Annotated in this window: 98 protein-coding genes and 16 pseudogenes (2 of these 114 cut by a window edge); 31 read left to right on the top strand and 83 right to left on the bottom strand. The window is 54.0% G+C overall.

The window, feature by feature from the left end; genetic code table 11:
- The 9 genes and pseudogenes from EDC26_RS05965 to EDC26_RS05925 form a co-directional block, all read right to left on the bottom strand.
- Positions 1 to 15, bottom strand: the 5' portion of a protein-coding gene (locus EDC26_RS05965; protein WP_132580431.1) for an ABC transporter substrate-binding protein. 978 nt of this gene lie to the left of the window's left edge; only the first 15 of its 993 coding nucleotides appear in the window; its start codon is at positions 13 to 15; the stop codon falls past the left edge of the window.
- 67 nt (positions 16 to 82) lie between these two features.
- Positions 83 to 1,516, bottom strand: coding sequence for an amidase (locus EDC26_RS05960; protein ID WP_165930929.1), 1,434 nt, complete (start codon positions 1,514 to 1,516; stop codon positions 83 to 85).
- Complete coding sequence (locus tag EDC26_RS20095) at positions 1,506 to 1,724, bottom strand: hypothetical protein (RefSeq protein ID WP_165930928.1); 219 nt, start codon at positions 1,722 to 1,724, stop codon at positions 1,506 to 1,508. Before EDC26_RS20095 ends, EDC26_RS05960 begins: the two co-directional genes overlap by 11 nt.
- 99 nt (positions 1,725 to 1,823) lie before the next feature.
- Complete coding sequence (locus EDC26_RS05955) at positions 1,824 to 2,735, bottom strand: alpha/beta fold hydrolase (protein ID WP_243700802.1); 912 nt, start codon at positions 2,733 to 2,735, stop codon at positions 1,824 to 1,826.
- A 50-nt stretch (positions 2,736 to 2,785) separates the two neighbouring features.
- Complete coding sequence (locus EDC26_RS05950) at positions 2,786 to 3,598, bottom strand: ABC transporter permease (protein WP_132580427.1); 813 nt, start codon at positions 3,596 to 3,598, stop codon at positions 2,786 to 2,788.
- On the bottom strand, positions 3,595 to 4,443 hold the full coding sequence (locus tag EDC26_RS05945) for an ABC transporter ATP-binding protein (RefSeq protein WP_243700801.1): 849 nt from the start codon (positions 4,441 to 4,443) through the stop codon (positions 3,595 to 3,597). Before EDC26_RS05945 ends, EDC26_RS05950 begins: the two co-directional genes overlap by 4 nt.
- 758 nt (positions 4,444 to 5,201) lie before the next feature.
- Positions 5,202 to 5,468 (bottom strand): annotated as a pseudogene (locus EDC26_RS05940) (group II intron maturase-specific domain-containing protein); the annotation flags it as partial.
- Between the two features lie 554 nt (positions 5,469 to 6,022).
- On the bottom strand, positions 6,023 to 6,994 hold the full coding sequence (locus EDC26_RS05930) for a Bug family tripartite tricarboxylate transporter substrate binding protein (RefSeq protein ID WP_132580425.1): 972 nt from the start codon (positions 6,992 to 6,994) through the stop codon (positions 6,023 to 6,025).
- 298 nt (positions 6,995 to 7,292) lie between these two features.
- Positions 7,293 to 8,018, bottom strand: a complete 726-nt coding sequence (locus tag EDC26_RS05925; RefSeq protein ID WP_132580423.1) for a GntR family transcriptional regulator — start codon at positions 8,016 to 8,018, stop codon at positions 7,293 to 7,295.
- A gap of 554 nt (positions 8,019 to 8,572) precedes the next feature.
- Between EDC26_RS05925 and EDC26_RS05920 the strand changes: the two are divergent.
- Both EDC26_RS05920 and EDC26_RS20335 read left to right on the top strand, forming a co-directional pair.
- Positions 8,573 to 9,052 (top strand): annotated as a pseudogene (locus EDC26_RS05920) (IS21 family transposase); the annotation flags it as partial.
- Between the two features lie 11 nt (positions 9,053 to 9,063).
- Positions 9,064 to 9,141 (top strand): annotated as a pseudogene (locus EDC26_RS20335) (ATP-binding protein); the annotation flags it as partial.
- A gap of 152 nt (positions 9,142 to 9,293) precedes the next feature.
- Here the strand turns inward: EDC26_RS20335 and EDC26_RS05910 are convergent.
- From EDC26_RS05910 to EDC26_RS05885, 6 genes are all read right to left on the bottom strand, one after another.
- Positions 9,294 to 10,658: an acetyl-CoA carboxylase biotin carboxylase subunit gene (locus EDC26_RS05910; protein ID WP_243700800.1), complete on the bottom strand. Its 1,365-nt coding sequence runs from the start codon at positions 10,656 to 10,658 to the stop codon at positions 9,294 to 9,296.
- A 12-nt stretch (positions 10,659 to 10,670) separates the two neighbouring features.
- Positions 10,671 to 10,892: an acyl-CoA carboxylase biotin carboxyl carrier protein subunit gene (locus EDC26_RS05905; protein ID WP_132580421.1), complete on the bottom strand. Its 222-nt coding sequence runs from the start codon at positions 10,890 to 10,892 to the stop codon at positions 10,671 to 10,673.
- Positions 10,893 to 11,023: 131 nt separating this feature from the next.
- Entirely contained in the window at positions 11,024 to 12,022 is a 999-nt protein-coding gene (locus tag EDC26_RS05900; protein ID WP_132580419.1) for a TrmB family transcriptional regulator, read from the bottom strand.
- A 90-nt stretch (positions 12,023 to 12,112) separates the two neighbouring features.
- A complete protein-coding gene (locus tag EDC26_RS05895; protein WP_132580417.1) occupies positions 12,113 to 14,287 on the bottom strand; it encodes an acetate--CoA ligase family protein in 2,175 nt (724 codons plus the stop codon).
- Between the two features lie 46 nt (positions 14,288 to 14,333).
- On the bottom strand, positions 14,334 to 15,866 hold the full coding sequence (locus EDC26_RS05890) for an acyl-CoA carboxylase subunit beta (protein ID WP_132580415.1): 1,533 nt from the start codon (positions 15,864 to 15,866) through the stop codon (positions 14,334 to 14,336).
- Between the two features lie 9 nt (positions 15,867 to 15,875).
- Positions 15,876 to 16,889, bottom strand: coding sequence for an enolase C-terminal domain-like protein (locus EDC26_RS05885; RefSeq protein WP_132580413.1), 1,014 nt, complete (start codon positions 16,887 to 16,889; stop codon positions 15,876 to 15,878).
- Positions 16,890 to 17,038: 149 nt separating this feature from the next.
- On the opposite strand from EDC26_RS05885, the gene EDC26_RS05880 reads away from it, so the two are divergent.
- A complete protein-coding gene (locus EDC26_RS05880; protein ID WP_132580411.1) occupies positions 17,039 to 17,893 on the top strand; it encodes an HpcH/HpaI aldolase/citrate lyase family protein in 855 nt (284 codons plus the stop codon).
- Here EDC26_RS05880 and EDC26_RS05875 read toward each other — a convergent pair.
- Positions 17,880 to 19,067: a Bug family tripartite tricarboxylate transporter substrate binding protein gene (locus tag EDC26_RS05875; RefSeq protein ID WP_132580409.1), complete on the bottom strand. Its 1,188-nt coding sequence runs from the start codon at positions 19,065 to 19,067 to the stop codon at positions 17,880 to 17,882. The two genes, EDC26_RS05880 and EDC26_RS05875, sit on opposite strands and share 14 nt — an antisense overlap.
- 59 nt (positions 19,068 to 19,126) lie before the next feature.
- Between EDC26_RS05875 and EDC26_RS20330 the strand changes: the two are divergent.
- The 3 genes and pseudogenes from EDC26_RS20330 to EDC26_RS05865 all read left to right on the top strand — a co-directional run.
- A pseudogene (locus EDC26_RS20330) lies at positions 19,127 to 19,347 on the top strand (IS4 family transposase); the annotation flags it as partial.
- Positions 19,348 to 19,914: 567 nt separating this feature from the next.
- Positions 19,915 to 20,274 carry a helix-turn-helix domain-containing protein gene (locus EDC26_RS05870; RefSeq protein ID WP_341802606.1) on the top strand — a complete coding sequence of 120 codons (360 nt, stop codon included), beginning with the start codon at positions 19,915 to 19,917 and terminating at the stop codon, positions 20,272 to 20,274.
- 114 nt (positions 20,275 to 20,388) lie between these two features.
- Complete coding sequence (locus EDC26_RS05865) at positions 20,389 to 20,778, top strand: transposase (protein ID WP_132580407.1); 390 nt, start codon at positions 20,389 to 20,391, stop codon at positions 20,776 to 20,778.
- Here EDC26_RS05865 and EDC26_RS05860 read toward each other — a convergent pair.
- Positions 20,774 to 21,769 (bottom strand): annotated as a pseudogene (locus EDC26_RS05860) (IS4 family transposase); the annotation flags it as partial. The gene EDC26_RS05865 and the pseudogene EDC26_RS05860 sit on opposite strands and share 5 nt — an antisense overlap.
- 313 nt (positions 21,770 to 22,082) lie before the next feature.
- Here EDC26_RS05860 and EDC26_RS05855 point away from each other — a divergent pair.
- The 7 genes and pseudogenes from EDC26_RS05855 (at position 22,083) to EDC26_RS05830 (ending at position 28,878) form a co-directional block, all read left to right on the top strand.
- A complete protein-coding gene (locus EDC26_RS05855; protein WP_165930927.1) occupies positions 22,083 to 22,691 on the top strand; it encodes a cysteine hydrolase family protein in 609 nt (202 codons plus the stop codon).
- 83 nt (positions 22,692 to 22,774) lie between these two features.
- Positions 22,775 to 22,922, top strand: a pseudogene (locus EDC26_RS20555) (GMC oxidoreductase); the annotation flags it as partial.
- Between the two features lie 394 nt (positions 22,923 to 23,316).
- Complete coding sequence (locus EDC26_RS05850) at positions 23,317 to 23,826, top strand: hypothetical protein (RefSeq protein ID WP_132580403.1); 510 nt, start codon at positions 23,317 to 23,319, stop codon at positions 23,824 to 23,826.
- A gap of 41 nt (positions 23,827 to 23,867) precedes the next feature.
- Positions 23,868 to 24,269, top strand: a complete 402-nt coding sequence (locus EDC26_RS05845) for a MaoC family dehydratase (protein ID WP_132580401.1) — start codon at positions 23,868 to 23,870, stop codon at positions 24,267 to 24,269.
- A complete protein-coding gene (locus EDC26_RS05840) occupies positions 24,269 to 26,626 on the top strand; it encodes a CaiB/BaiF CoA-transferase family protein (protein WP_132580399.1) in 2,358 nt (785 codons plus the stop codon). The genes EDC26_RS05845 and EDC26_RS05840 overlap by 1 nt, the downstream gene beginning before the upstream one ends.
- Positions 26,627 to 26,654: 28 nt before the next feature.
- Positions 26,655 to 27,485 (top strand): HTD2 family dehydratase, encoded by an 831-nt coding sequence (locus EDC26_RS05835; protein ID WP_132580397.1) that lies wholly within the window; start codon positions 26,655 to 26,657, stop codon positions 27,483 to 27,485.
- 224 nt (positions 27,486 to 27,709) lie between these two features.
- Positions 27,710 to 28,878, top strand: a pseudogene (locus EDC26_RS05830) (IS4 family transposase).
- 525 nt (positions 28,879 to 29,403) lie between these two features.
- Here EDC26_RS05830 and EDC26_RS05825 read toward each other — a convergent pair.
- The 4 genes from EDC26_RS05825 to EDC26_RS05810 all read right to left on the bottom strand — a co-directional run bounded on the left by EDC26_RS05825 (position 29,404) and on the right by EDC26_RS05810 (position 33,685).
- Positions 29,404 to 30,819: an MFS transporter gene (locus tag EDC26_RS05825; protein WP_132580395.1), complete on the bottom strand. Its 1,416-nt coding sequence runs from the start codon at positions 30,817 to 30,819 to the stop codon at positions 29,404 to 29,406.
- 273 nt (positions 30,820 to 31,092) lie between these two features.
- On the bottom strand, positions 31,093 to 31,977 hold the full coding sequence (locus EDC26_RS05820; RefSeq protein WP_132580393.1) for a polysaccharide deacetylase family protein: 885 nt from the start codon (positions 31,975 to 31,977) through the stop codon (positions 31,093 to 31,095).
- A 56-nt stretch (positions 31,978 to 32,033) separates the two neighbouring features.
- A complete protein-coding gene (locus EDC26_RS05815; RefSeq protein WP_132580391.1) occupies positions 32,034 to 33,497 on the bottom strand; it encodes an amidase in 1,464 nt (487 codons plus the stop codon).
- Positions 33,473 to 33,685 carry a hypothetical protein gene (locus EDC26_RS05810; RefSeq protein WP_132580389.1) on the bottom strand — a complete coding sequence of 71 codons (213 nt, stop codon included), beginning with the start codon at positions 33,683 to 33,685 and terminating at the stop codon, positions 33,473 to 33,475. The genes EDC26_RS05815 and EDC26_RS05810 overlap by 25 nt, the downstream gene beginning before the upstream one ends.
- Positions 33,686 to 33,883: 198 nt before the next feature.
- On the opposite strand from EDC26_RS05810, the gene EDC26_RS05805 reads away from it, so the two are divergent.
- Positions 33,884 to 34,672, top strand: a complete 789-nt coding sequence (locus tag EDC26_RS05805; RefSeq protein ID WP_132580387.1) for an IclR family transcriptional regulator — start codon at positions 33,884 to 33,886, stop codon at positions 34,670 to 34,672.
- 113 nt (positions 34,673 to 34,785) lie between these two features.
- On the opposite strand, the gene EDC26_RS05800 is transcribed toward EDC26_RS05805, so the two are convergent.
- A complete protein-coding gene (locus EDC26_RS05800) occupies positions 34,786 to 35,175 on the bottom strand; it encodes a cysteine hydrolase family protein (RefSeq protein WP_243700798.1) in 390 nt (129 codons plus the stop codon).
- On the opposite strand from EDC26_RS05800, the gene EDC26_RS20320 reads away from it, so the two are divergent.
- Both EDC26_RS20320 and EDC26_RS05790 read left to right on the top strand, forming a co-directional pair.
- The gene (locus tag EDC26_RS20320; RefSeq protein WP_132580385.1) at positions 35,095 to 35,478 is read left to right on the top strand and encodes a Bug family tripartite tricarboxylate transporter substrate binding protein; all 384 of its coding nucleotides are present in this window, start codon (positions 35,095 to 35,097) and stop codon (positions 35,476 to 35,478) included. The genes EDC26_RS05800 and EDC26_RS20320 overlap by 81 nt on opposite strands.
- A 73-nt stretch (positions 35,479 to 35,551) precedes the next feature.
- Positions 35,552 to 37,147, top strand: coding sequence for an amidase (locus EDC26_RS05790; protein ID WP_132580383.1), 1,596 nt, complete (start codon positions 35,552 to 35,554; stop codon positions 37,145 to 37,147).
- A 162-nt stretch (positions 37,148 to 37,309) separates the two neighbouring features.
- Here EDC26_RS05790 and EDC26_RS05785 read toward each other — a convergent pair.
- A pseudogene (locus EDC26_RS05785) lies at positions 37,310 to 38,082 on the bottom strand (IS256 family transposase).
- 109 nt (positions 38,083 to 38,191) lie between these two features.
- Positions 38,192 to 38,713 (bottom strand): annotated as a pseudogene (locus EDC26_RS05780) (group II intron reverse transcriptase/maturase); the annotation flags it as partial.
- A 285-nt stretch (positions 38,714 to 38,998) separates the two neighbouring features.
- Here EDC26_RS05780 and EDC26_RS20315 point away from each other — a divergent pair.
- Positions 38,999 to 39,244, top strand: coding sequence for a hypothetical protein (locus EDC26_RS20315; protein ID WP_243700822.1), 246 nt, complete (start codon positions 38,999 to 39,001; stop codon positions 39,242 to 39,244).
- Here the strand turns inward: EDC26_RS20315 and EDC26_RS20310 are convergent.
- Positions 39,139 to 39,372, bottom strand: coding sequence for an IS66 family transposase (locus EDC26_RS20310; protein ID WP_243700797.1), 234 nt, complete (start codon positions 39,370 to 39,372; stop codon positions 39,139 to 39,141). The two genes, EDC26_RS20315 and EDC26_RS20310, sit on opposite strands and share 106 nt — an antisense overlap.
- Positions 39,275 to 39,475, bottom strand: coding sequence for a hypothetical protein (locus EDC26_RS20305; RefSeq protein ID WP_243700821.1), 201 nt, complete (start codon positions 39,473 to 39,475; stop codon positions 39,275 to 39,277). Before EDC26_RS20305 ends, EDC26_RS20310 begins: the two co-directional genes overlap by 98 nt.
- Here EDC26_RS20305 and EDC26_RS20300 point away from each other — a divergent pair.
- Positions 39,410 to 39,610, top strand: a pseudogene (locus EDC26_RS20300) (IS66 family transposase); the annotation flags it as partial. The gene EDC26_RS20305 and the pseudogene EDC26_RS20300 overlap by 66 nt on opposite strands.
- Positions 39,611 to 39,646: 36 nt before the next feature.
- Here the strand turns inward: EDC26_RS20300 and EDC26_RS20295 are convergent.
- The 4 genes from EDC26_RS20295 to EDC26_RS05755 all read right to left on the bottom strand — a co-directional run bounded on the left by EDC26_RS20295 (position 39,647) and on the right by EDC26_RS05755 (position 42,820).
- Positions 39,647 to 40,054 (bottom strand): helix-turn-helix domain-containing protein, encoded by a 408-nt coding sequence (locus tag EDC26_RS20295; RefSeq protein WP_243700820.1) that lies wholly within the window; start codon positions 40,052 to 40,054, stop codon positions 39,647 to 39,649.
- Positions 40,055 to 40,147: 93 nt separating this feature from the next.
- Positions 40,148 to 40,492 (bottom strand): IS66 family insertion sequence element accessory protein TnpB, encoded by a 345-nt coding sequence (tnpB, locus tag EDC26_RS05765; protein ID WP_132580379.1) that lies wholly within the window; start codon positions 40,490 to 40,492, stop codon positions 40,148 to 40,150.
- Between the two features lie 141 nt (positions 40,493 to 40,633).
- Entirely contained in the window at positions 40,634 to 41,563 is a 930-nt protein-coding gene (locus EDC26_RS05760; protein ID WP_132580378.1) for a hotdog family protein, read from the bottom strand.
- Between the two features lie 321 nt (positions 41,564 to 41,884).
- The gene (locus EDC26_RS05755) at positions 41,885 to 42,820 is read right to left on the bottom strand and encodes a LysR substrate-binding domain-containing protein (RefSeq protein ID WP_132580376.1); all 936 of its coding nucleotides are present in this window, start codon (positions 42,818 to 42,820) and stop codon (positions 41,885 to 41,887) included.
- 212 nt (positions 42,821 to 43,032) lie between these two features.
- On the opposite strand from EDC26_RS05755, the gene EDC26_RS05750 reads away from it, so the two are divergent.
- Together EDC26_RS05750 and EDC26_RS05745 are read left to right on the top strand one after the other, a co-directional pair.
- Entirely contained in the window at positions 43,033 to 43,860 is an 828-nt protein-coding gene (locus EDC26_RS05750; protein WP_132580374.1) for an HTD2 family dehydratase, read from the top strand.
- A gap of 111 nt (positions 43,861 to 43,971) precedes the next feature.
- Entirely contained in the window at positions 43,972 to 44,793 is an 822-nt protein-coding gene (locus EDC26_RS05745; RefSeq protein WP_132580372.1) for an HpcH/HpaI aldolase/citrate lyase family protein, read from the top strand.
- Positions 44,794 to 44,848: 55 nt separating this feature from the next.
- Here the strand turns inward: EDC26_RS05745 and EDC26_RS05740 are convergent, their stop codons facing one another.
- The 10 genes and pseudogenes from EDC26_RS05740 to EDC26_RS05695 form a co-directional block, all read right to left on the bottom strand.
- The gene (locus EDC26_RS05740) at positions 44,849 to 48,304 is read right to left on the bottom strand and encodes a pyruvate carboxylase (protein WP_132580370.1); all 3,456 of its coding nucleotides are present in this window, start codon (positions 48,302 to 48,304) and stop codon (positions 44,849 to 44,851) included.
- A 141-nt stretch (positions 48,305 to 48,445) separates the two neighbouring features.
- On the bottom strand, positions 48,446 to 49,408 hold the full coding sequence (locus EDC26_RS05735) for a tripartite tricarboxylate transporter substrate binding protein (protein ID WP_132580368.1): 963 nt from the start codon (positions 49,406 to 49,408) through the stop codon (positions 48,446 to 48,448).
- Between the two features lie 23 nt (positions 49,409 to 49,431).
- A complete protein-coding gene (locus tag EDC26_RS05730) occupies positions 49,432 to 50,673 on the bottom strand; it encodes a CaiB/BaiF CoA transferase family protein (protein WP_132580366.1) in 1,242 nt (413 codons plus the stop codon).
- Positions 50,670 to 51,437 carry an enoyl-CoA hydratase/isomerase family protein gene (locus EDC26_RS05725; protein WP_165930925.1) on the bottom strand — a complete coding sequence of 256 codons (768 nt, stop codon included), beginning with the start codon at positions 51,435 to 51,437 and terminating at the stop codon, positions 50,670 to 50,672. The genes EDC26_RS05730 and EDC26_RS05725 overlap by 4 nt, the downstream gene beginning before the upstream one ends.
- A 172-nt stretch (positions 51,438 to 51,609) precedes the next feature.
- Positions 51,610 to 51,827: pseudogene (locus EDC26_RS20290) on the bottom strand (aldehyde dehydrogenase family protein); the annotation flags it as partial.
- 11 nt (positions 51,828 to 51,838) lie between these two features.
- Complete coding sequence (locus tag EDC26_RS05715; RefSeq protein WP_132580362.1) at positions 51,839 to 52,120, bottom strand: hypothetical protein; 282 nt, start codon at positions 52,118 to 52,120, stop codon at positions 51,839 to 51,841.
- Between the two features lie 105 nt (positions 52,121 to 52,225).
- Positions 52,226 to 52,557, bottom strand: a pseudogene (locus EDC26_RS05710) (helix-turn-helix transcriptional regulator); the annotation flags it as partial.
- Positions 52,551 to 52,757 (bottom strand): annotated as a pseudogene (locus EDC26_RS05705) (helix-turn-helix domain-containing protein); the annotation flags it as partial. The pseudogenes EDC26_RS05710 and EDC26_RS05705, both read right to left, overlap by 7 nt.
- 117 nt (positions 52,758 to 52,874) lie before the next feature.
- Positions 52,875 to 53,783 (bottom strand): LysR family transcriptional regulator, encoded by a 909-nt coding sequence (locus tag EDC26_RS05700; protein ID WP_132580360.1) that lies wholly within the window; start codon positions 53,781 to 53,783, stop codon positions 52,875 to 52,877.
- A 172-nt stretch (positions 53,784 to 53,955) separates the two neighbouring features.
- A pseudogene (locus EDC26_RS05695) lies at positions 53,956 to 54,174 on the bottom strand (transposase domain-containing protein); the annotation flags it as partial.
- Here EDC26_RS05695 and EDC26_RS20085 point away from each other — a divergent pair.
- Positions 54,088 to 54,597 carry an XdhC family protein gene (locus EDC26_RS20085; RefSeq protein ID WP_165930912.1) on the top strand — a complete coding sequence of 170 codons (510 nt, stop codon included), beginning with the start codon at positions 54,088 to 54,090 and terminating at the stop codon, positions 54,595 to 54,597. The pseudogene EDC26_RS05695 and the gene EDC26_RS20085 sit on opposite strands and share 87 nt — an antisense overlap.
- On the opposite strand, the gene EDC26_RS20550 is transcribed toward EDC26_RS20085, so the two are convergent.
- From EDC26_RS20550 to EDC26_RS05680, 3 genes are all read right to left on the bottom strand, one after another.
- A complete protein-coding gene (locus tag EDC26_RS20550; RefSeq protein WP_207915069.1) occupies positions 54,492 to 54,713 on the bottom strand; it encodes a plasmid recombination protein in 222 nt (73 codons plus the stop codon). The genes EDC26_RS20085 and EDC26_RS20550 overlap by 106 nt on opposite strands.
- A gap of 1,008 nt (positions 54,714 to 55,721) precedes the next feature.
- On the bottom strand, positions 55,722 to 57,107 hold the full coding sequence (locus tag EDC26_RS05685) for a tyrosine-type recombinase/integrase (protein ID WP_165930923.1): 1,386 nt from the start codon (positions 57,105 to 57,107) through the stop codon (positions 55,722 to 55,724).
- A 447-nt stretch (positions 57,108 to 57,554) separates the two neighbouring features.
- On the bottom strand, positions 57,555 to 57,749 hold the full coding sequence (locus EDC26_RS05680) for a DUF1059 domain-containing protein (RefSeq protein ID WP_132580357.1): 195 nt from the start codon (positions 57,747 to 57,749) through the stop codon (positions 57,555 to 57,557).
- Positions 57,750 to 58,235: 486 nt separating this feature from the next.
- Here EDC26_RS05680 and EDC26_RS05675 point away from each other — a divergent pair.
- The 3 genes and pseudogenes from EDC26_RS05675 (at position 58,236) to nadC (ending at position 60,955) form a co-directional block, all read left to right on the top strand.
- Positions 58,236 to 58,608 (top strand): annotated as a pseudogene (locus tag EDC26_RS05675) (VOC family protein).
- A 332-nt stretch (positions 58,609 to 58,940) separates the two neighbouring features.
- Entirely contained in the window at positions 58,941 to 60,074 is a 1,134-nt protein-coding gene (nadA, locus tag EDC26_RS05670; RefSeq protein ID WP_207915068.1) for a quinolinate synthase NadA, read from the top strand.
- Positions 60,071 to 60,955: a carboxylating nicotinate-nucleotide diphosphorylase gene (gene nadC, locus EDC26_RS05665; protein WP_243700796.1), complete on the top strand. Its 885-nt coding sequence runs from the start codon at positions 60,071 to 60,073 to the stop codon at positions 60,953 to 60,955. The genes nadA and nadC overlap by 4 nt, the downstream gene beginning before the upstream one ends.
- Before the next feature lie 4 nt (positions 60,956 to 60,959).
- Here nadC and nadB read toward each other — a convergent pair whose 3' ends face one another.
- The 19 genes from nadB to EDC26_RS05570 form a co-directional block, all read right to left on the bottom strand.
- Positions 60,960 to 62,621, bottom strand: coding sequence for an L-aspartate oxidase (gene nadB / locus EDC26_RS05660; RefSeq protein WP_132580769.1), 1,662 nt, complete (start codon positions 62,619 to 62,621; stop codon positions 60,960 to 60,962).
- Positions 62,622 to 62,633: 12 nt separating this feature from the next.
- Entirely contained in the window at positions 62,634 to 63,371 is a 738-nt protein-coding gene (gene bioD / locus EDC26_RS05655; protein ID WP_132580353.1) for a dethiobiotin synthase, read from the bottom strand.
- Complete coding sequence (gene bioA / locus EDC26_RS05650; RefSeq protein ID WP_132580766.1) at positions 63,364 to 64,707, bottom strand: adenosylmethionine--8-amino-7-oxononanoate transaminase; 1,344 nt, start codon at positions 64,705 to 64,707, stop codon at positions 63,364 to 63,366. The genes bioD and bioA overlap by 8 nt, the downstream gene beginning before the upstream one ends.
- Before the next feature lie 89 nt (positions 64,708 to 64,796).
- On the bottom strand, positions 64,797 to 65,969 hold the full coding sequence (gene bioF / locus EDC26_RS05645) for an 8-amino-7-oxononanoate synthase (RefSeq protein ID WP_132580351.1): 1,173 nt from the start codon (positions 65,967 to 65,969) through the stop codon (positions 64,797 to 64,799).
- Positions 65,957 to 67,222 carry a cytochrome P450 gene (locus EDC26_RS05640; protein ID WP_132580349.1) on the bottom strand — a complete coding sequence of 422 codons (1,266 nt, stop codon included), beginning with the start codon at positions 67,220 to 67,222 and terminating at the stop codon, positions 65,957 to 65,959. Before EDC26_RS05640 ends, bioF begins: the two co-directional genes overlap by 13 nt.
- 32 nt (positions 67,223 to 67,254) lie before the next feature.
- Positions 67,255 to 68,268 (bottom strand): biotin synthase BioB, encoded by a 1,014-nt coding sequence (bioB, locus tag EDC26_RS05635; protein WP_207915079.1) that lies wholly within the window; start codon positions 68,266 to 68,268, stop codon positions 67,255 to 67,257.
- Positions 68,269 to 68,646: 378 nt separating this feature from the next.
- Positions 68,647 to 69,627 carry an NADPH:quinone oxidoreductase family protein gene (locus EDC26_RS05630; RefSeq protein WP_132580347.1) on the bottom strand — a complete coding sequence of 327 codons (981 nt, stop codon included), beginning with the start codon at positions 69,625 to 69,627 and terminating at the stop codon, positions 68,647 to 68,649.
- Between the two features lie 24 nt (positions 69,628 to 69,651).
- Entirely contained in the window at positions 69,652 to 70,632 is a 981-nt protein-coding gene (gene acuI, locus EDC26_RS05625) for an acrylyl-CoA reductase (NADPH) (RefSeq protein ID WP_132580345.1), read from the bottom strand.
- Positions 70,625 to 71,887: an MFS transporter gene (locus EDC26_RS05620; RefSeq protein WP_165930922.1), complete on the bottom strand. Its 1,263-nt coding sequence runs from the start codon at positions 71,885 to 71,887 to the stop codon at positions 70,625 to 70,627. Before EDC26_RS05620 ends, acuI begins: the two co-directional genes overlap by 8 nt.
- Positions 71,871 to 72,692: an enoyl-CoA hydratase/isomerase family protein gene (locus EDC26_RS05615; RefSeq protein WP_132580341.1), complete on the bottom strand. Its 822-nt coding sequence runs from the start codon at positions 72,690 to 72,692 to the stop codon at positions 71,871 to 71,873. Before EDC26_RS05615 ends, EDC26_RS05620 begins: the two co-directional genes overlap by 17 nt.
- 29 nt (positions 72,693 to 72,721) lie before the next feature.
- Positions 72,722 to 73,933: an MFS transporter gene (locus EDC26_RS05610; protein WP_207915067.1), complete on the bottom strand. Its 1,212-nt coding sequence runs from the start codon at positions 73,931 to 73,933 to the stop codon at positions 72,722 to 72,724.
- A gap of 37 nt (positions 73,934 to 73,970) precedes the next feature.
- Positions 73,971 to 75,203, bottom strand: a complete 1,233-nt coding sequence (locus EDC26_RS05605) for an ABC transporter substrate-binding protein (RefSeq protein ID WP_132580339.1) — start codon at positions 75,201 to 75,203, stop codon at positions 73,971 to 73,973.
- A gap of 48 nt (positions 75,204 to 75,251) precedes the next feature.
- Positions 75,252 to 76,073: a GntR family transcriptional regulator gene (locus tag EDC26_RS05600; RefSeq protein ID WP_165930921.1), complete on the bottom strand. Its 822-nt coding sequence runs from the start codon at positions 76,071 to 76,073 to the stop codon at positions 75,252 to 75,254.
- Between the two features lie 39 nt (positions 76,074 to 76,112).
- Entirely contained in the window at positions 76,113 to 78,242 is a 2,130-nt protein-coding gene (locus tag EDC26_RS05595; protein ID WP_132580335.1) for an acetate--CoA ligase family protein, read from the bottom strand.
- Positions 78,243 to 78,308: 66 nt separating this feature from the next.
- Positions 78,309 to 79,070, bottom strand: coding sequence for an enoyl-CoA hydratase/isomerase family protein (locus EDC26_RS05590; RefSeq protein WP_132580333.1), 762 nt, complete (start codon positions 79,068 to 79,070; stop codon positions 78,309 to 78,311).
- Positions 79,071 to 79,074: 4 nt separating this feature from the next.
- On the bottom strand, positions 79,075 to 79,782 hold the full coding sequence (locus EDC26_RS05585) for an ABC transporter ATP-binding protein (protein WP_132580331.1): 708 nt from the start codon (positions 79,780 to 79,782) through the stop codon (positions 79,075 to 79,077).
- Positions 79,779 to 80,531 carry an ABC transporter ATP-binding protein gene (locus EDC26_RS05580; protein ID WP_132580325.1) on the bottom strand — a complete coding sequence of 251 codons (753 nt, stop codon included), beginning with the start codon at positions 80,529 to 80,531 and terminating at the stop codon, positions 79,779 to 79,781. The genes EDC26_RS05585 and EDC26_RS05580 overlap by 4 nt, the downstream gene beginning before the upstream one ends.
- Complete coding sequence (locus EDC26_RS05575) at positions 80,528 to 81,544, bottom strand: branched-chain amino acid ABC transporter permease (RefSeq protein ID WP_207915066.1); 1,017 nt, start codon at positions 81,542 to 81,544, stop codon at positions 80,528 to 80,530. Before EDC26_RS05575 ends, EDC26_RS05580 begins: the two co-directional genes overlap by 4 nt.
- Positions 81,541 to 82,407 (bottom strand): branched-chain amino acid ABC transporter permease, encoded by an 867-nt coding sequence (locus tag EDC26_RS05570; RefSeq protein WP_132580323.1) that lies wholly within the window; start codon positions 82,405 to 82,407, stop codon positions 81,541 to 81,543. The genes EDC26_RS05575 and EDC26_RS05570 overlap by 4 nt, the downstream gene beginning before the upstream one ends.
- A gap of 288 nt (positions 82,408 to 82,695) precedes the next feature.
- Between EDC26_RS05570 and EDC26_RS05565 the strand changes: the two are divergent.
- A pseudogene (locus EDC26_RS05565) lies at positions 82,696 to 83,001 on the top strand (c-type cytochrome); the annotation flags it as partial.
- A gap of 100 nt (positions 83,002 to 83,101) precedes the next feature.
- On the opposite strand, the gene dsbG reads toward EDC26_RS05565, so the two are convergent.
- The gene (gene dsbG / locus EDC26_RS05560; RefSeq protein ID WP_207915065.1) at positions 83,102 to 83,896 is read right to left on the bottom strand and encodes a thiol:disulfide interchange protein DsbG; all 795 of its coding nucleotides are present in this window, start codon (positions 83,894 to 83,896) and stop codon (positions 83,102 to 83,104) included.
- Positions 83,897 to 84,281: 385 nt separating this feature from the next.
- Here dsbG and EDC26_RS05555 point away from each other — a divergent pair, with 385 nt between their 5' ends.
- Together EDC26_RS05555 and lon are read left to right on the top strand one after the other, a co-directional pair.
- Positions 84,282 to 84,686, top strand: coding sequence for an Hsp20/alpha crystallin family protein (locus EDC26_RS05555; RefSeq protein ID WP_132580321.1), 405 nt, complete (start codon positions 84,282 to 84,284; stop codon positions 84,684 to 84,686).
- Positions 84,687 to 84,723: 37 nt separating this feature from the next.
- Positions 84,724 to 87,126, top strand: coding sequence for an endopeptidase La (gene lon, locus EDC26_RS05550; protein WP_132580319.1), 2,403 nt, complete (start codon positions 84,724 to 84,726; stop codon positions 87,124 to 87,126).
- Between the two features lie 22 nt (positions 87,127 to 87,148).
- Here the strand turns inward: lon and hglS are convergent, their stop codons facing one another.
- From hglS to EDC26_RS05500, 10 genes are all read right to left on the bottom strand, one after another.
- Positions 87,149 to 88,555 carry a 2-oxoadipate dioxygenase/decarboxylase HglS gene (gene hglS, locus EDC26_RS05545; protein ID WP_132580317.1) on the bottom strand — a complete coding sequence of 469 codons (1,407 nt, stop codon included), beginning with the start codon at positions 88,553 to 88,555 and terminating at the stop codon, positions 87,149 to 87,151.
- Entirely contained in the window at positions 88,556 to 91,498 is a 2,943-nt protein-coding gene (locus EDC26_RS05540) for an FAD-binding and (Fe-S)-binding domain-containing protein (RefSeq protein ID WP_132580315.1), read from the bottom strand.
- Positions 91,499 to 91,522: 24 nt separating this feature from the next.
- Positions 91,523 to 91,888 (bottom strand): cupin domain-containing protein, encoded by a 366-nt coding sequence (locus EDC26_RS05535; RefSeq protein WP_132580313.1) that lies wholly within the window; start codon positions 91,886 to 91,888, stop codon positions 91,523 to 91,525.
- Between the two features lie 83 nt (positions 91,889 to 91,971).
- On the bottom strand, positions 91,972 to 92,319 hold the full coding sequence (locus tag EDC26_RS05530; protein WP_132580311.1) for a RidA family protein: 348 nt from the start codon (positions 92,317 to 92,319) through the stop codon (positions 91,972 to 91,974).
- A gap of 152 nt (positions 92,320 to 92,471) precedes the next feature.
- Positions 92,472 to 93,782 carry an NAD(P)/FAD-dependent oxidoreductase gene (locus tag EDC26_RS05525; RefSeq protein ID WP_165930920.1) on the bottom strand — a complete coding sequence of 437 codons (1,311 nt, stop codon included), beginning with the start codon at positions 93,780 to 93,782 and terminating at the stop codon, positions 92,472 to 92,474.
- Between the two features lie 58 nt (positions 93,783 to 93,840).
- On the bottom strand, positions 93,841 to 95,424 hold the full coding sequence (locus EDC26_RS05520; protein ID WP_132580307.1) for an FAD-dependent oxidoreductase: 1,584 nt from the start codon (positions 95,422 to 95,424) through the stop codon (positions 93,841 to 93,843).
- Positions 95,425 to 95,484: 60 nt separating this feature from the next.
- Positions 95,485 to 97,164, bottom strand: a complete 1,680-nt coding sequence (locus tag EDC26_RS05515; RefSeq protein WP_132580305.1) for an ABC transporter ATP-binding protein — start codon at positions 97,162 to 97,164, stop codon at positions 95,485 to 95,487.
- Complete coding sequence (locus EDC26_RS05510) at positions 97,161 to 98,036, bottom strand: ABC transporter permease (protein WP_132580303.1); 876 nt, start codon at positions 98,034 to 98,036, stop codon at positions 97,161 to 97,163. Before EDC26_RS05510 ends, EDC26_RS05515 begins: the two co-directional genes overlap by 4 nt.
- Positions 98,037 to 98,058: 22 nt before the next feature.
- Positions 98,059 to 99,009 (bottom strand): ABC transporter permease, encoded by a 951-nt coding sequence (locus EDC26_RS05505; protein WP_132580301.1) that lies wholly within the window; start codon positions 99,007 to 99,009, stop codon positions 98,059 to 98,061.
- Between the two features lie 87 nt (positions 99,010 to 99,096).
- Positions 99,097 to 100,713, bottom strand: coding sequence for an ABC transporter substrate-binding protein (locus tag EDC26_RS05500; protein ID WP_132580299.1), 1,617 nt, complete (start codon positions 100,711 to 100,713; stop codon positions 99,097 to 99,099).
- Positions 100,714 to 100,937: 224 nt separating this feature from the next.
- Here EDC26_RS05500 and EDC26_RS05495 point away from each other — a divergent pair, with 224 nt between their 5' ends.
- Genes EDC26_RS05495 through EDC26_RS05485 form a run of 3 tightly spaced genes read left to right on the top strand, consistent with a single transcriptional unit; the run spans position 100,938 to position 103,911 of the window.
- The gene (locus tag EDC26_RS05495) at positions 100,938 to 101,648 is read left to right on the top strand and encodes a GntR family transcriptional regulator (RefSeq protein ID WP_132580298.1); all 711 of its coding nucleotides are present in this window, start codon (positions 100,938 to 100,940) and stop codon (positions 101,646 to 101,648) included.
- A 24-nt stretch (positions 101,649 to 101,672) separates the two neighbouring features.
- Positions 101,673 to 102,590, top strand: a complete 918-nt coding sequence (locus EDC26_RS05490; protein ID WP_132580296.1) for a 2-hydroxyacid dehydrogenase — start codon at positions 101,673 to 101,675, stop codon at positions 102,588 to 102,590.
- Between the two features lie 25 nt (positions 102,591 to 102,615).
- On the top strand, positions 102,616 to 103,911 hold the full coding sequence (locus EDC26_RS05485; RefSeq protein ID WP_132580294.1) for an NAD(P)/FAD-dependent oxidoreductase: 1,296 nt from the start codon (positions 102,616 to 102,618) through the stop codon (positions 103,909 to 103,911).
- Between the two features lie 142 nt (positions 103,912 to 104,053).
- Here the strand turns inward: EDC26_RS05485 and aldA are convergent, their stop codons facing one another.
- The 5 genes from aldA to EDC26_RS05460 all read right to left on the bottom strand — a co-directional run bounded on the left by aldA (position 104,054) and on the right by EDC26_RS05460 (position 109,122).
- Positions 104,054 to 105,493 (bottom strand): aldehyde dehydrogenase, encoded by a 1,440-nt coding sequence (aldA, locus tag EDC26_RS05480; protein WP_132580292.1) that lies wholly within the window; start codon positions 105,491 to 105,493, stop codon positions 104,054 to 104,056.
- 113 nt (positions 105,494 to 105,606) lie between these two features.
- A complete protein-coding gene (locus EDC26_RS05475; RefSeq protein ID WP_165930919.1) occupies positions 105,607 to 106,407 on the bottom strand; it encodes an SDR family NAD(P)-dependent oxidoreductase in 801 nt (266 codons plus the stop codon).
- Between the two features lie 18 nt (positions 106,408 to 106,425).
- Positions 106,426 to 107,436: a taurine ABC transporter substrate-binding protein gene (tauA, locus tag EDC26_RS05470; protein WP_132580288.1), complete on the bottom strand. Its 1,011-nt coding sequence runs from the start codon at positions 107,434 to 107,436 to the stop codon at positions 106,426 to 106,428.
- Between the two features lie 23 nt (positions 107,437 to 107,459).
- Complete coding sequence (locus EDC26_RS05465) at positions 107,460 to 108,752, bottom strand: NAD(P)/FAD-dependent oxidoreductase (RefSeq protein ID WP_165930918.1); 1,293 nt, start codon at positions 108,750 to 108,752, stop codon at positions 107,460 to 107,462.
- Positions 108,742 to 109,122 (bottom strand): cupin domain-containing protein, encoded by a 381-nt coding sequence (locus EDC26_RS05460; protein ID WP_165930917.1) that lies wholly within the window; start codon positions 109,120 to 109,122, stop codon positions 108,742 to 108,744. Before EDC26_RS05460 ends, EDC26_RS05465 begins: the two co-directional genes overlap by 11 nt.
- A 177-nt stretch (positions 109,123 to 109,299) precedes the next feature.
- On the opposite strand from EDC26_RS05460, the gene EDC26_RS05455 reads away from it, so the two are divergent.
- The gene (locus tag EDC26_RS05455; protein WP_132580282.1) at positions 109,300 to 110,223 is read left to right on the top strand and encodes a LysR family transcriptional regulator; all 924 of its coding nucleotides are present in this window, start codon (positions 109,300 to 109,302) and stop codon (positions 110,221 to 110,223) included.
- A gap of 43 nt (positions 110,224 to 110,266) precedes the next feature.
- On the opposite strand, the gene pstB is transcribed toward EDC26_RS05455, so the two are convergent.
- From pstB to ppk1, 5 genes are all read right to left on the bottom strand, one after another.
- Positions 110,267 to 111,043 carry a phosphate ABC transporter ATP-binding protein PstB gene (gene pstB / locus EDC26_RS05450; RefSeq protein WP_132580280.1) on the bottom strand — a complete coding sequence of 259 codons (777 nt, stop codon included), beginning with the start codon at positions 111,041 to 111,043 and terminating at the stop codon, positions 110,267 to 110,269.
- Positions 111,044 to 111,083: 40 nt separating this feature from the next.
- On the bottom strand, positions 111,084 to 111,944 hold the full coding sequence (gene pstA, locus EDC26_RS05445; protein ID WP_132580278.1) for a phosphate ABC transporter permease PstA: 861 nt from the start codon (positions 111,942 to 111,944) through the stop codon (positions 111,084 to 111,086).
- Between the two features lie 12 nt (positions 111,945 to 111,956).
- Entirely contained in the window at positions 111,957 to 112,895 is a 939-nt protein-coding gene (gene pstC, locus EDC26_RS05440) for a phosphate ABC transporter permease subunit PstC (protein ID WP_132580276.1), read from the bottom strand.
- Between the two features lie 304 nt (positions 112,896 to 113,199).
- Positions 113,200 to 114,243, bottom strand: a complete 1,044-nt coding sequence (pstS, locus tag EDC26_RS05435; protein ID WP_132580274.1) for a phosphate ABC transporter substrate-binding protein PstS — start codon at positions 114,241 to 114,243, stop codon at positions 113,200 to 113,202.
- 102 nt (positions 114,244 to 114,345) lie between these two features.
- Positions 114,346 to 115,343 carry the 3' end of a polyphosphate kinase 1 gene (gene ppk1, locus EDC26_RS05430; RefSeq protein WP_132580272.1) on the bottom strand. Its footprint extends 1,075 nt past the window's final position, so 998 of the gene's 2,073 nt are visible here — the last part of the coding sequence; its start codon lies off the right edge, out of view — the gene reads right to left on this strand; its stop codon occupies positions 114,346 to 114,348.

The following is a 115,343-nucleotide window of genomic DNA, read 5'->3' as shown; positions in this document are numbered from 1 at the left end:
AATAATCTTCTTCATACTATAGCTCCTTTAATTTGAACAGAAAAATATTTTTATAATTGCTAATGCGTCTCGGCGGGTCTGCCTACTTCAAGCCAGACAGCTCGGCCAAATCAATCTGCGGTCGTGCGGTGTGCCATTGAGTCGCCTTCTGATAAGACTGCCCTATTGCCAGTATAAAATTCTCGGCAAAAGGACGGCCAACGATCTGCAAGCCTATCGGTAGGCCCGCGTCTCCAAAACCACAGGGAACAGTAAGCGCGGGCAGCCCAAGATAGCTGAACGGCCTCGTAAAACACGTGAGCTTGCGGAGCATTTTCCGACTGGCTTGACTGTCTTCCTTCAATTCCGAAGCGAGCGGTGCCTGGCAAGCTACTGTCGGCAATACCAACACGTCAAATCCGCTGAAGACGTTTTCCACGAAGTTGCGCACCATTACGAGTCGCATCGACTGAGCCTGAAGATAGCGAACTGCTGGAATCATCAATCCATCTTCAAGTCTAGCGCGTACAAACTCATCATACGATTCCGGATCCTTGCGTAGTAAAGCGTCGTGGATCGTGCTGGCCTCTGATTGGTGAACCGTTTCCGCCAGCGTCTGCACGTCGGCCATGTCGGACCAGCGCGCAACGCTAACCTTGTGCCCGATTCCGCGCAAATCAATCACTGCTTGCTCGATACATCGCTCCACATCCCGATCGGCTTGCTCCGGCATCTCGAGCACACCAACACGCAAGGTTCTTTCCAGAGATAGGGGGGGCCACTCAAAGGCCGGCGCGCCGGTCACTACGAGGGGATCTAGCCCATCCGGCCCGAGAATGGCTGAAAAAATCATCGCGCAATCTTCCGCACTGCGAGCAATCGGCCCTACGCAATCTTGGGTCCAGACTCGCGGCATCGCCCCGTGGCGACTTACACGACCGAAAGTGGGCTTAAGTCCCGTAACGCCACATAAAGCGGCCGGAATTCGAATCGATCCACCTGTATCGGATCCAAGCGATCCATAGACCATCCGCGCAGCAACCGCTGCTCCAGATCCGCTCGAAGAGCCTCCGGAAATACGGTCAATCGCCCATGGATTGGCACACCGGCCGTGATGCACATTAACACCCGTCGGCCCAGATGCGTATTCCGACATATGCAGGCCGCCTAGATCTAGTGCCAAGTGCCGATCGAGCCTGATTTTAACCGTTGCAGTGAAATCAGGACGTTGCACACGGCGCGGGTGAGCCCCAAAACTCAAAGGCTCTCCGGCACGATAAAACATGTCTTTATGTGCCAAAGGGATGCCCGTCAGAATTGAAGACGACTTCATCGACGCGAGTGCGCTATCTGCTATAGCGGCGGCACCCAGTGACGCTTCAGTGCGTGTGTATAGGAACGCTCGCAGAAGCGGGTTGATATGTTCTATCTGCTCGATGCATGCATGCACAAGGTCGACGGAACCCGCCTCCCCTGCTCGGAGGAGGCCAGCCACCTCTGAAAGCGTGGCGTTGACAAGGTTGATATTATGTTTCATCTGACTTAGCCAGCCGTAACAACTCAGCCCCGAAGCCCCAGGGCTCGGCCTCGAACGATAAGGCTTGAGCCAAAGACATGACTCTCTTCCCCATGACTGCCGTATTAGCTGCAATTTCGGCGATTCGAATTGGCGTAAGACCATACTCATCGTCAATCAAATTGTTGAGATAGGTCGGCATATTGCTAGAATCAAACGTTTCTATCATGAATTATCTTCCAGTATTTGGCTGCTCGCGGGAGGAAGAGGCCACCCACCCCGTCAGTAAATCTACACATTCACTTTGTCCGCTTGTTCCTGCTCGCAATCAATGGTCCGACTGCTCCAAATATTGAGTGGTTGCAAATGTTCTCGGATCCCGAGGCTGCCATGTCCCCAGTTCTATTGAAGAGATAAAGTCGTAGAGCATCGCGTTGAACAGCGCTGGCTCCTCCAGGTTCAGAGTATGGCCAATGCGAGGCAACACACAAAATCCGGCGGTCGGAATGTGTTTCTTCATGAATACGCCTGGCATCAAGGTCTGCTCATCCTCGTCGCCAGTAATAAGCAACACAGGAACCGTCATCTTTCTAAAAGATTCGGCAAAGTCAAGCACGGAAGGCCGCGCAGCAACTACGTAACGCAACGTCATCGCACGCCCCACACAAGAAAGCATGCGAAACTGGGCAGCAAACTCACTCCATCCGCGCGGATCCTTGAGGCGGAATTGCACCCGTGTGGAGCCGGTCGCGTACTGGTCGGACGCAGTGCTTGCAGTGGCAGGATCTTCGAGAAGATCCGCAAATTCGAAAAAATTCCTTTTATGAATTTCATCCCAGCCTTTTTCGGCTCCATAACCGCAGCACACAGGTGTCACTGAACGGGCTAGTTCCGGATGACGCATGCCAAAAAACAGCGACGAAAATGACCCCATCGAAAATCCGACGATATGAGCATCGCTAATTTCAAGATGATGTAGCAACTGAGCAATATCGTCTACGGCTAGATCCAGACTGTAGGACGCGGAATCCGTAGGAACATCTGACGGAGGATACCCACGAGCATTGAAAGTGATGACCCGGAAGCGGTGCGAGAAATACCGCACCTGCGGCTCCCAACTACGATAATCGCCCGCAAATTCGTGCACAAACACAATCGGCACGCCCGATCCCACGTCTTGGTAATAAAGCTTTACGCCACCGTTGCTCGTAAAAAACCCTGAACGAATCTCTTCCATCATTTTTATCCTCTGTTTAACTGTATCAAGCTCGTGTTCGCGCAGACACTTGCTTACAGGTATTTCCAACGCACCAGGAAACGCTCTATTTCAATAAGCCCCTTGTTGAGCACAAAGCCAAGAACCCCTATGGTGCAAATGCCAACGAATATTTCATCGGTCCGAAAAGTGATCCGCGCGTAGTTGATTAGATAACCCAGCCCCGCGCTCGACGCGATTAGTTCTGCAGCGACTAAAACAATGAAGGCCATGCTCATTCCGAGGCGGGCCCCGGTCACGATCTGCGGGAACGCTGACGGCAAGATAACATCTCTGAAAACCTCATAACGCCTCGCTCCCAGGGTACGCGCTGCCCGAATGTGCACTTGGTCAACATCCCGAAACCCTGCAACTGTATTGATGAAGATCGGAAAGAACGCGCCGTAGGTAATAATCAGCACCTTTGAAATTTCGCCAATGCCAAACCATAAGATCGCCAAAGGAATCAAAGCTATAGGCGGAACCGGCCGGAGCAATTCGACCAAGGGATCAATAAGATCCTGAAAAACCCGGGACACCCCCATCATGATGCCAAGCGGAATAGCAATCATCAGGGCGATGACAAAACCAAGTAGCACACGCACCATGCTGACTGTTGTATTCTCCAACAGGGAGCCATCGCGAATTCCAGCGATGACAGCTCTAGCCACATCCGCTGGCGACGGAACAAGCACGCTGTTTATGATGCCTAGATGGCTTAGCCCTCCCCAAATCACCAACACGGTGCTGATCGAAATAACTGAAAATATCGCTCGATGCGCGAACGAAGTACGCGCACCGCCAAACGCTTCGGCTGACCGCGGCCGCTTGTAGGGTTTCAAGTTCATGATTTCACCTCTGGTGACGTACTTAGCTGACCGATTGCGCCCTTCTGGAACATCATCTCGATCATCCGGCACATCGCGAAGTGCTCTTCCGAGGTGCGACTGCGCGGCCTTTTAATGGTGTTGGAAATGACATGATTAACTCTGCCCGGATGCGGAGACATAATAGCAATTCGATCTGCCATAAAGACTGCCTCTGTGATGCTATGCGTCACAAATATCAAGGTTTTCCGCTCGATCTCCCATATTTTCAGAAGCTCCTCCTGCAGAGTTTGGCGAGTCATAGCATCAAGCGCCCCGAAAGGTTCGTCCATCAGTAAAATGTCCGGCTGGTTCGCTAGCGCGCGCGCAATGGCTGCCCGCTGACGCATTCCACCCGAAAGTTGATTAGGATATTTATTCGCGGAGCCTTCCAGTCCCACCAATCTGCAATATCGGCTAGATATCTCTTTTAACTGAGCCCCGCATATTCCCTTCAGGCGAGGCCCATACTGAATATTCTTTTCAACCGTCAACCAAGGAAATAGAGCGTATTCTTGGAACACCATGCCGCGATCACGCGCTGGACCGGCGATTTCTTCACCTTTAACTTCCACATATCCTGAGGTTAGTTGAACAAAGCCAGCGATGGCATTTAAGAGCGAGGTCTTGCCACAACCTGATGGCCCGAGGAGACATAGAAAGTCTCCCTCGTAAACATCAAGGTCGACCTTCGCAAGAGCCAAATGTTTGCCATAACGCGCCTCGGCGCCTACAATTCGAACAGCGGTCGACGGAACTGTCTCTGCTTGCATTTGCCCTCCTCCTGTCTCTGCTTGCATTTGCCCTCCTCCTGTCTCTGCTTGCATTTGCCCTCCTCCTGTCTCTGTTCGCATTTACCCTCCTCCCAAACAGTCGTGCGCTTTGACACAGAACTCTGTGTCCGACCTTTAGCTACGTTTCTCTCAATGAATTGCCCACGTTGTCATTGCCCATGTAACAACAGCTACGCAGCGTAGCTTCAATCTACAACTTCAGACTCAAATGCAAAATCAATAACGCCACGTTCGATGCAATCAACTTTAACATTCGAATTTATATTAAAAAACATACGAATGATTTAAATCGTACTCGTGTTGACGAGCCACGTCAATAGTCAATCAACGCTTTGCAAAAAGCACTGAAAGTGCGTAATTGAACGTTTCACCGCCAGCTTGCATATCCTAACCCGAGGTCAAACAAGCAAGGACCACCGAAGGGACCGCTGGAGTTCCTGCGATCGCTGTAATTATGTGAAGTACCTCGGCTGCGAGTTGTTCCTGCAGCCGAGGGCATATAGATCGGTGGCGGGCAAAGACTTCGCATAATCACCAAGTTCGCCTTATTGCGTTTACGTGAAGCTTCGCATAAACGCAATAATTATTTGTTTCCGGGCTCGGATACCGGCGGCGAGCGCACCGCCACCCGTCTTCCCACGCATCCGAACAGCCAGATTGAAGAGCTATTGCCCCACAACTGGTCGTCACAAATTACCGTCTAATCGGCATAGGGGGCAGTCTTTGTAGACTGCGCCCCTGCCACACCACCCGGCATGCGGGTCCGCACCGGGCGGTTCGAGACATTGAGGTTATGAGAGTCGGGGCAATCCCAGGCGGTCGAACCACGCCAGATTCAGCACGCTGTTGAGCAGCTTGGCACTGTTGCGCCACCAGCAGCGACTATTGGCTGCCACCCGTTGCGCAACCGTCACGCTTGCTCCCATGGTACGCAGTTCCCGGAACATGGTCTTGCCGCGTTTCCATTACTTGAGTTGGATAGCGCGCAACCGATGACGCAGCCATTCGTCCAGCTCACGCCAGACTCTAGGTGTTTGCGCCAGCCGGAAGTAGCCCTTACGCAGTTGCGCTTCACTTCGTTCGCTGTGCTCAAGTTACGGGAGGACTTGCACCTCCAAGGGTGTTCCCCGGACGGATACCATGTGTTGACCGTCCTCGCCGACCATTCGGTGAATCGGATCGACGAACTATTGCCTTGGAGCGTAACGCTTTAAACATAAATACGAGTCGGGTCAGGTCGTCAACACGGCCCAGGCCGGATGCTTACGGGCATCCCAGAAAAAACACTATGATTATTAGACCCCTTACAATCTCCCGATGTTCCATCAAATTTGGAGCTTATTCAAAGTTTCCCTAAGCGCTAATCTCCTTATTTGCCTTCCGCGTGCCGCGAATAAAATCATCGTAGCGCGCTCAGTCACACACACCGAAATCGTGTGCACTGTCCTATGTCTTCAACTGAGCGAGCTGTTCTTGGGTCAACTCAATTCTCACCGCACCTCGCATGATTCCCGCCCCCATGAGAAAAGGTACAGGGAAATTGCAATTGAAATATGCTACTTATGATGCTCTACACTAAAGGTATCATCGGCAATTTTTAGCACTGGGCCAATCAATCCAAACTAATATGCGATTTCTTGGCGACGGCCTGCCATCTTTCCAAGTCTTTCATGAAAAATGCACGATAATGTGCGGGTGTGCTACCCATAGGGATTGCGCCTTCGTCCTTGAGGTGCTTGACAACAGCTGGAGACAACACAGCTTTAGCCGCCGCCTTGTATAGTGCATCGATAACGAGTGCTGGAGTGCCCACAGGCGCATCCAAGCCGTACCATCCGACAACATCGTAGTTTGAATAGCCCAGTTCGGCTGCTGTAGGCACGTCAGGCAGGTTTTCAGAGCGTTTCGCGCTAGTAACCGCCAGTACCCTCAGTGAATGGCTTCGTATCATAGCCCCAGCCCCAAGGTATTCGGTCAGCATGACGCTTATCCGGCCCGCAACGAGATCGATAATCGCTGGACCTGAACCCTTGTAGGGAATGTGGTTAGTCCGTATGCCGGTAACCGAGTTCAATAGTTCCATTCCCATCTGTGGCGCACTGCCGGTACCCGACGAACCGTAGTTCAGTTTTCCTTGGCATGCCTTGGCATAGGCGACAAAATCCTTGAGGTTTTTGACCGGCAAACTACTTGGCACTGTCACCAAGTATGGATAAGTGGCGAGTAGCGAAATGGGCTGAAGATCCTTGATGGGGTTGAAGGAAAGCTTTTTATATGTAGCTGCGGCAATCGACAACGACGCCGCGTTGAGCATGATCGTGTAGCCGTCCGGCTTGGCTCTAACCAGTGCATGCGCGCCGATCATGCTATTGGCGCCCGGCTTGTTTTCCACTATGACTGGCTGCCTCAGAATATCGGACATCTTCTGGGCGATGATGCGTCCGATGATGTCGGCACCGCCGCCGGGAGCAAAGCCGATCAACATAGTGATCGGCCTATCCGGATAGGCCTGTGCCAGGGTTGCAGTCAGCGCAAGGGCCAGTCCCAAGAGCAGCTTTCTGAAAGAGTCTCGTCGAATAGTCATAGCTAATCTCCTATCATCGGTATGATTCCTGCCCACTTCAAACGCTGTGACAACATTCAGATCATTCTGATTTATTCGAATTTTTTATAATAGACATTCGAATCTTTTTTAGGGTAAGCTTATTTCTAATTTACGTCAATTAAATTAGAAAAATGTGGCAGAAAGGTGGCATCTAGAAGATCGGCAAGCGCGAATCAGACAGGCCATAGCAAGCGATTCACCATAGCACCTATATCAATCATGCGAGACACTTACGGCTAGAAAATACGCGGTCCGCAAGCAGTAGTGATGCAATCTATCAGCCTTCGTCGCCGCGACTGATCAAGTAGCGGTAATTTCTAGTATGAATCCAGGAAGTTCGCGATTCAACCGGCTGATCGTTGAACGTGAAGGCAGTGCGATGCACTTCCAGTACCGGTTCCCCCGGTTTCAATCCCAGCGCCTTGGCGACCGAGGCGGAGGCTTTCACAGCGGATAGGCGCTCGACGACGCGAACCACGTTGATGTTGTATGTAATCTGGAAGATCGCGTAAAGCGATTTATCGCCATCGATTGCGAAGTTCTTGTCCAGTTGCGGAAACAGACGTTCAGAAACCGTCAGATCCGCTACCGCGATCACTGTACCTCTGGAGCTAATGTGCATGCGCAGCCTGGCGACCGTTTCTTCCGGACCGCTCAGCCGCAACAAGCGTACAGTCTCGTCGTCGGGACGCCCTCTGCTCGCGCGTACCAGTTGCCGATAGTACAAAGCCTTGACGCCGCTGGTGTGATACAAGTTGAAAAAACGATGTGCGTTTTGGTTACTGCTGTGACGCGCAACGAACGTACCCTTGCCTTGTATGCGCACGAGCACGTTCGAGGCGACCAATTCCCCTATTGCAGCGCGAATGGTCGAAATACCAACGCCGAATCGCTTGGCCAGTTGCTTCTCGACCGGAATCATTTCATCAGGCCGCCACTCTCCGGCAATCAAATTTTGGATAATTTGGCCTTTGACTTTTTTATATAACGGTATGCTGCCCATCTGACTGTTCCCGTCGTTCCCATGTTGCACTTGTTAACGTTGAAATCTCTGGATGGGAAGTGTACCTTGTTTATCGCTAGTCTACGTTCTAGTCGAAATGAACTGTTGCCTGATGCGCCAGCGTACTTTTCTGCTCGGCTCATAGCTGGGCCTGCCCTTGTGCCGACTCGCATCCAGTCACGTCAAATGGTGCCGGCGCCACGAGCGGACCCAAGCCGCGGAAGGTGAAACGCCGGACACGCCTGCCCGGATTCGTATCCGTCCGGCGAACACACATTAACACGGCCGCGTTAGCGGCCGTTATTTCTTAGGTAGCGGTTTGTGGCGACCAATTATGCGGTAATAGCTCGTCAATGCGGCGGTTAACGACACCCTTCAAAAAGCCGTTCCTGCCAACCGACGTTTAAGTTCAAAACGGAATGAAGCACGACAATGCGTCACCATTTTCGGAAATCTCTAGCTGTTTCCTGTTAGCGCCGATGTAATACTGACCCACTGCGCCGGAGGAAAACTGACCCACTTGGGCGAAGATGGTGGCCTTTTGGCCGCCGACTATGTTGACCCAGGAGCAAGCAGTGGAAACCAAGGTATTAATGCGGCGAGGCGCCGGAATTCGGGAGATGGCGCGCGAGCTCGGTTGCTCACGTAACACCGTTCGACGTTATCTGCGCGAACCAGCGGCCCAGCAGTACAGCGCCCGGGCGGCGCGCTCGACCAAGCTCGATCCGTACAAAGACTATTTATTGGAGCGCATCGAAGCGGCACGGCCGCATTGGATTCCGGGCGTGGTATTGCTTCGCGAGATCTAGGATCGCGGCTATCCGGGCGGTGTCACGCAGCTTAAGGAGTTCCTGAGCACGCACCGTCACGCGGAACCCGAGCCGGTGGTCCGGTTTGAGACCGCACCCGGTAAACGGATGCAAGCAGACTTCATGCACATTCGTAAAGGCCGCGATCCGTTGGTGGCGTTTGTGGCCACGCTGGGCTATAGCCGGGCAAGCTGGGTGCACTTTATCAACAATGAACGTGCCGAGACATTGTCCAACTGCTGGATCGATTACTGCACCACGCGCATATTATCCAAATTGCCGGCGAGAGTTACCGGCTAAAAGATAACGCAAAGCGGGCCAAATTAAGGCTAAGGCTTAGCGTTGCGGATGTCCAGGTGGGTCAGTTTTACTCCGGCCGAAAAGCCGGAAAGTGGGTCAGTTTTAAATCGGCGTTGACAGTTTCCGGCCCAGTCTTGTTTAGGCGGGCTTCAAATGGTGCTTACCATTAAGTCAGATTCTTAATATTTTCAGTCACAAAATTGGTTGTGACCTCACCCTGCTGGAATAGCGGATTCCTCAAGCAAGCACTCAGAAACGACAAATTGCTTTTTATCCCTTCCACTTTGGCATTTTCCAGGACTGCCAGCAGCCTGCTAACAGCGTTTTCGCGGTTATCGCCATATGCAATTATTTTTGCAATCATGGGATCGTAGAAAGGCGTAATCTCGTTCTGCATCTCATAGCCAGTTTCAATGCGAATGAACGCGGGATTGGCATAAGCAAAATCGAATTGCTCTAGTACGCCAGGCGACGGCATAAACTGCTTTGCCGGGTTTTCTGCATACAAACGGCATTCTATGGCATGACCCATTTGGTGGATCGACGTTTGATCCATCGACACCAAATCGCCTTGTGCAAGCTGAATCTGCATCGACACAAGATCCGAGCCTGTAGTCATTTCGGTGATAGGATGCTCGACCTGGATCCGAGTATTCATTTCCAGAAAGTAATACGTGTCTGTGTCGACATCCAAAATAAATTCAACTGTGCCTGCGCCCTGATAGCGAACGCTGTTGGCCAAACCGACTGCAGCCTTCAGCATTCCGTACCGGACTTCCTGGCTTAGGTTTGGCGCCGGCGCCTCTTCAATGATTTTCTGAAAACGGCGCTGGGTCGAGCAATCTCGTTCATAGAAATGAACAGCACTATCCGCAAAACCAAAAATCTGGATTTCAACGTGGCGTGCGTTAGGTATGTATTTTTCCAGAAAAACGTCTGAGTTGCCAAATGCACTTTTGGCTAAGGACTGGGTAGCGATGACCGCCGCCTGAAGGTCTTCCGGTTTCAATACATGCTTCATCCCAATCCCACCGCCGCCTGCGGCAGCTTTCACCAGTAGCGGGAAACCGACCCTGCTAGCTTCCGTGTGGAGCTTATCCATATTATCGGAGTTAAATCGAATGCTACCGGGGACGACCGGCACGTGAGCCGCAATGGCAATGTCGCGCGCTTTCTGCTTGTCGCCCATCTCCCTAATTGAGGCTGGGCTAGGCCCTATCCAAACAATGCCGCTTTTTATTACCGCGGCCGCAAAATCGGCATTCTCAGACAGGAATCCATAACCAGGATGGATCGCGTCTGCACCGACCTGCTTAGCCACTGTAAGAATTTTTCCTATGTCCAGATAACTGTGCGCACTTTTGGACGGGCCAATATGAACGCTTTCATCAGCCTGCTTCACATGGAGCGCCTCGGCGTCTGCATCCGAATAGACTGCCACACTGGATATGCCCAGTTTCTTGCAGGCGCGAATGACACGACACGCAATTTCACCGCGATTAGCAATCAACAACTTTTTAATAGGTTTCACGTCTGCTTCCTATTACGCTGTAATGCGGGCAACGACTGATCCTTCGCGTACGGTATCCTCTTCACTCACCAGAATTTCCTTCACGATTCCATTTTCAACGGCCACCACAGGAATTTCCATTTTCATGGATTCCAGGATCATCAGCGGTTCGTCTTCGGCAACCGCGTCCCCAACCTTGACCAAAATCTTCCATACATTACCTGTGATTTCTGTTTTGATGTCTACCGTTGCCATTGCCCACTCCAGTTCATCTGAATAGCTGCTCTACTGTTTTACTTGATATAAATAATAGACGAAACTTATAGTAGTTGCAATAACAACCACACAATTAGAGAAGACGTTTGGCCACATTACTAACATCGCCGTTAATCACGAACCTGCCCACGGCCATTTCGACTTCGACCTCGACCAGACGACTTTGTCGATGAATCCTCCTGTGGTTTGAGCCCTGTGTTCTCATAAAATGAATTCACCTGATCCACAGTGTAGGCATTTAACCGTAGCTTCATTAAATACTGGCCAAACTCTTCTGTGATTTCGTCGCCAAATTTTTGAAAGATTTCCGCCATATAGTAATCATGACGAATTAACGAAAGCGCCATCGTCACGACGGGAGGACTCTGTGTTCTAGCGCCGATAAATTCACCATCAGCATTCACGGTAATCATCTCGTTGTGGTCAACGACGATCGTAAAAAGATTGTCCGCCTTGCCCATGCGAGTGCCGTCGTTCTCGTGGATGTAAACCCTACAATTATTGTTATATTCAAATTCTGCCTTATCCGTACCGAACAAGATAATGACGACTTTTATCCCCTTTTTCTGCGCAGCCTTTTTCAAGGCCGCTGCATGCTTACGCAACACGATGTCCGACGCTTTAATCCAGATTGATTCTTTGGGGGACTTAAGCAATTTCTGAATCTCGATGTCGATATTTTCCTCGCCCCGAAGAATCCATACATACTGGTTTTCGATCTTAGGTGCCAGACTTTCAAGACGGGCTACTAGTCGTTCACATAATTTGTTGGTCTGGCTGGCTACTTTCTCAAAGACCACTTTAGCGCTAGCAGCGACATAACTAGTGGGGTTTTCGGTAACAGGCAAAACCGCGCCTTTACGTGTCAGAACCTCCAATGCGCTGTAGGTATTGGTTCGCGGCACCCCTGACATCTTGGCAATTTCGTATGCTGTTTTAGGCACGCCAGCTGCCTGTAAGGTCTCAAGATAAATTTTGGCCTCGTATACCGTGAAGCCTAAGGCCTGCAAGTCATTAATCATAAGCCCCGATCTACCATTATCTGGAATCACTTTTCCCTCGACTATAGAATCATTTTTTTCTTGATCGTTGATTTTAGACGACTCCATACAGGAAATGCGTCGCAAGCCGCGATTCGAACAAACAGGCAGCTGCAAAAAAGCCGTCTAGGATTACACGGTTATGGAAAGCAAACCGACTTATTGAGGATCGGCCCAAACCTGACTACGGTGGAAAATCATCTTGCGCTCCAGGTTACCGACAATTCGCAACGCTTTGGCCATATCGACAATTTCATCGTAAACAGGAATGCCGGCTAATCGGGCCAATTCGATATATTCGCGTCGCAACGCATCAAGCTCTTCAGAACGATCACTTCGAAGCGCCAGAACAAAGTGCGTGTCCGCGCCGCGCTTGCGTTTCGTCTGAGTGATGATGTCGATCAGGTTCTGTAGCGGATTGCTCGTACCGCGTCCGGAAAACGCCGCCAAGTTCAAATGCATCGCAACGGCATCCGGCTTCGCTTCATCATAAACGATGTCAAGGATTTCCTTGGCGATAAAACCTTCCTTTTCTTGCAACGTACGCACCGGGGTGTCGATCGGATTGATAACACTGGTTCCCGGCGGAAAACCAATTTCTTCTAACTTGGCAATTGTTTCAGGCGCGAAAGGCGACACATCCAAGCCCGAGCGCGCAAAACAATCGGCCCCCAACACGCTGGAACCGCCTCCGTTACCGAACAGCACTACCTTGTGGGTGGGTGTCATGGTACGCAGTTGCAAAAACTGTAGAGCAAGTAACACGTTAATGAATTCATCAACCGTATCGACAAGTTCAACAACAGTCTGTTCTGATAAAGCGACCCATGCCTCATCGCCCGACGCCAATGCCCCCGTGTGCGATTGAGCAGCCAGACGTCCTTGCCTGGTTGCGCCACCGCGCAAAATAACAATCGGCTTAAGATCGCGAGTATTTCTTAATAGATCGAACACGGCCCGACCGTCTTTAATATCTTCAATATATAGGCCTATAGCGTTGGTAGCCGGGTCGGACAGGAAATACTTGAGCAATTCCACCGGCGTCACGTCAATACTATTGCCGATGGTGACCAGCCCGCTAAAACGTAAGCCGCGCCATTGTCCACGCTTAATGATGTCTGTTGATAACCCGCCGGATTGGGACACCACTCCTATGGTTCCACCGTCTGTCGGCGCGTCTTTTGGAAACGTAAGCTTTCCTACAGGGGAATAGGTCCCAAGGCAATTCGGGCCCAATAATCGAATTTGCGACCGGTGTGCAACGCGTAGCAATTGCTCTTGTTGCTGCCGGCCTTGTTCGGTTTCAGCGAAACCAGAACTGATAATTTGAATAAATTTACATTTTCCCGGTGGCAGATCGATGGACTGCAATACGCGCTCCGCGCTAATTGCCACATATGCATAATCAATGTCGTTGGGCGCGTTAGACAAGTTTGAATATGCCTTTAAGCCTTCAATTTTTTCCGCTTTCGGGTGAATAGGATAGATGTTTCCCGAAAAACCAAATTCTTTCAAACGACGGATGAACGTGTTGGCAATGACTACGTCTTTAGCCGAAGCGCCTAATACCGCCACGTTTCTCGGAAAAAACAACGACTCGAACTTCTTGGCCACGTCAACATCGGTACTAGTCACGCTACCGACAGGTAATATTTCTCTTGTCTCGTTTGGGTTTTTTTGAATAATTCGTGCATCCACCGCGACAAGGCGCGAACCGGTAAGAATTAGCGGATTAATATCAAGCTCAGAAATCATATTCTGATGCGTCATGAACAGACCGCCCTTGCCGCCAATCTTAAGCAATCCCTGAACTAACAGCTGTTTGTCGTAAACAGTGCCCCCACGAAAGCCATCAAGCAGCTTTCGCGTCTGAAGGCTGTGGATCATTTCCCATGCGTCCTGCTCGGTAATGGGGCAGATTCGGAAAGTAACGTCCTTCAATAGTTCGATGTAGATGCCTCCCAGGCCCAACATTAGTATCGGCCCAAATTGACGATCATAAAAACCGCCAATCGCAACTTCCATCCCTGAAGAGATCATTTCTTCCACAAGCCACCCATCAATGCGCGCCGCCGCAATAGCGGGGATCGCTTGCATGCGCCTGATGGCCTCGACCACTTCAAACGCCGTATTCAAATTAATCGCTACCCCCCCCGCGTCCGATTTATGAAGAATGTCTTCAGAGACGACTTTGACAACAAAGGGTGCGGTTAACGAGCCAATTTTCCGCGAAACGCATTCAACACTGTCAGCAATAAATGATTTGGGAACATCCACGCCAAACTTACTTAAGAGCGCTTTCCCCTCTTTTTCATTCAGAAATGTACTTTGCATGGTTCGAGCCCTATTCTTTAATTCCACAACTAGTTACAGCGCCATTTCAGTAGCTGGTGGGCCAAGAGCGCATTAACCGCTCGCTAATGCCTCCCGACTTGCGGCGTTGATGAACCTCCAGCATACGGATTAGGAACTTGCGGGTCTCCTGAGGTTTGATCACATCGTGGGCCGAAAAAATACGCGCCATATCCCAAATCTCCAAATCTTTTCGAATTTCGGCCAGAGCATCCTCAAACCCTTCATCCTCTGCCGTTTTATTATGGACAATGGTTGTCGCGAAGACGGGGTCCATAAAACTGACCTCAGCGTTGGGCCATGCAACCATAGTGTCGTTATGCGCACCGCCGCCCATCGCTACATAGGCACGTCCATAGGCCTTACGACACAACACGGTAATTTGCGGCACGGTAATGAGGCATGTGGCGTTCATGAAATTCATAATCTGACCCGGTGCCCCTTTGCGTTCCGCCTCGGCACCCACAACGAACCCTGGGGTATCCACAAAGCGAATGATAGGGACATTGAAGCTATCGCACAAAACAGTGAAGTCAATAGCCTTGCGGCATGCTTCTGCTGACAGCGCACCTCCACCCGTCAATGGGTTATTGGCAATGATGCCAACCACATGGCCATCAAGTCGGGCTAGGCTGGTGACAACCGACTTCCCAAAACGGGATTTCAATTCCAACAGGCTGCCATCATCAAACACGATTTCCAGAATCTTCTTCATGTTGTAGACCTGGGTTCTGCTTTCGGGAATGATGTCCAGAATTTTTTCCTGATCCGCATCGGAGCCTTCCGGCACTTCGCCACGCGGAGCCAACTCGTGCGCATGTGACGGCATATAACTTAGGAAGCGCCGAATAACCATCATGGCCTCTTGATCGGAATCGACAAAATAGTCGATCAAGCCAGTTTGCTCGGCATGCAGGCGCCAGCCTCCTAATTCTTCCAGGTCTATTTTTTCACCAATTGCCATTGATACGAGCCGCGGACTGGACACCGCCATAATCGAGCCCTTCTTCATCACGGAAAAATCCGCGCAACAGCATTGCCAAGCGGACGACCCAAAAGACGTATTCAAGGCAGCCGCAACCCAAGGCACTTCGCGAATGCGTCTGAACTGGGAAGTGTCGTTGCCTAACATTTGCCCCATCCCCTTGGACCCCATGGCGTCAGGCAACCGAGCCCCGGTGGATTCTCCTACATGCACAAAGGGTATCCCACGCTCATTGCACGTTTTCCGGATATATCCCATTTTTTTCGAGTTTGTCGCACTGGTCGAGGCGCCCTTGGTCGTGAAGTCATTGACCACAACGCCGACATCACGATTATTGATCTTGCCAAAGCCGACAATTTTTCCGTCCCGCGGGGTAGCCTCCTGGTCCTGATCAAATACCGAGGTCCCCAAAAGACCTAGTTCGATAAAGCTGTCGCTGTCAACTAGAACATCGATCCGCTCTTGCGCGTTCAAGTCGCCAGCCTCTTTTCTTTTTTGCAGTTTGCGCTCGCCCCCCATTGCTGCCGCCGCCGCTCTTTTTTGATCCAAAGTGTCCAGCAATGCTTGATGCTTCATGACTCATCCTCAATATTCAATTATTTTCTTTTCTACAGTGACGCGCTCAATGGCGTCGGTATCCAAAATTGGCACATAGCCTTTTTCCAACGTGATTCGGCCATTGGCGAAAGGTAAAGGATTTTCGAACAACTTGTCGATATGTTTTAAGAATCCGTTGAACTCCCCTTTGGTCTTGATCAAACGTGCGGCTACCGACGCTTCCATCCAGTTATTGATTTCGCTGCCTAAACCGTCGCCCAACACGGCCAGCATACCGTTGCGATGAATCAACTCAATGCCTTCGGCCAAGGCGTCCAGACTGCCAAAGCGCTTCAATTTCACTTTGCAATACTTCACGTTAGCGATGTCGGAGGCACGTTCGATGTCGCGCAATGAACAAATGGGCTCGTCCAGCATGAGCGGTATCGGGCTATTGCGCGCAACACTGGCGTTATCGTCCCAGGCATCGGCATCGCAGGGCTGCTCAAACAGATCAACGCCGCTGCGGGTAATGCCGTTTGCAAAAGTAATGGCGTCGTCCACGCTGTATGCCCGATTCGCGTCCAGCCGAATCGATCCACGACCGTCAAGCACCTTTAGAATAGTATTGGTGCGCTTTATATCGGACAGCACGTCCTTGCCAACCTTAACCTTGAACGTGGAAAACCCGTTTTGAAATAGCGTTTCCAACTCTAACTCAATTTCGCTCTGATCCGTCCCGCTAATAGGAACAATCAGCTCTTGTTCCGAGTGCTCCTTAATTTTTAACCAGCCGCTTCCCTCTAACGCTTCCAGCGCGGTCACCAGTAGTGTCGCGGCCACCTTGCTTTCGCCGAGGCTAGTCATTAACCGCGCTTTAACCCCATGGAGGGTATCGCTGTTTATTCCGTTAAGCTTTGCCAAACAATAGGCCCATGCTCCCGCACGGGTCTCGGAACTGGAGCCCGGTGAAACGTGGGCATCCGAAAACGCAGCGCGTCCATGATCATCGATCAATTCAAGGAAGAACGGCTCGAACTCGGTGAAGGTTCGATAAGACAACCGATATGGCCTATATAGAGGTAACTTGAGCCGCCTTAACGTGGCCTTAACAATTCTGGTCAATTGGCACCTCTAATAGTGGTTGCAGTTAGAACTTCTATGGAATATTATAATACAATTCGAATATCAATTATTATTTGGGCGACACCATGAATCTTCGATTGCGTACCCTTCTCTATGTGCCAGGCATTAATTTAAGAGCTATGCAAAAGGCCGTCGATTTACCGGTCGATGCAATTATTTTCGACCTGGAAGACAGCATCCTGGAAAGCCAAAAGGTACAGGCGCGCATAACGTTGAAGTCGTTTTTGGCAGCGCCAGAAAAACAGGCTACTAGCCCTAGAACTGTTATCCGTATCAACTCAGTGGAATCAAGCTTTTGGAACGACGACCTTAAACTGGTAAAAGAGTTGCGCCCACAAGCTGTCCTTCTCTCCAAGGTTGCAAACGCGAAAACAATCCACTTGGCTAACGAGTATTTGAACGGACCAGGCGAGCAGGTAAAAATCTGGGCCATGGTCGAAAACCCGTTAGGCATTTTGAAACTGGACCAAATCGTTGAAGACTCTTTAACCAAAAACCTGGAATGTCTGGTTCTCGGCACGAACGATTTTGTCAAGGATACCGACATAGATCCAGGCGAAAACCGAGCGAACCTTACGCCGTGGTTCACTCGGATTATTATGGTCGCCAAGGCATATGGCTTGCCTGTCATTGACGGAGTGTTAAATGACATACACGATCAAAATACGTTGGAGCTGGAGTCCAAAGCGGCCAAGGCAATGGGCATGACTGGGAAAACCATTATTCACCCCAATCAGGTGGATATCGTCAATTCGGTATTTAGCCCAACACCCCAAGAACTGGCGTGGTGGACCAAAATTGTGGACACCTACGCTTTGCCCGAAAATGCTAACAAAGGCGTCATCAATCTGGACGGAATCATGGTTGAACGCTTGCACCTGGAAAGTGCCATCAGGAGGCTACAGCTTACTGCTTGTTAAGCCCCAACCGATCAATTATTACTCCCCATTTCTTGGTATCGCCTTCCACCTGAGTAACGAAGGCCTGGCGCGACTTTGCGTTCGTTGACAAGCCTTGCTCCAGCAATTGCCGTTTAACTTCAGGGTCGGCAACCACCTCATTCACGGCTGCGTGCAGCTTCGTAAGAATTGGATCCGGTGTGCCGCGCGGCGCAAAAATACCGTACCACGGCTCATAAACGAAATTTTTTATGCCCGCCTGGGCAAACGTGGGAAGGTCGCTTAACGCCTCCGGCCGGGCCGTGCCGCTCGTGGCAATTGCCCGTACCTGTCCATTCTTGATATTACCCATGACGGCCGGAATGGTCAGTAGCATGGCCTGGATTCGCCCACTAATCAAGTCCACCAACGCAGGCCCCGAACCTTTATACGGAACGTGCGTCATTTTTGTGCCCGTTACCGACTGCAAAAGCTCCATCGACAAATGGCCGGCACTGCCCACCCCGCCCGAGCCAAAATTGATTGCCTCCGGATGCGCTTTTGCGTACGCGATGAATTGTGGCAAAGTTTTTACAGGCAGGCTGTTGGTTACAGCCAGCACGTTCGGGGTGGAGCCGACGAACGCTACCGGAACAATATCTTTTTCCGGCACAGGTCCCTTATTTTTGTTCAACGATTGGTTGAACGAAAAACCTATGTGGTCCATCTCTATCGTGTACCCATCTCTCGCCGCATGGGCAACATAATTGGCTCCGATTTCGCCTCCGGCCCCACCTTTGTTTTCGGGCACAACGCTTACCTTCAATATTTCGGATAATTTTCTTCCCACAATCCGGCTGATAATATCGGTGCTCCCTCCCGGCGCGAATGGAATAACTAGCGTAATAGTATGATCCGGCCACGTCTCCGCCATGGCTTCCGGGGCGCCCAGTATTGCACCACACGAGGTGATTACCAGCAACGCCGCCAATAATTTCTTCGCTTTCCGGGCCGTAAAACAATCTGCTCTATACATGGATATCTCCTTAATTTTGAATGCATTTAACTTCGGTAGTGTCCGGTTAAATACAGTTTGAAACGTGTGAAACCCAATATTGACAGTAGCGTTGCGGCCGATTTTATTTGGTACCGACTTGAATCTTGATTTCTTATTTTTGTGTAACTTTCCGGGTTGATATTCTGGAAGACGAACCATGAGTTAGGCAAGACGCTGTTTGCACAGATCATGGATTGGTTCCGTGGACGAGTTTCGCGCGTATCAAGAAATTTCTCGGGGGCAAGCTAGAACGCGGTGAAGACGCAAATCTGGTGCGTGCTCTCCAGCAATGTGCTTATCGCCATCGTTAAGAAGGAGCTTCAACTCAATGCCCCCCTACACATTGCCACAGATTCTTTCCGTCTCGGTATTCCAGCTCGATCTATCAGCCTCAAAAATACCTCTCAGTGCTAACCAATTAAATTTGTTCATTTTTTAACCGGACAGTAGTGATTCGACTTCTTTATAAGAATGTGAGCCGACGATGCAAATACTGCCCACAGACTGAAAAGAACAGAACCATTGTCCGTTTCGGCAATAACTGAGAATATCGAGAAGTCGCTGTTTTTGCAACCACTATATTTAAACTGTAAGAAACATATAATTTGTCCGCAGCCGTAGCAAATAAATTGTCCGATTTTGAGGTGCAGGATGAAGCGCACCCCTCAAAGCCAAGCGAGATGGTTGCAGGATATCCGAATGTGGATTTGAAGAAGGCCTTCAGAGTTGGCAATCAGGCCGACTTGGTCAAAGCGAAGCGGCATTGCTGCTAGGGGTATGCAATCGAACGTTCGTCAGTAGATAGCCAGTTACGAGACCGGCGCACTGGATACCTTGATCGATAAGTGCCTCTCGCAAGTGTCGCAACGACGCACCCCGGTCGATACCGGATAGTCGAACACTAGAGCATTTTTTATTTAAATATATACATAATGTAGACTACCTTCCATCACGGTCGAGGGGGGGGCAAATCATGGACGCGTATTCGTAAGATCTTCGAGATCGTATTCTGGGCGCATTGGAACGCGGTGAAGGCCCTACGGCGATCGCCAGGCGCTACGAAGTGAGTCGGTTGTGGGTCTATCAGGTACGCAAGCGATGGGAGGAAGACGGCCAGCGCCATAGCTTACAAATGGGCGGTTATCGACGCTCACGCATTGCGCATAAGGAAGCACAGATTCGGCAGTGGATTGGAGCGACGCCCGATCTGACGCTCGTGGAGCTCAGTGAGCGCCTGGCGCAAGAAGGAATCCAGATCAAGGTGCCGGCGCTCTGGCATCAACTGGACAAATGGGGGTTGAGTTTTAAAAAAAACCCTGTACGCCAGCGAGCAGTCACGCACGGACGTGCGTCAGGCACGGACTGAGTGGATCGATGATCGGCGGTGCTGGGATTCTCGGCATCTGGTCTTTCTCGATGAAACGGCCACGGCCACCAACATGACGCGACAACGGGTCGTTCGCCGCGCGGCCAGCGCTGCATCGCCTCGGTTCTCCGCGGCCACTGGAAGAGCACTACCTTCACTGCTGGCCTGCGTCACGATGCGATCACCGCTCCGCTGGTGCTGGACGGCCCGATGAATGGAGCCGCCTTTCTCGCCTATATCCAAGCCTGCCTATCCCCGACACTGCAACCGGGTGACATCGTGGTGGCCAACAACCTGTCCTGCCACAACGTGGAAAGTGTCCGGGCCGCCATCGAAGCGACGGGCGCCACACTGCGCTACTTGCCACCGTATTCGCCAGACCTCAATCCGATCGAAAAAATGTTTTCCAAACTCAAGGCCATTTTACGCAAGGCCGCCAAACGAACCCTGGACTCCCTCTGGTCCGAGATCGGCAGAGTCCTGGACCTGTTTACGCCTAGGTAAACACGGCGCACCAGATTTGCGTCTTCACCGCGTTCTCGCTCGTGCCGAGGAATTCCTTGATGCGCAGGTGCTGCTTGATCCACTTGAAGAACAGTTCCACCTGCCAGCGACTCTTGTACAGCGCGGCGATGGTCAGCGGCGGCAGCGTCGTATTGTTTGGTCAGGAAGATCAAGGTCTTGCCCGACTCGGGGTCCTTGAAACGGATGCGCCGCAAACGCTCGGGATAGGCCTTCGGTACGTAAAAACCCTTCATGGCGATGGCCTGATCGCAGATCACGCCCGCTGTACGATCGGTTGCGCTGGAATACACGCGTCGGGCATCCATATTGCGTTTGGCGCGTGTCACGAAGAAGGCGCCAACCTGATGCAACGCGTAGAGTCTCGTAAAATCCAGATAGCCGCGATCCATCACGTAGAACGCGCCTGCTTCGACAGGCAGAAAATCGAGCACGTTGACATCGCCCATCTTGCCATCGCTGATGTGGATAAAGGCGGGAATCACGTCGCGCAAATCCAGCAGCGTGTGCATCTTCACGCCCACCTTCGTCTTGCGAAACGGCGCCCAGTCGAACCGGCTCAAGCAAAGATCGATCGTGGTCGAGTCCAGCGCGTACACGGTATTGGTCAAATCCAACCCCAAGCCCTCGTCGCGGTAGAGCTTGAGCTTGCGCGCGTGGCGGATAAGCACGGCGGCAAGATCGGACCAGATGCGCCATTCGCGCGAATCGTTCGCATCGGCAAACGTCGAGCGATGCACGGCATGACGCAAACCCATCGCATACAGCTTGTTGGCGTTGGCGCCCAACGTTGCTTCGATATCGCGCAGACTCTCGCGCCACGTCATTGGGCAAAGGCCAAGACGCGGAATGGGTCGGCGCACGTCATTCGACGTACGTCGGCATTGCCAGAGTTGCGATTCACGATGCGCGCGAAACTCGTCCACGGAACAAACTCCATGATCTGTGCAAACAGCGTCTTGCCTACATTCATGGCTCGCCTTCCAGGGTATCAACCCCGGAAAGTTACACAAAATGAGAAATCAAGATTCAAATCAGCACCCAATAAAATCAACTGCAAAGCCATGTCAATATTGGGCTTCACGCGTTTCAAGCGGTATTTAACCGGACACTGCTGAAAAAATGTAATAAATTAAGATCTCAAATCAAATACAAGCACAATATGTACCTAACAGGAAAAAATACAAAATCGTGCATCCTGAAGATATCAGAGACTAAAAATACTGGTAAAAAAAACCAACCAATCCGACCATATTCTGAATACCATCTTAGACATGGAGATTAAAATGGCTACTGCCCTCGTTCTTCTGGATATCCAGCGTGCAATCCTGGACCCAAATATCATAAAGTTCCAAGACACATCGATTCCTGCCACTACCGTAGAAGCAGCATCCGCTTTGGTTGCTGCCGCACGTTCCGTCGGTATGCCGGTAATTCATGTTGGCGTTACCCGGCCTTATATACGGGGCGCGTTCGACGCAATCCGTACAAGCAATGCAGAGGCTGCTGGCAAAGCTCCCCGAGACATTCTTGCGTTAGCACAAAGAAGTAAAGGTATTGAGTTCCTTATCCCTCCTCTGGGAGAAGAAGAGGTCATCTATAAAATAGGTGTCTCTGCTTTCGCAGGAACACGCCTTGACCAACTGCTGCGTAACCAAAGCATCCAGGAAATTATTGTCGCCGGTGCGTTTACACATATGGTGGTCGAAAGCACCGTACGATCCGGCTTTGACCTTGGATACCGCATGGTGGTCGCCAAGGATGCCTGTTGCGCTCCCGCTCGTCCTCCTCACGAGAACTCCTTTACGACTGGCATACCCAATTTTGCCATCGTATTGGACAACACGACGCTCATAGAAAAGGTGCATAAAGAGGGCTATGTTGTCGATGCATAAAGCGCTCAACATAAAGCACTGGGCGACTCAAGCTCCATCTATTTCATGACATGACACGTATGCAGGGTCCCGCGACAGCATCAGTGGTTGGCACTCCCCTGCGCGTGCATGGCGTTTCGCCTACGCGTACTCAACGCATCAATCATGCCTACGATTGTCTCATCAAATACCAATTCAGCAACCATTATCATAGGCGAGCGAGGAGCAGACTTTGTACTGGCGGACGCATGACGCGTCAAACAAGAGATGCCAGTCCAAACCTTCGCTAACTGACAAACCCAACCATCACCAGCAAACACCAAGCGCAAGCAAAAGTGCACAGCCACACTGCACCTGCTGGCCTTATGCGCATAGGTCGTTACCCAGAAAGACACGGGACTAACGGCCTGGCTGTGCCAGTCCACGCTCGGCAAGCACAGCTTGTGTTTAAGGCTGCAATTCTGAATAGGCACGCATTCACCGACCATCCATGTGACTCATACAAACCGGCCCTGAGACGGGTCTCTTCTAGCGCTTTAGCTATTTTAAATTATTCGAATGATTTGATTAATTAATTCGAATGTTTATAATTAAAAAATAGGCTACGCAATACAGCGCGGCCCGAAAACCGCAAAGGAGTAATCACATGGTCACGCAACACGCACGCGTAGCAGAAGATGGAAATGGTCCACGCACCATTTATGAAGACATCGAGATCGGCAAAATATTGGGCGAAATGGAATGGGTTGTCACAGAAGGCATGATCGATGAGCAGTGCAATATAGATCGCGATTTCGACACTTGGTATAGCCTGGAATCCCCTTGGCAAGGTCGCATCGCTCCGCCACAAATCAGTTATCGGCCACCCCGCTGGTTGCTCTCGCGGACGTACAACATCCGCGGTCTGTTCTGCGGTTGGGAAATGGAAAACATCAAACCCATCAAGCCTGGCGTGACGTTGCACATCCAAGCCAGCGTAGCAGACAAATACATCAAAAATGATCGGGAATTCGTGACCTATCAGGCAGAAGCCACCGACCCAGAAGGCGCACTGGTTTTTCGCACCAAACGCACTCATGTACTTGATGTCGTGGATCGCAATGCGCCACGTGCGGGCACAGGTGTCGACTCCGGCATCAAAGCCGAAAAAATCTGATCTGACGTTCTTCCTCGAATATATGCCAAAGGAGCAAACCAATGTCCGTACTCACTAATACCGTAGCCATCGGCACAGAACTGCCTGAAATTGCCTGTCAATTCCGTCTGGAAGATTTCAAGCGCGGAGACACCAAAACCATCCACACCGACATGGAAGCTGCTCAGCGCGAAGGGCTGCCGGCCCCCGTTGCAACTGGCCCACAGGTTGCCGCACTGCTTTTCCGCCAGTTACGCATGTCTTTCGGGAAAGGATGGGTTGAGGGCGGAAAATGCGCTATCCGATTCCTCCGTCCGGTTTACGTCACAGATTTCTGCGTTGCGCGTGCCAAGGTCACCGAGCTTGAACCGCTCGAACAAGGCACTCGCGTGCACTGCGATGTCTGGATCGAAAACCAGAACGGCCAAAAAGTTATCTCGGGTAAAGCGAGCGGAGTGATCTGATGGATCGTGAACAGCATAGTCAGACTGAAGTGACCTCCCTCGCAAACCTGACTGTCCTGCAATGGGGAGAAAGTGTTGCCTGCGGCTTTGCAGCCAAGCTCTTGACCGATTTTGGTGCTCGCGTCATTTTGGTCAAGGATACAATTCCAAGCCCGCATCAACATATTCCAGACCCGCTATTTCACGACTACCTCGATCACGACAAGCAGGTAATTGACCTGGACTCGTCCAGTCCTAGCGGCAGAAATGAGCTCAGCACGTTGATCAAGGATGCCGACATACTGCTGGAAGATCATGCACCCGGCAGCCTAAGCACGATGAATTTGACCTACGACGCTATCGCCAGCGTCAATCCAGCCATCATCATGGCGTCTGTCACGCCGTTTGGTCAGAATGGTCCGTACAGCAACTTCCACGCATCCGATCTCGAAATATCCTATCTTTCCGGCCTGGCGCACCTGACACCACGAGACATCACCCCAGGCAATGCAGAGCAGCCTCCACTCAAAATGCCCGCCTCTTTGGTGTCTATCTATGCAGGCATCAGCGCTGCCGGTGCAGCCCTGGCCGCATTACACAACAGGAGGGCAAGCGGCGCAGGCACACATGTCGATATCTCGACACTAGAAAGCCTGCTGCCTACGTTGCGGCGGGAACTGGCACTTTCTCAATATGAAGATATCACCGCGTCACGTTTCATGCGAGTTTGGAAACTTGCCCCGTGGGGTGTGAAACCTTGTAAAGATGGATATGTATTTCTACAGGTTGTAGAGGAACACCACTGGAAGGGGTTGGTGGACATGATGGGCAGCCCTGAGTGGGCAACAGACCCACGCTACCTCAACCCCGACTATCGCTTCCAAGAGCGGGCAGAAATCGAACACTTGCTTACCCCCTGGCTGATGCAACAGACGCGACGCACACTGGCATGGGAAGCTCAACGGCGTGCCGTACCCTTTGCCCCCGTTAACAACGTCGCCGACATATTGCAGATTCCTCAGTTGCATCATCGAGAGTTCTTCGTAACGGGTTCCCGCAGTGACCAGCGGCCATACATCAGCCTATCGCATCCCTTCAAATTTTCCGTATGCGCCGCCCCGCCGGCAGCGCAAGCAGCAAGACCCCTGGAGCCTGACGTTCGCCAAAAGAACACAGCTCCCCTGGCAGGAGTCAGGATCATCGATTTCGGCCATGTATGGGCGGGCCCGTATTGTGCCGCGACGCTCGCCGATATGGGAGCCGATGTCATCAAGATAGAAAGTCAGCACCGGATAGACATTCATCGCCGACAGGGCCCTTACCCCAACAAAGCGCCTGGCCTTAACCACAGTGCGGTCTGGAATGCCCAGAATCGGGGCAAACGCAGCGTGACACTAAATCTTTCCACCCCCGAAGGACGAAAATTAGCCAAAGACCTGATAGCACAAAGCGACGTGGTCATTGAGAACTTTTCGCCTGGCGTCATGAAACGTCTGGGGCTCGATTATCAAAGCTTGTGCAAAGTAAAACCAGACATCATCATGGCTTCGCTATCTGCTTTCGGTCAGGATGGCCCGCAGAAAGCCTATGTCGGCTACGGACCGTCCTTAGATGCCTGGGCCGGGCTAAACGTATTGACCGCATACCGTGACGGTGCCCCCAACGCATTGGGCGGAGTATTCCCTGACACTGGCTCAGCGCTCTTTGCAGTGGTGGCGATCCTGGCCGCGCTGAGCGATCGCCACCGTCATGCTCGCGGTCAATACATCGATGTGTCCGAACTAGAAGTATCGATACTGCTTGCCGCCGATCGCGCACTAGACTGCATTAATGGAGGAGAACCCTCCAAAACCGGAAATACTGACCCCGCCGCCATTCACCAAGGGGTATATCGCTGCAAGGATGATCAGACCTGGATTGCCGTGAGCGCTCTGGATCTCGGTACCTGGAAAAAACTGTGCATGGTGTTGAACCGACCTGACCTGCGCGACAATCCGGATATGATCGATCCAATTGCCCGGAGCGCACGGAAATACGAAATCGATCAGGTCTTGTCCGACTGGTGTTCCGTGCGGACTCCCCTAGAGGCAATGCAACAACTCCAGAGAGTGAGTGTACCAGCCGGCGTCGCCCATGATGTCCCCACCTTGCTGCAGGATCCACAACTCAAAGAGCGCGGCTATTTCAAAACGGTCTACCACCCTGAGATGGGCGATCAGGTCCTTTATGGTCCTATCTGGAGAATGCGCAATATGCCTGACTGCATCCAAAGGCCTGCGCCTACCTTGGGACAGCACAACCGCGAAGTCCTTCGCGGCTGGCTGGGCATGACCGACCCCGAAATCGAGGCTCTGACTGATAAAAAAGTCGTGTACTAACCAACTGAAAACATTTTAGAGAAACATCATGACTTCATCAGACTATTCCTCTTGGCTCAACCGCAGCATCACTATCGCATCCCCCCTCGACGCAGAACATGCTAAAAGAGTCGCTTTAGCGCTAAACGTCTCCGCACCGCTGGCCGGCGAACCACTTCCTTGGCTATGGCAATGGGCATTCTTCGTGGATTCCACTACCACCTCCGAAATAGGCACAGACGGCCATCCTCCGACCGGCAATTTTCTACCCCCTACCGGCACTCGGATTCGCATGTGGGCAGGCGGCCGATTGGATTTCGTCAAGCCACTGATTGTCGGCCAACCGGCGACCAAGTCCTCTACCATTACGCACATCCTGGAAAAACAAGGACGCCAAGGTAAGCTCATATTTGTTACTGTCAAGCATGAGTATATGCAACATGGCGCAGTCGCAATCTCCGAGGAGCAAGACATCGTCTATAGAGAACCCTCACGCCCGAATCTCATCGGCACGGAGCCCACACCTGAGCCACAATGGCGTGAAAAAATCCAGCCGACTAACACGTTGCTATTCCGCTATTCTGCGGTTACCTTCAACAGTCATCGCATCCATTACGACTATCCATATGTGACCAAAAAAGAAAACTATCCCAACGTCGTCGTACACGGCCCGTTGATAGCAACGCTTATGCTTCAAAGCTTCCAGAATGCCCATCCAGCCAAGCGTATCTGCCGATTCGCGTTCCGCGGGATACGACCATTGATTGCACCCGCGGAATTCACCATCGCGGGGCAAATCACCGCTGACGATGAGGCGACTCTTTGGGCGGAACAAGAAAACACTCTGGCGCATCAGGCGACCTTGCATTTCGACCAGTAAAGCAATACGGTACGCTGTCAGCGCAACTCTTTAACGTTATCAGTGCATGGTCAGATGAGTCGAATTCCTTTATTACTACTGTCCGGTAGGACGACTAAAAATTGCACCTAGAGCAAGCATTGGCGCGGCCTCGCGAACAACTTTTTTTGGTGGCGCCTTGAAATTGAAACACGAAACCCTGGGCTCCTGTAACTTTCAGAGATCAAACGCTCTGGAGGCAGGCCATGTATACGGGCAGAACACCGTCTGCGCAGCTCATGGAGTTCGTTCCATGGACAAGCTTTTCTCGCATCGTGGCCAAGTACGGTGGCGAGGCCAAAGCCAGAAGCTTGACCTATGCAAAACAGTTTCGAGCGACGGCCTTCGCCCAATTGGCCTACCGGGAAAGCCTCAGAGACATCGAAGCGTGTCTGCTGGCCAATCGCACGAAGCTTTTGGCCATGGGCTTTCGCTCGCCGATACGGCGCTCGACACTGGCCGATGCCAACGAAGAGCGGGACTGGCGCATCTGGGCGGACTTGGCGGCGTTGTTCATCAAACGTGCGCGCAAGCTCTATGGCAACGACGGCTTTGGCATCGATCTGGAGAACACCGTTTACGCCCTCGATGCCACCACCATAGACCTGTGCCTGTCGCTGTTTCCTTGAGCACCATTTCGCCGTGCCAAGGCCGTGGTGAAGTTGCATACACTGCTCGATTTGCGGGGCAACATCCCCACCTTCATTCACATCTCGGATGGCAAGGTGCACGATGTCAATGTGTTGGATCTGCTCCCCCTGGAGGTCCCCGCCCTCTTCGCCACGGATCGCCGCTATCTGGATTTCAGCCGCCTCTACACACTGCACCAGGCGGGTGCGTTCTTTGTCACCCGAGCCAAGCGCAACATGAAGGCACACCGGCTGTACTCAGCCCCAACCGACCGAGTCGCTGGCGTGATCCGCGACCAACTATTGCGCTGGACGGGTACTACAGTGCCCACGGCTACCCCGAGTTGCTGCGACGCATCCGCTTCAAAGCACCCGATACTGGCCAAACCCTGGTGTTTCTGACCAACAACACGGCCTTGGCCGCCTTGACCATTGCCGCCCTTTACAAGAGCCGATGGCAGGTGGAGCTTTTCTTCAAGTGGATCAAGCAACACCTGCGCATCAAGGAATTTATCGGCACCAGCGAAAATGCCGTCAAGACTCAAATCTGGTGTACCGTGGCCACCTTTTTGATGATCGCGATCATCAAAAAGGAACGCCAAATCGATGCCTCTTTCTATGAAATTCTACAGATTCTGTCGGTCTCTCTTTTTGAGAAAACCCAGCTATCATGCGCCTTTACGGGTAATGGGCTTTCTCAAAATCCGACCGACCTCCCTAACCAATTGAATTTGTTCGATTTTTAACCTGACACTAGTGATAGAGCTTATAGCTTGATATGGTTCGAGTCGTTCGCATGGTGATGTTAGTCGTGTTCAAGGCTTAGGTCCCGCTGGTTTTATTTGTAAGCAACCGGCCTGGCCGTGTTGACGGTTGAGGAAATCTTGCTGGTGTTTAAAGCGTCATGTTATAGCCGCTGCCGGTGTACGGTTTGATACCAGTAGTCCGGCCAAGTGATATAGGATGGCCACACCTGTCCAATCTCCACAACACTGAACTAACCATAAAATTCACGAGCTGCAAATAGCACAGCTTGAGCAAGGTACTGGGCTTGGCGCGAAAGTCGCAATGAAGCCTTAAGCCTTGCGCTTAGTGAATCGCAAACAATCTGGTCAAGCCCAAATAACGGCAGGCCAGCAGATAAAAAACCCGCAGCTTGACCAGCAGGTCGTCCTGCACATTGACGTCGTGAGTTTCAGGTCGCCCGTGAAAGTTAATCTTTATCGACGGCACAAGAAAACTCACTACAGAAGTGGCTGAGACCTCTGCCTTTAACTGAGGATCCCATCCTTGCCGGTCTCTTCCACGCTCCTGCCGGCCGTTTCGATACCGACCAGCAATAGAGGCAAGACCAGCAAAGCCATAGCCAGGCCAAAAATCATGAACAAACCCTGCGCGTGAAGGACTTTCAGCAGCGCAGGAATGTAATACACCATCACCACTCCCAGCAGAAAACGCGTGACTACTTCGCCCGTAGCCGCGCCGGTCGCTCGGAGTTGCGTGGGAAACTGCTCAGACATGTACAGCTTCGACATGGCAAATCCACCCAGCCCGAAGAACCATGCCATAACGGCGGCCGCAATCATAAAGGGCGTAGGCAGTTGCAGGCCAACCAGAACCAGGCAGACAGCGGCTATGAACATGAATGTAGCGTGGGTCTTCGGGCGCCCAAATCTGTCGCTACAGAACGACGCTAGTATGGTGCCAAAGCCAGATACCACTTGCAGGCAGCCAACATACAGGAGTGAATTCGAACTGCCAAAACCCATTTGGGCGAATATCGTCGGCCCATATACCAGCATCGCGTAAAACAAAGCCAGGGGCGAACCTAGCGCGCAATAAGACACGAAGGCGCGTTTGAGGTACGGTTGGCGCAGTAAGTCTCGAAAGCCCCATCTGCGATCAGCGGCAGCCTGGATCGCTGACAGTGTATCGGCGTTGGTAAGCGCCGTATCGTGGGGCAGGCGGGCTTCGTCCTCGAAACGCTCAATCATGCGTCGCACCTCATCGACCTTACCACGCTTGAGCAGAAATCTTGGCGATTCAGGCAGCCATAGCCACAAGACTGGAACGATGATTATCAGCGCACCGCCGATGCTGAACAGGATATGCCAGCTCAGCGCCGCCGAGAATCCTCGATGCATCGTCCAGACGCCAGCGGCGTTCGGCAGGACATAGGCCGCAGTGAGCAGGAAATTCGCCCAGCCGACTGCTTCGCCACGACGCTTCTTATTAACGAATTCAGCGATTATGAGATACGGCGCGGTAAAGACGGCCCCCTCGCCAAGGCCTGCGACAAATCGCAGGACGGCCAACTGATTAATATTCGTGGTGAAGACCCCAAAGTACGTGAAAGCGGAAAACACCGTTACGCCAACCAACAGCACCTTCTTACGACCATAACGATCAGCAAGCCACCCAGCGGGCAGCAGCCCGATTACAATGCCAAAGGTTCCTGCGCTGCCCAGCATTCCTGTTTGCGCGGATGTCAGGGGCCAAGTCTGCTTCAAGAAAACCAACGCTGATCCGATCATCCCGATATCGAATGCCTCGATTATCCAAACCATAGTGACCAAACCTATGATCGTCCATATTCCCCGGGTGATAGGAATATTGTCCAGTCGCGCCAACAGATTGGCCTCCACCTGACCCAACTCGCCAAGTTGCGGATGTGTTTGCGTATTCATCAGTTATCCCCTCGTATGAAAATAAATCCTTAGTCGACGGCAGTCCAGCTCATAAAAACCAATCACTTGCCAGATTGCAAGCGGTTCAAGCGATGTAATGCAGTTGTTGAAGTGTTCGATGAGAGATCTATAGTGATACGCGATTCCCTACATTGGGTGAATCATGGTCGAGCGATTTTTAGTTGTCCAAACTGAATTCGAGAAACCGTCCATATGTTGGAATAGATTCGGTATTGGTTTTTTCGCCATCTGGTAGCAAGCAGTGCAAGGGCTCTAACCATGCTCAGCAGAATTCTGCTCTATGTACCAATCCGCGATTTGCGAGCCGACAACGAAAACCGTATCGTCACGTTTCAGCAGCATGTCGATCGTGCGCTCGAATGTACCTAATCGGTACGGCACCGCAATAATGTGTGGATGTAGTGCCATCGTAATGACACGGGGAGGGGACTGTGGCTCCGAGGCAAAATAATCCACAGTGTCCTGAAACCGCTTGTAGTATTCCTCGGCCGAATGGTGCTCAAGCGCAAAGATCACCACATCATTCAGGTCTAGCGCATAGGGAAGCGAGAGCAAGTGGCCATTCTTGGTTCTCATCCAGCAGGGCGTATCGTCGACCATCCAATCGTAGATGAATTCAATTCCTTTGCTCCTCAATATATCAGGTGTATTCATGCTCTCGCCGAAACCGGGTCCCAACCAGCCTCGCGGCCGTTTGCCGCTGAATTTTTCGAGTCTCTCGAGTGTTTCGTCGATGACAGCCTCTTCGTTTTCGTCGTAAAGCAACGAGCGCTGGAACAATGAATGGCCGGCCAGCTCCCACTCTGCGTGCTGTACTAACTCCGCACAGCGCGGGTAGTAGTCCGGAAATGAGGCGCTCATCATATTCGTCACTGGTAACTGCCGCTGCGAAAAAATTCGAGCGAGGCGCGGCACGCCGGTTCTAAGACCATACTCCACCCAGCTATAGTTTCCGATGTCCGGAACCGGCGATTTACCATGCGGGTTTTGCAGTATCGTGCGTGGCATTGGCTGGCCAAACGGCCACACCTCCAGATTCACAACGATGTGCACCATAATGGGCTTGCCTCTGAACGCCTTGAGCTTCGGGCGTTCGGACGACAGCTGGAACGGAATGCGAGGGTTGTTATCTGGCATATGCGGCTCTCTATCTTGTTGAAAACGACTCCTACCGGATCATGACTGAACTTACGTCAGCCACCCTCCTGGCTTGTCGGCAAAGCCTCCAAAGCAGGTGCACGTCGATGCCATGCGGTCATACCCTCGTATTGGTGTACAAGATCCAACAATAGTTGTTCCGAATAGGGGCGGCCCATCAATTGAAAGCTGATCGGCAAGCGATTGCGTGAGAACCCACAAGGCGCGACAATGGCAGGCAATCCGAGATAACTGACCCAGCGTGTATAGCGGGTAATCCGGTCAATAGTCGCCGGCACGTCGCCCGACACTGTCAAATCCACGTCGGCAATGGCAGGCACTTCCTGCGCAAGCAGCGGAAGCAATAGCACATCAACGTTTGTGAAGACAGACTCGACAAACCCACGCAATATATTTGGCCGGGCCGTCAATGCCCACAAATAAAGCGTCGCTGGAATGTAGAAACCAGCCTCCATACGTGTTTTGGTGGACATTCCGTACTCGTCGCCATAGGCGGCAAGCCATGCTGAATGTAGAGCTGCTGCCTCCGCCTTGTTTACGATCTGGGTCAAGGCATAGATGGGCTCTGTAGGTGGAAGATCGATTGGAACAACGGTACATCCGACTTCGCGCAATACATCAAGCACATCGTCCAAGGCTTGCACCACCTCGGGTGCGGCATTCGAGGCAAAGCAGTTTCCTGGCAGACCGACACGAATCCCCTTTAGCGATTTCCCCAAACGCGCGGAATTGATGCGACGATGGGCCACATAGGTTGCCGGATCATTTTGGTCGAAACCTTCGATGGCTTCCAGCAACAATGCGCAATCCATAGCGGTGCGGGCGATGGGTCCGAAAACATCCAGCGACCAGCAGCGCGGCATTCCGCCATGACGGCTGACGAGGCCGTGCGTCGGCTTTAGGCCGACGACACCGCACATGCCAGCCGGCAGTCGTATCGAACCTCCAGTGTCCGAACCAATCGACCCGTAAACCATGCGCGCCGCGACCGCGCAACCCGAGCCGCTGGAGGAACCGCCGGTAATATGAGTCTGGTTCCAAGGGTTTTTGCAGAATCCTAGATAATCGTTCTGTCCCGTGGGGCCGGCTGCAAATTCCGCCATATGCAATGTTCCGATCGATATCGCGCCTGCACTTTCCAGCTTTTTAAGTACGCTCGCGGTAGTGGTTGGTACAAATTTCGAACCTAGTCTCGAACCCATTGACGACACTTTTCCGGAGTTGAAGAACATGTCTTTCACGGCTAAAGGAATACCCTGCAACGGCCCATCACTTTGTCCCTGCTTTCGCTGTTCGTCAGCGAGTGTGGCCTGGGCCATGGCCTCTTCGGCTGCGATCTCGACAAAACAGTTCAATTGCGAACCGAACGCCTCGATACGATCCAAACAGGCTGTCACCAGTTCTATGGACGAAAACTGTCCCTCGTCCAGCCCTGCCGACGCCTGGGCTAAAGTCAGTCCGACTAATTCAACTGTCATCGCTGCGCTCTCCCAACCCATGCCGTATCAACCAATGCTGCCGCAAACCGGTCAGGTGAGTCCTCAAAACCTGGCAGTTTTGTTTGAAAACCAGCGGCATCGACAAGAGCACGCAACTCTTGAGCAAGTTCCTCAGCCCTTATCGCCAGGATGTCTCTCCCATAAAAAGCCTGTTCATACAATTTTAAAAAATCAGCGTTCAGTTCCAAGGCAAAATCCTTTAGATCAAAATTCTCATGCTTGATATTTCTACGATATCAAGGAGCATGATTGGCTCAGCAGCATTGTTTTTACATAATGATTGAGTCGCTTTCGCGCGTCCAGATACACATTGAGAAAGAGTCCACATCGTGACATAATCCTCATATATTCTGGCGGTAAAACGAATCTCGGAAAGAAATAAGTTGATGACAGAAAATCAGGTTGCCGGCACGCAAAGTATCCGGCGAGCCAGCACCATTCTTCAGAACGTTGCCGCCGCAGGGCAACACGGTGTGCGCCTTAGCGAATTGGCACAACATACCCAGCTCGAACGCGCAACGGTGCATCGTATGCTTAAGGCTCTCCTGCTGGAAAGATGGCTGGACCACGACGAAGTGACCAAGCGTTATGTCCTGGGCCCGCTTATTTTTGAGCTTGGTCTTTGCATACCGGCCAGATCGGATTTTCGCAGTATCTTCCAACCCGCGCTGCGTCAACTGGTGTCAGAGAGCCAGGAAACCGTCTATCTGAACGTTCGCAGCGGGCTCGACTTCGTCTGCATGGCACGCGAAGACAGTACGGCCCAATCCCGAGCCATGCTTCACGATGTTGGCGGACGCCGACCGTTAGGGATAGGCGCAAGCGGAATCGCGCTTCTCATGGGAATGGATCTGAAAGAGGCCGAGCTGATTGTCAAAAAGAACTCGCACCGGTTCCATCACTATGGGTTGACAACATACGAGCTAGCATTGGAATCAGTGCGCCAGTCCAGCCAGCTTCGCTATGCGCTTTCACGTGATTTGGATGTCGTCGGACTCTCTGCAATCGGATTACCACTTCACAATGCGGCAGGCCAGGTATTCTCGGCCATTAGCGTCGTGATACACACGCCACGCCTTACCGATAAACGTTGCAGCGAACTTGTCATGATGATGCGGTCGGCGGTTGATCGTATAGAGCGAAAAATCATTATGGGAAACGCCATTATCTCGTAAGTGATCATGGTTACTCCGTGACTACACATGCTTTACTTTGTCGGATTGGCTGCACCTGCTGATTGTGTGACTTGCATGAGGGTAGCAGCAGTCGGCCACGCTGCTGCTCAGGTCTAGGCAAGTGCACCGATAATTGTGTCAGATGACACTATAGTGGCCTGTCGAGGAAAGACCTTATCTATCAAAACACTGTGAACCTCGGGATCGCTGTCCGAGCAGCAGTCCCCTATAACTAGTAGCTGATAATCGGCATCTGCGGCGTAACGCAGCGTCGAGAGCACAACACCACCTGTAGCAATGCCAGCGAGCAATAGTGTGTCGATACTGTTAGAGCACAAAATCATGTCGAGATCGGTGCCGGCAAAGGCGCCTACTCGATGCTTTGTCACGACTGTGTCATTCGGCTTGGGAGCCAGGCTCGAATGAATCTTCACATTGACATCGTCAAAGCTGAAACAATCCGTCTCCTTGATGGTGTAAAACGATTTATTTTTTGCGCTCACTTCTGGAAATCCCGGGCGGAAGTCCTTCCAGATGTACCGACCATGACAGAATTGGGTTACCCAAATGTCGATGTGCTAGGCTGGTATGACTTGGACGCCCCTTCGGGTACTCTGGTTGACATCATAAGCACTATTTCAAAGGCTGCAGCTAAAGCAGTCTCTGACGCGGAAATCGTCAAGCACCTTCGTGAACAAGATGTCGTTGTCATAGGAAGCACCCCTGCTGCATACCGCACATTTTTCGACAATGATTTGTCAAAATGGAAGCGAGTCGCTGAGGAGGCTAATATTAGCGTAGAGTAACGCACCGACAGTATTTGTAAAGACTACGAGCGGCTTGGATGCCGCACTGTATATCATCTAGGAGTTCCCGCTCATGGAGTGCACGGTCTTCGAGGCAGCTGATTTGATTCGTAAACGAGTGGTGTCGCCTGTCGAGCTTACGCGCAGCGTGCTTGAACGCATCACCGATCTCAACCCAACCATCCGTGCATTTATTACAGTGACTCCGGAGCATGCGCTTGCGCAGGCAACTAGTGCTGAAAGGGAGCTGATGCTGGGTAGGGTGCGTGGCCCCCTGCATGGCGTGCCGTTCGCGTTGAAGGACATTATTGATACAGCTGGAATACCAACGACGGGGCATTCAAAGGTAGGGATGCATCGAGTACCAAGCGCAGATGCGATATTAGTACGGCGCCTCTATGACGCAGGCGCTATTCTCGTGGGCAAACTAGCCACGTTTGAATACGCCCATGGTGGACACTCCGAGCACACGCCATGGCCGGAACCACGCAATCCCTGGCATCTTGACTATGCGACTGGTGGATCGAGCAGCGGTTCTGCGGCAGCGGTTGCGTCGCGAATGGTGCCGTTTGCTATTGGCACCGATACCGGCGGGTCCATTCGTATCCCTGCGGGGGCGACTGGTATAGCTGGCTTCAAGCCGACTTACGGATTGATCAACCGAACGGGTGTCATGACAAACTCATTCACATTCGATCATTGTGGACCGATGGCCAGAACGGCCGAAGATTGTGCACTAGTTCTGCAGGCGCTAACGGGACACAATGAACCTCATCCGGATAGCGCACACAGCTCTGGCCTCGACCTTTCGCAGGACTTGCGTGGACTACGTGTGGGCCTCGTACGGCATTTTTGGGAGGATGATCTGCAGTTGGACTGCGCGGCAGTCGCTGCTGTCGAGTCAGCGGTTGAGGTTCTTGTCAAATGCGGGGCGTCAGTCGAGACTGCAAGAATGGCGCCGCTACGCGAGTATAACGATGTCAAATGGGTTATTGGTGAAAGTGAAATCTTCGCGGTTCATGTAGAACAGCTTCAAGCTCGCATGACCGAGTATGGCAGTGCGTTTCTGAGCAAAACTTTAGCCGGTAGTCTATTTGACGCAGTAGATTATATCTGTGCGCAACGCGAGCGTCGGCGCCTGCTCGACCAGATGAAGCACTTATACGAGCGATACGACGTCCTCCTTACCGCGGGAGGCAATCCTGCGCGCCTGCGGGGAGAGTATCGAGTGCTAAACGCATGGAAGGTGTCGAGCATATACACGCCATTCAGTGTGACCGGTGCTCCTGCCATTTCGGTTTGCGCAGGTTTCACAACCGAGGGCCTTCCCTTGTCAATTCAGATCGCGGGGCGACCATTTGAAGATTGGAGGGTCTTGCGTGTTGCCCATGCTTACGAGAAAGCGACGGGCTGGTACAAACGTACGCCACCCGCTGATACTTTGCCCACCTCGCTCGTCGTTCCTTCCACGACAAACGAAGAGGTGGGGGAAACTTCGAGTTCCGTCCAGCAGCTAGTGCGGCACTCGCTCGAGCGGGCGGGACTTCAAATGGACGAAGTTCTTTTTCGTCAATTGTGTGCCGTCGCACCCTTCGCTTTCGCAATGGGCGAACGCATCCGCCGCTCTCATCACCGGGGCGTGGATCCCGCCCTCTTTCCGTTCGACTAGGGGAAAGAGGAACTGGTCAATTCAGTTCCGTTCAGCCGCACACCCACTGTAGGGGTGTCAGTTTTTTTTGTGTATGAGGCACGATGAGACTTTTCCACGGCGCCGCCGTCGGCCCCTCTCAGGCCAGAGACGAGCGGCGCGGTGGTAAAATCGGTCTTCATTTTACGCGAGGCCCACGGTAAACCGTTCTTCGTAGAGAATGGCAAATTGATTCATCGCTTCTTTCCAGTCCCGCGCCGGATCGCCCCATTTGGCGGTGATGTTGCGCAGCGCCAGCCAGATCAGCTTGGAGGCGGCCTCATCGCTGAAGAAGTGGCTCCGGGTTTTGAGAATCTCGCGCAACCTCGAATTCACGCTCTCTATGGCAGGTGGTGTAGATCCCCCGGCGCACGGCCGGGGGAAGGCAAAGAACGGAATGACCCGCTCCCAGGCCCGGTGCCAAGCCGCCGCCACGGTGGGCAGCTTTTGGTTCCGGGGACCATCCTCAAAGGCGGTGAGCGCCGCTTCGGCGCTGGCGGCGGTGTAGATGGGCCTGAGGGCGGCGGCCAGCGCTCCACGATCCTTCCCGCCCGCGTAGCCCAGGCTGTTGCGAATCAGGTGCACGATACAGGTCTGGAGTGTCGTCGCGGGAAACACCGCTTCGAGTGCCTCGGGCATGCCTTTGAGGCCGTCTGTGACGGCGATCAGAATGTCCTCCACGCCACGCGTCTTCAGGTCGTTAAAGACCTTCATCCAGAACTTGGCCCCCTCGGTGGTCTCGATCCACAGGCCCAGAATATCGCACGAGCCGTCGGGCAACACGCCCAGCGCCAGGTACACAGCCTTGTTGCGCACACCGCGTCTTCGCGAATCTTCACCCGCAGCGCATCGAAGAACACCACCGGATACATCGGCTCAAGGGCGCGCGATTGCCACGCCACGGCCTCACCTATCACCGCGTCCTTGACACGGCTGATCAGATCGGGCGACACATCCACCGCGTATATCTCGGCCAAGTCGCCCTAAATCTCGCGCACTGTCATGCCCCGGGCGTACATCGCAATGACCGGACTGTACGTAGGCTTGAGCGGCCAGGACCGCGTCTTGCGCTCGCCGTCCCGGCCGAAAGCCGTAGCTATGCTCGCTGAAAGTGGGATCGAGCAGAGGCTGCAACACTTGCAGCAGCGCCTGCTGAATCAGCCGATCCGTCACCGTCGGGATGCCCAGCTCGCGCTGGCCGCCGTCCGGATTGGGAAACATCACCCGGCGTACCGGGCTAGGCCGGCACGCCCCTGATAGCAATTGTTCCCGGATGCCGGGCCACGTGTTGGCCAGGAGCCGGGATGTCTGGTCAATATCCAGCCCATCCACGCCTGCCGCGCCCTGGTTGGCCCGCACCCGTTTGAACGCCTGCTTCAGGTTCTCTCGCGTCAGCGCCGCTTGCAGCAGCGCTGACCCTGTACGCTCCTTTCCATGGCACGGGTCATTGGTTTCCTCGCTGGACGCCGTTTGGCCGGCTTCACCGTCCAAGTCGGGATCCCGCCCCGCTTGCGCGGGCATCTGAGGCCGTACCGTTAACATCATCATAGTGAGTCATACTCCCTCTCGTTCGGTCCTTCGCGGTCGATTTCAGCCTTCCCGGCCCAGCCTCCCGTTACTACGACCCCTGCTGACTTCTCGCTCCGGTTTAAACGACCGTTGCCCTTTCAGGCATAAGGCGAGACCTTCCCAGGTAAGGGGCCTATTCCTTCACCGCACAGCCGCCGGATTTACGCCGCTTCGCCTTGATCACAAGAGCTTCGTGGTTAGAGGCCCACTCGCCCTGCTTGGCAGCGCCTTATGCGGTGTAGCCGTCAATATTCGATGCCCGCCATGTATAGCAAATCCGCCGATCCCATGCCTGCGACTACCGTTCCGACGACCTCGGACATGCTGCGCATCTGGAGTGCCGATCGCTGCGTCCAACACAGTAGCGCCAGGGTGTACCTGCTGTGGATAAAGTGGTTCCGCGTCTACCGAGTAATGGGGCAGACCTTGCCCGTATCCGATTCGATCTTGTACAGCTTGGCAATACGCTTGAGCACATGCGTCGTAATGGGCGTGGTGTCTTTAACGTGAATATCGTAGAACTTGCGTCGGGCGTGCGCCTTATGCCGAGCTCGACATAAGAAGCATGCGCGCCGCGCTTTCTTCGATCTGTATGAATCGAGCAGGAGCCCGGTGACCGGGTAAGCGGTGAAATACATCAATCAGCTCTACGACATTGAGCGCGAACTGAAGGGGTTGTCTGCTGAGCAACGTCAGCAACGCCGACAGGAGCAGGCCAAGCCCCTGGCCGACAAGCTTCACGAATGGATGCGGGCACAACGTCAACGCGTGCCCGATGGGTCAACGACCGCCAAGAAACTGGATTACAGCCTCAACCGCTGGGATGCCTGGACACGCTACCTGGAAGATGGGCGCGTACCGATGGATAACAACTATATCGAACGACAGATCCGGCCCATTGCGAAGGGGCGTTCATTGTGCACCTCCTTCCGAAACCTCGGTAAACATTGGGAGTTGTCCTTCAACGTTGTGACGACACGGGCGATGTTTGCGCGTCAACGCCGCCATAACAGCGTTGCTGCGCAAATCGCTTGCATGGATCTGCCATGAGGCGTCGGGCATCACCTGTTCGGCGGGCAGAACCCGATCGTTGATCAAACGCCGAATCATATAATGAGTCACGCCAAGCAGTTTTTCAGCCTCAGACATCGTCAGGCGAATGATTTCCTGCTTATCGTCTTGCTTTTCCTGACGCAGGGCTTCGCGCTCGAACTTCCATCGCCCGCACTCTTGCTCGAAGGCGGCGAGCTCGGCGTATTTGACCGATAACAAGGCCTTCAGGGCATCGATATTGTCGGGAAGTTGCGCAGAGTGGAGCATGACCGTTATTTCAACAAATAATGGCCACTAATTGTCTGGAATAAAACGCTGAATGACTAATAAATACGCCATTCTTGACGTATTTCCGCCAGATTAAACCTGTGTCGGTCTATGCGTGCGAGCGGGTCGCCGCCAGTCGATGCCTTCGAGCAACATCGACAACTGCGCCGGCGTTAAATGCACCGACCCCGTTTCGGCATTGGGCCACACGAAGTGACTCTGCTCCAGGCGTTTGGCCAGCAAACACATGCCGTCGCCACTCCACCATAAGACCTTAATGCGGTCTCCTTTGCGGCCCCGGAAAACGAACACATGACCGCTGAAGGGATCTTCGAGAAGCGTGGCTTGCACGGTAGTCGCCAGGCCATCGAAGCCCCGGCGCATATCTGTGGCACCGGCCGCCAGCCAGACACGTGTTCCTGCCGGTAGGCCGATCATGAGCGCAGTGCATCAATGACGCAGCGTAACGTGGCTGGGTCAGGCGCGCCGCGAATGACAACACGCGCGGCGCTAAACATCAGCTCAATATCGTCTGTGGCGCCACCCTTTGCTTGAGGCCTCATTTCGCCAACCGCCGCGTCATTCCACCGCCCGTGAATGATTCGACAAAGCTATCAACACCGCTCCGCCAGCGTCATCTGAAATACTTACTTGGACTACGGCAGTAAAACTGCCCTGATGGATAATGTTGGCCGTGGCATGCAGCATTGGCCCTGTTCCTGGGCGTATGTACCACGAAGAAAGGCCAACGAGGCACCAATCTGTCCCCAGGGCGGCACTGGCGGTAAGCGCTGCCAGTGCAACAGTAATGCCCCCTTGCGTGTGGCCAACGCGATTTCCAACATGCAGGCCGTTGACAAAATCACACGACGCGCCCTGTTCTTGTTTTTGGGGCAAAAACCCCCAGAAACGCTCGATAAATGAGCCCGGCCCAGGCCCCAACGCCTCGCAAGCTCGCCGATACACTACCTGCTCCTGATCAGTCAATGCTTCGGTTGAAAGGAGTGTCCCTGCGGAATCCACTGCGCCGTGCCGCCGCATAGGCATCGGCTGAAGCCCGTCACTCTTGTCCAGAACGAGAAAGCTGCCGCTGACAGTGCACAATAGCGTGCCATCGGAAAATATTTCCGCACGCGACAGGCCCTGCTGCCCAGACAAATCTCGATAAAAACCATCAAATCTACCCCGTGCCTCCAAGAGCCCAATGCGAGGCGCTCCGGTGAATTGCAGCGTCATTGAAACAGTGGCCATGCGAACGGCAAAATCCACATGCTTGCGGATGGCCACAGCCATGCCAATATCCGCTAGCATCCCCACCACACTCATATTCGTCTGGCCATCTGTGTCAGAGCAGTGCCGGCCCGGGTCGACGGTAAGCCGAACGCCATCGGCTCCAAGCTCATCGACGGACATATCGAGAAAGTTACCAGGAAAATGCCAACCGGGCTGCCGATTCAATGCCAATCCCTTGAGCACTTGCTGAATCTCCTGGGGCATTGATTTCTTCATTTATTCCTCTGTATATCAGCAGTATTCGATCTGGATCATCAGCCGCTGTATCGCCAATGCCAGATCCTCGCACGCGAGAACTTACAAAATTAGTGAGATGCAGCTTAAGCACCCGGCAAAGCTGACCATGTTATACAAAAGGACACAATAGATAAGATAAAGGGCCACTTAATTACTTCACTCTTCTGATTAGCGCATCCTCTGCCCTGCTTGACCATCGGTGCTGTACCGCAGTATGGGATGTGTGTGACTTGGATGAAGCTAAAACAATAACCTCTACAGACGCAGGTCGATCTGAAAACAACCTAACCGCCCGGTCAATCAAGCCAGACGCGTCTGAACGAACTGCCCCACCTCGCTCGATTGTAGATCTAGCTTAGGCGCCAGCAGCTTCAAGAACTGCAACGTAAAGCCTCGAAGAAACGATCCCTTCCTGAGCGTAATGCCCGACATGGGGCATTCAAACAAATCACCGGGATCTCTGGCATCGATCTCAAGATCATGTTGAGGATTGAATGCAAGCGCTTGAATAACCGCAATCCCAAGCCCTGCAGCAACATAAGCCTTCAGCACTTCGGCATCGATGGCAGTGAGGACGATATTGGGAATGATATTTGCGTTTTCAAATGCCTTCAAAACTCGCCAACCACTTGAAAAGCGCTTGTCATAAACAATCAACGGATATTGCGCAAGCGATTTCAACGAAAGCGAAGGGACCTGCATTAATGGGTGTGATTTAGGCGTGATGATCAATCTTCGAGTATGGTAGCAAGGAAAAGTGATCAGATCAGGATAGCCTTCAAGCGCCTCGACACTTAAGCCAAAATCAGCTTGGCCAATCATGACAGCATGGGCAATCGACCTTGGGTCACCAGAAATTACAGAAATAGCCACATCGGGATAGGAAACTCGAAATTGCTTGATACAAGGCAGCAATGTGTAGCGAGCATGCACATGCGTAGTCGCAATGACTAACTTACCTTTGGTGCTTTGGCCTATTTCTGAACTGAGCGAGCTCAGTTGCCGGGCTTCATGGATGATGTTGCAGGCGCGTTCATAGACTGCTAACCCTTCCTTGGTCAAGCCACCGATCTTGTTGCCGAGCCTGAGCAGCACCTCGAAACCCAGTTCTTGCTCTAAAAGTTGAATCTGTCGCGTCACCGCTGGCTGGCTGGCGAACAGGCGTTTTGCCGCTTGCGAAAGGCTGAAGTCGCAGAGCACAATTTCAAGCAGGCACTCCAATGATCTAAGTTTCATCACTATGCATAAATCGTATTATGGAATGCATATATATCAATATACGTAATCGTATGTCAAGCGTAAAATTACCTCATTCTCTGATAAAACATCATCAATCGCGTGTTGTTGTCGCAAGATTCGAAAGAAGGTATCGCTGCCTAATTTCACGAAAACCCGCAATTCTTTGAGAATCAGACAGATCGACATCAGATTTTAATAAAGGTAAAACAATGACTTCTACAGACTTTTCTTCCTGGATCGGCCGCAGCGAGACGAGTATGTCTCGTTTTGATGCCAATCATGTCAAACGAATCGCGTTAACACTGGGTACAGCAGTCCCCTCGGACGGAGACCCACTCCCGCCCCTGTGGACCTGGGCTATCTTTACCGACTCGGCCCCGACAACCGAATTGGGCGTCGATGGCCACATCAAACTGGGCGGCTTCCTACCGCCAGTAGCCGGCTGCAATCGTATGTGGGCAGGCGGCAGAGTAAAGTTTCTCACCCCCCTACTCGTAGGGACACAGGGCACAAAGACATCTACCATCCTCGCCATCAAAGAAAAAGAAGGCCGCGCCGGAAAATTGCTGTTCGTAACGGTTGAGCACGAATACCGGCAGAATGGCGAGCTTGCGATTTCGGAAGAGCAGGATATTGTCTATCGAGCACCCTCCCCGCCTAACTTGACCGGCTCCGAGGCGGCGCCCGTCAGTCACTGGAAGAGCCAGATCATCCCGACCTCAACCTTGCTATTCCGCTATTCGGCGATCACGTTCAATACGCACCGCATCCATTATGATTTCCCCTATGTCACTGAAGAGGAAGGCTATCCGGGCCTGGTCGTACATGGCCCCCTGATCGCCACGTATATGTTGAATGGCTTTCAGCAGGCCAATCCCGACAAGACAATCACTCATTTCTCATACCGAGGTCTGCGCCCGCTTATCTCGCCCACCCCTTTCCAGATTGCAGGCGTCATACAGGAGCAAGGACTCGCCCAAGTCTGGGCCGAACAAGAAGGCACTTTGGCACACCAGGCCCAGATTCAGTGGAAATAACGCCGCCGCCCCGATCTCTTGGGCAATGTTTATTGTGCCGGCGGCTTGGACTACCCCTCCTGGCATGTGTTGCAGTCCATCTTATTGAAACCCTAACAAAGAAGACATTAAATGCTCGATCACATCTTGCGCACCGCGCTTTTTGTTCCAGCCTCTCGGCCTGAACGCATCCCCAAGGCGCTTGCATGCCAGGCGGACAGGGTCATTGTCGACCTTGAAGATGCTATCCAAGCCGATGCCAAGGCCGCGGCACGCCAGCATATCGCTTCGTTCGCCGCCAACTATCCCGCTAGCCAGATCCTGGTACGCGTCAACGACGCGACCACACCGTGGTTCGAAGAAGACCTGGCTTTATGCAGGACATTACCTTCCATAATCGGAATTGTATTGCCCAAGGCCGAAACAGGCCAACAGATACAACACGCTGCGGCAACAGGTAAACGCGTCATGCCGATTATCGAAAGCGCACGGGGAGCGGACAATCTGGCAGAAATCTGCCATGAAAAAGGCGTCTCACGGATAGCGTTCGGCAACCTCGACTTTAGCCTGGACCTTGGCCTGGATACTGGCTCCAGCGGCGCGGCCATCGTGCTCAATCATGTGCGCTGTCAGCTTGTTCTGCAAAGCCGCCTGGCAGGCATTGCTGCGCCCTTGTATGGCGTGTGGCCAGACATCAAGGACGAAACTGGCTTGATACATACAGCGCAACTCGCCAAGGGCATGGGGTTCTCGGGCCTGTTGTGTATCCATCCACTCCAGGTCGTTACTGTGAATGCCGTTTTTTCCGCTACCGCCAAAGAAATCGAGTGGGCCGAGCGCGTCTTGAAAATTGTGCAGGAAACAGGCACCGCTGTCTTCAAGCTAGACGGGGAAATGGTGGACATGCCCGTTATTGAACGCGCCAGACGTATAGTCCAGCAGCGGCAGCCATAGCTCCACTCGTTACGGCCTAAATCATCCAGAACTTGCTCGAGCAAGTCCTGGATGATTAGTCTCCTATCTCCATGAGCAAGGCCTTGGCCGGCACTGTATCACCATACTTGACATAGACAGCCTTGACTACACCGTCACGCTCCGCACAAACTAGGCTCTCCATTTTCATGGCCTCGACCGAGGCCAGCATATCGCCATTGACTACACGTTGCCCCTCCTTGACCGCCACTCGAGCGACCATGCCCGGCATCGGTGACGGCACATGGTTCAGATTGCTTTCATCTGCTTGACGAATAAAGCCGCCTGAGACTTTTGCTCCCTTTTGTGGAATACGAATTAACCTTGGCTGACCGTTGAGTTCGAAGAACAGGCGACACTGTCCATCTGTATCTGCCGGTGTACGGCCTTGGATTTGCACAAGCAGGGCCTTTCCCCGTTCGATCGGTATCGCGATCTCCTCGTGATCCTGCAATCCGTAGAAATAGATGGACGTTGGGATGGCACTCACGTCCCCATATTGGCTGCGGTGTTTCGAAAAGGCTTGGAATAACTTGGGATACATCAAGTAGGACGCCAGGTCCTGGTCATTGATTGTGTGTCCGACCAGCTTACTCGCCTTCTCACGCTCAGCCTCCAAGTCAACAGCAGCCATGTGCTCACCTGGACGACCGATCAGAGCAGGCTGTCCTTTCAGTACTTTTTTCTGTAATGCGGAGGGGAAACCATCTGCAGGGAACCCTAGTTCACCCTTGAACAGAGACACCACCGACTCCGGAAAGGCAAGTTCTTTGTTGGGGTTAACGACGTCCTCGGGGCTGAGGTCGTTGGCCACCATGAAGAGGGCCATGTCACCTACCACTTTGGAGGTGGGCGTGACCTTAATAATGTCTCCGAACAGCAGATTCACCTGCGCATAAGCCTGAGCAATATCGGGCCAGCGAGGCTCTAATCCCATGGCGCGGGCTTGCTCACGTAGGTTGGTGTACTGACCCCCCGGCATCTCGTGGCGATACACGTCGGACGTGCCACAGCGAATATCGCTTTCGAACGGGCTGTAGAGGCGCCGTACACCCTCCCAGTAATGCGACAGGCCACGTAGGGCTTCCCGACTGATCTTGGTCTCTCTGGGGTCACCTTCCAGCGCAGCGCTCAAGCTACCTAGGTTCGGCTGTGAGGTCAGGCCGCTCATTGTGTCGACGGCACCGTCCACGATGTCGCATCCGGCTTCCACGGCCGCGAGAACACTAGCTGCCGACAAGCCACTGGTGTCATGGGTGTGGAAATGGATGGGCAGGCCAGTCTCGGATTTCAAAGCTTTGATGAGCGCAACTGCGGCCCGGGGGCGGCAAACGCCGGCCATATCTTTGATTGCCAGGATATGGGCACCCGCCTTTTCAAGCTCCTTGGCCATCTTGACATAGTAAGACAGGCTGTACTTGGATCGCTTTGGATCAAACAGATCACCTGTGTAGCAAATGGCAGCCTCGCACAGCGCGTCACTCTGACGCACCGCGTCCATGGCCACGCGCATATTCTCAACCGAATTGAGCGAGTCGAAAACACGAAACACGTCAATACCTCCCTTGGCAGCCTGCTCGACGAAATAGCGCACGACGTTGTCGGGGTAGTTGGTGTAGCCCACAGCATTAGATGCTCTCAAAAGCATCTGCAGCAGCACATTGGGAACGGCCGTTCTGAGCTGAGTCAGGCGTTGCCACGGGTCTTCGCTAAGGAAACGCAGCGCGACGTCGAACGTGGCACCGCCCCAGCACTCAAGCGAGAACAAGTTGGGAATCAGGCGTGCATAGTACGGCGCAATCTCAAGCATGTCGTGGGTCCGCATCCGAGTAGCTAGCAACGACTGCTGAGCATCACGCATGGTGGTATCCGTCAGCAACACACGCTGCTGCTCCTTGATCCATTGGACGAAAGCAACTGGGCCAAGTTGTTTAAACAGGTCACGCGTACCCAATGGAGGTGCCTGGCCAAGGTCACAAGCCGGCTTAATCGGTGTCGGCAGCGGCAGATCGGGCAATGCTCGACCCTTCATTTCTGGGTGACCGTTGACGGTGACTTCGCCCAGGTAGCTCAACAATTTGGTAGCACGATCGCGGCGCGCCTTGGATTTAAGCAGCTCGGGCGTCTGATCAATAAAACGGGTGGTACATTGTCCGCTTCTGAACAGTGGGTGGGCAATCACATTGCTCAGGAAAGCCAAATTGGTGGCAACTCCACGAATGCGGAATTCGCGCAAAGAGCGATCCATACGCAAAATGGCATCCTCAACCGTTGCGCCCCAAGACGTGACCTTAACCAACAGTGAGTCGTAGTAAGGTGTGATCACCGCCCCTGAGTAGGCTGTACCGCTGTCCAAGCGAACACCGAAGCCGCCGGTGGATCGGTAAGCAGACAGGCGTCCATAGTCTGGCACGAAGTTCTTTTCGGGGTCTTCCGTGGTGACACGGCACTGCAACGCGTGCCCATTAATGCGCAACTGATCCTGCGGCGGCACGATCGCGCCGGGCTTGCCGATGACAGCGCCTTGAGTAATAGCAATTTGTGCCTTGACCAAGTCTATACCTGTGACCTGTTCTGTGACGGTGTGTTCAACCTGAATGCGGGGATTGACTTCGATAAAGTAGAACTTGCCACTGTCCGTGTCCATTAGGAACTCAACGGTGCCGGCGTGGGTGTATTTTACTGCCCTGGCAAGACGTAAGGCGGCATCGTACAGTATTTGACGCTCGGAATCTGACAAATACGGGGCTGGCGCTCGCTCGACAACCTTCTGGTTACGCCGCTGCACAGTGCAATCCCGCTCGAAAAGATGCAACAAATTCCCATGAGTGTCACCCAGAATCTGAACCTCAACGTGGCGGGCACGCTTGACGAGCTTTTCCAGGTAAATTTCGTCGTTACCAAATGCCGACAGTGCTTCACTACGCGCAACCGACATTTGGGTCAAAAGTTCATGTTCGTTCTCGATAATGCGCATGCCACGCCCACCGCCCCCCCAACTAGCCTTGAGCATAACCGGGTAGCCAATCTTGGCGGCGGCCACTTGCACTGCCTCGGAATCGAGTGGGAGTGGCGGCGTAGCCGGCATGACGGAAACTCCAACTGACTGTGCAAGATTGCGAGCCGCGACCTTGTTCCCCAGAGTGCGCATGATCTCACTTTGCGGTCCGATGAAGGAAATACCAGCCTCAGCGCATGCATCAGCAAAATCGGGATTCTCAGAAAGGAAGCCATAGCCCGGGTGGATGGCATCGACTTTGGCCTCTTTCGCTACGCGAATAATCTCAGCGATATCAAGATAAGCAGCTATTGGCTTTTGTCCAAAACCGATAATGTAGCTCTCGTCGGCCTTGAATCGGTGCAACGCAAAACGATCTTCTGTTGAGTACACGGCCACGGTGCGGATGCCCATCTCCGTGGCAGCACGCATCACGCGTATGGCGATCTCGCCTCGGTTGGCGACAAGGATTGAGGCGACGGAACGTTTCTTCATGGAAATTAGCCCTGCAAATTAACTGAGGATTGTGGAGCGCAATAAAAAAGCGCCATGCGGGACGCTCCCGAGTGGCGCGCCATCCGCCGTAGTCAATGACATTACTTACGATATTGGTTATAAGTTGGATTGGGAGTCGCGTCAATTTGGATTTGCGTCAAGAGTCTGAATGAACGGCTTCCATTTTTCTACGTCTTTTCTCAACTGTCTGGAGAACTCGGCGGGTGTATTGCCCAAAGGGCTGACACCTTCTTTGGAAAATTGCGTCTGTACATTTTTGTCTTTAACGGCATCGGAGAAAGCCTTGTAGATTGAATTGACTATGGCCTCGGGTGTTCCTGCCGGCGTGAAAAGCCCCACCCAGCCATCCACCTCGTATCCCGGTAATCCTGATTCCGATATGGTGGGTATATTGGGGGCAAATGCGGAGCGCTTGCTACTGGTTATACCTAGTGCTTGCAATCGCCCGGCGGTCAATTGGGGCATCGCTGCTGGAAGGGTCGAAAAAAACAATTGCACTTCGCCGGTGAGGAGTGCCATGATGGCGGGGCCGCCCCCCTTATAAGGGATATGGTTCATTTTTATATGGGCCATTTTTTCAAATAATGCTGCCGCCAAATGTCCCATCGACCCGACACCAGGAGACGCATAGTCTAGAGTTTTCCGTTCTTTCTTGGCAAATTGAATCAATTCTCCAACCGACTTGACCGGTAAGGCTGTCGGAGCCATCAGAACCAAGGGGGTGGTTGCGATATTTGAAACGGGAATTAGATCTTTCCCAGGATCGAAACTCAGCTTTCTACCAAGGCTGGGAAAGGTGGCAAAATTGGCGAAGACGAGCAAGAGCGTATAGCCATCCGGATTCGATTTAGCCACAAAATTGCTGGCGACAAGTCCAGCTGCGCCACCCTTGTTTTCGATGACAAGAGGCTGTCCAAGTTCTTGGGAGACCTTCTGGCTAATGGCACGTGCCACGAAGTCATTGCCACCCCCTGCAGCTGAAGCGACGATTAATCGAATAGGCCTGTCTGGATATTTATTGGCATGGCAACTAAACGATGCCAGGGAACTGATTAGTAAAAGTGGGGTGATTAATGATCGCATGTTGTCTCTCCTGTGGTGGGAATTCAGATATTTTCTTTTTGTTGCGATGTGGCGGATGAGATGCTGGGCTCATCACGGCCTAGCCAGCTTTGCAATACTTCACGTGTATGTTGGCCCAGCATGGGCGGGGAAAAAATTTCGTCAAGATCCTGATTGAATTTCCAGGGAGCGCCCACTAATCTGATACTTCCGGAGGCCGGATGGATAACCTCTTTAATCAGCTTTCGATGCTTGACTTGTATATCATCAAGAGCCTGGAGATAAGTGTTGACCAAGGAGTGTGGAATGCGGTTTTCATCCAATCTTCGCATCCATTGCTCAGTGCTATGCAACAAAAATTCGCCTGCAACGATCGCATTTAGACGTTTGCGCTGCAAGGCCCTGTTTTCCATAGTTCTAAATTCCGGTAGTTCGAACAGATCCAGCCGACCTATTGCCTTGCAGAAGTTTTCCCAATGATTATCGTTTTGAACAATAATCGCTATATAGTCTCCGCCTTTGGTTTGATATGAATTCGCTGGTGCGCGCATTGGATTTTCATTGCCGTGGCGCTTGGGGTTAAGTCCGGCCTGAAGCGCTTCACCCATTCTCGGTCCTAGAACGGCGAGCATCGAATCCTGCATACTGATATCGATATACCGGCCCTTTTGAGTTATAGATCTACCGTATATAGCCGCCGCTATCGAATATGCACCGAACATGCCCGCGATCACATCGCCTAACGGCGCTCCAATTTGCATGGGTGGATCATTCTCATGGCCCGTAACACTCATCACGCCAGAAACGGCCTGAATAATCGGATCGAGCGCAAGGCGGTTGCGATAAGGTCCGGATTGTCCAAATCCCGAAATCGAGCAGTAAATCAGACCGGGATTCTGCTCACTCAGTACTTGCCATCCCATTCCCAGGCGTTCGGCCACACCGGGAGAAAAATTCTCTACTACTACGTCTGCCACGCGCGCAAGATCGCTCGCGATCTTTTGCTCATGCTGATCTTTCAGATTGAGTGCTATGCTGCGCTTGGAACGGTTTGACGCATTGAAATAGTCTTCATCATGGTCTGCTCTACCCTGATATCGTCCTACCCAGCGCAATTCGTCGCCACGCGAAGGTTCTTCGATTTTTACGACATCTGCTCCCATGTCGGCCAGCATCATGGTGCAATAGGGACCCGCAATGACCCGTGTCAAGTCCAGAACCTTTATCCCAGCTAACGGTTTGGGTAGCGAACCTTCATCCCGACGATTGTTTTTATCTTGACTCATCGTCCCACCCAGTTGGCTTTGCGCTTTTCCTTGAAGGCAGTGATTCCTTCTTTCGAGTCTTGCGACAGCAACACGCGATTGGCGACGTCCCGGGCTTGATACATTCTGTCCATTGCCGGAATTTCCTGGCCTCGGCGTGCAGCTTCTTTAATGGCGCACACCGCCAAAGGGGCGTTCTCGAGTATTTCTCTAGCCCAACGCTCGGCCACTTGCAGCAGTTGTCCATGGGGCACGACTTCGTTTGCAATCCCCAGCCTCAAGGCTTCATCCGCTTCGATGAACTTGCCACGCATGAGGCAAGCCATCGCTTGATTCCAAGGTATTGCATGAGGCAGAAAACTCGGACCACTTACCGAAGAAATGCCGCGCTTGACCTGCGGCCAACCGATACTGGCACGCTCTGAAAACACCACGATATCGGCATTAAGCGCAAACCCCCCACCCTGCGCAAGGCAGGGGCCATTCAGCGCCAATACGATAGGCTTATAGATAAAGCGCTGGAAAAGATAGAGCTCGTCGTTAGACATAATCGAGCCATCGTCGTCTTCGGGCAGATTTTTTTCCATGAGATCTTTCCCAGAACAGAAAACCTCGCCGTTGCCCGTCAGGACAGCGGCCCAAATTCCCGGATCGGTCTTGACTCTCAGGTAGGCATCCTGGATCTCTTTGCGCATGGCGCGATTGATGGCGTTTTTTTTATCGGGCCGATTCAGCGTGATATAAGCAACTCGCTCACGAACCTCGAAGAGAACAGTTTTTTCCATATTCATCATCCAGTTATTTATCAGAATGATGTAATTTAAACGTCACGAATAATTACGTATATTGATATAAATGCATCTCACAATACGTTTTTTGCATAGTGATGAAACTTAAATTCCAGGACTGTCTGCTTGAAATGGCGGCTGCAATTTTAACCTTTCGCAGGCGGCAAAGCGCCTGTTCGCCACCCTCCTCGGCTAAAATGGCCAGCGCAGGATACGGCGTCTGCGTGAGGGATTGACCACAATGGGGCATCCCGCGCCCAACGCAGCGCCCGCCTTACGCTTGATCATGGACAAGGGAAAATTCCAACGCGTGATTGCTGCGCAGACGCCAATCGGCTCTTTGATTACGACAATACGTTTATCGGGCGAGGACGTTAGAATCGTATCGTCTGACCGTGCTATATGCCACTGAAATCGATGCGCCCGCGCACCGCAAGAAGCTTGAATGGAAGCTCATCACGGATTTGCCCGTGCGTACACGCCAAGAGGCGATTGAAAAGCTCGATTGATATGCCATGCGCTGGAAGATCGAACTCTTTCACAAGATACTCAAGTCGGGCCGCAAAGCCGAAGATTCCAAGCTCAGAACGGCTCAACGCCTGACTAATATCATCGCAATATTCTGCATCACCAGTTGGCGGATCTTCTGGATGACAATGCTTAACCGAGCCAGCCATCATTGCCCTGCACGCGTAGCATTGACGCCTAAGGAGATAGGACTGTTGCAGCATATGATTATAAAGAAATCCCTGCATACCGAGTCGTCGCCCCTGTCTGAGTGCCTGCTACAGATTGCGAAACTGGGAGGCTCTCTGGCGCGAGCCAGTGATCCGCCGCCAACCCCCTGAATTCATCCCCATGTGCTGAGTGAAGCCGCATCTGAAAGCGCCACAGATTGGTAGCCCACCGTCTCGGCCACGACTTCGGTTGAAACTCCTGGCTTCTTCAGTTCGTTGGCAGCCAATGTCATGCGGATGTCCGTCAAGAGATCCTTGGCCGAGTGTCCTGCATTGTCCTGAAAGTGGCGAACCAACGTGGCGCGTGACACGTTGCAGAGCCTGGCCAGTTCGTGCAGCGTCCATGGGCGTGCCGGATCGTTAAATATGGCCGTCAGTGCGGAATACATCGGCAAAGCGAAACGATTTTTCCGGGTGCGCCCACCCCGAGGAGCGGTCGGTCGCACTCAATGGCCTTGAGCCCGCCTTGGACGTAGCGTTCGCGCCAGCGCTCCACCTGTGCGCGCCCGACATTCAGTTCGGTGGCAATCGCCGTGTTATCCCGTCCTGCCACGGCCAGCAGCACTATCTGCGCGCGCCGCGTGAGCCGAACACTCGTGGTTGTCGAGCGCGAAAGCCTTTGCCTGAATCACAGCATCGGCTCAAAGATCGATCGTACTTACGGCACTTATGAGTTTAAGGAGTACCAGGTTAACGATCAAGTCTCGTCGCTGGTACTTTTGATCAAGGCTCGTAACCATTGATGCGACTGGCTCCGGTGTGTGCGTTCGTGCCAAAGCTGATAAACACCAAAATCTCCAAGCCGCAAGGGATGCTTATATATCTTTATAGGATACGCTGCGGCAAATGCTTCGGCCACCCGGCTGGCCAACATCATCACTAAATTGGTAGCGATTAACATGGGCGGTACAGAAAGCAGATGCGGCAAATATATGGCCACATCGCGCGATAACTCCATCTGCCGCATCACATCGGGCAGCACCCGTTCTCGGCCACCATTCTGACCCGGCATTCCTAAATGACGACACGCAAGGAACTGCGCTAATGTGAAATTCTTTTTGATGGCAGGATGGTTCTTTCTCGAGACGCAAACATAGTTATCTCGAAAGAGCTCTTGCCGATAGAGCGGGAAGGAAACACTAGCAGCCGAAGAAAGGACAAGGTCGACTTTGCTGGACAGGAGCATTTCTTCTGCGGGCAGCTGATCAATATCATGAATTGTTATACGCGTACTAGGAGCACTAGACGTTAATTTTTCGAGTAGTTTAGGCAGCAGCACAAATGATACATAATCAGTCGCGCCAATATTGAACTCGACTTGCGCAGTTTGCGGCTCAAACTCGCCTCGGGCTTTGGACAGATTATTGAGAGCCTGTATGGCTCTACGAACATCTTCGGCCACCTCGAGAGCCTTGTGTGTGGGAACAACACCTCGACGCGTACGTAGAAAAAGCGGATCACCAAATAAGATACGCAATTGAGTCAAATCCTTGCTAGCGGATGACTGGCTTATTTCGACCCGGTCAGCGGCCCGCGTAACATTACGCTCGACCATAATGGCATCAAAAATTAGAAGTAAATTGAGATCAGTATTTTTCCCAGTCATCTCGCCACCATACCGTACTCGCTCTGAAGATCCGCTTGGGCTCAGCCATATTCGATTGAGTCTTGTTTGAACGGGTAAAAGCCAATTCGAAAACAATTTGTAACTCGGTCTTATTCTATGTCGTTTTGAATCGCCATTTCACCGAACACAGGTAAGCGGTAAGCAGACGGCGTTATTGACGTGACTGGGGGTTCGTCGGTTCGTCGAGGCGGTAGAGGTCGGAGCGAAGCGGGTTGCTGGCGTAGAGCGTCTTCCACACGCGCGGCGCGAGCTGCTCGACCAACGACGCAGGATGCTGGCCTACATGCTGCAACACGTCGACCAGATAGTCGTAGGGATCGATGTCATGCAGGCGACAGGTCACCAGCAGACTCTGGACGATGGCTGCATAGAAGACGATCTGATTGTGCGCCATCACGACTTGGACGCCGGTTGGCGCGCACGCCGGGGCACCGAGCTTCTGAAGTACGGTGTCAGCGCGGATGAAGCCTTTCGCTTCGGGCTTCCATGCGGCGGAACTCTGGAATTGCTGCTTGAATACACCCCATGCCTGGAAGCGCTCTCTCAACTGTGCGCGCTTCTGGATCGAGGCCGTCTGATGAGGCGACGGGTGCTGCTCGGAACAGGCGAGGTAACACTCTCGCCTGCAGAAACACCCACCAGCCTGGAAATCGATGAGACGGCCATGGCGGCGATCTTCGGCCCCAGCTACTCCATGCACAGAACTGCGTCTTTACGCCTCTTCTCAGGAAAACGAGCCTTGATGGCTTCCACAACATCCTCTGGGCCACGCATCGAGTGCTTATTCTTGTGAGTGCGGTTGAAATCGGCATTGGGCGTCTCGCGAGATCGATAGTTGTGCGAAAGAGAGGCACCAATACTTCCAAAGCTTTTAAGTTTTGCTGCTCGTAAAATTGCGTACCCCACCATGGCAAACTCCCAAAATTATCATTTATAGTGAATGTGTGCATGAAGGTGTACTTACTACACCTTCATTATCGAACTCTCGGGACGATTGCGCCCGGCCACGTACCGTGGCCCTCTTTGGCTCGCAGGCAACATCGAGCTTACACATCCCCGGAGCGGCCAGACTGGCTTGGGCATCCTCCCCAATGTCACGCGACCTAGCCGCTGCGCGCTCAGCGTACGTCGATGGGTTTTCGGACCAAAACAACAGGTCCGAGCCACGATAAAGAGTCTTGCGGCGCCATTCCCTTACAAGAGGCTGTGGGGCCGCGCCCTCGCTGCGCAGTTTGTCCCAAAATGCGCGGCTGACGCTGAACATCCCAATGAAGGCGCCTACTGGGTAAAGTCCTGCGGGATCGATACTTGAATTTCTCATTTTGCTTCCCCCACAACGCGCAGATCAGTCTGGCTCGGCCTGCACGTCTTAATGCAAATGTCCCATAGGTTATTGATTTCGCCATGCCCCCTTTGACATCCACCAACCTCGAGTGGCAAGCGCAACCGACGCGGGCCTACGCACCCCACTCTGATCTGCCGCTCGAGTACCCGCCGGAACCCTCGAGCCAGACCGCAGGCTCGCGATAATCTGGTCAATCCGACGGGCTTTTGTATTGAGATTGTGTTTATCATGCGAGGTCGCTGGTATCGAAATAGACATTACAAGTGTCAGCGAAAATCGTGATTATTTGAAGTGGCCGTCCACGTGACGTGTCTAGTTTTTCACCCTGTTTATCAAACGAAGGATTAAAAAAGAAAGTGACCTCGACGCCCTCATTGCGTTGGCAATGGCATCCCACGTGAAACGCTGCCCTCATATAGTTATAACGTGTGACCCGCGCGTATAAATGGTTTCCAGAGCTCCAGCATCGGTCTGAAATTTCGCCAAACGGATGAAGAGGTGGCATTATGGACAAACAGTGGTGTCACATAAAAGGCCAGGGGGCAAAGAAAAAAGCCACTCGAAGTGGGTAGTCACGCGTCGCCATTTTTTGCGTTCTTCATCAGCAACAAATACTGGCCTAGCGCCGTCCATGCAACTTTCATTTCAGCGATATAGGGATGCTGCATGTAATGCCGTCGCGTTTTGCTGCCTTCAAGCACGTGGTTTTGACAAAAATCGATCACGACCGGCGTAATACCCAGCGATTGCATCAGCGTTGCACCTGTGCGCCGCAGATCGTGACTCGTCCAGTTGCCGTTACTGCCTTTTGATAAGACCAAACTGTTATCCTGCTTCCTGTTTTGCTTTGCTTTTCCCGTCTTGCAAAACATCGCCTGCCGGTCGGTAATCTGTTTTGTAATCGCTTGTTCGTTGATGTGCCCTTTATCTCCACGCCGGGCCGGGATCAAATAGGGTGTATTACCGTTGATGAGGTGCAAGCGCTTGAAAAGGTCGAACGCAAAGTCGGATAAGGAAATGGTGATGCCCGTATGCACGTTGCCGCGCAATTTTTTCACGTGATCCCTCGGTACGTGCCATGTGCGCGCATCAAAATCGACATAGCGCCACTCTGCTTTCGACAACTCTCCGACCCGACATAACGTCGATAACATAATCCACACGGCCAACTCAGTATCCTCTTGAATCGGGCGCAGGTGCATATATTTCGTGCCTGCCGCCGCCTGTTCGTACCCATATCTGATCGTGTGCAGGATCGTGCCAAGCTCTGCTATCTCAACCTCGGACAGCTTGCGCGTGCGGATATTGTCATAGTCAATGTCGACGATCTGCTTAATGTCGATTAAATCAAGTGGGTTGCCGTCAATCAATAGCCTGCGCCAGGGTTGACGCCTCTCTGCCCACCGAAATGCGGCAGTCAGATTATCGCGAACGTGGACGGCAGTGCGGTTCATGCCACGTGCGACGAGCTCCTTCAAATGCCCACGCACCCGATCCTCGGTTAACAATTTGACCGGAATGGGGCCTAGGCCAACCTTGATGTATTTTTCATAACGCCAGGTGATTTCCTTGTTGCCGTCCCTGTGCCTCACACCGTCTTTTAACCATGCAAGCATGAGGCTATCAACCGTAAGCAAGGTTGCCGCTTCGGTGGCGGCCTGAGCCTCGCGCTCCGCCAGGGAAGCCCTTTCTTCCGCTAGATGACGTTGACCTTCTAGCGCTGCCGCTTGCGCTTCATCCAACGGGTCAAGACTCTGGCTGAGCAACAACCGATATCCGTCGCGCCGCACGCGGATGGTTTTCATCTTTTCAACCGGCCAAATGCCACACCCGATCTCACGGGTTTTTTTGAGCGTCGGGCTAAAGTACCTGTGTGTCCAACGGATTGACAGCGCGCCTTTCTTTGTGCCTGCCCGGCCCTTCAGGCCATCTTCCAGTAAGATTGCACCATGATCCACGTGCCGCAATTCCATTTCCGCGAACGTTCCACCGTTTTTAGGCGTGATCGCAGTACTTATTTTTTGCCCCACGTTTGCCCCACTAAAATTCGTGGATTTGAGTGTACGTCAAAAGCCGTGAACCGACACAAAATTCTTATATATATTTGATTTAATTGAATTCAACTACGCCAAAAGACATTGATAGACACTCGTTCCATGTCTTTGGGACCAGAGGGTCGAAGGTTCGAATCCTTTCGCCCCGACCACTATTCATGCGGCTTTGCAAGGTTTTTGCAAAGCCGCATTTTCTTTTCTGGGTAAGTTTTGGGCAAGATGGCACCCACGAGGGGTGCCGCTACAAAGACGTGCCCGTGAATAATGTAGCGGCACCCCTCGTGGGTGCCATCCACCTGATCAACACGCAGCAACGTCTGCGGAGTTCGTCACTTGTGCGGCGCTTACCACCTAATTAGGTGGGCTGCCGTCTCTAAACGCCTCTTTCAGTTGTTGCCGCAATTGCGGTGTATCGTTGTGACCGTGAACAGCGACCGCATGCTGCACTGCAACTTCCATGAGCTCTTTTTCATTGTCGGCCGATATGGCAACAGAGCATTTCGTGTCGCTTGGCACACTGCGACAGTCGATATATTTACGTGTCATGGCTGTGACTCCCGTTGATTAAACAGTTGAAACAACAAGACAGACTGTGAACAGGGCAAAAGCCCGATACTGCGTTGGTAATGCCATGCCGCAATCCTGCTTGGACCTAACGCGTTTTGGCGTATTACTTGGGCCGAATCTATCGGCGGCGAGCGACATCCCTATTTTTGAATTATGAGAAAAATTGTTCATCGCGACGTTGCGGCACGCAAGAATACCCTGCCGCTGCCGCCCTTGAATTATACGCCTTCGCGCCAACGGCAAAGCCAAAATGGCATCTACAAAAACTTACCTTTGTAAGTGGTAGCGGCACCCCTTGTGGGTGCCATAATCCGAACAATGGGTTGTCCATTTTTGCGGCAAAAACAGGCAGCAAAAGAGGTATCGCCCATTACCTATGCGATTACGCGTATGGATGGGGTGCCCAGTCAGCGGCGCCAATGTGTCGCATACCTAAAATTTTGCCTTCCATGACGGAGAACCATGATGAAACACAATCCTGTTGGCTGGTTTGAAATCTACGTGCAAGACCTCGATCGCGCAAAGAAATTTTACGAATCCGTTTTTCAACTCAAATTGGAAAAACTCGAGAGCCCGGAAATCGAACTCTGGGGATTTCCGATGGACATGGGCAGTAGCGGCGCTAGTGGAGCCTTGGTCAAAATGGATGGCGTCCCATCCGGCGGCAACAGTACCTTGGTTTATTTCCATTGCGAAGATTGTGCCGCCGAGGAAAGCCGTTTCAAAAAATTTGGAGGCGGCATTCACAAAAACAAAATGTCGATCGGCCAAGTACGGCTTTATCTCCCTGGTTCTAGACACCGAAGGAAACATGGTGGGTTTGCATTCAATGCAATAAACAATGGCGTTCGATGCAATAGACAATGGCAGCCACAAGGGCTGCCACTACATTATTGACAGGTACGTCTTTGTAGCGGCAGCCCTTGTGGCTGCCATCCGCCCAACAAATATATCTTTCCTACCTGTTCCCTAATGCTCTTTACGTGCCGGCCGTCAATGTTACATGCCCGACAAAGAATAAGAATCTGCCTTCCGTCCGAGGATTAAGGGTATTGATGAGTTGACACAACCCTGTAAGCACGTTCTCTTCATAACGTCATAGTCGTTGCACGTCAGACTTGAATCCACGTATGATTACTCCCCACTTGTAGTCCTCTCTCTTCGCCACCCATGTCGAAAATTAAAGTTATTGAATTTGAGCAGCCACACATGCTCTCGGGGCTGAGTACGATTGCCCAGGGATGGGCGCGCGTGCGCGACCCCGCGTCCACCGATCAGAAACAGGCTCTGAAGGCGCGCATCAGGCGACAGTTGGAACAACATCAGGCCGTGCTGGTGGCGCATTATTACGTCGACGCCGACATCCAGGACCTGGCGGAGGAAACAGGCGGCTGTGTGTCGGATTCGCTGGAAATGGCCCGTTTCGCACGCGACCATGCGGCCCAAACGCTGATAGTAGCCGGTGTGCGTTTCATGGGAGAAACCTCCAAAATCCTGAGCCCGCACAAGCGTGTCATCATGCCCGACCTAGAGGCGACATGCTCGCTCGATCTGGGTTGTGATGCGGCTGAATTTACCGCTTTTTGCGATGCGCACCCTGAACGCACGGTGGTGGTTTACGCCAACACCAGCGCCGCCGTCAAAGCCCGCGCAGACTGGATGGTGACCTCGTCCATTGGCCTGGACATCGTCGCTCATCTGCATGCACAGGGAAAAAAAATACTGTGGGCGCCAGACAAGCATCTGGGTACTTATATCCAAGAAAAAACAGGCGCCGATATGCTGCTGTGGCAGGGTTCGTGTCTAGTCCACGATGAATTCAAGGGACTGGAGCTGGAACTGCTGCGCCAAGAACATCCCGAGGCCAAGGTCTTGGTACACCCGGAATCGCCTGCGGCTGTGGTCGCACAGGCGGACGTGGTGGGTTCAACGTCGCAGCTTATCAGGGCGGCGCAAACGCTTGATGCAACCACATTCATTGTCGCCACCGATATGGGCTTGTTGCACAAGATGGGGCAGGCCGCGCCAGGCAAATACTTTATCGCCGCCCCGACCGCAGGCAACAGCGCTACGTGCAAGAGCTGCGCGCAGTGCCCGTGGATGGCCATGAACTCGCTACAGAGCCTGGCCGATGCGCTTGAATCCGGCGCCAACGAAATAACGATGGACGCGGACATCGGCCGTCGCGCGGTGGTCTGTATTGATCGTATGCTGGATTTCGCCGCCCAGCGCAAGGCCAATGTTCGGCCCGGCGCCGATCTGGCAAAAGAACAAGCCCTTTTTACAGGAATAGGCCCGGCATGAGTGCGTACATGACGAACTTGAACAATCCGTTCGCGCCTTTTGATGCGACGCTGCAAACGGCTTTCTTGGCTAACGTGGAAGCGGCGCTCGCCGAGGATGTGGGCAGCGGCGATGTTACGGGGCTTCTCGTACCGATCGATGACATGAAGACGGCTGAACTGACAGTTCGCGACGAGGCCGTGCTCTGCGGTGCGCCCTGGTTCGAATCCATCATGCTGCGCTGCGATCCACGCACCCGCATTGAATGGTGCTACGCGGAAGGTCAGCTCATGCGCGCGAATAGCCTGGTGTGCCGCATCCGGGCGCCGGCACGTGGCTTACTTACCGCTGAACGCAGCGCGCTGAACTTTCTGCAATTGCTGTCTGCCACAGCGACTGCGACACGGAGCTATGTGCATGTCGTCGAAGGCACTAAAGCCAAGATTCTGGATACGCGCAAAACCTTGCCCGGACTGAGGTTGGCGCAAAAATATGCGGTGCGCGTGGGCGGTGGCGCCAATCAGCGACTGGCCTTATACGATGGCGTGCTGATCAAGGAAAACCACATCGCCGCCGCCGGGGGCGTGGCCGCCGTCATGAAACTGGCACTGACGCTGCCACAAGGGGTGCCGGTTCAGATCGAGGTAGAAAACCTGGCCCAGCTCGAAGAAGCATTAGTGGCCGGGGCCACGTCGATATTGCTGGATAATTTTAGTCTGGATGCCATGCGTAAAGCCGTGAATATAACCGCTGACCGCGCCCTGCTGGAGGCTTCCGGCGGCATTAATAAAGAGACGGTACGCCATATTGCCGAAACCGGGGTAGATCGCATTTCTATCGGCAGCCTGACGAAAGACGTTCGCGCCGTTGATTTTTCCATGCGTGTTGTAGAGACGCCCTAATAGCTTACCGAAATCCGGCATTGGGAGTCAGCACGGTTGGCAACGCTTTGGGCAAGATGTAAGGGTAATCCTGACAGAAATGCAGGCCACGACTTTCTTTGCGCGACAGGGCGCTTTGCACGACGAGCGCCGCCACCTGAATTAAATTGCGACACTCCAGCATGTTGCTGCTGACTCGATAGCTTCGGTAATACGCTTCGATCTCTTCCTGCAATAAATGGATGCGATGCTGTGCGCGCGCCAAGCGCTTATCGGTACGCACAATGCCCACATAGTTCCACATCAAGCGGCGCACTTCGTCCCAGGCATGAGAAATCACCACAGCTTCATCGGCATCCGCCACCCGGCTATCATCCCAATCGGATACGGCTTCCTGCATTCGCATTTCTGTACGCGCGGCCTGACGCTTGATGAATTGCGCTGTGCTGCGGCCCATGACCAGGCATTCCAGCAAGGAGTTGCTCGCCAGCCGATTGGCGCCATGCAAGCCCGTACACGCGGCTTCTCCCACCGCGTACAGGCAAGGAATATCCGTGCAGCCCGCCAGATCGGTGACCACCCCCCCACACGTAAAATGCATCGCCGGTACAACGGGAATGGGCTCGCGAGTGATATCGATGCCGTAAGTCAGGCATCGTGCATAAATGGTGGGGAAATGCTCCTCGATAAATCCTGGTGAGCAATGGCTGATATCCAGGTCGACATGATTCAGGCCACGTTTTTTTATCTCGGCATCGATCGCCCGTGCGACCACATCGCGAGGCGCGAGTTCCAACCGCTCATCATAATGTTGCATGAACCTCTGGCCAGCGTCCGTCTCTGCCTTCGTCGGGATTTTTAAAAGACCACCTTCGCCACGCAGGGCTTCAGAAATCAGAAACGATTTGGCCGTCGGGTGATAAAGGCAGGTTGGATGAAACTGCATGAATTCCATATTGCTCACCCGGCATCCAGCGCGCCACGCCATCGCGATGCCATCGCCCGTCGCCGTATCCGGATTACTGGTGTGCAGATAGACTTTCCCCGCGCCGCCCGTGGCAAGCACCGTGTGATCGGCAAGAACGGTTTCGACTCTGTCGCTGACTTCGTCAAATACATACAGGCCAAGACATTGCAATGGATCTATTCGCCTGTCAGAGTCGGCGACATCTTTAACCCGGGTCTCAGCTTGCGTACGCCCGATTCTACGGGTAATGAGCTTTACCCCAGAGTGATTCTCCAACAACGTAATGTTGGGGTGTGCACGTACCTTTTGTTCGAGCGTGACTTGCACCACATGGCCGGTGGCATCCGCTGCGTGAATGATACGACGCTGGCTGTGTCCGCCTTCGCGTGTCAGATGAAAGCCCAATTCAGCCTTGGCATCGGGAGTAAAGGGCACGCCTTGCTCAATCAGCCAGTCAATGGCCGATTTGCCATTTTCAACGATATAGCGCACTACTGCCTCATCGCACAATCCCACGCCTGCCGTGAGCGTATCGGCGATGTGCGCCGCGTGACTATCGTGAGAGTCCAGCACTGCCGCAATACCTCCTTGCGCCCAGTTGCTGGCACCATCAAGCAATGCTCTCTTGGAAATAACGACTACTTTTTTATCACAGGCAAGGTGCAACGCCACCGTCAGGCCGGCCAAGCCACTTCCGATAATGGCCACATCAAATTTAATCATCTTTTCACGTCACTGCCCAAGGGGCGTTGCATTAGTCGGCCAGCCCGGCAAACTTGAAAAATTCAGATAACGGCCAACGATTGATACCCATTTTGCGCCAGGGTGAGATTCAGCGGAAAGCCTTGGAACCGTGCCCAGCAAAGGCGCTGCGATACGCGACGCAAGCGCATCGACGGTAGCCTCACTGTTGAGCATATGGCTGTCGACGGTATTGGCGACCCAGGCCGCTAGTTGCAACCCACGCGCGGCAATCGCTTCCACCGTCAATAATGTGTGGCTGATGCAGCCCAGACGCAACCCGACCACCAGTACGACCGGCAAGCCCAACTTCTGCGCCAGGTCAGCCGTATCGACAGCCTGATTCAGCGGCACCCGAAAGCCGCCAACGCCCTCGACCACCACGGCATCGGCACGCGCCGTAATCTGCGTGTAGCAAGCCAAGATATGCGGCAACTCTATCGTACGGCCTTCCCGTGCGGCGGCGATATGCGGTGCAGTGGGCTCGCGCAACACATAAGGGGTCGCCAGCGCTGTCGGCAGCACCACGCTGGCCTGCGCCGCCAACGCATCGGCATCATCGTTATGCCAGATGCCGTCGCGCAGCTCGGCGCCGGCCGAGACGGGTTTCATGCCGGCCGTGCGCAGGCCGGTTTGCGTCAGGGCATATAACAGGCTGCTCGCGATCAGCGTCTTGCCGATTTCAGTGTCGGTGCCGGCAACGAAATAAGCGCACTTCAGATTACGCATCAGCCATCACGCTTTCAAATACAGCGGTTGTGCGCTCCGCCAACAGGTCGCATTCCGCTTCGTCGAGAATATACGGGGGCATCAAATAAACGGTGCGGCCTATCGGGCGCAGCAGCAATTCGTTTTCGAGCGCCTTGATAAAGAAATGTCGCGAGAAGCGGGCCACTGCGGCCGGATCGTCTATGGCGGCATCAAATGCCCAGATCATGCCGCGTTGACGAAAATGGCGCACACGCGCATGATCCGCCAGCGAGAGCAACCCTGCCGTGATGCGCTGCGCGCGCACCTGATTTGCGTTCAAGACATCGTCTTGCTCAAAAATTTCCAGCGTGGCCAATGCCGCACGACAGGCCAGTGGATTACCGGTATACGAATGGGAATGCAGAAAGCCGCGGGTCGTGTCGGTATCGTAAAAAGCCTGGTAGATCGCATCCGTTGCCATGACCAGCGACAGGGGAAGATAACCGCCGCTGATACCCTTTGACAGACAGACGAGATCGGGCCAGACCGGTGCTCCGTCGGCGCCGATCGCAGCGGCTTGCTCAGATGCAAAAAAAGTTCCGGTACGCCCGCAGCCGACAGCGATTTCGTCAAAGATCAGGTGAATTTGGTAGCGATCGCATAAGGCTCGTACTTCCGACAGATAGACCGGATCATGCATCGCCATCCCCGTCGCGCATTGCACCAGGGGTTCGATGATGACCGCGGCGATATGCCCTGCACGTTGCTGCAACAATGACTCTAGTGCGCCGGCGGCGCGGCGCGCCACATCCGCGGCTGTTTCGCCGTCGCAGGCGGCACGTGCATCAGGCGACATGACGACATGGGCCGGCCGCAGCAACGGGCTGTACGCATCACGGAATAAAGCCACGTCGGTGACCGCCAGTGCGCCGATGGTTTCTCCGTGATAACTGCCTTTCAGGCAGACGAACTCTTGTTTGGCCGCATGACCGGCATTGCGCCACGCATGAAAGCTCATTTTTAGGGCGATTTCCACCGCCGACGCACCATCCGAGGCGTAGAAACAATGGCCCAATACATTCCCGGTGCGTGCGGCCAGGCATTCCGACAAACGGATCACCGGTTCGTGTGTAAACCCTGCCAGCATCGCGTGCTCAAGTGTGTCCAGCTGTTCCTTGAGCGCCGCGTTGATGCGCGGGTTGGCATGGCCGAACAAGTTGACCCACCACGAACTGATGGCATCCAGATAGCGTTTTCCCTCTGCGTCATAGAGCCAGGCGCCGCGACCATGGCTGACTGCAACGAGCGGGACCGTTTCGTGATGCTGCATCTGGGTACAGGGATGCCAGACGCTTTTCAGACTGCGCCGAACCATGTCCGATGGCCCTGCAAAGGGTACATCTTTTCTCAATGACAACTCCTCAAAATCGCCCTTTGGTTCGCAGGCCGCGGCTGTGGCAGGTTTTATCCGGCATGCTTTACCGCCAATGTCTTTAAGGCAGCGATCAAGCGGGCGACCTGTTCAGTCGTGTGTGCGGCCGATAACGATATCCGCAAGCGAGCCGTATTTTTGGGCACTGTCGGTGGCCGAATCGCGGGCACCCAAATACCGTGTTCGCGCAGCCCTTGCATCAAATCAAGCGCCAACTTATTGTCTTTAACGATAAGCGCCTGAATCGCCGTTTCCGACGGCAACAGGTGCCACGGTAAATCGGCCAGGCCCTCCTGCAACTGTTTGATCAACTTGCGCAGATGCCGCTGGCGCGCATCATCGGCCCGCAACAGCGCCAAGGTTGCCAGCAGGGCGCTGGCCAGCAAGGGCGGGCTGGCTGTCGTGAACACGTAGGTGCGAGCCCGTTGCATCAACCACTCGATCAGCGTCGCATCGCCCGCCACAAACGCACCGGCAACGCCTGCCGCCTTGCCAAGCGTACCCATATACAACACGCGCGGCGAGGCCAGGCCAAAATGGGCCAGGCTGCCCCTCCCCTGCGGGCCCAGCACCCCAAAACCGTGCGCATCGTCAAGCAACAGCCACGCATCGTACCGTTCGCAAAGAGCCACCAGTTCGGGCAACGGCGCGATATCGCCATCCATGCTGAACACGGCGTCGCTCAGGATCAGTTTGCGTGAGCTGGTATTTTTTGCCAGGCGCCGTTCCAGCTGCACCATATCGCCATGCGCATACACGCGAAACTCGGCCTTCGATAAACGTGCGCCGTCGATCAGGCACGCGTGATTGAGGCGGTCCGAAAACAGGGTGTCGCCAGGGCCAACCAAGGCCTGAATAACTCCCATATTGGCCATATACCCACTGGAAAAATGGAGCGCCCTGGGCATCCCGACAAATGCCGCCAAAGCCGCCTCCAGCTCTTCGACCACACGGCTGTGCCCGCTGATCAGCGCCGACGCCGACGCACCCACGCCAAAGCGATCCAGGCCATCACGGGCCGCGGCAATCAGCGCAGGATGATTTGCCAGGCCGAGATAATCGTTGCTGCAAAACGCCAGATACGATTCGCCATCAACATTCAGCAACGGCCCTTGCGGGCCATCGACGATGCGCCGGCGGCGCAGCAGGTTCTGTGCCTGCAATTGCTGCAGCTGACCGCCGATTTCGTCGATTAAATTACCCACGCAACATGCTCTTCTTGTGCTGCGGCTGCGCGTGTCGACGCGGATGTAAAGCGCAGCGGCAATGCGTTAAGGCTGCGATATACGGCGTTATGTCCCCACGATGGGGGTGCGTCCACCAATTGCAGACCAGGCAGGCGTTGCATGATACTGCGCAAGGCGATTTCCGCTTCCAGATATGTGAGCATCGCTCCAATGCAGACGTGCGGGCCATGGCCGAACGACAAATGAGCCCCTTGATTGCGACGAATATCGAGCTCATCCGGCATGCTGAATTTTGCCGGATCGCGATTGGCCGCACCAATCAGCGGAATGACGAGATCGCCTTTTTTCATCAGCCGTCCATGTAGTTCCACATCTACTTTAAGACGGCGGCCACTGTACTGGACGGGACTATCGAAACGCAGCAATTCTTTTAAAGCCAATGGCATCAACGCGGGATCTTGCTGCAACGCGCGCCATTGCGATGGATGTTGTAACAGCGCCAGCATGCCGTTACCCAGCAGATTGCGTGTGGTTTCATGGCCGGCAAACAGCAACGTGCAGCACTGAGCCAGCAATTCCTTGGTTGTAATAATGCCGCCGCTGACCTCGGCCCGTATCAGTTGGCTAATCAGATCGTCGCCAGGCTGCCGGCGCCGCCGCGGCAATAGGCTGCGGAAAAATTCGGCCATTGCGGCAAGGCCGATTTGTGCACGGCGGGCAATTTCCATATTCGGTGTGGGGCTGCCAATAAAGTCGGCAATGTCATCCGACCAGGCCACAAACTGCGCGCAATCCCTGCTATCTATACCTAGCATCTCTGCCATCACCAGCGCCGGCAGAGGCCGCGCAAAATCCCGCATGAAATCAAACGTAGCCAACGCGCCGTCGGCTGATGCCATCACATCACTCAGCAGGCAGTCAACGATGCGTTGAATCCGCGGTGCCAGCGATTGCAACGCCGCGGGCTTGAAGCCGGCATTCATGATCTGACGCAAGCGGGTGTGTCGGGGGGCGTCGACGAACAGCAACGAGCGCGAGAAAATCCGCTTGAACTCGCGCAACTCGACGAGCGCTTCGGGCCCGCTGCTATTGGCCCAGCCACCCGCGCGACGCACCGAAAAACGTGGATCGCGCAATACGCTGGCCACATCGGCGTATTGAGTCAGCAGCCAAGCTCCGCCGCAAAACTCTTCGCTCCAGTGCAGCGCCCCACCCGCACGTAACGCGTGATAGGTCGGATAGGGGTCGTTTAAAAACGCACTATTTATCATCAATCAATTTTTAATGATAACGACAGATGAATTCATAGCGTAGCGTGCATTGCTGTGTTGTCGATTGCGGTCCGCGTCACGGCATGCAGGCCCAGGCGCGCAAATAGGGACCGATCTTCCCGCGAGTCCGGATTGCCGGTCGTCAGCAGCTTTTCGCCGTAAAAAATCGAGCCCGCGCCGGCCATAAAACACAGGGCCTGGGTAGACTCGCTCATGGCTTCGCGGCCTGCCGACAAACGCACCACGGTTTTAGGCATGGTGATGCGCGCAATGGCTATGGTTCGAACAAACTCGAAGGGATCCAGATCGGGGGTGTCGTACAGCGGCGTGCCTTTGACCTTGACCAAATGATTGATGGGCACGGATTCCGGATAGGGTTTCAGATTGGCCAACTGCGCGATCAGGCCGGCACGGACCTCACGCGATTCGCCCAGGCCGATGATACCGCCGCAGCAAACATGCACACCGGCCGCGCGTACACGCTCCAGCGTATCGAGCCGATCTTGGTAGGTGCGCGTGGAAATGATTTCTTCGTAGAATTCCGGAGAGGTATCCAGGTTATGGTTGTAGTAATCCAGGCCTGCGTCTTTTAGTTGCTCCGCATGGCCCTCCTTGAGCATGCCTAGCGTGACGCAAGTTTCCAGGCCCAACTCTTTGACAGCTGCCACCATTTCAGCGACGGTATCGATTTGGCGCGCCGTGGGCGAGCGCCATGCCGCACCCATGCAAAAGCGCTGGGCGCCGTTTGCCTTGGCTTGCCGGGCGGCCTCGATCACTTCATCCAGCGGCATCAGCGCCTCTTTTTCCACTGCGGTGTCGTAGCGTGCCGATTGCGGACAATAAGAACAGTCTTCCGGGCAGCCACCCGTCTTGATCGACAGCAGGCTCGATAGCTGGACGGCGTTGGCTTCGTGATGAGTGCGATGAACGGCTTGCGCACGGAACAGCAAGTCGAGCAGGGGCAAGTCGTACAAACCCAGAATGTCCTTGACAGTCCAACGTTGCGACGAGGCAGGTTGATCGGGGAGGTTCGTTTCAGGTGTCATCACGTCTATCGCCCTTATCTTCATATTGAATGACGGCATGGTAGGGGTTAACGGCTTGGTTGTGCAATCCCAGATTTAATAAACGAGGGAGAGGAAAGAGTGGTTTTAGCCACCAGTTTGACGAAATTCGACTTTAATTATTTAACAGTGGCTAACCTGCGGCTATCTTGCAGAGTCGATAAAATTGTATTTGATTGAGACGATTGCGGTTATGGCCGCCCCGCACAAAATCAGAACATGCTTCTGCTCCACTCTAGGCCCAAAAATTAGTGCTTAATCACAGCGAGGTTCGCGTGCGGTTGGCAAATAGTCGGTTCTATTGGCCTATGGAAATTGGGCCAGATTTCGAATCGGAACATTGAGCCGCGCCATGTCCGGCTACCTCTGAAGGCTCACCACGACTTTGCCCTTCACCTTCCGATTGGCAATGCGCTCGATTGCCGCCGCAGCTTGATCCAATCCGATTTCTTCATTGACTACGGGCTTGATATGCCCCTGTTCAAACCACGTTGTTAAAAGCTGCATATTGGCTTGATGGTTCAAGGGGTCCCTCTTTACCGCATCACCCCAGTACACTCCCAGAATTTGCCGTTCTTTTAGCAAAGTCAAATTAAGCGGGATTTTAGGAATGATTCCAGAGGCAAAACCCACCACTAGAAATCGCCCACGCCAGGCAAGACAACGCAGCGCAGTTTCGCTGCAATCGCCGCCAACCGGGTCGCAAACAACATCGACTCCCCGGTTGTTGCTCAATGTTTTGACGCGGTCCTTAATATCCTCTTTTGAATAGTTGATCACGTCATCGGCGCCCACGCAGCGGCAAAGATCAATTTTCTCTTGAGTAGAGGCCGCTGCAATGACGCGCGCTCCCAATTTTTTAGCAACTTCAATAGCCGCCAGCCCTACCCCACCCGCAGCGCCAAGAATCAGCACTGTTTCACCTGCCTTTAATTGGGCCGTGTCCTTCAGAGCGTGCAGTGCGGTGCCGTAGGTCAAGACAAAAGCTGCGCCCTGTGTGAAAGCCATACTCGAAGGCAGCCTCACCAAAGCGTCGGTGGTGACCGCGCACTGCTCGGCAAACGCCCCGTAGCCAATACATGCCATAACACGGTCGCCGATTTCCCAATCGGTTACATCGGATCCGAGCTCGGTAATTGTGCCGGCCAATTCGGCGCCTGGTGAGAAAGGCAACGTAGGCCTTACTTGATACAAGCCTTGCACGATCAAGGCATCGGGAAAATTAATGGAGGCTGCTTTGACCGCAATACGAACTTGATCGCTCGTCAAGGCAGGCGCAGGAATATCTTCTAGCCGCAATGCATTAATAGATCCAAATTGCTGACATATCAAGGCCTTCATAATTATTTCCTTGGATCGTGTGCGCTACGCCACTTTGACTACCATACGGCCTCTGACTTGGCCCGCTAAAATTTTGGGCGCTGTAGCGATGACCTCGTCCAGCGTTATCGTGCTGCTGACTTGTTCCAGTTTTTCGAATGGCAAATCAGTAGCCATACGCGTCCATGCGCGTTCGCGCTGGGCGATCGGGGCATAGACGCTATCGACGCCCGCCAGTGTTACCCCGCGCAAAATGAATGGAGCGACTGTGGTCGGTAAATCCATCCCCCCCGCCAGACCGCACGCCGCTACGCAGGCGCCATACCGGCATGCCGCGAGTACGTTGGCCAGGATGGTGCCCCCGGCGCTGTCGACGGCGCCCGCCCAGGTTTCTTTGGTCAAAGGCTTACCAGCCGAGTTATAGCCGGATCGGTCAATGATACGGACTGCGCCCAGTGTCGTGAGGTAATCGCTTTCGGCCATGCGGCCTGTCAAGGCAACCACCTCATAGCCGAGCTTGGATAATAATGAGATAGCGATGCTACCCACGCCGCCCGATGCGCCGGTAACCAAGATAGGGCCATCGCCAGGCCGCACACCTGCGTCTTCCAGCCGCAGCACGCAAAGCATGGCTGTGTAGCCGGCCGTGCCGATGGCCATGGCTTGCTCGGGTGTGAATGCCTTAGGAAGTTTCACCAGCCAACTTCCGTTGACCCGGGCCTTTTCAGCGTATCCTCCCCAACGCGTTTCACCCAAGCCCCAACCATTATGTATCACGGGGGCGCCGACCGGGAAATCGGCATTGGACGATTCAATGACCTGGCCCGCGAAATCAATGCCGGGAATCATCGGATAACTCTTGACGACCCTGGATTTACCGGCAATAGCCAATCCGTCTTTGTAGTTAAGGCTGGAATGGCTAACGGCCACCAGCACGTCGCCCTCGGGGAGCATCGCCTCTTGTACCTGCGTGATTTGCGCTATGGGGCCGGAGGTCGACTCATTAAGCATAAGCGCTTTAAACATGTGAACTGTCTCCTTGAATTAGGGATCGAATAAAACAGAGAAATGCGACAACAAGCAATGTCACGCAAAATACAATCAAGCTGCGAATTTCACCGGTAGCCTCGATTACGGCGCCCACGATGGGAGGGGAAATCAATAGCGTGACAAAAAATATAAAAAATAGGGTTGAATAGAATAGATTGTGAATGGTTTTGCCGGCACGAACGAGCATCGGGCCTGTAGGCAAGCCGCCCAGAATACCGGCCAACATGTACCAGATAGCCTTGTCTTCAAAGAGCTGAGAGCATACGATACACGTGGCACCACCCAGGCACCCCAACGCGACCAGCCATTTGCCATTTTCAGGCCATCGACCCGCCAGAAAGCCGCCGATGGGTACTGAGAAGACAAACAGCCACATGGGCAGGCTGGCTATGTTGGACGCAGCCAATGGGGTATAGCCTTGCGAGCCCAATAGTTCCGGCGTGAAACTGATAAAGAGGATGAAGCTTACGTTGTACAAGGCAAATGTCATCCCCGGCGCAAAGCTCTCCGTTAAGGCCTGTTTCCATTCGCCCAACGATGTGCCGGTTGGCGGCGGCGCGGCAATCGGCGTTTGACCCTTTTGGTGGTTCAAACGCGGCTTGTCGGACTGAGGCACTTTCTTGGACACCGCCAGTGTCCAACCAACCAGTAAGGCGGCTGCCAGTGCCAACACGGCTGGCGTTAGCGCTGCAATACCGGGCAAATTGATGCTGGTCAATACCCCCAACACGACCAGCGACAGTGCGTTTCCAAACGGCCAACTGGCCGCTATCATGCCCATTCGTCCCGGCATCTGCCCCGCATCACATAGCTGTGCGGCCAAATCGATGGTCAGGACATAGACCAGACAACCGCCTGCACCTGCAATCAGACGTACAAGATAGGCAAGCTCCATCGATGGCGCCAGCAGCAAACTGGTCTGGGCTATCGCCATAAGCACCAAGGCGGCGACAAGCGTCGTTACGTTGCCAAAGCGATTCGCCAATATGGGACTGACAACCGCCATCAGAGCGCCTGGCGCCATGTAGATGCCCAGCAATAGCCCGTACCCGGTAGAGCTGAACGGCAGCGTTTCGCGAAGGTAGCCGATTGTCGGCGTCACGCTTTGGAATTGAAAGGCCACACTGGTGCGGCTTAACGTCAGAAACATCAAAATCGTCAGTGCACCGTAGTGCACGGCACCAGACGATGACTGCTGTTTGACGACGTGTGGCTTAACGAGATGCGCCATAGCGGGCCTCGCGCCAGGCCAATGCCTTGCCCAGCCCATCCTCGCGAACCACCTTCAAGAAATCGCGCTTTAACGAAGAGCCTTCCCCCTCGATCAGAATATCAATGTCTAATGCAGCACGTAGCGCGTGCTGCATGCCCATGATCTCATAGGTCCGATTCACTGCCAATTTGGTACGGCCCAAAACCATGGGATCCATCTGCGCCAGCCTGACGGCCAGCTCCATGGCCACAGGCATGACTTGATCGGCCGGCACCACTTTATTGACTAGGCCCAACTCCAAGGCGCGAGCCGCGGAAAGGCTGTCTTCACCGGTGTAAATCATCTCTTTAGCCACCTTGGGCCCGACAAACCAAGGCAATACCATGGCGACAATGCCGGCGCCGAACTTCAATTCCGGTTCACCAAAGACGGCAGACTCCGACGCAATGGCCAAATCGCAACCCAGCATCAACTCAAATCCGCCGGCCAGCGCGGGCCCGTTGACCGCCGCGATCGATGGTTTCGACAAATTCCAGAAAGACATAATGCCCTTGAAATCAGCCTCTAGCAGAGGAGTCCAGTCAGCCACTCCTTGCGGCATCGCATCGGCCTGGTCTTTAAGATCGAAGCCCGCGCTAAAGGCGGCGCCCGCTCCGGTGACGATAACGCATCTGAGATTTTTATCCTGTTCCAATTGCGTGCACAGATTTTCGAGTTCTTTTAACATAGCTTGACTCATAGCATTGGCGCGCTTGGGACGGTTGAACGTCACAATGCCGATGCCATCGTCCCGCACGTTGTACATAAGATGTTCGTAAGGCATTTAAGGTCTCTCGTGCAAAAATTGAATCGCTAGCGACGCCCATTGGCCAGACGTACAGAATCGGGCTGATATCGCAGTCGCCACATGGATAAGACACCCAAAAAAGGGCCAATTGCCAAAAATACAAATGCGTAGCGCCATGTGAGCCATTCGATCATGAGCGGCATGGCTTGTATGGCAATGAACGTTAGCAGGAAGCCCAGGCAAGTCTGAATGGTCAGCATGGTGCCCACCAGCCTAGGCTCGGTCAGCTCTGCAATGGCAGCGGAAAACTGAGCTGAATCGGCGACGATAGTGATGCCCCAAATGATCGCTACGGCCATCATTGCAAAAGGCCCGGCCGCCATGGTCAAACCGATAAAGGCGGCGCACAGCCCGCTGATTGTCATGGCCGCCATGGTAATAGTGGTTCGCCCAAAACGATCCGCCAGCAAACCTGCTCCCAGGCAACCGATCGCGCCGCTGGCAACTACCAGAAAGGTCATGAGCGCCGGACTCATCAGCGACGTTTTAACGCCCTGTTGCTGCAAGCCCCACGTTAGGAAAGCGCCAATCCAGGCCCACATGGCGTAAAGTTCCCACATATGCCCAAGATAGCCGCCGTTGGCCAGCTGAATTGATCGCTTGCGCAACATGGCCATCGCATCGCTGGGGTGAAAAGCGGAAGATTTTTGGTGCGAAGGCCCCAAAGCAACCAACAAGACCATGGCCGCCCCTGCTAAAGAACAAACCGACGCGGCCCCTATCACCACGCGCCAATCCAGATCGCTAAGCGAGGTAAATAGATGGGGCAAAGCCGAGCCAAGAGTAACGGCGCCCACGAGCGCGCCGATCATCAGGCCCATATTGCGCTGGGCCCAGCCAGCCGCCATTTTCATGCCTACGGGATAAATCCCGGCCATGATAACGCCCGTAAAAAATCGCAGCGGAATGGTTAACGGGGCATTGAAACCAATAAGCAGGATGAATGCATTAAGCAGGCAGCCCGTGATGGCGGAAACGGCAAAGATATAACGTGGGTCAAATTTATCTGCCAGCCCGAAAAACCCGCTAGCCAAAGTGCCAGCGACAAAACCCAGCTGAACGGCACCAGTCAGCAGCGAGGCGTACTCGCCGCTGATCTGTCCAGCGGCAATCAGATTTGGAACGGCAGCGGACGCAGAAAACCATAACGTCATGCACAATACCTGGCACAAAATAATAAGCGCGATGGACCGGGTTTTTTTCGTCATTATGCTCATGCAATCCGTCCGTTCCGAGTTGAAAACGCGAGCCAGGTCAAAGCCCTTTGCAGCCAGTATCCGCGAGCCCCACCTTGACACTATCCCACGGCAAAGCTTCGATGACCTTCCAACCCAGCTTGGAGCCGAATTTCGGGGCATCCAATTTCACCGACTCTGACATATAGGTGCCAACCATCCCTTGATGATCTTGCTTACGGATCGCCAATTTACCAATCACGGTATCGACCGACGTGTTCTCCAAGGCTGCAATAATGGCTGGGGTATCCAGAGACGTTGCTTTATCCATGGCAGCCAGCGTCAGGCGCATGCCCGCATAGGCCTGTATTGCCTGAGCCCCCGGAACGATGCCGTAAGCAGCACCGTATTCATTTACGAAACGCTTCATTTCCGCGCTATGGTCTTCCAGCATCCATGAGCCAAACAAGCCGCCCGTGATCATTCCTGCACCGTTTTCCCCCAAGGTCTGCAACATGGAGTCTGGCATGCCCAGAGGCGCAAGCATGAATTGTGTCAGGCCAAAGCTGCGAGCCTGACGAATGAAGCTGGGCAGGTCGTCGCCTACTGCCAGGGCCAGGTAGACGGCATTCGCTCCACTGCTCTGAATTTGAGCAAAGGCGCTGGCCCAATCGGCTGTCCCAAAGGCACGCCCGGCTTCCCCGACTATATGTATGCCCGGGATTTTTGAAAATTCAGTTTTATTGCTATGACCCCATGCAATATCGTGAAAGACCACAAACCACTTTTTCTGCAGGAGTTCTGGCTTTTTCTTCATAAGCAAGCCATTGGCGTTGGCCACCATCGCGTCATTAGGATTCGTGCGGAACAAGTATTTGCTGCATTGCTTTCCGGTTGTCTGGACCGCCTGCGAATTAGTCGTAACGATGGGCACATTCAAGCGACTGGCCTGGGCGTTAATACCCAGCACTACGGAGCTGCTGGTGCCGCCAATCAATAGTTTTGCGTGATTCTGCAAAATCATTTTTTGCGCTACTCGAAGGCCCGTAGCAGGGGTGCCCTGGGTGTCCTCGACCACGAGTTTGACTTGTCTACCTTTTACCTTCGGCGCATCTTTTACGGCCAGTTCGTAGCCGTTTTTCATCTCTATGCCCAGAGGAGAAAAGCCACCCGTGGTCGGCAAAAAAACCCCTATCACTACATCTCCTGCATCTGCAGCCTGCGCCGGGCTTGCTTGCAACATGATTGCCATACATGCCATGGCACCCGCACGCCACCACCCCAGTGGGGTTGCTAATTTTTGCAATATCATCTTCCTGTCTCCATTTATCAAAAAACATTCTAAATAGTCTTTTGCTTCTTAGAACGCGGCAGCTGCTTTGCCGTGTGATTGGGCTCTTGTGCCTTCTGTCTTCGCCGGAGCCTTGCGGCGTGTCCGGCGAAAAACCGGGTTTTCCGCTTCCGAGGCATTCGCGGAAGCCTCGAGAATTTTCACCGTACCTTCATAAACTGCATTCACCAGCGCTCGACCCGCCTGCTCAGCCTGAATAGCGTCGTTTGCCTCGATAGCCTTGATTAAATTCTTCCAGTTGGATATCCATATGCTGCAATTTTCTCGCTCTTGCATCACTCGCCGAGTGGTGGATAATGTTTGCCTTCCGTGCGAAAAAATGATTTTCCGCGCGCGGCTGTTACCTGCGGCTTCGGCCAAATACATACTGAGCCGATACAGTGTGTGAAGAAAATCGTCGACATTTCTCTGCTCGAAAGCCTCGAGAAGACTGGCGGTCCCTCTATTGAGCAGACCCACTGCTTCAGCTGAATGCTGGCGTGCCAGCTGCGCGCTGACGAATCCATAAAGCACCGCACGCACATCGAAAATTTCTTTGACATCCAACGGCGAAAGCTTCGTTACGATGGCGCCGCGACGCGGCCGGTTCTCAACAAGCCCCTCACGCTCCAGAATACGCAATGCCTCTCGCACAGGCCCGCGGCTGACGTGAAAATGTGTCTCCGCCAGCATGGTTTCCATCAGAGGCTGTCCAGGGGCAAACACTCCACGGATAATATCTTCAGCCAATTTGTCGGCAATTTGTTCCGGCAGAGTCCAAGTCACCTGTGACGGCTCACCAAATAACGCCAACAACCGTTTCGCTTCTGCGGCGTCAAGTTCGTTTTCCATTCTCGTCATCTCTATTAAAAATTTGAGGGATCAGCTCTCCTAAGCTGATAAGGTCCGTAGTTTGGCATGAGCGCGCACTGCGCGCGCTGTGGATGTAAAGACGGCAATTCCCTGCTCAAGCAACTTGATCCTTTGGCTACGCACAAAGTCCTCTTGGGTTTTGTCACCAGTGCTGCGCAATGCCAAGGACACGTTTGGGCCTGCCCGCCTGGCCCGTGCCACGGAAGTGCAAATTTCCTCCAGTTCGCGCAAGCCATCGCTTTCGCTATTGGCGAAATCCATGACCGAGCCCATTTCGATATACACAATAATGCTGTCCAGATTGGGGTCGTCCTTGAGTAGATTGACGATGTCTCCAAGTATCAGGCGGTCACCGTCACGTAAGCCCCACACTGGGATATCGATCGGATTGGCCACGCTGGTGCCGGGTACGCCAAAATGTCGCAGCGCCTGTCCCGTGGCTGACGCAAGCTGCGGGACGAGCATTCCGACGCGAGCGGCGGCGTCACTCACGGTGACGCTTACTCCTCCGCCCGAACCAAAAATACCAAGCCGATTGCCCTTCAGCTCGGTGTGGGCGCTTTGGATCAGAAACGTGTCCATCAAGTCATCAATGCTATCAACCTGCAGCACGCCCGACTGGGACACGGCGGCGTCCCATAGTCTCTTGTCGGTCGCGAGCGCTGCGGTATGGCTGCCAGCGGCGGTAATTCCCTGTTCCGTCGTACCGCCTTTGAACAGAACGATCGGCTTCTTCGCGTTTGCAGCCGCACGGAAAAACAGGCCCGGGTCGGAAATCGACTCAACGTAGAATGCGCTCAGTGTCGTGTTTGGATCGTCTTCGCAAAAAAGCAGGTAGTCAATCAGATCGAGATCTGAACAATTGCCGCAGGACACGACCTGTGCGACCGGCACTCCAAGTACCTGAGCACGCCTGACGACGTCGCCGGCAAACGTGCCGCTTTGCGAGATAAAGGTGATGCCTCGCGGCTGTGTCGGACTATAGCGAGCCGCTCCCATAGCCATGCGGCTGGCGGCCGAAAAGGTGCCAATGCAATTGGGGCCGACCATCCTCATGTCAGTTCTGGACAACACGGATCGAACCTCGGCTTCCAATGCCTTGCCCTTCGAGGGTTCGGCCCCCGACCATTCAGTAAAACCGGCGGTCAACACTTGAACGATTTTTACGCCCCTGGCGGCGCACGCAGACAATGTATCGGGGACTTGAACCGCGCCGACGGCGATATATGCGCGATCGACCGGCCCCGGAACATCCAGAATGGAGGGGTAAGCGCGCAACCCGCAAATTTCATCCGCCTTGGGGTGGATAGGATAAATTTTCCCTTTGTACCCGAAGTCGATCAGATTCTTGATGCTGCGATAGCCCAGTTTGCTGGGTGAGGTCGACGCACCGATAAACGCAATCGATTTTGGGCTGAATAGGGCATCGATCCCTTGCAGACGCGCTTTGCGTTTCTCAATGGTTTGTTCCGTTCGTTCTTCCGACGATACCCATGACGAATTCTCGGGCGGTAGCGACTGAGCCACAGCATCCACGGCAATACAAACGTCCCCGTCGACGATGATCGGATTGATATCCAGATCGCCCACTTCTCCATGCGAGAGCATCCCATCGGGCCCGGCCACCGCCATTAAATAGTCTGTCAGCGTGCTTTTCGCTTTCGGGCTCAAGGCGGGATCACTGGCACCAGCGAATGCGGTGTCAATCAGACGACCTGCGAGCGAGCGGGTTAACGGCGCCAGCATCGCCACAGGCGGCACACCCCGTTCTACACCAGACCCACCGGAACCGAGCAAAACCACGCTGCCATACTCGGCGTCGGCCCGCGCCCCCAAGAAAATCTCCTGTTCTCCCTCCACCATTTCTTCGAGCAAAACGCCTTCAAGCTTCGCTTCGGGGCTAAATGCCCGGCAGCTGGCCATGATATCGTTGAAAGTACTGGCAGCGTCCGCCGTTTTTACGTTCAATCGCACGCCCCCGGCGGCGAGCTTGTGCACGATATCGGCCGAGACAATCTTCATGGCCAGCGATCGCCGGAAATTCTTTGCAAGGGCTTGGGCGTGCTCCGCATCGTGCGCCAGCTCGGGGTTGGACGTAGCGATGCCGTATTGCTTAAGCAGATTTTTGGATTCGATTTCCGTTCTCATTATTGAGAAATTTCCTGTGGTAAGTCTGATGGTTTCCGGTAAATGGAATATAGGTGGTGCGGGTCATTACAAAAATTTCGGCGGCCGTTTTTCAAGAAACGCGCGCATCCCCTCGTCCGCATCGGGCTTGCTCTGCAGTTCTCGACCTTTATCCCATTCGAACCGGGCGGCGGCGTTTGTCCCCTGCGTAGAAAGAGTCTCCAGCCCGGCCTTCACCGCCCGGACAACTCCGGAGGAATTATTGGCAATGGCACGGGCCATTTCCAGCGACGCCTGCAATGCACTGCCAGTAGAAACCAATCGGTTGGCAAACCCAATACGAAACGCCTCGTCAGCCTTCATCTCCCGCCCGGTTATGAGCAGATCGTGAGCAATCCCGCGTGGGATTAGCGACGGCAATCGACTGATCTGGCCGCCAATTGGCAGCAAACCGATACGGGCGCCTGGAGCGCTAAAACTGGCGTTGGCCGCACAGACTCGAAAATCGCACGAAATCGCCAAAATAAAGCCGGCTGCAAACGCATAACCATTGACGGCCGCAATCGTCGGCGTCGTCAGTGTTGCAGGCAACAAAAAAGGCGCGTTTAACAAGGGGTCCGAAGCGTGTTCGCGATCAGCCAGCATTCCACGCAAATCGTGGCCGCTGGAAAAGGCACTATCGCCAGCGCCGGTAATGACGATGCACCTGACGTTCGCATCCGCTTCAGCCGCCAACAGGCGACGCCCCAGTTCCAGCGTCATAGGGTGGGTAAACGCGTTTCGCTTGGCCTCATTTTCAATGGTTAACACCAAAACGCTATTGTCCAGGGAGCTTGTGATCGATGACATATTTCTACTCCACCGCAAGCATTTTTTCGAGTATGGCCGGATCGGCCATGACGGCATCGCGCGGTTCGTTAAATATCGTTTGCCCATTTTCTATGATGTAGAAATCATCACCGACGGCAAGGGCCAACGGCAAACTTTGCTCTACCAGAATGATGCCGATGTTTCTTGAGCGTGCGGCTTGTATCGATTCTTTTATGGCATCCACATAATCCGGCGCCAACCCTTCAGTGGGTTCGTCCAGCAAAATATAGGATGGGTTAGCCAATAGAGCGCGGGCAACAACCAGCATCTGCTGTTCGCCGCCGCTCAACGTTCCTGCCTTTTGTTCCAGCCTTTCCTGCAGTCTGGGAAACAACCGAACCGCATCTTCAATCAGAAAATCCTTGCCGCTGCCCGTCAACTGCTGGGCTACTGTCATATTTTCATGGACCGTCAGGCTGGCGAAAACTTTTCTGTCTTCAGGAACCAGGGTCACCCCCATGCGAGCTCGAAGGTGGGTACGGCCTACTAACGGTTGGCCGTTAAGCGTAATGCGGCCCTCGACACGATCGACCAAACCCATGATCGCCTTTAAGGTCGTGGTCTTGCCCATGCCATTTAACCCTAGTAAACAAGTCACTTTTCCTTGTTCAACCCTCAAATTCAATAATTGAAGAATCTGGCTGGCACCATAGAAAGCGGACACGTTGTCGAGTTCAAGAGCGTTATTCATGATGCAAAGCTCCCGTGAAGATACGCCTTCTTCACATTGGAATCTTCGCGGATGCTTGCCGGCGGCCCCTCGGCGATGACACGTCCGTTTTGCATGACCGTAATGATGTCGGACAATTTCATAACCATGCCTACATCGTGCTCGACGATCACGATCGTCAATCCGAATTCATCCCGCAGCTTAAGGATCAGATCGGCGATACCCTGGCGATCACCGCGCGACATGCCCGCCAACGGCTCGTCCATCAAGATCAGCTTGGGTTTCAACGCCAGCCCAATCGCTATATCCAGTGCGCGCTGGTAGCCGTGAGCTAGGTTGTCCGCCATGACTGCCTCGCGGTTGCCCAACCCGACGTTATGCAAGCATCGCAAGGCTTCTTCGCGCACGCTTTCGCTAATCTCGCGCGAGACGCGCACCTTGTAATTCAGTCGCCGATGTGAGCGGATTGCCAGCGCTACATTTTCCAGCGTCGACAAGCCCCGAAATATACTCGTGCGCTGAAACGTACGCACTACACCGATTTCCGCCAGTCGGTTGGGCGACCAACCCGTGATTTCTTTGCCATCGAATTGTACGGTTCCCGAGGCCGGCCGAATGGCCCCGGTAATCAGGTTGAACAGCGTGGTTTTGCCGGCGCCATTCGGGCCAAGCACCGAATGAATCGACTTCGCCTTCACGGTGAGTGAAACATCAGACACTGCCTGCAGGCCGCCAAAACTCTTCGACAAACTGTGCGTTTGAAGTATCATCTCGTCCCTCGTTCGAAATGGGCGTTCAGGCGGTTCCAGACCTTGCTTAGCAGTCCGAAAATGCCACCTGGAGCAACAATCACAATTACGACGAATAGTGCGCCGAAGTAAATCAGCCATGCCTCGGTGTAGCTACTGATGTAGCTCTCCGCAACCGTAAATACGACCGCCCCAATGGCGGGTCCGACAATTGTGCCGACGCCACCCATCACCACATACATCAGAATTTTCCCCGACTCGAACCAGCTCAAGGTCTCGGGCGACGTCGCACCGTTGAACAATACAAACAACCCGCCGGCAAGCATGGCTATTGCGGCTGAAACCACATACGACAACAACTTCAGCCGAGACACATCCAGCCCAACGAAGTACGCGCGTTCCGTATTCTCGCGAATTCCGAGCCACGCCTTGCCCAATGGAGACCGCCGCACATAAAGAGCAAGGCAAAGCGTGACGATCAAAATCCCATAGAGCAGCCAATACCATGTTTGTGGACTCGCCAACTGATTGCCGAATACAGTGGGGACGGGTACGCCCTGCAAACCATCCTCCCCACCCGTATATTTTGAAAGTAGAAACGCAAGGGCAAATAAGACTTGGCTGAAAGCCAGGGTAAGGATGGCAAATGCTGTGCCCACTTGACGTATGAAGATTTGCCCCACGGCCCAGGACAATATGACAGCCAACGCGACGGCTAGCGGCAGGACAACCAGCATTTCGGCTGTCAGTGTTTGTGCAAGCAGGCCCGTCACGTAAGACCCCAGGCCAAACCAGGCGGCGTGGCCGAACGAGACCAGCCCTGTGTTGCCCGTAAGCAAATCCAGACTAACGGCAACAATCGCCGCGATCGCTGCATGTGAGGCCAAGACAAGCAGAAAAGGCGCGTGCTGAGTCCACAATGGAATCATGGCTCCTAACAGGATAAAGATTACACCCACGATCATGAGCGGATTCACGCGATTTCGTTTGGTACCGGAACAGGCCATGCCGGGTAGTGATGAGAGGTTTTTCATTCGATTCTCCCCTCACCGAAGAATCCTCGCGGCCAACGCACTAACATCGCCATTACCAGCAGAAACAATACCAATAACCCCCCCTGCCCCCCCGAATAGGCTTCACCGAAAACGATGATTAATCCCACAACATAGGCAGCAACAATTGCGCCGCGCAGGCTCCCCAGTCCGCCCAAAATAACTGTCATGAAAGCAAGAATCAGGATCTTGTCCCCCACAATGGCATATGCGTTGAAGATGGGCGCCGCGGCTGCTCCGGAGATAGCGACCAATGCCGCGCTGACACCGACAACGGAATGCATCAGGGTGTCGCGATTGATACTCAGGCAAGCCGCCATTTCACCGTTATCGTTCGCCGCGCGTACGCGCAACCCCCATTTGGATTTTTTAAGAAATATTAGTAAAGCAACCGTCAATAGAATCGACAAAACGGTCACAAACAATCGGTACACCGGCAAGGCAACGCCGAACAGGTGAAACGTACCGGATAGTATTTCCGGCGGCACTAAAGCCTGTACATTTCGCCCGCCTGATTCGTATAGCGCTCCGGTTATCAGCATGGCGATGCCAAACGTAAGAAGCAAACTGTCAATCATCGGCCGATCACGAATTCTGGCCAATAGGCCCCAATCCATGGCGATGCCCAGTAAACCAACCACTACCAATGCAAGCAGCAGAGCAAGCCAAAAGGGCAAGCCCAGGGCAGTAAACCAGACGGCGGACATGGCGCCCAGGCTGAACAGTGCCCCATGAGCGAAGTTCACAATGCGTCCCACGCCATAGATCAACGTCAATCCAAGACTGGACAACAACAAAATGGAGCCCAGCACTACCCCATTGAGTATCAAAGATACGACCAACATCTTGTCCCTCCGGTTTTAACTGTTTTTATGATTTTTATAGGTATTGCGGTACTCTATTCCCGCCAAATACTAATTGTCAACAAGTTAATTGTTAACAATTAACTTGAATTATCTGAACAGATAATCTCCTGCCATATAGCTGCACATCAGAATGAGCCGATCGCTCACTGACCCAAAAACCTGATAAGTCCGGCTTTAATCATTCAACTCTGTCTAAGCTGCAGCTATCTTGCAAAGCCGATAAATTTTATTTAATCGAGACGGCTGCGGTTATGGGCTCTATGTATCAACACGATGAATTGCGTTAGCTGCCATATGAACGCAGGCCGGCGTAAAGATGCCGCGCCGTTGTGGGCCGCCTATGTTCTGTATCCGGCTTATCGATCAAAGAATGGACACATCAATACGCTGGCCGAACGCCTTCAGGGCTGCTTCCAATACAGTATGAACGGCGCCAAGCCTGCCGCCGACAGCGAAATCATTGTGGCACTGGAAAGCTATATGTACTGGCTTGCCAAGGGTGCGCCTACCGGAGTGAAGCTCCAGGGCCAAGGGTTTGCGCGCCTGTCCGAGCCGGCTCGAAAGGCCGACTACACGCCGGCAGGCGGCAGGCTACGCGCTGAAGGAAAGGTATTGACGAAATAGCGCATCGATATGCCGATGACTGACTCGGGTTTACTGCCATTGGGGGCAGTTACCTGGGCCCCAGAATCGTTTCCAGGTCTGCGTCAGGCGGAGCCCCTGTTGCAGAGTGCAGTATGTCATGGGCATCTTCGTAGAAAATGGCCGGTGTTCCCTGCATTCCCAATTCGCGCATCAGTGCCTCGTTGGCGAGCAACGCCGCACGCGGTTCGGAGGGAATGGGCTTCAATGGCCGAATGCCTCCGGCCGCAAAGTTTTGTTCATTCTCGGTAAGCGCCTGGGCAGGATCGGACGCCGCCAGGATAGCAGCCGCTTTGCCCGGACTGGTGTCGCGCAGAATCCCCACCAGGATATTGCGAATTTGAACCTTTCCAGCCTTCACCCAAGGACGAGACTGCTCCCAGAACTTGTGGCAGTAGGGGCAGTTCGGATCGGTGAAGGCATAAACAACGCGCGGAGCTGCGGCGCTGCCGTCACGTACCCATTTGCTTGCCTCCAATTGCGCCAGCGTGCGCTTGGACATGGGCTGCGCAGTGGCAACCTTTAAAGGCTCGCGGGTCACATTGTCCCCTTTCGCATCAAACACGGATCCGACCATGACATGCTTGCCATCGGGCATGAGATAAAGAGCATAGGGTTGCTGATCCATGTAGCCGGCATAGGCTTTCAACCCCCCGACGGCAGGCAGTTCCCCTACCACTTTTAACCCGTGCTTTTGCAAGGCCTTGATGGGTTCTGGCAATTCTTGCGCACTTACCTGCAACCCGCTCAGAATCAAAACGGCCGCCAAGACGGTGCTTAACGATTTAAAAAAGGCCAATACAGTTTCCTTGAAATGGTCGTTCACGAAATATCCCCACGGCCCAACGACCTTTGATTGTGCGCAATTATTAACAAGAAGCAGAACGGCATCGCTCAATAATTGTATGTGCAATTCGGCAATACAGCCATAAAGGCCAACTAACGTTCGACAAACGGGTACCGTCAAGACTACAAAATCTTATCCACTAACGGCATCAAACGGTGAAACTGCCGAGTGAGACTTGCAACTATTTATGTTTAACAGAAGATTGCGTCATTGCGCCGCGAAACTCGAAAACTCCCAAGCCTGCATGGTTCCTCCGGCGCCCAGGTTGCAGAGCTGTTCACAAAACACTTGCGTAACGGTCAGCGCCGCTTTACCGGCGACCCGCGTATAATAATTTCGAGCAATCTGACAAAGGATTGGACTCATGACATATCGCAAGCCGGCTCACTCCGCATGGGCTGATGCCGTCAACCTGCTGGAGCAGGCCGACCGCCTGCATAAGCAGTTCTTTCGCCTGGGCCACGGCACAGCACCGGGCCCGACGTGGGAGCCGCCGGTCGACGTTTTTGAAACCCATCAACACCTATCGGTGCTCGTCGCATTGCCCGGCGTCGCGCCCGACCAGGTGCAAGTCATGATCGACCACGGCGCGTTGCTGGTGATCGGCGAACGCCCCATGCCGGCGCCCGCTATGGCGCGTATCCGGCGCATTGAAATCCCCTACGGAAGGTTTGAGCGGCGTATCGATTTGCCGGCGGGTGAATTCGAAATCAATGAATCCAGTATGGTCAATGGCTGCCTGTTGCTCAGCCTGCGCAAACTGATTTAGATACCCGAAGAATGACAGGCGAGCCATGAACCACGACATGTCAGACGCTAAAGCTCAAGGCAATAATCCCACCGCAGCGGAGCCTGCTCCGGGACAAACTGCTGTTGCCGCCATCCCGGATCTGCCCGAAGGGTCGCTAATTATTGTCCCGGTTCGCAATCTGGTCCTGTTTCCAGGCCTGGTCGCGCCCATCTCCATAGGCCGGGACAGCTCTGTTCTGGCGGCACAGGAAGCTGCCCGCGCCGGACGCCAAATAGGCATCGTGCTGCAAAGAAATCCCGAGACCGCCGACCCGAAGCCCGACGAGCTATATCGCGTAGGCACAGTGGCCAGCATTCTGCGCTATGTCACCACGCCCGATGGCTCGCACCATATCATCTGCCAAGGGGATCAACGCTTTCGCATCCGCAATTTCCTGGAGGGGTTCCCCTTTCTTGCGGCCCGCGTCGAGAAGTTCGACGAGCAGCAATCCACCAGCCCTGAAATCGAAGCGCGCATGATCCAGCTCAAGGCCCGAACCGAAGAGGCGTTGCAGCTCATTACCCAGGCACCCACCGAGCTTGCGGAAACGGCACGGAACATTACGTCGGCCACCTTGCTGGCGGACTTTGTCGCGGGTGTCATGGATCTCAAGCCCACCGAAAAACAAGATATTCTTGAAACCTTCGACCTGCTGACACGCCTGAATAAGGTACTGGAATTCCTGGTCCATTTCGTTGAAGTGCTGCGCATCAGCCGCGATATCGATCAGCAAACCAAAGAACGGTTCGAAGACAGGCAGCGTGAAGTCCTGCTGCGCGAACAACTGAAAACCATACAGAAACAATTGGGCGAAGTAGAAGGCAACTCTGCCGAGATCGCGGAGGTCGAGGCCAATATAGCCAAAGCGAAAATGCCCGAAGAGGTCGATATCCAGGCCAGGAAAGAACTCAAGCGGCTCGAGCATATGTCGGACGCGTCGGCGGAATATTCCATGCTGCGCACCTATCTGGATTGGCTCACCGAACTGCCCTGGGCCGTCAGTACCGAAGACCGCATCGACATTGCCGAGGCACGCCGCATTCTGGACGAGGATCACTACGGCCTGCAGAAGATCAAGCGGCGCATTCTGGAATATCTGGCCGTACGCAAACTGAATCCGCAAGGCAAAAGCCCCATCCTTTGTTTCGTGGGGCCGCCGGGCGTGGGCAAAACGTCGCTCGGCCAGAGCATTGCCCGCGCAACCGGGCGAAAATTCGTACGCCTGAGCCTGGGCGGCGTGCACGACGAGGCCGAGATTCGGGGCCATCGCCGCACCTATATCGGCGCACTGCCAGGCAACATCATCCAGGCGCTTCACCGCGCGGGCGCTAAAAACTGCGTCATGATGCTCGACGAAATCGACAAGCTTGGCGCCGGGGTGCAGGGCGATCCTTCTTCGGCACTGCTTGAAGTGCTCGATCCCGAACAAAACCCAACCTTCCGCGACAACTATCTGGCTGTGCCTTTCGACCTGTCCCAAGTATTGTTTATCACCACGGCCAACATGCTCGATACTATCCCCGGGCCATTGCGCGACCGCATGGAGGTAATCTCCCTGATCGGCTATACGCAAGAGGAAAAGACCCAGATTGCCCTGCGCTACCTGATCAATCGTCAATTACAAGCCAACGGCTTATCGCCGGAACAATGTGAAATTACGGAGGCCGCTGTGCGCGGCATCATCCGCGCCTATACGCGCGAGGCGGGCGTGCGCAATCTCGAACGCGAAATAGGCAGCACATTTCGTCATGCGGCCATGCAGATCGCGGAGGGGACCCTGCAACACGTGCGCATCGACACGGCCGACTTGCCCACCATTCTTGGGCCCGAAAAATTCGAAAGCGAACTGGCCATGCGGGTAAGTCTGCCCGGTGTGGCCACCGGACTGGCCTGGACTCCGGTGGGCGGCGATATTTTATTCATCGAAGCCAGCCGGACCCCAGGCACCGGCCGGCTGATTCTTACCGGGCAACTGGGCGACGTCATGAAGGAAAGCGCTCAGGCGGCCCTGACCCTCTTGAAAGCACATGCCGCCGAATTCAAGGTGGATCCGGGCCTATTCAGGAAAAGCGACATCCACGTGCATGTGCCTGCCGGAGCGATTCCCAAAGATGGGCCTAGCGCGGGCGTGGCGATGTTTGTCGCACTGACCTCCATGGCTACGGATACCGCCGTCCACAGCGATCATGCCATGACGGGCGAGATCAGCCTGCGAGGTCTGGTGCTGCCCGTGGGCGGCATCAAGGAAAAAGTGCTGGCCGCCTTGCAAGCCGGAATCAAGACGGTATTGCTGCCTGCGCGAAACAAAAGAGACCTGGAAGATATCCCCGAAGACGCGCGCAAGCAGTTGCAATTTGTCTGGCTTGAAACCGTGAAGGATGCCGTCAAAGTGGTGTTGACCGACCCGCCCGGCAATTAAGCCACCTTTTTATGCGGGCGGATTATGCAAGGTATTTATCGGCCGAAAGGCCAAGAATCTTCAAAGCGTCCAATTTCGAATTCCGCTCCAGCTCGGCATAGACAGAGATCTCGTTACGCACCTTCATGCCCAAGGCCTCTTCGAACATCGCCTGATTGGATACGAGCTTGTAATCCTTCTCTGTGTTTTCGCTGCCCAGATTCGACTGGAATATCCCGGCGGCGCTGACCGGCAGGAAATCTTCATAGGTAATAGGATCGAACCGAATATATCCTTGCTCGACAAGCTCATCCCAGGTCTGCGCGGCAATAGCCGGCTTGGCGGCGAGCGTATCGTGATTGACGCGTGCATAAAAAAAACCCAGGCCCTGGTTTCGCAGTATCTCGAAACTATCCGGAAACTGCTCAAAAGCCTTGTTCAGCGCATCTTGATAAACCGTGGCGTACATATCTTTATTGACGCCCCGGGTCATCTCGCGGACCTGCGCAATAAGCTCGTCGTAAAGCGCACGCCCGGCTTTGGTCAAGGCCAGGCCGCGCTGCTCGATCTCGCCAAAACGCGCTGTATGCGTGCCGCCACCGCTATCCTGGTTCTTGAAAAAAATGGGTTCGCGAAGCGCCATGAAACTGGTTTGACGCAATAATATCGGGCACACTCTTCGCGGCGGCCCCTCGATGGTTTCCTTGGCCGTTATGCCGTGTTGCGGCATGCGCGACTGCGCGAGGTCGATATCCAAAGTGCGCGGCGTCAGGTGGTTGATGTGGGGGCCTTTGAAACACACCACATCCGCTATCAGGGGATGCGCCTTGCGTAACGAGTCATAGGTTTTTTCATCAACCGTTGCCTCATGGTGCCATCTGAAAGTAAACAAGGCTTCGTCAACGAATTCTTGGGCCTTTTCGGGCGTTAACCCGCCATTTTCCTCAAATTGCTCGATAAGCTTGAGGCACGAGGGTGTGAAAATCGCTCGTTGCGCCAAAATCTCCGCTGCCTTCTCGCGCAGCGCGTCATCCTCGATAAGTTCCAGCCGCAGCAAAGAAGTAAACACCCGGAACGGATTGGCGGCCAGAGCCGCTTCTTCGACCGGCCTGAACGCCGTTGAATGAACCGGAACGCTGGCGACGGTCAGGTCATAATAACCGACAGGCATCATGCCCATCACGGCAAACAGGCGGCGCAGCGTCGCCAGCTCCAGCGGCGTCCCGACTCGGATAGCGCCGTGCCGTTCGACATCCAAGCGATTCAGCTGACCGGTGTCGCCCAATTGCCGCCTTATTGTCCCGTCTTGAGACAGCACATGGGTGTTGACCTCTTTAACCAGCTCAAGCAGCGTACCGTACTGAGGCACCTCCTTCTGATACATCGCCGACATGGCTTGCGAAAATAAGGTGCGCGTATCATCCGTGCTGATAAACGTATTGTCTGACATTTACTTTGATCCAAAATCTTGATTGATGAACGATGATTGCCGTGTTTGCGCCCGCAGCAGCAGCTCGGCTATATGCAAAGTGTCCCGGCGCACGCCCTGCTTGATCTGTTCTTTGCAGCTGAAACCATTGGTCAAAACTATCGTATCCGGCTTGGCCGCGCGCAGCGCGGGAAATAACACCTGCTCGCCAATGTTTCTCGACAGGGCTTCATGGTCGGGATTAAAACCGAAAGAGCCCGCCATACCGCAGCAGCCGCTGTCCAGCTGGATCCACGTTGCCCCCATGCGATTCAACAGCTCCTGATCGCCTTTGACGCCAAACAGGGCTTTCTGATGGCAATGCGTATGTATCATTACCTCGACCTCAAGCCGCGGCGGCTGGTAGTCCCGGGAAACCAGGAAATCGCTCAACAGCCACGCATTATCGGCAATCCGCCTAGCCCTGGAGTCGCCGGGAAACATTTTCACCAACTCGTCCTTGAATACCGACATGCATCCTGGTTCAAGGCCAACCAGCGCCACCGGCCCCGCTTGCCCGTCTTCAAAGGAACTGCCGATCGAATCAATGATTTGCTGCAGCCGGCTCTTGGCTGCATCGAGATAGCCAAAATCGTACAGCGGCCGGCCGCAACACAATTTCTTGTTCGGCAGCACCACATCGAAGCCTGCATGATCGAGGACTTTCTGGGCTGCCCGCGCTACATCGGGGTGAAAATGCTCGCAAAAGGTATCGACCCAAAGCATGACCCTGGGACGCCCCGAAGAGGCAGCGGCCCGGTATCCATGGCGAAATGTGTGTCGGGCGAATTTTGGAAGGCCGCGACCGGCAGCTACACCGGCTAACTTCTTGGCAAAACCGGCCAGCCAGGGAGTTTGCGTAAGGAAATTGGACAGGCCGGGCAGCTTGGCCGCCCATGGTGCCCAATCGCCAATGCGCCCCATGCTCCAGGCCTGTCGCGGGCGCATTTTCTTTTCGTAGAAATGCGATAAAAACTCGGCCTTGTAGGAGGCCATGTCAACATGCGTCGGGCAGTCGCTGCGGCAGCCTTTGCAGGCCAGGCAGGTATCCAGCGCCTCTTTGACTTCAGTGCTTTGCCAGCCATCCGTAATGATTTCACCCTGGAGCATTTCCCACAATACGTGAGCTCGGCCGCGCGTAGAATATTTCTCGTCACGTGTGGCCCGGTAGCTCGGGCACATCGTGTTGCCTTTCAAAGAACGGCAGCGCCCCATGCCGATACAGCGCTCCAGCTCACGCTGAAAGCCCGCCCCCTCGGGGCTTATGAACTGCATGCGGGTCACCGGCCCTACCACTTTGTAATCCGGGCCTACCCGCAAATTCTCGTCCATCTTGTTGGCAAAGACCACCTTGCCGGGATTGAGCCGATTGCCGGGATCCCATATCCGCTTGAACTCTTCCAGGGCGAGCATAAGCTCTTCGCCAAACATGATGGGCAAGAACTCGGCCTTGGCCTGGCCATCGCCATGCTCACCGGACAGAGAGCCGCCGAACTCGACCACCAGCTCGGCCGCCTCGCGCGTGAACGCGCGCCATTTCGCCACGCCTGCCGTGCTGCGGGTATCGAACGTAATCCGGGCATGAACGCAACCGTCGCCGAAATGCCCGTATAACGATGTTTCATAACCATAGCGATCAACCAGTGCCTGAAACGCCCGCAAATAATCGCCCAGGCGCATCGGGTCCACAGCGGCATCTTCCCAGCCTACCAGTGGATCAGGCCGCCCCGGCTCGATCGAGATCGAGGTGGCCGATGCCCCGGTTTCGCGAATCAGCCAGACCCGGCTCTGAGTGGGCCCATCGGCGATCAGCTTGGTGCTGACTCGCGAACCCGCGCGCTGGTTGAAATAATCGGCCGCGCGCCGGGCCTGCGCAATGGCATCCTCGACCGTATCAGCCCCGAATTCCACAATAACCCAGGCATCACCTTCGGGCAGCAAGGCAATTTCTTCGGCACGCAGTTGGCGCGCTTGCAACCCGCGGATAATCTGGCGATCCAGGCCCTCGATGGCAATGGGACCGAACGGCATGTATTCCGGGACGGCGTCGGCCGCGAGATAAATATCGTCGAAACCCAGAATCAGCAGCACTCGCTTTTGCGGGCTTTTGACCAGGCGGACCCGGGCCTTCAAAGTCAGAGCGCAGGTCCCTTCGGTCCCTACCAGGGCTCGCGCTACGTTAAAACCGTTTTCGGGCAGCAGCTGATCCAGGTTATAGCCCGACACACGACGCTTGATGTTGGGAAAGCGGGCTCGAATCAGATCACCGTATTTATCCGAGAGCCTTTTGAGGTCGGCATATATCTGGCCTCGTCGCCCACCCGCAGCGATGATTCCCTTAAGCTCGGCATCGGTGGTGGGGCCGACCCAAAAACGTTCGCCATCGTAAGTCATGACTTCGAGCGCCTCGATGTTTTCCACCGTTTTTCCCGCCATGACTGAATGGGCACCGCAGGAATTATTTCCGATCATGCCCCCGAGCGTGCAACGGCTATGGGTCGCAGGGTCCGGCGCAAACGTCAATTCGTGAACTTCCGCCGCATCGCGCAAGGTATCGCAAACTATTCCCGGCTCAACGACCGCGCTGCCGGCCTGCGGGTCCAGCTCAAGAATTCGGTTGCAATACTTGGACATATCGAAAACAACCGCCACGTTGACGCATTGGCCGTTTTGCGAGGTTCCACCGCCTCGCATCAAAACAGGCACCTGATGCCGATGGCAAATTGCCGACGCCGCTACAAACTCCTCGATAGTCCGGGGAACCACGACGCCAATGGGTATTTGCCGGTAATTCGACGCGTCCGACGCATAAAGCGACTTATGCAAATTGTCGAAATGGACCACATCGCCCAATGCATTTGCCAAGTCGCTCTCAAGAGCATTCCAGGCCGATGCCTGACGAGAAGGTTCAATCAGTTGATTCATGCTAAGCCGCACTCTTCTTGCTGGTTATGCCGTTTTGGTTATGAAATAAATCTTCTTCACGAACGAATCCACCTCCCAGCGCCCGTGATAGCCCTCCGGCATCACAAATGAGTCACCAGCCCCCAGCGCGTTGACCGTACCATCCAGGTCGACAACGCGGCAGGATCCTTCCACAATATGACCAAATTCGATGTAGCCGGTTGTATCGGCCTGGAATGTGCCGCTCGTGCTTTCCCACACCCCGCCGTGAACATTTCCTTCATAGCCTTCAAACATGGCAACACTGCGGAAACAAGCGTTGCCGCTGAGCGGGCGTTTGGGTTGACCCAAGGTTGGATTGGTTAAAGGCCCAGTACTAAAACGAACCAGGCTCGGGTTTTTATCTGACACGGCGCTCTCGATATAAAAAGATAATGGCAGGGGAAAAGATAATGACAAGGCATGCACGTACGCGCTGTCCGCAAGCAGCCTTATCAGAGGGCTGCAATCACAACAATTTCAACTTTGTACCCTGGCAAGGCCAGGACGGCCTGGCTAGTCGCTCGCGCGGGCGGATTCGCTGGGTCGATCCAGGCTTCCCAGACTTTGTTCATTTCCTTGAAATCGGCCATGTCGGCCAACAGAATCGTCGCTTGCAAGAGTCGGGATTTATCGGTGCCGGCCTCGCGCAGCCAGCGATCGATAGCGGCGAGGATCGTAGCCGTCTGCTCCTTGACGCTCTCGCCGGCAACGCCAACCTGGCCCGCCAGATACACCGTATTGCCGTGAATAACGGCGGAACTGGATCGACGATTCGGATTAAGCCGCGCAATAGTAGTCATGCCATCAACCTCGCTATCAAGAAATTATTTCCGGCCCAACCCAATGGCCATTGACCAGGTCCGTCTGCCCGTGCTGTGCCCGATGGCCTGGGTCATCCGTGCCTTTTTAAACGCACTACTGAAAAATCGGAGCCATGCATTTGCGGCCGGTTCTACCAGCCGGTCCGCTGCTCCATACGATCCAGAACCCTGTAGTAATTGCCTACAATCGGCAGAAACCATGGATTGCCGTAATAAAGAGGGTTGGATGGAAACGGAAGGCTGTCGAACCCGCATGGCGCCCTCTGGGGATCGAGCATTTTCATGGCTGTCTGGTAACCTAAATAGGTTGCCATGGAAACTCCCGCACCCTGGCAGCCTCCCGCATAATGAACCCCCGCATGGACGCCCATGTGCGGCAGGTGATCAAACGTAAAAGCCACATTGCCCTTCCAGGCATGGGTAATGCGCGTATCCTGGACTTGCGGCCAGATGCCGCACATAAACTGATGCAGGCTACGCGCGGACTCACGCTCGTTAACGTCTCGAAAACTGGCCCGGCCTCCAAAAATAATCCGCCGGTGGTCGGGCGTTAGCCGATACCAGTAAAGAATGCGTTTGGTATCCACCAACATGCGCTTGTTTGGATTCAGTTCGCGCACCAGAGCGGGCGAGATCTCTTCGGTGGCGATGACAAAACTGGTGATCGGAATAATACGTTTGCGCAAATAGGGCATGACCTCGCCGCTATAGCCGTTAGTCGCCACAAAAACCTGATCGGCACGCAAATTCCCACGCGACGTCGCAAGGGCAAATTGCCCCGCACGCTGCTCAATCTTATCGACTTTGGCAAAGCCGTGCAGAGTGCCGCCGGCCGCTTTGTACGCCTCGCGCAATGCGCGATGGTAGCGCCCAGGGTTGATGCCGCCGCTTTCTTCGACCACCATGCCCCCATGGTAGAAGTCACTGCCGATTTCCTCGCGTTGCCGAGCCTTGGGAACCATGCGCACGGTCAAGCCCATCTCACCAACCAGGTTGGTAGCCTGCCGTTCCTGGCGCAAATACGCTCCTGGAGAATGCGCACCGGTAAAGCGCCCACAACGCTCATACTGAACATCGAAACCCTCGCGCTTTAAAAATGATTCGAAGTGCGTAAAAGACGCAACCGAATCACGCACCATATGAGAAAAACGCTCTTCACCCAACTTGGCCCGCATGGCCTCGGGCACTTTGAGGCCTCCGCTGACCATGCCGCCATTTCGAGTGCTGGCACCCTCGCCAATCCGGCCCGAATCCAATACCGCGACCTTCAGGCCCTTGCGGGCCAACTCGAGGCCCGCCGCCAGGCCGCAATAGCCGCTACCGACAATGGCTACATCGACGACGGCGGGAACCGGGTTACGCTCATCAACAGGAGGCGTTTCATCCCACCAGTAGGGCCTGATGGCAAAGTCCGGATGAAAAAGACCGCCTAAACCAGTCATGCTGTCGCATCCTTGAAATACAAAAGAGTAGTGACTCCCATACGGCTGACCGGCCTGTTCATGGCAGGCTCGATGCGCTCTCGGAGCCGCCCGCATAAGAAGGGTTGAAATTTTCCCGCACGAAATGCTCGTAGTCGGCCACTTGCCTGCCCACCTCGGGAGCATCCCATCCCATAATGTCGGCAACCGCCTGGGCTGCCTGGCGCGCCACATTCAGGCCCATGTTGTGTCCCCACCCCAAACCGACCCGCCGGAACATCAAGTCGCTCAAAGTGCGCACATGTTCATGCCGCGCGGCATGGCGCAGATTCGCAATGCTGACATTCGGATATTCGGCATCGACAGGCGGCGAGGAGCGATCTTCAGGAAAGAGCTTGGCGGCGTGCGATAACTTGCCCGCCGGCCGTGTCGGCTTGATCGCCTGACCGATACGTTCGGCTATTTTCTCGCCGGCGTAACGGTGATTCATGATCGGCATTCCTGTAAGCGCTATGGCATTGGGCAGCCCTTCGGCCTCCAGCTCATGGATGCTTAATAATTTGACGATGTCTTTTTCGCCTGTGGCCGCAGTTCGAGGACGCACACCGCACCAGGAATACACAATATCTTTTTCAGTCAACTTGAAGGTGGGGAACAGGAAATTGGCTTCTTTCAGAACGTAGTCGATCTCTTCGGGCAACACACGCGCATCGTCGGGGTCACCTTCGAAAACGGTGTCGGTCGGGCCAAAAAAATGATACTTTCCCCAAGGCATGCAGTAGTATGGCTGCCCGATACTGCTGATCGTCTCCAAGCCCTGCCCTTCGCACTCGGGCGGCAATTTGACGACCAGATTTATCCCCTTGATGCCTATCAAGTGTTTTTTCCGGGCCGGCTTATCCGTTTTGGCTATCACGCGGTCCACCCAGGGTCCGGCCGTATTGACCAGCATGCGCCCCGTTACCTGCGCCGTTTTGTCCGACCCCAGCCCATCCTTCAATGACACAAGCCAGGAACCGTCGGGCTGAGATTCAAGACGGACTACCTTGACGTAATTACATGTTGCTGCACCCAATCGTTCGGCGTCCAGAATCGTATCGACACAAATGCGTTCAGCCCAGTTGTACTGATACTCCGTATAAACACCCACACTCTCCAGGGAACTGTTTTCGGCCAGATACTTCGCCATGCCGTATTTCCCGGCCGCCTTCTTTGCGGACATTCGCCTGTAATTCAAGCTGACCTTGGAAAACCCTATCAATTCCAGTGCGCGAAAGCCCAAGTCCACTTTCCAGCCTGGATAGTCGCTCTCTTTGTGGACCGGGAAAAAAAAGGTATGGGGAATTAACCGCTCGGGCATCGTCTGGACGAGTTGAGTCCGGGATTTCATGGCCAGACGCGCCATGTGGATCCGGCGCATCAAATCACCCGGCTTCAGAATAAATTGCCAGACCGGATGGTCCGGCGACAAATGAGCCAGGCCGCAATACAACAGCCGGCTCGAACGGCTGCTGGTGCCGCTGCCGAAATCGCCCTTGTCAACCAGCAAAACCTTATAGCCTTTGGCGGCCAGGTTCTGGGAGGCGCTGGCACCCGCCGCCCCCCCGCCGATAACGATCACGTCAAAACTTTGCCCATCAATTTGCGTCAATCTTTCAACCACAGGACACTCCACTATTTATTCCCATGACGGCACAGATAGGCATCTGTCCGGCCAACCCGTTCAATTTCCGTCAAACTCGGCAAGCGCCGGTTCGTCCTCTGGCTCAATCACCACCTTCACTTCCTCAAGCCAGCCCTGACGCAATTCCGGCACAGAACCCAGCAACAATTTTGTGTAGGGCTCGCGCGGCTCAAGCAAAACCTGCGCGGCCGGGCCGCTTTCCACGACGCACCCATGCTGCAAGACCACCACTTCGTCGGCCAGCGACGCCACCGTCGCCATATCGTGACTGATAAAAACAATGGCCAGGTTAAGACGGTTACGCAGGTCTTCGACCAGCCGGATAATGGAGGCCGCAACAATCGTATCCAGAGCAGAGGTAATTTCATCGCACAGTAAAACCTCTGGCTCTGCGGCGAGAGCCCGAGCCAGGTTGACTCGCTGTTTTTCACCGCCCGATAGCTGGCCCGGCTTGCGCGCGGCATAATGCGCAGGCAAATTGACCATCTCCAGGAGAGCGGCAATTCGCGCTTCTCGCTGCGCCGGCACGACATGGCCAAAAAACTTCAGCACCCGTCCCAGGGTTCGGCCAATAGTATGTTTGGAATTCAAAGCCGTATCGGCCGACTGAAACACCATTTGCACACGCCGCAACTGCCCGCTGGTGCGGCCCTCGATACCGTTTGCCAGGGTTTCGCCCGCTACGCGCAACTCGCCGCTCGCTCGGCAATGCAAACCCGCCACCACACGCGCCAGGGTGCTCTTGCCGGAGCCTGACTCGCCAATGACGGCCACCACTTGGCCACGCCTCACCTTCAAGGACACGTCTTTTAAAATCAGCGCTTTAGGTTTGCCGTCGGCCCCTATCTTGCCGTAGCCGGCCCAAATGTTCCGCGCCTCCAGATAGTGACCCGATGTATTGGCGGCACGCTGCGCGGACGAGACCGAAACGACAGGCCAGCGATGACAAGCCGCTATTAACTGGCGGGTGTATTTTTCCTGTGGATTCTCGATGATCTCGGCCGTCGTGCCTTCCTCGATCAAATCACCCTTGCGCAAGACCGCTATCCGATCGGCAACCTGGGCCACCACCGATAAATCGTGGCTCACGAACAAGGCTGCGGTGCGATTGCGGCGTATCACTTCCTTCAGGGCTCGCAACACACCCACTTGTGTCGTTACGTCGAGCGCGCTGGTGGGTTCATCGCAAACGACCAGCTTGGGATGCAGCAACAAACCCATGGCAATCATGAACCGCTGCAGCTGACCGCCAGACACCTGATGGGAATAACGCGCGCCGATGCTGTCGGGCTCCGGCAGGCCCAATGCCCGGTACAGCTCGCGTGCGCGATCCAGGGCCTGTGACGAGGACATCAGCTTGCGAATCAATGCCGGCTCAATGACCTGATCATCCAGGCGCAAGCGCTGATTAAAAGACATGGCGGCGCTTTGCGCAATGTAGGCGATCTCGTGACCGCGCATCGCGCGCAGGATTTTATCGTTGGCAGTCAGCATATCGACGCCATCGAGCCGCACCACGCCGCGCTGAGCCGCCAGTCCGGGGCGCACGCGCCCCAAAGCGCTTAGCGCCAATGTGGTTTTCCCCGACCCCGACTCTCCGATCAGAGCCAGCACCTCACCCTCGCGAACCGTCAGCGACACACCATTTACGGCGGGCTTTCCTCCGTAGGCAGGGGCGATCAGCAAATCCTTTATTTCAAGCAGCGCGGCCTGGCTCATTTCTGCATCTCCGCAAAAGCACTTTCTTCGCCGCTGGCGTCCACCAGAAGATTCAAGGCAACCGACACCACGGCAATAGCCAATGCGGCATAGATGGAGGCATAGGAACCCGCGGCAATACCTTCGATATTTTCACGAACCATGCCGCCCCAGTCCGCCAAGGGCGGCTGAACACCCAGCCCCAGAAAACTTAAACTGCTCATGAACAAAATGGCAAAGCTGACCCGAATGGCGAAATCGGCGGCCATGGGATAAATGACGTGGGGAACAATTTCGCCAAAGACCAGCCAGGCCGTGCGTTCCCCTCGAGCCTGAGCGACGCGCACAAAATCTTGCTGTATCAGGTCCAGGCCCAGCGACCGGGCAATCCGGAACACACTCGCGGAATACACCAGACCGGTAATAATCACAATGACGTGGATGGACGATCCCAAGGCCGCCACCACCACCAGGCCCACGATAATTTTCGGCAAGGACAAAACCACATCAACGACCCGGCACAACACCAAGTCGATCCACCCGCCCTTTACCGCGGAATACAAACCCAGGCTATCGCCGATCAGATGAGCCAGCACCGTGGCGCCCAACGCCATCATTAGAGTAAGACGCGTACCCCCGATCAGGCGCGACAGGACATCGCGGCCCAAAACGTCGGTGCCCAGCCAGGCTTGCGAGCTGGACAACTGAAACGGGGTATAGGACACAAATTTGGTCGGGTCGTAAGGTTGCAGGTACGGTGCGAATATTGCAACCAGCACGCATCCCAGCAGCACAATGACGCTGGCCCACAAGACCAGAGAGACAGGTGGCTTCTTGGAGGTAGTATCGGCCGGCCCACTTGCCGCCCTGATCGTTGACTCGGTGGATTTCATTATTGTTTTCCTGACATGACCTTCAGTGGCCTACCCTGGAGCCGCGTACATCGAACACGGCCGCAAGCGTATCGGACAACAGAATCAAAACGACATACACGGCGCTGAAAAGCATGGCGCAGGCTTGAATCACCGGCATATCCCTGGAAAGAACGGAATCGGTCATCAGGCGCGCAAGCCCCGGGTACGAAAAAATAGTCTCCACCACCACAACGCCGCTGACCAAATAGGCCACATTGAGCGCAACCACATTGGCGATGGGCCCCACAGCAAGAATCAGGGCATGTTTGCGCACGATTGTTGTGCGCGGCACGCCTTTGAGCATCGCCATTTCGGCAAACGGCTGGCTCAACAAATTACTGATAATGGCGCGGGTCATCCGGGCGATTTGCGCCGTAACGACGATGACCAGCGTCATAACCGGCAAAAACAGAGCCTTGATCTGCGCTTCGACCCCCGCACCGGGAGTCAAATAAGAAATTGCCGGAAACCAATGCCACTTGACGGCCAGAAACAATACGGCAATCGTCGCGATCAGGAATTCCGGCGTGGCCGATAAACCAAGCACCACAACAGACCCGACACGATCCATCCATTTACCGGTGCCCAGGCTCATCAACAATCCCAGGCCTATTGAAAGGGGCACCGCAATCAGCGCGGTAACACCGGCCAGCAGCCCTGTATTGGCCGCGCGTTCGGACAACATGGAAGCAACCGGGGTTCTGCTGACCATGGAAACGCCCCAATCGCCCCGCAACATACCCGCCAGCCACTCAAAATAGCGATACACGGCGGGATGGTCCAATCCCATTTGAGCGCGCAAAGTGGCTACAGCCTCAGGGGTTGCATATTGACCCAAAGAAAGCTGGGCCACATCGCCCGGCAATATCTGGCAGCCCACAAAAACCAGCATGGAGACAAGCCAAAGCACAAACAAGGCCAAGAAAAGGCGGCCTACCCAGAATTTCGTCATCCACGATTCCTAATTCGTATACGCTGCCGGCAGCCAGGCCACGCGGGGCGGGCGATGCCCACCTGGCTGGCCGCCTGCCCGCTACTCTTAGCTATCCAGCCAGATTTGATCGGTAAAGAAACACCCTCCCATGGGCGCAATCGGAATGGGCTTCAAGCCCTTGACGCGATTCGAAAGGCCATCGACAAAATTAATGAATGCCGGCAATACCAAAGCGCCCGAATTATGCAAAATCGCGTCGATTTCGTGATATATCGCGATACGCTTGGGCTCGTCGACCGTGGCGCGAGCCTGATCGATCAGCGAATCGAGCGCCGGATTACTGTAATGGGAAAAATTCCATGGAGCGCCGGTCTTCCAGGTCAAATTCAACAATATGTTGTACGTGGGGCGCGGATTGAACGTAGTGGCAAAAAATGGCCGTTTCCCGACGATGGCAGACCAGTAACTATCGGCCGGCTCTTTTTTCAAATCCAGGTTCAAGCCTATATTGGTCGCCTCGCGCTGCAAGATCTGCCCAATATCCACACTGAAGGCCGACGCATCGCTGACATGCAGTGGCACCCGGTTGTTTCCCACCCCGCTTTTTGCCAAATAGAATTTGGCTTTATCCGGATCCGCCTTGCGTTGTTCCAGCGCCGTATTGCAATAGGGGGAGCCGCTGATAATCGGGAAGTCGTTGGCAATCACACCGTTGCCCAGCAACGAGGTGCGCAACACGCGCTCACGGTCTATCAAATAACTCAGGGCAAGGCCTAAATTGGGATTATTCGCCGGAGCCATATTGACTGCGCCCTGTATGGCGGTATAACGCGGGGCCTTGGTGATAAACGGCTGGGCGGTCGCCGAGCCCTTCAACTGGGCAATGCTGGGGCCTCGAATATCAATGGCCATCTGCACATCGCCCGACAACAGGGCATTGGCTCGAGCCACCTGATCGACGATAGGGAACATTTCGAATTCGTCGATATAGGGCTGGCCGGACTTCCAGTATTTGTCATTGCGCACACAAATGGTTCGCACACCCGCAGTGAATTCCTTGACGACGAAAGGCCCCGTGCCGATGGGCTTTGAAAAATCATAGGTACCGCTTTTGACAATCGTAAAAGGACTGGTGCTTAGCGTTACGGGAATATCGGCGTCGGGCTCCTGCAGCTCAACCACAACTGTCTGCGGCCCGTCTATCCTGACTGCCTTGATATTCGCCACCAGTTGCTTGGCGCTGGACACGACCTGTTTGTCCTGATGGCGCAAAATGGAGAACACGATATCTTCCATTTTCAACGGTGAGCCATCGGAATAAACGATTCCTTTGGCAATCTTGAATATCCATTCCTTGCCGTTGGCACTACTTTCAAATGACTCGGCCACCTCTGGCAGGGCCTTGCCGTCGACATCCATGCGAGTCAAATAACTAAATATGCTGGCACATCGGATAAAGTCGCCGGGGTTGAGCGCGCGTGCGCCGTCAAAGGTATCGTTCGCCCCTTGGGAATTCAGGGCTATGCGTACCCGGCCCCCTTTTTTCGGACCGCCCGCGGCTGTCGTCGCGGCATAAGCCGTTTGAAAAACGCCCCACCCAGCCAAGGATGCGCCAGCGCCCAGCAGCAACCCGCCGAATTGACGCCGGTTTATCGGCCTGCCTGCTGCCGGCACGAGGTCAATATTTTCCTTATCCCGCTTGCTATCTTTTTCGGACGCCATAGCGCCTCCTTTGACATGATGGGCTTTGATAACCACTTCTACACCTTACGTTCGGTATACTTTATTATCCAATAAAGATTAATTCAATAGGGTTATCCCCTAATATTGTAATTTATTTGGCTTATTTTATAATTTGAGTATACCCAAAAAGAATTACGTATACGGAACCTCACCAACAAGGTTACCGTTAAACGGCCAAACATGGCCACGACAAAGGAAGCCTTATGCTGAACGAGAACCAAACCCTGAGCACTGAGTTCCAGCATCCGGAAACGGTTCCGTTAGGCAACCGGGTCTACGAGCACCTTAAGGCCGACATTCTTGCGCAAAAGATACTGCCCGCCACTCTCTTGCAAGAGTCCGAGCTTGGAGAGCAATTCAATGTCAGCCGCACGCCGGTCAGGGAGGCGCTGCGGCATTTGCTGAACGAAAGCCTGATCAGGCGCAGCGGCCGTTTCTATCAAGTCATAGAAATGTCGACCAAAGAAATTCAAGACCTGTACGAAGTGCGAGAAGCACTCGAGCGAATGGCCGTGCGTCTATTTATAGAACGGGCAGGCGATGCGTCCATAGAGAAGCTTTACGCAATCATTGAAAATCAATCTCAAGCCTTGTCAGCCAAAGATCTGACGGCTTTCGCGAATTTCGATACCGAATTTCATCTAACGATTGCCGCGACCACCAACAACCCCCTGCTGCTTGAGCAGCTTTCTGCGGTACACGACAAGGCCAAGCTGGTACGCAGGCGCGACGCAAAAACAACGCCAAATTGGTTTAACGGGGTCATTGCCGAACACGAACGCATATTGAATGCGCTAGGCCGCCGCGACATAGCCGTGGCGGATGCCGAAATGCGCTACCACCTCAACAGCGTCGTAAGGCTGCACCGGGGGCTCAAACAAGAGCCTCGGGGGCCTTCCGCTTCAGCCATCTAAAAACCATCGTATAAAAGGCAGCACATGAAAACGGTGTACATCGACTGCACGGAATATGGGCATTCCATCATCAAAGAACATTCCCTGCTCGACAGGATACCCGGGTTGGTATTGAACGTGGGCGACCCCGACGAGAACGCCCTACATTCTCTATTAGACGGGGCCACCGCCATCGTCAATGGGCATACCGTCATGGATGCCGGCCTGCTGGGCCGGTGCAGTGCGCTCAAAACCATCGTCTTTCTAGGCACCGGCGCATCGAGCTATATCGACCTGGCTGCCGCCGAAAAATGCGGCATCAACGTTCTGACTGTGCGTGGATACGGTAACCGGACCAATGCGGAACACGCGCTTGCGCTAATCCTGAGCGCATCGCGCAATATTGCCAGCATGGATCGCGAAATACGACAGGGCAAATGGGCCACCCCGGTAGGCATGGAACTGTCGGGAAAACGCCTGGGCGTTGTCGGTGCGGGCGGCGTGGGAGCCGAGCTCATTAAAATCGCCCACGCGTTCGGCATGGACGTTGTCGCCTGGAACCGCAGCCCTATCGCCGAAGGCCTGCCCTGCAAACAAGTGGCGTTCGATGAGCTTTTGATTTCTTCAGATGTCGTCTCGCTGCATCTGACTCTCAACGACGCCACTCGCGGCATAATCGGAAAGAAACAATTGGCCATGCTGAAAAAAGAGGCCATTTTGGTCAACGTCGGGCGCGGTGCGCTCATTGACGAGCCGGCACTCATCGAGGTTTTGAAAAACAAAAAAATCCGGCATGCAGCGCTGGACGTTTTCACACAAGAACCCTTGCCGCCCAACCATGAATTGACCAGGCTTGACAACGTAACCCTCACTGCCCATGCCGCTTTTAACAGCCACGAAGCCATGGCGCGCCTGTTGTCTCAAGGATTCGACACCTTGGCCCAGGCAATAAACAAACATTAATTGCCCACTCCATGGGAAAGCCTCGATGCAAGCCTACACACCATACGCCACGGCCAGTGGATGGAATCAAATAGCGAAAGCCAGCGGCCGCTGCCACGAAAAGAAATTAAGCGGCAACCTGCGCATTAAATTCGCCATAGTCGGAGCCGGCTTTGCAGGAGCTGCCGTCGCAAGACGGCTATGCGAACTCTACCCGGACGACGAAATCGTCTTGCTGGACGCCCTCTCCGCGGCAGAAGGCTCAGCGGGCAGAAGCTCGGGGTTCATGCTGGATCGGGCCGATGCCAAAATAGATGTCAGGGGCGCCGGGCCGGAAAGCGACTGGCACACCGATATTCTGCAAGCAGGCCGGGAGTGGCTGGAACATATCGTGTCGAGCCACCACATTCGCTGCGACTGGCGCGACATCGGACACTATAAAACGTCCACGACGGCACTGGGCGCCAAAGAGCTCGATGCCTTGCTGGCCAAGCTGGATGCAAAGGGCATGCCCTATCGCCAGCTTTCCAGCGACGATATTCGCACCGAGCTGGGCGCTGCGCAGTGCACCAATGCCGTGTGGTTTCCCAACTGTGTGCTTATCCAGCCCGCCGAACTCATACACGGCCTGCTGGCCACCCTCCCCGCGCAAGTCAAGCTTTACACCGGCTCCCCCGTCGACCGGCTTGACCGGGGGGCTCCGCACACATTGAGCGTCGGGCAAAATCAAATCCAGGCCGACACCGTCATCTTCTGCAACAACGTCACGCTGCCTTTTTTCGGCTATGGCAAGTACCGGCAAATTACCGTCTACACCTATGCCGGCATGACACCGGAGCTTCCCGCCGAAGAATTGGACAAATTGGGGCAAGCCTCAGACTGGGGAGCGACGCCCGCTGAAAGACTAGGGGCCACAACTCGGAAACTGAACTCGCGGCGCTTCCTGTTCAGAGCCGGGTTCTCCTATAAGAAGGAGCTGGTTCCCGGCGACATCAATGCTGCTTTGCGCGATCAGTACGCAAAAAAATATCCCCAAATGAAAAGCCACCAGTTTGAATATACCTGGGGCGGCGCGCTTAGCATGACGCGTAACGGGGTGCCGATTTTCGGCAAGATGTCCGAGAACATTTATGCCTTGTCTGCCTGCAACGCCTCCGGCATCCTGAAAATGACGGCTCTGGGCAAGCTGTTGGCTGAAGAAATAGCCGGTGTAGGCAGCCGTCTGCTGGCCGACACCGAGCGATACTCCAAACCCCTATGGATACCGCCCGAACCCATACGCAGCCTGGCCGTCAATTATAATTTTTCGAAATTAAAAAGGAAGATGCGCGAGGAAGCGTGAAGGCATCAACCTGGGTCTGCGCAAGCCTCATTGCGGCGCGACCTATGTCTATTCCCGCTAAGCTATTCATGGTTGCGCCGCGCCGCCATCGAGAAGCGGGGGCAAGGGCTTTGCCCCCCTCGCCACCTCCTCAAACCGACCCTTACCCGTGCTGCATGTACACCACATGCGTCTCCATATACTCATAGAGACCATGCTTGCCATCCGCGCCGCCGATACCTGACTTGCGCCGGCCAGCATGAAACCCCTGCATGGCCTCGAAATTTTCGCGGTTCACATAGGTTTCGCCAAACTCCAGAGCGTGGCAGGCGCGCATCGCACTACTCAGACTGGCCGTATAAATCGACGAAGTGAGGCCATATTCGGAATCGTTCGCATAGCCGATTGCTTCATCCAGGCTGTCCACGACCTGAATCGGCAAAACAGGGCCAAAAATTTCCTTTTGCATGATTTCCATATCATGCCGGCACTCGGTCAGAACGGTGGGCTCAAAATAGCAGCCTGCCTTGGTATCGACCACACTGCCGCCCAGAGCCACGCGAGCGCCCGCATTTCGCGCGTTTTCGACCATGCCTTTCACCTTGATCAAACCGGCCTGATTGATCAAAGGCCCAAGCTCGTTGCTGCTATCTTCCAGGGGATCACCGATCTTGACGGCTTGCATCAAGGCAATAACCTTGGCCGAAAAAACTTCGGCCACCGGGCGCTCCACATACACCCGCTCTGCGCAATTGCATACCTGTCCACTGTTGATGATGCGCGAATCAACGATCGCCTTTGCGGCCAGGTCCAGGTCGGCATCGGCCAGGACGATCGCCGGCGCCTTGCCGCCCAGCTCCAGATTGACCCGGGTCAGGTTCTTGGCGGCGGCCTGCATGATGGCACTGCCGGTTTTCACGCTGCCGGTAAAGCTGATCAGATTTACGGCTGGGTGCCCGGACAAGCTGGCTCCCGTCGTAGCACCTTTGCCGCTCACCAGATTGAACACTCCCGCGGGCAAGTCAGTCTGGGCAACAAGCTTGGCGAATTCGAAGGCGTTAATAGGCGTTTCTTCGCTGGGCTTGATGACGATGGTGTTGCCAGCCACCAGGGCAGGCGCGAGTTTTCTTGCTATCAGGAAGAAAGGAAAATTCCACGGCAAAATGCCAGCCACCACGCCGATGGGCTTACGCAACAGAAATATGCTCTCGCCTTCCCGATCGCTGGTAATGACTTCGCCCTCGATCCGGCGCGCCCACTCGGCCATATAATCGATATAGTCCGCTGTGAAGTCAACTTCGACTTGAGCCAGGCCCAGGGTTTTGCCTTGTTCGGATGTAATGATATGAGCAAGCCGTTCACGATGCTCCCGAACCTTGGCCGATATTTTCCGCAAATACGACGCTCGTTGAATAGCCGTTTTTTTTGCCCACAAAGGCTGTGCTTTCTTGGCAGCCTGAACGGCAACGTCCACAACCGAAGAATCTGTTTCTGGAACGGTCGCCAGCAACTCCCCGTTGGCGGGGTTATACACCTTGATCGAGGAATCGGCCGACTGGGCCACAAACTCGCCATTGATATAGTTCTGGTAATTCGATGACATAGATGCCTCCGTTAAAAATAATTCGAATCAGGTACAGCGATAGAAATAATCGCGTTTAATAATGACTAACCGTCATGAACACAGCTCGAGTCGAGCCGGAATTCAGTTCCTGCCTAAAGTTCGATTTCATCCTCATCAAACAGGATGCGGCCTTCTTTGCCGCCTTTGAGCCTGACGATTTCGCCGGTCATATGCGCTGAAAGCCTGTTGGACGCCAAAAAAGTCACTAGCCCGGCCACATCTTGCACCGTGCCGACACGTCGCAAAGACGCCGTTTGCAACACGCGCCGCATTTGGGCCTTGTCCTGTTTTACCCCGGCAATCATTTGGGTGTCGATAAAACCTGGCGCTACGGCATTGATCCTGCCTTGCGGCGCAATCTTGACCAACTCATCCTTGAGCGTTGGCAGCAGGCCGCTCGTGATGGCCGCCTTGGAGGCGGCGTAGTCACAATGACCCATGTCACCCCAAACACCCGACATAGAGCCGACCATGACGGCTGACGGGTCGATTAGCTTGTGTTGCTCAATGGATTTGAAAAACTCGCGAAAGCACAGAAAAAAGGCCGTCAGATTCGTTTGCAGTGTGTCATTCCATTGGGCCAGGGACATGTTTTTTATGGGTATGCGCTCGGCCCGATAAATACCTGCATTGGCGATCAATATCTTTATGGGCCCCAGTTCGCTCTGGGCTTTATTCCACATGCGCTCTACCTGACCTTCCTCAGTCAGATCCGCCTGCACCACAACAGACCTGACTTGCGCCACAACGGGTTCTGCTTGCAGGGCCAAAGCGGCATCGATATTGCGGTGGCAATGCAGGGCCAGATGTACCCCCTCCGCCGCAAGGAAGCGCGCAATTTCCGCACCTATATCACCGGATGCCCCTGTTATCAATGCAACAGCTCCCCGCATACCCGTATCCATAAGACCTCACTTACCCTTGGCTGCGGCCAGAGTGGCATCCTGGCTATCCACATACTTGGTGTACTCAGGCAAAACCTTGTCGACGTTTTTCTGTTCTTTCAGAAATTCCGACGTGAATTTCAACGCCCGGGCCACCCCGCCCTTCTCGCCGCAACCAAGCCATTGACAACTGATTTGTTGTTCGATGCTCGGGAACGTCATACCAGCCATGGCTGTCGGCACATCCTTGGCATTCATGCCAAGAAAGTGGGCAACCTTCTTGACGGGCTCTGAATTGACCGTCCATTTATCTTTATTCTTCTCGTAGTCAGCGTAAGACTGGCTGATCGCGTTAAGAAACTTGGGCATGAAATCTGGATGATTCTTCAGAAACCCCTGATTGGCCAACAAACCATCGAAAGTGGGCTTGCCCCAGGAACTGACCACTTCAGACGTAATCAACACCTTGCCGCTTTCCAATATTTTCGTCAAGGCCGGATCCCATACGAACGCGGCATCGATATCGCCCCGCTCCCAGGCAGCCGCAATTTGTTGCGGCTGCATATTCAATAAGGTCACCTGTGTCGGTTTGATACTGAATTGCTGCAGGGCGAACATGGTCGAAAAATGCGCAGTCGATACAAACGGCACCGCTATTTTCTTGCCGATCAGATCCTGTGGCGCCAGGATCCCCGACCCGTTCCGTACTGCTAAAGACTCCTGCGATGTCGTCATGATCCAAACCACGGATGCATCCACTCCGCGACTGATGGCCGCCGCGCTGGGGCTGGAACCTGCATAGCCGATCTGGACCGCACCCGAGGACATTCCAAGTATGACACTCGCCCCCGAATCGAACTGCTTCCAGTTGATCTTATAACCCGTCTCTTTTTCAAAAGTTTTATCGACCATTGGAATGACCCATGGGTTTAGCACAGGCAAATAACCAATCGTGACCTCTTTGCTTTCTGCGTGAGTACTTCCCACCGCAAATAAAGCTAACGACACCGACAATAAAAGCTTATAAAACTTGCTCATGACTTTACTCCTCCAAAGATTGCTTATTTGTCCCTACCGTCGAGCCATCCCAAGACTGGCAACCCGTAAGGAATAGTGAATGATTTAAGGTTGCGAAACCCTATTTTCCGTACTTCCAACAAGGGCAGATCCAAACTCGTTTCCGACCCCAGCACACACTCAGACAGCACCCGCCCCATGACCGTCGACATGGCGACGCCTCGCCCATTGCAGCCCAGGCCAGCCAGCAGGCCTGGCGCGAGCCGATGAACATGAGGCAAAGCATCCATCGTCATCGCTATATTTCCTCCCCATTGATAATCCCAAGCAATTCCCTTCAAGATCGGATAAATCCGGACCGCCTCTTTTTTTATGCGTTCGTAATCCGCAAGATTATTGATTCCCTTCCCAAGCCCTCCAAAAATCAGCCGACGATCGGCTGTTTTTCTTCCATAAAAAATCAAGCGGCGCGTATCGGCAATGGATTGATTGCCAGGCAGAATTTGCTGACTCACCGCCCGGGGCAGTGGCGCAGTTGCCAATTGAATAGGCGTAAATGGCAAATAGGATTTATCAACTGCCTGATGCAAACCCTTGGTGTAACCATTGGTGCATAACAACACCCATTCAGCCTGAATCGAGCTCCCGTTGACAGCTACCTTCCACCCCTTATTCGTGGGCTCGATTTTTTCCACACGACTGTGTGTATGAACCCGCACATTGGCCTTCATGGCGGCGTTTGCCAGGCCTCGCACATAGGACATAGGCTGCAAATGCCCCGCCTTGGGGTGAAACAACCCCATCTGATACGAAGCCGTGCCTGATTCCGTATAGAGATCCTGGCCACTTTTAAACCCTATAGAGGAGCCATGACGGCGCCAATCCAGCGCCAACTCCTCCAGGCTTTGTGCCGCCGACAGGCAATGCGCAACCTGAAGCCAGCCGTTTTGCACCGGGTCGCAAGCGATGCGATGCTGTCTAATTAAATTGAAAACCTCATCGGCCGAATTAATGGTGCTGCGTATGAACCGTTCGGCAGGCCCCTCGCCAATGAGGCTCGCGATTTTCGCGGAAGTCAGGCGAATAATCGGATTGACCTGGCCGCCGCTACGTCCCGATGCGCCCCAACCTATATCTCCAGACTCGAGCACGATAATGGAAAGACCTCTTCCAGAAAGCTCCAGCGCAGCCCTCAGGCCGGTAAAACCTCCCCCAACAATCACAACATCGACTTTGGAATCACCCTTGTATGCAACGGTGTCGCGAGCAGCAATGGCTGTGTGACGCCACAGGGAATCAGGCATGCCAGGGGAGGACATATTGCTATCAGGCATCATGATTCGATGAGGTCTGATTGACGATGAAATAATATTTTTTGACCCGATCTGCCACCTTCCACACGCCACGGAATCCATCCTGCATCACCAAACTGTCACCGGCTTCCAGGAGATGCTCTGTTTGGTTTTCATCGACCACCGCAACGCTCCCTTCGGTCAACACGCAAAATTCGGTATATCCGGAAATCTCTACCTGCCAACTGCCGGCCTCGCTTTCCCAAACACCTGCTCTTTGCCCTGTGGGCGCGTCCTCGTATAGCGGCCACAGTTTTTGCTCGGGATTTCCGGCAACAATATTCTTTGCAGCCAGACTCTCAAACAAGGACGACTCGCCTTTTGCCCTTTTGATCAAAATAAATCGGCTCTTCATCAAACCCCTCTCCCCGCTGTGCATAATCAATGAAGAGCATTATCTCGGCATCCAATCAATGTGTATAATGAATTGTTATGTTGTTATTGATGATTTTTATGCATCACAAGTACCACACCAGATTGGGTCGTATTCCATTGCGTCACGGCAAGTGAAAATCAGGACTCGGCAACACACATGAATCTGAAACAGCTCAAACACGTCGTCGCCCTGTCGGATACCTTGAATTTCCACCGAGCCGCCGAACGCGTTTTTCTGACTCAATCGGCGCTTAGTCGCAGCATCGCCAATTTCGAGAGCGATATAGGGCTGGTTATTTTTGATCGAAGCAACGGGCAAGTCGCCGTTACAAGCGTAGGGCAGCAAGTGTTGCATCGGGCACGCAAACTATTGGCCGATTCGCACAATTTCCTGCAAGACGTAAGGCATCTGAAAGAAGGGATTTCAGGCCTGGTGAGTTTTGGAATGGGGCCTTTTCTGGCCGCCACCGTCATCCCATCGGCGCTAAAAAAATACCACCTAGCGCATCCAGGCATATCCCTGAATATGAACATCAATCGATGGGATTATCTGAGAAATCTGCTGGAGAACGAGGAGATAGAGTTTTTTATCGCAGATATCCGGCAAATCCCCGACGACCAGAACTTAAACATCACGCTGCTGGGCAACCCATCCATAGGTTTTTATTGCCGCCGTGGGCATCCCCTGCATAAACAGAACAGTGATGCCCCCATCAATGCCCAAGAATTGCTCGAATTTCCCATGGCTTCGGTAGGCATACCGCCTGTCGTGAAACAAGAGATCAAACACGAATTGAATCTGGCCGAGTCCGCTGATTTAAAAATCGATATACAGTGCGATGATCTGTTGCTGTTGAAAAATTTATTACCTGGTACGGATATTGTTTTATTGTGCGCCAAAGCGATGATGGCCTTTCCCTCAATACAAGAAGAAATCGTGCATTTGAACGTCCCCATGGCGAACAATAAGTTCGGCACATGGGGATTGGTCACGATAAAATCCAAGGAGCTGACCCCGGCCGCACAGATACTGGCGCAATTGCTATGCACCCATATCGTCGAGGCGACCAACGAGTTTTAATCCATGGGGTGCCGCTACAAAACGCTGACGGCCAAGTCGTAACCTAACCAAACCGCCCGGTAATATAGTCTTCGGTTTCCTTGCGCGCGGGCTTGACGAAGATCTGATCGGTCTCGCCGAACTCCATTAGTTCGCCCAGGTACATATAAGCGGTGTAGTCCGAGCACCGTGCGGCCTGCTGCATATTGTGCGTCACAATAACCACGGTGTAGTCGGACTTGAGCTCGGCGATCAGCTCTTCGATCTTGGCGGTGGAAATGGGGTCCAGGGCCGAACAAGGCTCGTCGAGCAGCAAGACTTCCGGTTTGATGCCCACGCCGCGCGCAATGCACAGGCGCTGCTGCTGGCCGCCCGATAAGCCATTGCCGCTTTGATGGAGCTTATCCTTGACCTCATTCCACAAAGCCGCTTTGCTCAATGCCCACTCGACGCGTTCATCCATTTCGCCCTTGCTGAGTTTTTCAAACAATCGCACTCCGAAGGCCACGTTGTCGTATATGCTCATGGGAAAAGGCGTGGGCTTTTGGAACACCATCCCGACCCTGGCGCGAATCAAGGAGATATCCATTTTCGAGGTAAGCAGATTCTCGCCGTCGAAATTGATTTCACCCTCGGCACGTTGCCCGGGATAGAGTTCGAACATGCGGTTGAAAGTACGTAGCAAGGTCGACTTGCCGCAGCCCGACGGGCCAATGAACGCCGTGACTTTGTTTTCCCGGATGGCCATGTTGACGTTACGTATGGCATGAAACTTGCCATAGTAAAAATTAAGATTCTTGACCTCGATTTTTACTTGTTGATCGGGTGTGGAAGTTTGCATTGTCGGTTCCAGATGCAGGGGGCAAACCCTGGCGCTTTATTTATTTGCGGAAAAATGAACGTGCGGCGATATTGATGCCCAACACCAGCAAGGTAATCAAAACGGCACCCGCCCAGGCCAACCGGTTCCAGTCGGCAAAGGGGCTGGCCGCGTACTGATAAATCACCACCGGCAAATTGGCCATGGGAGTATTCATGTCGAGCGACATGAACTGATTGTTCAGCGCGGTAAACAGCAGCGGCGCCGTTTCGCCGGCGATGCGGGCAATAGCCAGAAGCACACCTGTCATAATGCCCGAGCGCGCGGCGCGATAGCTGATGAGCGTGACAATCCGCCACTGCGGGCAACCCAGGGCGGCGGCGGCTTCACGCAGGCTATTGGGCACCAGCATCAACATATTGTCGGTGGAACGCACCACAACCGGAATCACCAGAATGGCCAGGGCAAAGGCCCCTGCCCACCCCGAGTAATGCCCCACCTGAGCCACAAACACGGCATAGATAAACAAGCCGATGACGATCGACGGGGCGGAAAGCAGCACGTCATTCAGAAAACGAGTGGCGGGCGCGAGCCAGCCTCGCTGGCCATATTCGGCCAGATAGGTGCCTGCCAGCACGCCTATGGGGGTGCCGATCAGGGTTCCCACCGCCGACATCATGACACTGCCCACAATGGCATTCAACAAACCGCCATCGGCGCCCGGAGGCGGCGTATCGTGAACAAACAACGAGAGGGTCAGCGCCGGGCCGCCTTTGTAGATCAGGGTCAGGATAATCCAGAACAGCCAGAACAGGCCAAACAGCACAGCGGCCAAAGACAGGGTCAGCATCAGTTTGTTGAAACGCTGCCGTCGCCGGTACACCGGGTTGCCTATGCTTATGGTCGCTTCAGGGTTGAACATGAATTTATCCGGTTAACGCGAACTGCCTTCGTTTTTGGCCAGACGCAGCAAAAGTATTTTAGATATCGCCAGAACAATCGTGGTGATGAGAAACAGGATCAAACCGAGCTCGAGCAAGGCGGATTTTTGCATGCCGCCCGCTTCGTTGAACTCATTGGCCAACGCCGACGCAATCGAGTTCGATGGAGAGAAAATCGAATTGGGCAGGTTGAAGGCATTGCCGATCACAAAGGTAACAGCCATGGTTTCACCCAACGCTCGCCCCAGACCCAGCATAATGCCGCCTATCACTCCATTCTTGGTGAAAGGCAACACCACTTTCCAGACCACCTCCCAGGTGGTTCCGCCCAACGCATAGGCCGATTCTTTAAGCATGGGCGGCACAACTTCAAATACATCGCGCATCACCGCAGTGATAAACGGGATCACCATAATCGACAGGATCAGGCCCGCCGTGAAGATGCCGATGCCAAACGGAGGGCCGGCAAATATCTGGTTGAGCACCGGTACAGGCTCAAAGAAGGCAATCAGGTAGGGCTGAACATATTCCTGAAAAATCGGCACAAAAACGAATAGCCCCCACATGCCGTAAATAATGGACGGAATGGCGGCGAGCATTTCGATGGCGGTGCCCAAAGGCCGGCGCAGCCATGTAGGCGAGAGCTCGGTCAGGAACATGGCAATGCCAAAGGAAATGGGTACGGCAATAGCCAGCGCGATCAGCGAGGTCAGTACCGTGCCCACGACCGGCACCAGCGCGCCATAAACATTCTGGACAGGATCCCAGTCATTGGTCCACAGAAACGCAAGTCCGTGGGCGGCAATGGACTGGCGGCTGCCGTAAAGCAGCGACACCATAATGGCGGCCAGGAGCGCAAACACCAGGAAAGCAAAAGAGCGCGTCAGATTCTTGAACAAGACGTCCATTAAGGCGTTTTGATTTTTTTTCATGGCCGCTCGTTGTTTACCGCGCTCAAGACCTGTAATGTAGGCACGCTGAATTCCTGCTTATATTGGGACAAACTACCTATATTTTTGCATAACAAAGGCGGTGCCATCTGCAACAGGTACTGGTATGTTGTTACAAATGCCGTGTTAAGGAGGTGGAATGGCACCCACAAGGGGTGCCGCTACATGTATCTACCGGGACGTTATGTAGTGGCAGCCCTTGTGGCTGCCATCCGTAAACCTGGTGATGCCGTTTGATTACTAACGATTATGGCAGCCACAAGGGCTGCCACTACGTAAATGTGGCTTATTTCCAGATTGCAGAGCCGTCAGCGCCCTTGATCTGGGTTTTCCACAGCGCGGTAATCTGGCTGGTGACCGCCTCGGGCAAAGGCACGTAGTCTAGCGCCGCTGCCGATTTACCGCCATTTTTAAAGGCCCAGTCAAAGAACGCCAGCACTTCCTTGGCCGCTGCCGGCTTGTCCTGCACTTTGTGAACCAGGATGAACGTGGCCGAAGTTACAGGCCAGGATTGCGCGCCCGGTTCGTCGGTCAGCACTACACCCATTCCCGGTGCGCTCTTCCAGTCGGCATTGGCTGCCGCGGCGGCAAAAGCCGCTTGCGTGGGCTGAACAAACTTGCCGTCTTTGTTTTCCAATTGCGTCCAGGACAGATTGTTCTGCTTGGCGTAGGCGTACTCAACGTAGCCGATCGAGTTTTTCAACTGACGCACATAGGCCGCCACCCCTTCGTTGCCCTTGCCGCCCTGGCCTGTGGGCCATTTGACCGCTTTGCCTTCGCCGACTTGCGATTTCCATGCAGGCGAAACCTTGGACAAATAGTTGGTCCAGCCGAACGTGGTGCCCGAACCATCGGCGCGATGCACCACGATAATGGCTTTTCCAGGCAAGGCCACACCGGGATTCAAAGCCTTGATCGCGGCATCGTCCCACTTGGTGACCTTACCCAGGAAAATATCGGCCAGGACCGCACCGGACAACTTCAACTGACCAGCCTTGATACCGTCGACATTGACCACCGCCACAGTACCGCCGATAACCGCTGGAAACTGGAACAGGCCATTTTTTTCAAGTGCATCGCCCTTCATGGGGTCATCGGATGCGCCGAAATCGACAGTTTTGGCAATAATCTGCTGTTGGCCGCCGCCCGATCCGATAGACTGGTAATTGACCTGATTGCCTGTGGCCTGCTTGTACTGATCGGCCCATTTGGCATAGACGGGATAGGGAAACGAAGCACCCGCGCCGGTAATGTTGGCCGCATGAACCGTCAACGCCGCGGCACCGATCACGACGCCGGTGGAAATTTTCAAGACGAGATGTTTAAACATCAAGGGATCCTTTAGGTCTGATGAAAACTAAGGCAGGAAAAACCTGCACAGACGTCATCCTAAACTCCAAATATGACATGTTCGTGACGATTCAACATCCTGTCATTTTCCTAGTAATTGCATCAAATAATGGTGCATATTAAAAGGAGCGCCCCGGCTCTTGACCTTTACATAGCTGCCGTCGGGTTGCGCGCGCCACGCCAGCTGATTATCACGTAACGCATAGGTAAAGGCTTCGGCGATGACCCGCTTTTTAAGCGATTTATCCAAAACGGGAAAGCCCACTTCGACGCGACGGAAAAAATTCCTGTCCATCCAGTCGGCCGAGGCCAGATAAACGTCTTCCTGGCCATCGTTGTAAAAATAGAACACTCTGGAGTGCTCCAGAAAGCGCCCTATTATCGAGCGCACCCGGATATTTTCCGACAAGCCCGCCACGCCCGCTCGCAAAGCGCACGCGCCACGCACGATCAGATCTATCTTGACGCCCGCTTGGCTAGCTTTGTAGAGCTCGTCGATCACAATAGGTTCGAGCAGGGAATTCATTTTCGCCATGACGCGTGCCTTTTTCCCCGCACGGGCATTGACCGCTTCGGCCCGAATCATTGCCACCATGGTTTCATGCAGTGTAAAAGGCGATTGCAGCAGCATTTTCAAGGGGCGCCGCGCCCCCAGGCCGGTCAGCAGCGAAAACACCTTGTCCATGTCTTCGCACAATTTCTGATCGGCCGTCAGCAGACCGAAATCGGTGTAAAGCTTGCTGGTTCGAAGGTGGTAGTTGCCGGTGCCCAGATGGCCATAACGCCTGATCCGCCCTTCTTCACGCCTTAACACCAGCACCATCTTGGCGTGCGTTTTGTGCGCCACAACGCCATAGCTGACATGTGCGCCTACCGCTTCCAGCTTGGCTGCCCAATTGATATTGGTTTGCTCGTCGAACCGCGCCATCAGTTCGACCACCACGGTCACCTCTTTACCCGCCTTGGCCGCCGCCAACAGCAAACGCATCAATTCCGAGTCTTCCCCGGTGCGATAGATGGTTTGCTTGATTGCCACGACAGACGGGTCGGAGGCCGCCGCCGTAAGGAAACTGATGACCG

The sequence above is a fragment of the Paralcaligenes ureilyticus genome (genome assembly GCF_004346225.1).
Lineage (GTDB): Bacteria > Pseudomonadota > Gammaproteobacteria > Burkholderiales > Burkholderiaceae_B > Paralcaligenes > Paralcaligenes ureilyticus.
Note: the sequence above shows the minus strand (reverse complement) of the source record. Positions and strands in the feature narration are given on the sequence as shown.

Coding starts and splice junctions, on each gene's coding strand:
- EDC26_RS05715 (WP_132580362.1), bottom strand. CDS start 52,120: ATGATGGCTGGCTCGGTTAAGCATTGTCATCCAGAAGATCCGCCAACT.
- pstB (WP_132580280.1), bottom strand. CDS start 111,043: ATGCAAACTTCCACACCCGATCAACAAGTAAAAATCGAGGTCAAGAAT.
- EDC26_RS05460 (WP_165930917.1), bottom strand. CDS start 109,122: ATGAAGAGCCGATTTATTTTGATCAAAAGGGCAAAAGGCGAGTCGTCC.
- EDC26_RS05740 (WP_132580370.1), bottom strand. CDS start 48,304: ATGAAGAAACGTTCCGTCGCCTCAATCCTTGTCGCCAACCGAGGCGAG.
- EDC26_RS05465 (WP_165930918.1), bottom strand. CDS start 108,752: ATGATGCCTGATAGCAATATGTCCTCCCCTGGCATGCCTGATTCCCTG.
- EDC26_RS05880 (WP_132580411.1), top strand. CDS start 17,039: ATGAATCTTCGATTGCGTACCCTTCTCTATGTGCCAGGCATTAATTTA.
- aldA (WP_132580292.1), bottom strand. CDS start 105,493: ATGTCATCGAATTACCAGAACTATATCAATGGCGAGTTTGTGGCCCAG.
- EDC26_RS05605 (WP_132580339.1), bottom strand. CDS start 75,203: ATGATATTGCAAAAATTAGCAACCCCACTGGGGTGGTGGCGTGCGGGT.
- EDC26_RS05600 (WP_165930921.1), bottom strand. CDS start 76,073: ATGGAAAACGAACTTGACGCCGCAGAAGCGAAACGGTTGTTGGCGTTA.
- EDC26_RS05495 (WP_132580298.1), top strand. CDS start 100,938: ATGCTGAACGAGAACCAAACCCTGAGCACTGAGTTCCAGCATCCGGAA.
- EDC26_RS05905 (WP_132580421.1), bottom strand. CDS start 10,892: ATGGCAACGGTAGACATCAAAACAGAAATCACAGGTAATGTATGGAAG.
- EDC26_RS20310 (WP_243700797.1), bottom strand. CDS start 39,372: ATGTATTTCACCGCTTACCCGGTCACCGGGCTCCTGCTCGATTCATAC.
- EDC26_RS05475 (WP_165930919.1), bottom strand. CDS start 106,407: ATGCGGGGAGCTGTTGCATTGATAACAGGGGCATCCGGTGATATAGGT.
- lon (WP_132580319.1), top strand. CDS start 84,724: ATGTCAGACGCTAAAGCTCAAGGCAATAATCCCACCGCAGCGGAGCCT.
- EDC26_RS05585 (WP_132580331.1), bottom strand. CDS start 79,782: ATGAATAACGCTCTTGAACTCGACAACGTGTCCGCTTTCTATGGTGCC.
- EDC26_RS05620 (WP_165930922.1), bottom strand. CDS start 71,887: ATGGCGCATCTCGTTAAGCCACACGTCGTCAAACAGCAGTCATCGTCT.
- EDC26_RS05820 (WP_132580393.1), bottom strand. CDS start 31,977: ATGCCAGATAACAACCCTCGCATTCCGTTCCAGCTGTCGTCCGAACGC.
- nadC (WP_243700796.1), top strand. CDS start 60,071: ATGAGTGCGTACATGACGAACTTGAACAATCCGTTCGCGCCTTTTGAT.
- nadA (WP_207915068.1), top strand. CDS start 58,941: ATGTCGAAAATTAAAGTTATTGAATTTGAGCAGCCACACATGCTCTCG.
- EDC26_RS05610 (WP_207915067.1), bottom strand. CDS start 73,933: ATGAGCATAATGACGAAAAAAACCCGGTCCATCGCGCTTATTATTTTG.
- EDC26_RS05505 (WP_132580301.1), bottom strand. CDS start 99,009: ATGACGAAATTCTGGGTAGGCCGCCTTTTCTTGGCCTTGTTTGTGCTT.
- EDC26_RS05895 (WP_132580417.1), bottom strand. CDS start 14,287: ATGCAAAGTACATTTCTGAATGAAAAAGAGGGGAAAGCGCTCTTAAGT.
- EDC26_RS05725 (WP_165930925.1), bottom strand. CDS start 51,437: ATGGAAAAAACTGTTCTCTTCGAGGTTCGTGAGCGAGTTGCTTATATC.
- EDC26_RS05945 (WP_243700801.1), bottom strand. CDS start 4,443: ATGCAAGCAGAGACAGGAGGAGGGCAAATGCAAGCAGAGACAGGAGGA.
- pstA (WP_132580278.1), bottom strand. CDS start 111,944: ATGTTCAACCCTGAAGCGACCATAAGCATAGGCAACCCGGTGTACCGG.
- EDC26_RS05875 (WP_132580409.1), bottom strand. CDS start 19,067: ATGGTTCGTCTTCCAGAATATCAACCCGGAAAGTTACACAAAAATAAG.
- EDC26_RS05815 (WP_132580391.1), bottom strand. CDS start 33,497: ATGGGTTGGGAGAGCGCAGCGATGACAGTTGAATTAGTCGGACTGACT.
- bioB (WP_207915079.1), bottom strand. CDS start 68,268: ATGACACCTGAAACGAACCTCCCCGATCAACCTGCCTCGTCGCAACGT.
- EDC26_RS05845 (WP_132580401.1), top strand. CDS start 23,868: ATGTCCGTACTCACTAATACCGTAGCCATCGGCACAGAACTGCCTGAA.
- bioD (WP_132580353.1), bottom strand. CDS start 63,371: ATGCGTAATCTGAAGTGCGCTTATTTCGTTGCCGGCACCGACACTGAA.
- EDC26_RS05900 (WP_132580419.1), bottom strand. CDS start 12,022: ATGGAGTCGTCTAAAATCAACGATCAAGAAAAAAATGATTCTATAGTC.
- EDC26_RS05755 (WP_132580376.1), bottom strand. CDS start 42,820: ATGAAACTTAGATCATTGGAGTGCCTGCTTGAAATTGTGCTCTGCGAC.
- EDC26_RS05955 (WP_243700802.1), bottom strand. CDS start 2,735: ATGATGGAAGAGATTCGTTCAGGGTTTTTTACGAGCAACGGTGGCGTA.
- EDC26_RS20085 (WP_165930912.1), top strand. CDS start 54,088: ATGCTGCAACACGTCGACCAGATAGTCGTAGGGATCGATGTCATGCAG.
- EDC26_RS05825 (WP_132580395.1), bottom strand. CDS start 30,819: ATGAATACGCAAACACATCCGCAACTTGGCGAGTTGGGTCAGGTGGAG.
- EDC26_RS05930 (WP_132580425.1), bottom strand. CDS start 6,994: ATGACTATTCGACGAGACTCTTTCAGAAAGCTGCTCTTGGGACTGGCC.
- EDC26_RS05750 (WP_132580374.1), top strand. CDS start 43,033: ATGACTTCTACAGACTTTTCTTCCTGGATCGGCCGCAGCGAGACGAGT.
- EDC26_RS05510 (WP_132580303.1), bottom strand. CDS start 98,036: ATGAAATCCACCGAGTCAACGATCAGGGCGGCAAGTGGGCCGGCCGAT.
- EDC26_RS05570 (WP_132580323.1), bottom strand. CDS start 82,407: ATGTTGGTCGTATCTTTGATACTCAATGGGGTAGTGCTGGGCTCCATT.
- EDC26_RS05515 (WP_132580305.1), bottom strand. CDS start 97,164: ATGAGCCAGGCCGCGCTGCTTGAAATAAAGGATTTGCTGATCGCCCCT.
- tauA (WP_132580288.1), bottom strand. CDS start 107,436: ATGAGCAAGTTTTATAAGCTTTTATTGTCGGTGTCGTTAGCTTTATTT.
- bioA (WP_132580766.1), bottom strand. CDS start 64,707: ATGGTTCGGCGCAGTCTGAAAAGCGTCTGGCATCCCTGTACCCAGATG.
- EDC26_RS05490 (WP_132580296.1), top strand. CDS start 101,673: ATGAAAACGGTGTACATCGACTGCACGGAATATGGGCATTCCATCATC.
- EDC26_RS20320 (WP_132580385.1), top strand. CDS start 35,095: ATGAATCTTCACATTGACATCGTCAAAGCTGAAACAATCCGTCTCCTT.
- EDC26_RS05805 (WP_132580387.1), top strand. CDS start 33,884: ATGACAGAAAATCAGGTTGCCGGCACGCAAAGTATCCGGCGAGCCAGC.
- hglS (WP_132580317.1), bottom strand. CDS start 88,555: ATGTCAGACAATACGTTTATCAGCACGGATGATACGCGCACCTTATTT.
- EDC26_RS05580 (WP_132580325.1), bottom strand. CDS start 80,531: ATGATACTTCAAACGCACAGTTTGTCGAAGAGTTTTGGCGGCCTGCAG.
- EDC26_RS05640 (WP_132580349.1), bottom strand. CDS start 67,222: ATGATAAATAGTGCGTTTTTAAACGACCCCTATCCGACCTATCACGCG.
- EDC26_RS05590 (WP_132580333.1), bottom strand. CDS start 79,070: ATGTCATCGATCACAAGCTCCCTGGACAATAGCGTTTTGGTGTTAACC.
- EDC26_RS05485 (WP_132580294.1), top strand. CDS start 102,616: ATGCAAGCCTACACACCATACGCCACGGCCAGTGGATGGAATCAAATA.
- EDC26_RS05700 (WP_132580360.1), bottom strand. CDS start 53,783: ATGACTGGGAAAAATACTGATCTCAATTTACTTCTAATTTTTGATGCC.
- EDC26_RS05855 (WP_165930927.1), top strand. CDS start 22,083: ATGGCTACTGCCCTCGTTCTTCTGGATATCCAGCGTGCAATCCTGGAC.
- EDC26_RS05850 (WP_132580403.1), top strand. CDS start 23,317: ATGGTCACGCAACACGCACGCGTAGCAGAAGATGGAAATGGTCCACGC.
- EDC26_RS05615 (WP_132580341.1), bottom strand. CDS start 72,692: ATGCCTTACGAACATCTTATGTACAACGTGCGGGACGATGGCATCGGC.
- EDC26_RS05790 (WP_132580383.1), top strand. CDS start 35,552: ATGGAGTGCACGGTCTTCGAGGCAGCTGATTTGATTCGTAAACGAGTG.
- pstC (WP_132580276.1), bottom strand. CDS start 112,895: ATGAAAAAAAATCAAAACGCCTTAATGGACGTCTTGTTCAAGAATCTG.
- EDC26_RS05835 (WP_132580397.1), top strand. CDS start 26,655: ATGACTTCATCAGACTATTCCTCTTGGCTCAACCGCAGCATCACTATC.
- EDC26_RS05540 (WP_132580315.1), bottom strand. CDS start 91,498: ATGAATCAACTGATTGAACCTTCTCGTCAGGCATCGGCCTGGAATGCT.
- EDC26_RS05555 (WP_132580321.1), top strand. CDS start 84,282: ATGACATATCGCAAGCCGGCTCACTCCGCATGGGCTGATGCCGTCAAC.
- EDC26_RS20295 (WP_243700820.1), bottom strand. CDS start 40,054: ATGCTCCACTCTGCGCAACTTCCCGACAATATCGATGCCCTGAAGGCC.
- EDC26_RS05530 (WP_132580311.1), bottom strand. CDS start 92,319: ATGACTACTATTGCGCGGCTTAATCCGAATCGTCGATCCAGTTCCGCC.
- EDC26_RS05760 (WP_132580378.1), bottom strand. CDS start 41,563: ATGAAGAAATCAATGCCCCAGGAGATTCAGCAAGTGCTCAAGGGATTG.
- EDC26_RS05960 (WP_165930929.1), bottom strand. CDS start 1,516: ATGAAACATAATATCAACCTTGTCAACGCCACGCTTTCAGAGGTGGCT.
- EDC26_RS20550 (WP_207915069.1), bottom strand. CDS start 54,713: ATGGTGGGGTACGCAATTTTACGAGCAGCAAAACTTAAAAGCTTTGGA.
- acuI (WP_132580345.1), bottom strand. CDS start 70,632: ATGTTTAAAGCGCTTATGCTTAATGAGTCGACCTCCGGCCCCATAGCG.
- EDC26_RS05595 (WP_132580335.1), bottom strand. CDS start 78,242: ATGAGAACGGAAATCGAATCCAAAAATCTGCTTAAGCAATACGGCATC.
- EDC26_RS05500 (WP_132580299.1), bottom strand. CDS start 100,713: ATGGCGTCCGAAAAAGATAGCAAGCGGGATAAGGAAAATATTGACCTC.
- tnpB (WP_132580379.1), bottom strand. CDS start 40,492: ATGATCGGCCTACCGGCAGGAACACGTGTCTGGCTGGCGGCCGGTGCC.
- EDC26_RS05745 (WP_132580372.1), top strand. CDS start 43,972: ATGCTCGATCACATCTTGCGCACCGCGCTTTTTGTTCCAGCCTCTCGG.
- EDC26_RS05730 (WP_132580366.1), bottom strand. CDS start 50,673: ATGAGTCAAGATAAAAACAATCGTCGGGATGAAGGTTCGCTACCCAAA.
- EDC26_RS05575 (WP_207915066.1), bottom strand. CDS start 81,544: ATGAAAAACCTCTCATCACTACCCGGCATGGCCTGTTCCGGTACCAAA.
- EDC26_RS05680 (WP_132580357.1), bottom strand. CDS start 57,749: ATGACACGTAAATATATCGACTGTCGCAGTGTGCCAAGCGACACGAAA.
- EDC26_RS05950 (WP_132580427.1), bottom strand. CDS start 3,598: ATGAACTTGAAACCCTACAAGCGGCCGCGGTCAGCCGAAGCGTTTGGC.
- EDC26_RS05840 (WP_132580399.1), top strand. CDS start 24,269: ATGGATCGTGAACAGCATAGTCAGACTGAAGTGACCTCCCTCGCAAAC.
- EDC26_RS05455 (WP_132580282.1), top strand. CDS start 109,300: ATGAATCTGAAACAGCTCAAACACGTCGTCGCCCTGTCGGATACCTTG.
- EDC26_RS05735 (WP_132580368.1), bottom strand. CDS start 49,408: ATGCGATCATTAATCACCCCACTTTTACTAATCAGTTCCCTGGCATCG.
- EDC26_RS05630 (WP_132580347.1), bottom strand. CDS start 69,627: ATGAAGGCCTTGATATGTCAGCAATTTGGATCTATTAATGCATTGCGG.
- EDC26_RS05890 (WP_132580415.1), bottom strand. CDS start 15,866: ATGAAGCATCAAGCATTGCTGGACACTTTGGATCAAAAAAGAGCGGCG.
- EDC26_RS05525 (WP_165930920.1), bottom strand. CDS start 93,782: ATGACTGGTTTAGGCGGTCTTTTTCATCCGGACTTTGCCATCAGGCCC.
- EDC26_RS05925 (WP_132580423.1), bottom strand. CDS start 8,018: ATGGGCAGCATACCGTTATATAAAAAAGTCAAAGGCCAAATTATCCAA.
- pstS (WP_132580274.1), bottom strand. CDS start 114,243: ATGTTTAAACATCTCGTCTTGAAAATTTCCACCGGCGTCGTGATCGGT.
- EDC26_RS20315 (WP_243700822.1), top strand. CDS start 38,999: ATGTATAGCAAATCCGCCGATCCCATGCCTGCGACTACCGTTCCGACG.
- EDC26_RS20095 (WP_165930928.1), bottom strand. CDS start 1,724: ATGATAGAAACGTTTGATTCTAGCAATATGCCGACCTATCTCAACAAT.